This is a genomic window from Synechococcus sp. MU1651 (assembly GCF_023630635.1).
GTDB lineage: Bacteria > Cyanobacteriota > Cyanobacteriia > PCC-6307 > Cyanobiaceae > Parasynechococcus.
In genome coordinates, this window is the sequence record NZ_JAKUHJ010000006.1 from 1 (window position 1) to 96169 (window position 96169).

Annotated in this window: 134 protein-coding genes, 1 tRNA gene and 1 riboswitch; of the genes, 52 read left to right on the top strand and 83 right to left on the bottom strand. The window is 60.3% G+C overall.

Translation table 11 applies throughout. From position 1 onward, the window contains the following. Nucleotides 1-1128 precede the first annotated feature (1128 nt). Nucleotides 1129-1368, bottom strand: a complete 240-nt coding sequence (locus NCN05_RS06630; RefSeq protein WP_250397486.1) for a hypothetical protein — start codon at nt 1366-1368, stop codon at nt 1129-1131. 74 nt (nt 1369-1442) lie between these two features. On the opposite strand from NCN05_RS06630, the gene NCN05_RS06635 reads away from it, so the two are divergent. Continuing rightward, nucleotides 1443-1682, top strand: coding sequence for a hypothetical protein (locus tag NCN05_RS06635; protein ID WP_250397487.1), 240 nt, complete (start codon nt 1443-1445; stop codon nt 1680-1682). A 112-nt stretch (nt 1683-1794) separates the two neighbouring features. Here NCN05_RS06635 and NCN05_RS06640 read toward each other — a convergent pair whose 3' ends face one another. Beyond that, nucleotides 1795-3075 carry a site-specific integrase gene (locus NCN05_RS06640; RefSeq protein WP_250397488.1) on the bottom strand — a complete coding sequence of 427 codons (1281 nt, stop codon included), beginning with the start codon at nt 3073-3075 and terminating at the stop codon, nt 1795-1797. A gap of 389 nt (nt 3076-3464) precedes the next feature. On the opposite strand from NCN05_RS06640, the gene NCN05_RS06645 reads away from it, so the two are divergent. Continuing rightward, a complete protein-coding gene (locus NCN05_RS06645; RefSeq protein WP_250397489.1) occupies nt 3465-3647 on the top strand; it encodes a hypothetical protein in 183 nt (60 codons plus the stop codon). A gap of 361 nt (nt 3648-4008) precedes the next feature. Here NCN05_RS06645 and NCN05_RS06650 read toward each other — a convergent pair whose 3' ends face one another. The 5 genes from NCN05_RS06650 to gloB all read right to left on the bottom strand — a co-directional run bounded on the left by NCN05_RS06650 (nt 4009) and on the right by gloB (nt 6230). After that, nucleotides 4009-4251, bottom strand: a complete 243-nt coding sequence (locus tag NCN05_RS06650; RefSeq protein WP_250397490.1) for a hypothetical protein — start codon at nt 4249-4251, stop codon at nt 4009-4011. Nucleotides 4252-4269: 18 nt separating this feature from the next. Next, nucleotides 4270-4476: a hypothetical protein gene (locus tag NCN05_RS06655; RefSeq protein WP_250397491.1), complete on the bottom strand. Its 207-nt coding sequence runs from the start codon at nt 4474-4476 to the stop codon at nt 4270-4272. A gap of 274 nt (nt 4477-4750) precedes the next feature. Beyond that, on the bottom strand, nt 4751-4978 hold the full coding sequence (locus NCN05_RS06660; RefSeq protein WP_006850228.1) for a DUF3136 domain-containing protein: 228 nt from the start codon (nt 4976-4978) through the stop codon (nt 4751-4753). A gap of 45 nt (nt 4979-5023) precedes the next feature. After that, nucleotides 5024-5416, bottom strand: a complete 393-nt coding sequence (locus NCN05_RS06665; RefSeq protein WP_250397492.1) for a RidA family protein — start codon at nt 5414-5416, stop codon at nt 5024-5026. 64 nt (nt 5417-5480) lie between these two features. Further along, a complete protein-coding gene (gene gloB, locus NCN05_RS06670) occupies nt 5481-6230 on the bottom strand; it encodes a hydroxyacylglutathione hydrolase (RefSeq protein ID WP_250397493.1) in 750 nt (249 codons plus the stop codon). A 40-nt stretch (nt 6231-6270) separates the two neighbouring features. Here gloB and hisG point away from each other — a divergent pair, with 40 nt between their 5' ends. Genes hisG through NCN05_RS06685 form a run of 3 tightly spaced genes read left to right on the top strand, consistent with a single transcriptional unit; the run spans nt 6271 to nt 9205 of the window. Next, a complete protein-coding gene (gene hisG, locus NCN05_RS06675) occupies nt 6271-6921 on the top strand; it encodes an ATP phosphoribosyltransferase (RefSeq protein ID WP_250397494.1) in 651 nt (216 codons plus the stop codon). Continuing rightward, nucleotides 6921-8705 (top strand): ABC transporter ATP-binding protein, encoded by a 1785-nt coding sequence (locus NCN05_RS06680; protein ID WP_250397495.1) that lies wholly within the window; start codon nt 6921-6923, stop codon nt 8703-8705. Before hisG ends, NCN05_RS06680 begins: the two co-directional genes overlap by 1 nt. Nucleotides 8706-8719: 14 nt before the next feature. Beyond that, nucleotides 8720-9205: a GNAT family N-acetyltransferase gene (locus NCN05_RS06685; RefSeq protein WP_250397496.1), complete on the top strand. Its 486-nt coding sequence runs from the start codon at nt 8720-8722 to the stop codon at nt 9203-9205. A 9-nt stretch (nt 9206-9214) separates the two neighbouring features. Here NCN05_RS06685 and NCN05_RS06690 read toward each other — a convergent pair whose 3' ends face one another. The 3 genes from NCN05_RS06690 to NCN05_RS06700 are packed head-to-tail and all read right to left on the bottom strand — an operon-like array spanning nt 9215 to nt 11662. Next, complete coding sequence (locus NCN05_RS06690) at nt 9215-9904, bottom strand: TIGR04283 family arsenosugar biosynthesis glycosyltransferase (protein WP_250397497.1); 690 nt, start codon at nt 9902-9904, stop codon at nt 9215-9217. Beyond that, a complete protein-coding gene (locus NCN05_RS06695; protein WP_250397498.1) occupies nt 9892-10533 on the bottom strand; it encodes a TIGR04282 family arsenosugar biosynthesis glycosyltransferase in 642 nt (213 codons plus the stop codon). Before NCN05_RS06695 ends, NCN05_RS06690 begins: the two co-directional genes overlap by 13 nt. Nucleotide 10534: 1 nt before the next feature. Further along, nucleotides 10535-11662, bottom strand: coding sequence for a trypsin-like peptidase domain-containing protein (locus NCN05_RS06700; protein ID WP_250397499.1), 1128 nt, complete (start codon nt 11660-11662; stop codon nt 10535-10537). Between the two features lie 83 nt (nt 11663-11745). Here NCN05_RS06700 and dnaA point away from each other — a divergent pair, with 83 nt between their 5' ends. Continuing rightward, nucleotides 11746-13143: a chromosomal replication initiator protein DnaA gene (gene dnaA / locus NCN05_RS06705; RefSeq protein ID WP_115160728.1), complete on the top strand. Its 1398-nt coding sequence runs from the start codon at nt 11746-11748 to the stop codon at nt 13141-13143. Here dnaA and NCN05_RS06710 read toward each other — a convergent pair whose 3' ends face one another. From NCN05_RS06710 to NCN05_RS06720, 3 genes are read right to left on the bottom strand one after another with little or no spacing between them, the layout of a single operon-like run. Beyond that, nucleotides 13144-13812 (bottom strand): ParB-like protein, encoded by a 669-nt coding sequence (locus NCN05_RS06710; RefSeq protein WP_114988355.1) that lies wholly within the window; start codon nt 13810-13812, stop codon nt 13144-13146. It abuts the gene before it with no gap. Nucleotides 13813-13835: 23 nt separating this feature from the next. Then, complete coding sequence (locus tag NCN05_RS06715) at nt 13836-15068, bottom strand: glutathione S-transferase family protein (protein ID WP_250397500.1); 1233 nt, start codon at nt 15066-15068, stop codon at nt 13836-13838. After that, nucleotides 15043-15288, bottom strand: a complete 246-nt coding sequence (locus NCN05_RS06720; protein WP_041434546.1) for a hypothetical protein — start codon at nt 15286-15288, stop codon at nt 15043-15045. Before NCN05_RS06720 ends, NCN05_RS06715 begins: the two co-directional genes overlap by 26 nt. Before the next feature lie 115 nt (nt 15289-15403). Between NCN05_RS06720 and gorA the strand changes: the two genes are divergently transcribed. Together gorA and NCN05_RS06730 are read left to right on the top strand one after the other, a co-directional pair. Beyond that, nucleotides 15404-16762 carry a glutathione-disulfide reductase gene (gorA, locus tag NCN05_RS06725; RefSeq protein WP_250397501.1) on the top strand — a complete coding sequence of 453 codons (1359 nt, stop codon included), beginning with the start codon at nt 15404-15406 and terminating at the stop codon, nt 16760-16762. Between the two features lie 87 nt (nt 16763-16849). Continuing rightward, the gene (locus tag NCN05_RS06730; protein WP_250397502.1) at nt 16850-17485 is read left to right on the top strand and encodes an alternative oxidase; all 636 of its coding nucleotides are present in this window, start codon (nt 16850-16852) and stop codon (nt 17483-17485) included. Between the two features lie 8 nt (nt 17486-17493). On the opposite strand, the gene NCN05_RS06735 is transcribed toward NCN05_RS06730, so the two are convergent. Continuing rightward, nucleotides 17494-18594, bottom strand: a complete 1101-nt coding sequence (locus NCN05_RS06735) for a calcium/sodium antiporter (RefSeq protein WP_250397503.1) — start codon at nt 18592-18594, stop codon at nt 17494-17496. Between the two features lie 81 nt (nt 18595-18675). Here NCN05_RS06735 and NCN05_RS06740 point away from each other — a divergent pair, with 81 nt between their 5' ends. From NCN05_RS06740 to NCN05_RS06750, 3 genes are read left to right on the top strand one after another with little or no spacing between them, the layout of a single operon-like run. Beyond that, entirely contained in the window at nt 18676-20325 is a 1650-nt protein-coding gene (locus tag NCN05_RS06740) for a SulP family inorganic anion transporter (RefSeq protein WP_115082054.1), read from the top strand. Further along, nucleotides 20318-21364, top strand: coding sequence for a dihydroorotase (gene pyrC / locus NCN05_RS06745; RefSeq protein ID WP_250397504.1), 1047 nt, complete (start codon nt 20318-20320; stop codon nt 21362-21364). Before NCN05_RS06740 ends, pyrC begins: the two co-directional genes overlap by 8 nt. Further along, nucleotides 21339-21641 (top strand): thioredoxin family protein, encoded by a 303-nt coding sequence (locus tag NCN05_RS06750; protein WP_025362365.1) that lies wholly within the window; start codon nt 21339-21341, stop codon nt 21639-21641. Before pyrC ends, NCN05_RS06750 begins: the two co-directional genes overlap by 26 nt. A 7-nt stretch (nt 21642-21648) precedes the next feature. Here the strand turns inward: NCN05_RS06750 and NCN05_RS06755 are convergent. Next, nucleotides 21649-21737: transfer RNA gene (locus tag NCN05_RS06755), tRNA-Leu, on the bottom strand. Between the two features lie 39 nt (nt 21738-21776). Here NCN05_RS06755 and NCN05_RS06760 point away from each other — a divergent pair. The 3 genes from NCN05_RS06760 to trpA are packed head-to-tail and all read left to right on the top strand — an operon-like array spanning nt 21777 to nt 23236. Next, nucleotides 21777-22028 (top strand): NAD(P)H-quinone oxidoreductase subunit L, encoded by a 252-nt coding sequence (locus NCN05_RS06760; RefSeq protein WP_115008824.1) that lies wholly within the window; start codon nt 21777-21779, stop codon nt 22026-22028. A gap of 1 nt (nt 22029) precedes the next feature. Then, a complete protein-coding gene (locus tag NCN05_RS06765) occupies nt 22030-22386 on the top strand; it encodes a DUF3007 family protein (protein ID WP_250397505.1) in 357 nt (118 codons plus the stop codon). Nucleotides 22387-22420: 34 nt separating this feature from the next. Continuing rightward, complete coding sequence (gene trpA, locus NCN05_RS06770; RefSeq protein WP_250397506.1) at nt 22421-23236, top strand: tryptophan synthase subunit alpha; 816 nt, start codon at nt 22421-22423, stop codon at nt 23234-23236. A 71-nt stretch (nt 23237-23307) separates the two neighbouring features. Here trpA and NCN05_RS06775 read toward each other — a convergent pair whose 3' ends face one another. Continuing rightward, nucleotides 23308-23679, bottom strand: coding sequence for an AbrB family transcriptional regulator (locus NCN05_RS06775; RefSeq protein ID WP_250397507.1), 372 nt, complete (start codon nt 23677-23679; stop codon nt 23308-23310). Nucleotides 23680-23777: 98 nt separating this feature from the next. On the opposite strand from NCN05_RS06775, the gene NCN05_RS06780 reads away from it, so the two are divergent. Further along, nucleotides 23778-24047 (top strand): YciI family protein, encoded by a 270-nt coding sequence (locus NCN05_RS06780; protein WP_250397508.1) that lies wholly within the window; start codon nt 23778-23780, stop codon nt 24045-24047. Here the strand turns inward: NCN05_RS06780 and NCN05_RS06785 are convergent. Further along, complete coding sequence (locus tag NCN05_RS06785) at nt 24023-24379, bottom strand: c-type cytochrome (protein ID WP_250397509.1); 357 nt, start codon at nt 24377-24379, stop codon at nt 24023-24025. The genes NCN05_RS06780 and NCN05_RS06785 overlap by 25 nt on opposite strands. 19 nt (nt 24380-24398) lie before the next feature. Next, entirely contained in the window at nt 24399-24632 is a 234-nt protein-coding gene (locus tag NCN05_RS06790) for a DUF3136 domain-containing protein (RefSeq protein ID WP_114988622.1), read from the bottom strand. Between the two features lie 90 nt (nt 24633-24722). Between NCN05_RS06790 and NCN05_RS06795 the strand changes: the two genes are divergently transcribed. Then, the gene (locus NCN05_RS06795) at nt 24723-25244 is read left to right on the top strand and encodes a Nif11 domain/cupin domain-containing protein (RefSeq protein ID WP_250397510.1); all 522 of its coding nucleotides are present in this window, start codon (nt 24723-24725) and stop codon (nt 25242-25244) included. A 483-nt stretch (nt 25245-25727) separates the two neighbouring features. Here NCN05_RS06795 and NCN05_RS06800 read toward each other — a convergent pair whose 3' ends face one another. The 5 genes from NCN05_RS06800 to NCN05_RS06820 form a co-directional block, all read right to left on the bottom strand. Further along, nucleotides 25728-26222 (bottom strand): phosphate-starvation-inducible PsiE family protein, encoded by a 495-nt coding sequence (locus tag NCN05_RS06800; RefSeq protein WP_250397511.1) that lies wholly within the window; start codon nt 26220-26222, stop codon nt 25728-25730. A gap of 5 nt (nt 26223-26227) precedes the next feature. Then, nucleotides 26228-26470, bottom strand: coding sequence for a hypothetical protein (locus NCN05_RS06805; RefSeq protein WP_250397512.1), 243 nt, complete (start codon nt 26468-26470; stop codon nt 26228-26230). 40 nt (nt 26471-26510) lie between these two features. Further along, nucleotides 26511-26831: a hypothetical protein gene (locus tag NCN05_RS06810; protein ID WP_250397513.1), complete on the bottom strand. Its 321-nt coding sequence runs from the start codon at nt 26829-26831 to the stop codon at nt 26511-26513. Nucleotides 26832-26869: 38 nt separating this feature from the next. Continuing rightward, on the bottom strand, nt 26870-27235 hold the full coding sequence (locus tag NCN05_RS06815) for a YkvA family protein (RefSeq protein ID WP_250397514.1): 366 nt from the start codon (nt 27233-27235) through the stop codon (nt 26870-26872). Nucleotides 27236-27303: 68 nt separating this feature from the next. Next, nucleotides 27304-28230: a sigma-70 family RNA polymerase sigma factor gene (locus tag NCN05_RS06820; RefSeq protein WP_250397515.1), complete on the bottom strand. Its 927-nt coding sequence runs from the start codon at nt 28228-28230 to the stop codon at nt 27304-27306. Nucleotides 28231-28410: 180 nt separating this feature from the next. Between NCN05_RS06820 and NCN05_RS06825 the strand changes: the two genes are divergently transcribed. Genes NCN05_RS06825 through NCN05_RS06835 form a run of 3 tightly spaced genes read left to right on the top strand, consistent with a single transcriptional unit; the run spans nt 28411 to nt 30270 of the window. After that, nucleotides 28411-28902, top strand: a complete 492-nt coding sequence (locus NCN05_RS06825; protein WP_011363983.1) for a DUF2214 family protein — start codon at nt 28411-28413, stop codon at nt 28900-28902. Then, a complete protein-coding gene (locus tag NCN05_RS06830; protein ID WP_250397516.1) occupies nt 28902-29567 on the top strand; it encodes a zinc metalloprotease in 666 nt (221 codons plus the stop codon). The genes NCN05_RS06825 and NCN05_RS06830 overlap by 1 nt, the downstream gene beginning before the upstream one ends. A gap of 46 nt (nt 29568-29613) precedes the next feature. Further along, on the top strand, nt 29614-30270 hold the full coding sequence (locus tag NCN05_RS06835; RefSeq protein ID WP_250397517.1) for a L,D-transpeptidase: 657 nt from the start codon (nt 29614-29616) through the stop codon (nt 30268-30270). Here NCN05_RS06835 and hisIE read toward each other — a convergent pair. Continuing rightward, on the bottom strand, nt 30267-30935 hold the full coding sequence (gene hisIE / locus NCN05_RS06840; protein WP_250397518.1) for a bifunctional phosphoribosyl-AMP cyclohydrolase/phosphoribosyl-ATP diphosphatase HisIE: 669 nt from the start codon (nt 30933-30935) through the stop codon (nt 30267-30269). The two genes, NCN05_RS06835 and hisIE, sit on opposite strands and share 4 nt — an antisense overlap. Nucleotides 30936-31002: 67 nt before the next feature. On the opposite strand from hisIE, the gene NCN05_RS06845 reads away from it, so the two are divergent. Then, nucleotides 31003-31479, top strand: coding sequence for a 6-carboxytetrahydropterin synthase (locus tag NCN05_RS06845; RefSeq protein ID WP_250397519.1), 477 nt, complete (start codon nt 31003-31005; stop codon nt 31477-31479). On the opposite strand, the gene clpB is transcribed toward NCN05_RS06845, so the two are convergent. Further along, nucleotides 31465-34053: an ATP-dependent chaperone ClpB gene (gene clpB, locus NCN05_RS06850; RefSeq protein WP_250397520.1), complete on the bottom strand. Its 2589-nt coding sequence runs from the start codon at nt 34051-34053 to the stop codon at nt 31465-31467. The two genes, NCN05_RS06845 and clpB, sit on opposite strands and share 15 nt — an antisense overlap. Nucleotides 34054-34196: 143 nt before the next feature. Here clpB and NCN05_RS06855 point away from each other — a divergent pair, with 143 nt between their 5' ends. Continuing rightward, complete coding sequence (locus NCN05_RS06855; RefSeq protein WP_186515053.1) at nt 34197-34406, top strand: DUF8662 family protein; 210 nt, start codon at nt 34197-34199, stop codon at nt 34404-34406. Here the strand turns inward: NCN05_RS06855 and NCN05_RS06860 are convergent, their stop codons facing one another. From NCN05_RS06860 to NCN05_RS06925, 14 genes are all read right to left on the bottom strand, one after another. Further along, entirely contained in the window at nt 34407-34700 is a 294-nt protein-coding gene (locus NCN05_RS06860) for a hypothetical protein (protein WP_250397521.1), read from the bottom strand. It lies immediately after the preceding gene. 4 nt (nt 34701-34704) lie between these two features. Further along, nucleotides 34705-35100, bottom strand: a complete 396-nt coding sequence (locus tag NCN05_RS06865) for a hypothetical protein (protein ID WP_250397522.1) — start codon at nt 35098-35100, stop codon at nt 34705-34707. Continuing rightward, nucleotides 35100-35387, bottom strand: a complete 288-nt coding sequence (locus NCN05_RS06870) for a Nif11-like leader peptide family natural product precursor (RefSeq protein ID WP_250397523.1) — start codon at nt 35385-35387, stop codon at nt 35100-35102. Before NCN05_RS06870 ends, NCN05_RS06865 begins: the two co-directional genes overlap by 1 nt. After that, nucleotides 35384-35761, bottom strand: coding sequence for a c-type cytochrome (locus NCN05_RS06875; RefSeq protein ID WP_250397524.1), 378 nt, complete (start codon nt 35759-35761; stop codon nt 35384-35386). Before NCN05_RS06875 ends, NCN05_RS06870 begins: the two co-directional genes overlap by 4 nt. A 133-nt stretch (nt 35762-35894) precedes the next feature. Continuing rightward, on the bottom strand, nt 35895-36254 hold the full coding sequence (petE, locus tag NCN05_RS06880) for a plastocyanin (RefSeq protein WP_038555756.1): 360 nt from the start codon (nt 36252-36254) through the stop codon (nt 35895-35897). Nucleotides 36255-36261: 7 nt separating this feature from the next. Further along, a complete protein-coding gene (locus NCN05_RS06885; RefSeq protein WP_250397525.1) occupies nt 36262-37281 on the bottom strand; it encodes an NAD-dependent epimerase/dehydratase family protein in 1020 nt (339 codons plus the stop codon). Beyond that, nucleotides 37278-38336, bottom strand: a complete 1059-nt coding sequence (hemE, locus tag NCN05_RS06890) for a uroporphyrinogen decarboxylase (RefSeq protein WP_250397526.1) — start codon at nt 38334-38336, stop codon at nt 37278-37280. Before hemE ends, NCN05_RS06885 begins: the two co-directional genes overlap by 4 nt. A gap of 81 nt (nt 38337-38417) precedes the next feature. Next, nucleotides 38418-40715: a 1,4-alpha-glucan branching protein GlgB gene (gene glgB, locus NCN05_RS06895; RefSeq protein ID WP_250397527.1), complete on the bottom strand. Its 2298-nt coding sequence runs from the start codon at nt 40713-40715 to the stop codon at nt 38418-38420. A 60-nt stretch (nt 40716-40775) separates the two neighbouring features. Further along, nucleotides 40776-41216 carry a DUF3887 domain-containing protein gene (locus NCN05_RS06900; RefSeq protein ID WP_250397528.1) on the bottom strand — a complete coding sequence of 147 codons (441 nt, stop codon included), beginning with the start codon at nt 41214-41216 and terminating at the stop codon, nt 40776-40778. Between the two features lie 38 nt (nt 41217-41254). Next, nucleotides 41255-41485, bottom strand: coding sequence for a hypothetical protein (locus NCN05_RS06905; protein WP_250397529.1), 231 nt, complete (start codon nt 41483-41485; stop codon nt 41255-41257). Nucleotides 41486-41495: 10 nt separating this feature from the next. Continuing rightward, entirely contained in the window at nt 41496-43100 is a 1605-nt protein-coding gene (locus NCN05_RS06910) for a CocE/NonD family hydrolase (RefSeq protein WP_250397530.1), read from the bottom strand. Then, the gene (locus tag NCN05_RS06915; protein WP_244276158.1) at nt 43090-43371 is read right to left on the bottom strand and encodes a DUF8664 family protein; all 282 of its coding nucleotides are present in this window, start codon (nt 43369-43371) and stop codon (nt 43090-43092) included. Before NCN05_RS06915 ends, NCN05_RS06910 begins: the two co-directional genes overlap by 11 nt. Before the next feature lie 46 nt (nt 43372-43417). Beyond that, complete coding sequence (locus NCN05_RS06920; RefSeq protein WP_114988324.1) at nt 43418-43819, bottom strand: DUF4332 domain-containing protein; 402 nt, start codon at nt 43817-43819, stop codon at nt 43418-43420. Continuing rightward, on the bottom strand, nt 43819-44256 hold the full coding sequence (locus tag NCN05_RS06925) for a Ycf51 family protein (RefSeq protein WP_250397531.1): 438 nt from the start codon (nt 44254-44256) through the stop codon (nt 43819-43821). Before NCN05_RS06925 ends, NCN05_RS06920 begins: the two co-directional genes overlap by 1 nt. Nucleotides 44257-44322: 66 nt before the next feature. Between NCN05_RS06925 and NCN05_RS06930 the strand changes: the two genes are divergently transcribed. The 5 genes from NCN05_RS06930 to NCN05_RS06950 are packed head-to-tail and all read left to right on the top strand — an operon-like array spanning nt 44323 to nt 51957. Then, the gene (locus tag NCN05_RS06930; protein WP_250397532.1) at nt 44323-48774 is read left to right on the top strand and encodes a translocation/assembly module TamB domain-containing protein; all 4452 of its coding nucleotides are present in this window, start codon (nt 44323-44325) and stop codon (nt 48772-48774) included. Between the two features lie 3 nt (nt 48775-48777). Further along, a complete protein-coding gene (locus NCN05_RS06935) occupies nt 48778-49686 on the top strand; it encodes an ROK family protein (RefSeq protein ID WP_250397533.1) in 909 nt (302 codons plus the stop codon). An 8-nt stretch (nt 49687-49694) separates the two neighbouring features. After that, a complete protein-coding gene (locus NCN05_RS06940; protein ID WP_250397534.1) occupies nt 49695-51002 on the top strand; it encodes a glutamate-5-semialdehyde dehydrogenase in 1308 nt (435 codons plus the stop codon). Further along, complete coding sequence (locus NCN05_RS06945; RefSeq protein WP_250397535.1) at nt 51002-51373, top strand: dihydroneopterin aldolase; 372 nt, start codon at nt 51002-51004, stop codon at nt 51371-51373. Before NCN05_RS06940 ends, NCN05_RS06945 begins: the two co-directional genes overlap by 1 nt. After that, complete coding sequence (locus NCN05_RS06950) at nt 51370-51957, top strand: esterase/lipase family protein (protein WP_250397536.1); 588 nt, start codon at nt 51370-51372, stop codon at nt 51955-51957. The genes NCN05_RS06945 and NCN05_RS06950 overlap by 4 nt, the downstream gene beginning before the upstream one ends. A 2-nt stretch (nt 51958-51959) precedes the next feature. Here the strand turns inward: NCN05_RS06950 and NCN05_RS06955 are convergent, their stop codons facing one another. The 6 genes from NCN05_RS06955 to thrS are packed head-to-tail and all read right to left on the bottom strand — an operon-like array spanning nt 51960 to nt 59916. Continuing rightward, nucleotides 51960-54062, bottom strand: coding sequence for a M3 family metallopeptidase (locus NCN05_RS06955; RefSeq protein WP_250397537.1), 2103 nt, complete (start codon nt 54060-54062; stop codon nt 51960-51962). Nucleotide 54063: 1 nt separating this feature from the next. Further along, a complete protein-coding gene (locus NCN05_RS06960; protein WP_250397538.1) occupies nt 54064-55599 on the bottom strand; it encodes an NAD(P)H-quinone oxidoreductase subunit 4 in 1536 nt (511 codons plus the stop codon). A gap of 57 nt (nt 55600-55656) precedes the next feature. Continuing rightward, nucleotides 55657-56604 (bottom strand): homoserine kinase, encoded by a 948-nt coding sequence (thrB, locus tag NCN05_RS06965; protein ID WP_114988315.1) that lies wholly within the window; start codon nt 56602-56604, stop codon nt 55657-55659. Nucleotides 56605-56618: 14 nt separating this feature from the next. Beyond that, entirely contained in the window at nt 56619-57653 is a 1035-nt protein-coding gene (locus NCN05_RS06970; protein ID WP_250397539.1) for a glucokinase, read from the bottom strand. Between the two features lie 35 nt (nt 57654-57688). After that, nucleotides 57689-58084: a DUF1824 family protein gene (locus NCN05_RS06975; RefSeq protein ID WP_250397540.1), complete on the bottom strand. Its 396-nt coding sequence runs from the start codon at nt 58082-58084 to the stop codon at nt 57689-57691. After that, nucleotides 58081-59916 carry a threonine--tRNA ligase gene (gene thrS / locus NCN05_RS06980; protein WP_250397574.1) on the bottom strand — a complete coding sequence of 612 codons (1836 nt, stop codon included), beginning with the start codon at nt 59914-59916 and terminating at the stop codon, nt 58081-58083. The genes NCN05_RS06975 and thrS overlap by 4 nt, the downstream gene beginning before the upstream one ends. Before the next feature lie 27 nt (nt 59917-59943). Here thrS and NCN05_RS06985 point away from each other — a divergent pair, with 27 nt between their 5' ends. Next, complete coding sequence (locus NCN05_RS06985; protein WP_502988806.1) at nt 59944-60276, top strand: DUF2605 family protein; 333 nt, start codon at nt 59944-59946, stop codon at nt 60274-60276. Here the strand turns inward: NCN05_RS06985 and NCN05_RS06990 are convergent. The 5 genes from NCN05_RS06990 to NCN05_RS07010 all read right to left on the bottom strand — a co-directional run bounded on the left by NCN05_RS06990 (nt 60261) and on the right by NCN05_RS07010 (nt 64171). Then, nucleotides 60261-60965 carry a glycoside hydrolase family 24 protein gene (locus NCN05_RS06990; RefSeq protein WP_250397542.1) on the bottom strand — a complete coding sequence of 235 codons (705 nt, stop codon included), beginning with the start codon at nt 60963-60965 and terminating at the stop codon, nt 60261-60263. The genes NCN05_RS06985 and NCN05_RS06990 overlap by 16 nt on opposite strands. A 234-nt stretch (nt 60966-61199) precedes the next feature. Beyond that, nucleotides 61200-62213 (bottom strand): tryptophan--tRNA ligase, encoded by a 1014-nt coding sequence (gene trpS / locus NCN05_RS06995; protein ID WP_250397543.1) that lies wholly within the window; start codon nt 62211-62213, stop codon nt 61200-61202. 3 nt (nt 62214-62216) lie between these two features. Continuing rightward, the gene (locus NCN05_RS07000; RefSeq protein ID WP_250397544.1) at nt 62217-62732 is read right to left on the bottom strand and encodes a DUF8668 family protein; all 516 of its coding nucleotides are present in this window, start codon (nt 62730-62732) and stop codon (nt 62217-62219) included. A gap of 16 nt (nt 62733-62748) precedes the next feature. After that, nucleotides 62749-63276, bottom strand: coding sequence for a hypothetical protein (locus NCN05_RS07005; RefSeq protein ID WP_115082093.1), 528 nt, complete (start codon nt 63274-63276; stop codon nt 62749-62751). Further along, nucleotides 63269-64171 carry a cation diffusion facilitator family transporter gene (locus NCN05_RS07010; RefSeq protein WP_115132448.1) on the bottom strand — a complete coding sequence of 301 codons (903 nt, stop codon included), beginning with the start codon at nt 64169-64171 and terminating at the stop codon, nt 63269-63271. The genes NCN05_RS07005 and NCN05_RS07010 overlap by 8 nt, the downstream gene beginning before the upstream one ends. A 136-nt stretch (nt 64172-64307) precedes the next feature. Here NCN05_RS07010 and NCN05_RS07015 point away from each other — a divergent pair, with 136 nt between their 5' ends. The 5 genes from NCN05_RS07015 to NCN05_RS07035 all read left to right on the top strand — a co-directional run bounded on the left by NCN05_RS07015 (nt 64308) and on the right by NCN05_RS07035 (nt 67821). Continuing rightward, on the top strand, nt 64308-65624 hold the full coding sequence (locus tag NCN05_RS07015) for a YcjF family protein (protein WP_250397545.1): 1317 nt from the start codon (nt 64308-64310) through the stop codon (nt 65622-65624). A gap of 141 nt (nt 65625-65765) precedes the next feature. Next, nucleotides 65766-66842: a photosystem II q(b) protein gene (gene psbA / locus NCN05_RS07020; RefSeq protein ID WP_006850794.1), complete on the top strand. Its 1077-nt coding sequence runs from the start codon at nt 65766-65768 to the stop codon at nt 66840-66842. A gap of 108 nt (nt 66843-66950) precedes the next feature. Beyond that, nucleotides 66951-67169 carry a hypothetical protein gene (locus NCN05_RS07025; RefSeq protein ID WP_250397546.1) on the top strand — a complete coding sequence of 73 codons (219 nt, stop codon included), beginning with the start codon at nt 66951-66953 and terminating at the stop codon, nt 67167-67169. A 122-nt stretch (nt 67170-67291) separates the two neighbouring features. Then, nucleotides 67292-67489, top strand: coding sequence for a hypothetical protein (locus tag NCN05_RS07030; protein WP_006851951.1), 198 nt, complete (start codon nt 67292-67294; stop codon nt 67487-67489). 179 nt (nt 67490-67668) lie between these two features. Beyond that, nucleotides 67669-67821 (top strand): hypothetical protein, encoded by a 153-nt coding sequence (locus NCN05_RS07035; protein ID WP_170950581.1) that lies wholly within the window; start codon nt 67669-67671, stop codon nt 67819-67821. Here NCN05_RS07035 and NCN05_RS07040 read toward each other — a convergent pair. The 7 genes from NCN05_RS07040 to NCN05_RS07065 all read right to left on the bottom strand — a co-directional run bounded on the left by NCN05_RS07040 (nt 67818) and on the right by NCN05_RS07065 (nt 70571). Then, the gene (locus NCN05_RS07040) at nt 67818-68261 is read right to left on the bottom strand and encodes a hemagglutinin (protein WP_350223287.1); all 444 of its coding nucleotides are present in this window, start codon (nt 68259-68261) and stop codon (nt 67818-67820) included. The genes NCN05_RS07035 and NCN05_RS07040 overlap by 4 nt on opposite strands. 109 nt (nt 68262-68370) lie before the next feature. Continuing rightward, the gene (locus NCN05_RS07045) at nt 68371-68772 is read right to left on the bottom strand and encodes an OsmC family protein (protein ID WP_250397548.1); all 402 of its coding nucleotides are present in this window, start codon (nt 68770-68772) and stop codon (nt 68371-68373) included. Between the two features lie 17 nt (nt 68773-68789). Continuing rightward, the gene (locus tag NCN05_RS07050; protein WP_115160654.1) at nt 68790-68972 is read right to left on the bottom strand and encodes a PM-15 family protein; all 183 of its coding nucleotides are present in this window, start codon (nt 68970-68972) and stop codon (nt 68790-68792) included. 67 nt (nt 68973-69039) lie between these two features. Further along, a complete protein-coding gene (locus tag NCN05_RS07055; protein ID WP_250397549.1) occupies nt 69040-69579 on the bottom strand; it encodes an ATP-binding protein in 540 nt (179 codons plus the stop codon). After that, the gene (locus NCN05_RS07060; RefSeq protein WP_115160652.1) at nt 69572-70006 is read right to left on the bottom strand and encodes a nuclear transport factor 2 family protein; all 435 of its coding nucleotides are present in this window, start codon (nt 70004-70006) and stop codon (nt 69572-69574) included. Before NCN05_RS07060 ends, NCN05_RS07055 begins: the two co-directional genes overlap by 8 nt. A 117-nt stretch (nt 70007-70123) precedes the next feature. Beyond that, the gene (locus NCN05_RS12510) at nt 70124-70249 is read right to left on the bottom strand and encodes a hypothetical protein (protein ID WP_006850359.1); all 126 of its coding nucleotides are present in this window, start codon (nt 70247-70249) and stop codon (nt 70124-70126) included. A gap of 52 nt (nt 70250-70301) precedes the next feature. Next, entirely contained in the window at nt 70302-70571 is a 270-nt protein-coding gene (locus NCN05_RS07065) for a hypothetical protein (protein WP_006850218.1), read from the bottom strand. A 97-nt stretch (nt 70572-70668) separates the two neighbouring features. Here NCN05_RS07065 and NCN05_RS07070 point away from each other — a divergent pair, with 97 nt between their 5' ends. Further along, nucleotides 70669-70899 carry a hypothetical protein gene (locus NCN05_RS07070; protein WP_115008869.1) on the top strand — a complete coding sequence of 77 codons (231 nt, stop codon included), beginning with the start codon at nt 70669-70671 and terminating at the stop codon, nt 70897-70899. Here the strand turns inward: NCN05_RS07070 and NCN05_RS07075 are convergent. Together NCN05_RS07075 and NCN05_RS07080 are read right to left on the bottom strand one after the other, a co-directional pair. Beyond that, nucleotides 70876-71625, bottom strand: coding sequence for a sulfite exporter TauE/SafE family protein (locus NCN05_RS07075; RefSeq protein WP_115132798.1), 750 nt, complete (start codon nt 71623-71625; stop codon nt 70876-70878). The two genes, NCN05_RS07070 and NCN05_RS07075, sit on opposite strands and share 24 nt — an antisense overlap. A gap of 17 nt (nt 71626-71642) precedes the next feature. Next, the gene (locus NCN05_RS07080) at nt 71643-72140 is read right to left on the bottom strand and encodes a hypothetical protein (RefSeq protein ID WP_115132452.1); all 498 of its coding nucleotides are present in this window, start codon (nt 72138-72140) and stop codon (nt 71643-71645) included. 77 nt (nt 72141-72217) lie between these two features. Between NCN05_RS07080 and NCN05_RS07085 the strand changes: the two genes are divergently transcribed. Further along, a complete protein-coding gene (locus NCN05_RS07085) occupies nt 72218-72388 on the top strand; it encodes a PM-15 family protein (protein ID WP_244272198.1) in 171 nt (56 codons plus the stop codon). A 147-nt stretch (nt 72389-72535) separates the two neighbouring features. Here NCN05_RS07085 and NCN05_RS07090 read toward each other — a convergent pair whose 3' ends face one another. Beyond that, nucleotides 72536-72694 carry a hypothetical protein gene (locus tag NCN05_RS07090; RefSeq protein ID WP_156915504.1) on the bottom strand — a complete coding sequence of 53 codons (159 nt, stop codon included), beginning with the start codon at nt 72692-72694 and terminating at the stop codon, nt 72536-72538. A gap of 187 nt (nt 72695-72881) precedes the next feature. Here NCN05_RS07090 and NCN05_RS07095 point away from each other — a divergent pair, with 187 nt between their 5' ends. The 5 genes from NCN05_RS07095 (at nt 72882) to NCN05_RS07110 (ending at nt 74451) form a co-directional block, all read left to right on the top strand. After that, nucleotides 72882-73100, top strand: a complete 219-nt coding sequence (locus tag NCN05_RS07095; protein WP_006852050.1) for a CP12 domain-containing protein — start codon at nt 72882-72884, stop codon at nt 73098-73100. A 91-nt stretch (nt 73101-73191) separates the two neighbouring features. Further along, the gene (locus NCN05_RS07100; protein WP_250397550.1) at nt 73192-73695 is read left to right on the top strand and encodes a DoxX family protein; all 504 of its coding nucleotides are present in this window, start codon (nt 73192-73194) and stop codon (nt 73693-73695) included. Between the two features lie 108 nt (nt 73696-73803). Next, the gene (locus NCN05_RS07105) at nt 73804-73959 is read left to right on the top strand and encodes a hypothetical protein (protein WP_250397551.1); all 156 of its coding nucleotides are present in this window, start codon (nt 73804-73806) and stop codon (nt 73957-73959) included. A 6-nt stretch (nt 73960-73965) separates the two neighbouring features. Then, nucleotides 73966-74151 carry a DUF8681 family protein gene (locus NCN05_RS12625; protein WP_502988807.1) on the top strand — a complete coding sequence of 62 codons (186 nt, stop codon included), beginning with the start codon at nt 73966-73968 and terminating at the stop codon, nt 74149-74151. 3 nt (nt 74152-74154) lie between these two features. Beyond that, nucleotides 74155-74451 (top strand): hypothetical protein, encoded by a 297-nt coding sequence (locus tag NCN05_RS07110; RefSeq protein ID WP_250397552.1) that lies wholly within the window; start codon nt 74155-74157, stop codon nt 74449-74451. On the opposite strand, the gene NCN05_RS07115 is transcribed toward NCN05_RS07110, so the two are convergent. The 3 genes from NCN05_RS07115 to rpsU form a co-directional block, all read right to left on the bottom strand. Further along, the gene (locus NCN05_RS07115) at nt 74441-75061 is read right to left on the bottom strand and encodes a hypothetical protein (RefSeq protein WP_250397553.1); all 621 of its coding nucleotides are present in this window, start codon (nt 75059-75061) and stop codon (nt 74441-74443) included. The two genes, NCN05_RS07110 and NCN05_RS07115, sit on opposite strands and share 11 nt — an antisense overlap. A gap of 39 nt (nt 75062-75100) precedes the next feature. Then, on the bottom strand, nt 75101-75340 hold the full coding sequence (locus NCN05_RS07120) for a hypothetical protein (protein WP_250397554.1): 240 nt from the start codon (nt 75338-75340) through the stop codon (nt 75101-75103). Between the two features lie 129 nt (nt 75341-75469). After that, nucleotides 75470-75646 (bottom strand): 30S ribosomal protein S21, encoded by a 177-nt coding sequence (gene rpsU, locus NCN05_RS07125; RefSeq protein ID WP_009790002.1) that lies wholly within the window; start codon nt 75644-75646, stop codon nt 75470-75472. Nucleotides 75647-75739: 93 nt separating this feature from the next. On the opposite strand from rpsU, the gene NCN05_RS07130 reads away from it, so the two are divergent. Next, nucleotides 75740-75973: a hypothetical protein gene (locus tag NCN05_RS07130; protein ID WP_006851686.1), complete on the top strand. Its 234-nt coding sequence runs from the start codon at nt 75740-75742 to the stop codon at nt 75971-75973. A 12-nt stretch (nt 75974-75985) separates the two neighbouring features. On the opposite strand, the gene NCN05_RS07135 is transcribed toward NCN05_RS07130, so the two are convergent. The 3 genes from NCN05_RS07135 to NCN05_RS07145 form a co-directional block, all read right to left on the bottom strand. Further along, nucleotides 75986-76303 (bottom strand): hypothetical protein, encoded by a 318-nt coding sequence (locus tag NCN05_RS07135; RefSeq protein WP_250397555.1) that lies wholly within the window; start codon nt 76301-76303, stop codon nt 75986-75988. A gap of 313 nt (nt 76304-76616) precedes the next feature. Then, the gene (locus NCN05_RS07140) at nt 76617-77114 is read right to left on the bottom strand and encodes an early protein (E6) (RefSeq protein WP_115082102.1); all 498 of its coding nucleotides are present in this window, start codon (nt 77112-77114) and stop codon (nt 76617-76619) included. A gap of 3 nt (nt 77115-77117) precedes the next feature. Beyond that, a complete protein-coding gene (locus NCN05_RS07145; RefSeq protein WP_250397556.1) occupies nt 77118-78494 on the bottom strand; it encodes a DUF2130 domain-containing protein in 1377 nt (458 codons plus the stop codon). 87 nt (nt 78495-78581) lie between these two features. Between NCN05_RS07145 and NCN05_RS07150 the strand changes: the two genes are divergently transcribed. Further along, complete coding sequence (locus tag NCN05_RS07150) at nt 78582-78722, top strand: hypothetical protein (RefSeq protein WP_170950994.1); 141 nt, start codon at nt 78582-78584, stop codon at nt 78720-78722. Nucleotides 78723-78729: 7 nt separating this feature from the next. Here the strand turns inward: NCN05_RS07150 and NCN05_RS07155 are convergent, their stop codons facing one another. Both NCN05_RS07155 and NCN05_RS07160 read right to left on the bottom strand, forming a co-directional pair. Continuing rightward, complete coding sequence (locus NCN05_RS07155) at nt 78730-79095, bottom strand: DUF1499 domain-containing protein (RefSeq protein WP_250397557.1); 366 nt, start codon at nt 79093-79095, stop codon at nt 78730-78732. Between the two features lie 32 nt (nt 79096-79127). Then, the gene (locus NCN05_RS07160; RefSeq protein ID WP_186515622.1) at nt 79128-79283 is read right to left on the bottom strand and encodes a hypothetical protein; all 156 of its coding nucleotides are present in this window, start codon (nt 79281-79283) and stop codon (nt 79128-79130) included. Between the two features lie 45 nt (nt 79284-79328). On the opposite strand from NCN05_RS07160, the gene NCN05_RS07165 reads away from it, so the two are divergent. Beyond that, nucleotides 79329-79505: a hypothetical protein gene (locus NCN05_RS07165; protein ID WP_250397558.1), complete on the top strand. Its 177-nt coding sequence runs from the start codon at nt 79329-79331 to the stop codon at nt 79503-79505. 3 nt (nt 79506-79508) lie between these two features. Here the strand turns inward: NCN05_RS07165 and NCN05_RS07170 are convergent, their stop codons facing one another. The 5 genes from NCN05_RS07170 to NCN05_RS07185 form a co-directional block, all read right to left on the bottom strand. Next, nucleotides 79509-79667 (bottom strand): hypothetical protein, encoded by a 159-nt coding sequence (locus NCN05_RS07170; RefSeq protein WP_170950585.1) that lies wholly within the window; start codon nt 79665-79667, stop codon nt 79509-79511. 35 nt (nt 79668-79702) lie between these two features. Next, nucleotides 79703-79876, bottom strand: a complete 174-nt coding sequence (locus NCN05_RS07175) for a hypothetical protein (protein ID WP_006851491.1) — start codon at nt 79874-79876, stop codon at nt 79703-79705. Nucleotides 79877-80371: 495 nt separating this feature from the next. Beyond that, a complete protein-coding gene (locus NCN05_RS12515) occupies nt 80372-80494 on the bottom strand; it encodes a hypothetical protein (RefSeq protein ID WP_255441949.1) in 123 nt (40 codons plus the stop codon). 56 nt (nt 80495-80550) lie between these two features. Next, complete coding sequence (locus NCN05_RS07180) at nt 80551-82011, bottom strand: polysaccharide deacetylase family protein (RefSeq protein ID WP_250397559.1); 1461 nt, start codon at nt 82009-82011, stop codon at nt 80551-80553. 16 nt (nt 82012-82027) lie between these two features. Further along, complete coding sequence (locus tag NCN05_RS07185; RefSeq protein ID WP_250397560.1) at nt 82028-82366, bottom strand: hypothetical protein; 339 nt, start codon at nt 82364-82366, stop codon at nt 82028-82030. A 158-nt stretch (nt 82367-82524) separates the two neighbouring features. Between NCN05_RS07185 and NCN05_RS07190 the strand changes: the two genes are divergently transcribed. Next, nucleotides 82525-82863 (top strand): phenylpyruvate tautomerase MIF-related protein, encoded by a 339-nt coding sequence (locus NCN05_RS07190; RefSeq protein ID WP_250397561.1) that lies wholly within the window; start codon nt 82525-82527, stop codon nt 82861-82863. Nucleotides 82864-83073: 210 nt separating this feature from the next. Next, complete coding sequence (locus tag NCN05_RS07195; protein WP_250397562.1) at nt 83074-83943, top strand: IolE/MocC family protein; 870 nt, start codon at nt 83074-83076, stop codon at nt 83941-83943. Here the strand turns inward: NCN05_RS07195 and NCN05_RS07200 are convergent. From NCN05_RS07200 to speB, 7 genes are read right to left on the bottom strand one after another with little or no spacing between them, the layout of a single operon-like run. Then, a complete protein-coding gene (locus tag NCN05_RS07200) occupies nt 83865-84935 on the bottom strand; it encodes an aromatic ring-hydroxylating oxygenase subunit alpha (protein ID WP_250397563.1) in 1071 nt (356 codons plus the stop codon). The two genes, NCN05_RS07195 and NCN05_RS07200, sit on opposite strands and share 79 nt — an antisense overlap. A 22-nt stretch (nt 84936-84957) precedes the next feature. Continuing rightward, nucleotides 84958-85713, bottom strand: coding sequence for an ABC transporter ATP-binding protein (locus NCN05_RS07205; RefSeq protein WP_186495586.1), 756 nt, complete (start codon nt 85711-85713; stop codon nt 84958-84960). 3 nt (nt 85714-85716) lie between these two features. After that, nucleotides 85717-86544: an ABC transporter permease gene (locus tag NCN05_RS07210; protein ID WP_250397564.1), complete on the bottom strand. Its 828-nt coding sequence runs from the start codon at nt 86542-86544 to the stop codon at nt 85717-85719. Beyond that, a complete protein-coding gene (locus tag NCN05_RS07215; protein ID WP_250397565.1) occupies nt 86544-87545 on the bottom strand; it encodes an ABC transporter substrate-binding protein in 1002 nt (333 codons plus the stop codon). The genes NCN05_RS07210 and NCN05_RS07215 overlap by 1 nt, the downstream gene beginning before the upstream one ends. 38 nt (nt 87546-87583) lie before the next feature. Next, on the bottom strand, nt 87584-88288 hold the full coding sequence (gene hypB, locus NCN05_RS07220) for a hydrogenase nickel incorporation protein HypB (RefSeq protein WP_250397566.1): 705 nt from the start codon (nt 88286-88288) through the stop codon (nt 87584-87586). A 21-nt stretch (nt 88289-88309) separates the two neighbouring features. Continuing rightward, the gene (locus tag NCN05_RS07225; protein WP_250397567.1) at nt 88310-88708 is read right to left on the bottom strand and encodes a hydrogenase maturation nickel metallochaperone HypA/HybF; all 399 of its coding nucleotides are present in this window, start codon (nt 88706-88708) and stop codon (nt 88310-88312) included. A 3-nt stretch (nt 88709-88711) separates the two neighbouring features. Beyond that, nucleotides 88712-89902 carry an agmatinase gene (gene speB, locus NCN05_RS07230; RefSeq protein ID WP_250397568.1) on the bottom strand — a complete coding sequence of 397 codons (1191 nt, stop codon included), beginning with the start codon at nt 89900-89902 and terminating at the stop codon, nt 88712-88714. A gap of 26 nt (nt 89903-89928) precedes the next feature. Continuing rightward, nucleotides 89929-90029, bottom strand: a riboswitch (guanidine-I (ykkC/yxkD leader). 175 nt (nt 90030-90204) lie between these two features. On the opposite strand from speB, the gene NCN05_RS07235 reads away from it, so the two are divergent. Next, entirely contained in the window at nt 90205-90369 is a 165-nt protein-coding gene (locus tag NCN05_RS07235; RefSeq protein WP_170951297.1) for a hypothetical protein, read from the top strand. 135 nt (nt 90370-90504) lie between these two features. Here the strand turns inward: NCN05_RS07235 and NCN05_RS07240 are convergent, their stop codons facing one another. Next, nucleotides 90505-90669: a hypothetical protein gene (locus tag NCN05_RS07240; RefSeq protein WP_170951296.1), complete on the bottom strand. Its 165-nt coding sequence runs from the start codon at nt 90667-90669 to the stop codon at nt 90505-90507. A 303-nt stretch (nt 90670-90972) separates the two neighbouring features. Then, nucleotides 90973-91128 carry a hypothetical protein gene (locus NCN05_RS07245; protein WP_250397569.1) on the bottom strand — a complete coding sequence of 52 codons (156 nt, stop codon included), beginning with the start codon at nt 91126-91128 and terminating at the stop codon, nt 90973-90975. A gap of 125 nt (nt 91129-91253) precedes the next feature. Between NCN05_RS07245 and NCN05_RS07250 the strand changes: the two genes are divergently transcribed. The 5 genes from NCN05_RS07250 to NCN05_RS07270 all read left to right on the top strand — a co-directional run bounded on the left by NCN05_RS07250 (nt 91254) and on the right by NCN05_RS07270 (nt 93792). Continuing rightward, on the top strand, nt 91254-91553 hold the full coding sequence (locus tag NCN05_RS07250; protein WP_115132801.1) for a hypothetical protein: 300 nt from the start codon (nt 91254-91256) through the stop codon (nt 91551-91553). Nucleotides 91554-91736: 183 nt separating this feature from the next. After that, nucleotides 91737-91946, top strand: coding sequence for a hypothetical protein (locus NCN05_RS07255; RefSeq protein WP_186508831.1), 210 nt, complete (start codon nt 91737-91739; stop codon nt 91944-91946). A gap of 89 nt (nt 91947-92035) precedes the next feature. Next, entirely contained in the window at nt 92036-92269 is a 234-nt protein-coding gene (locus NCN05_RS07260; protein ID WP_250397570.1) for a hypothetical protein, read from the top strand. A 56-nt stretch (nt 92270-92325) separates the two neighbouring features. Beyond that, nucleotides 92326-92991 (top strand): SDR family oxidoreductase, encoded by a 666-nt coding sequence (locus tag NCN05_RS07265; RefSeq protein WP_250397571.1) that lies wholly within the window; start codon nt 92326-92328, stop codon nt 92989-92991. Nucleotides 92992-93006: 15 nt separating this feature from the next. Next, complete coding sequence (locus tag NCN05_RS07270; protein ID WP_250397572.1) at nt 93007-93792, top strand: J domain-containing protein; 786 nt, start codon at nt 93007-93009, stop codon at nt 93790-93792. A gap of 215 nt (nt 93793-94007) precedes the next feature. Here the strand turns inward: NCN05_RS07270 and NCN05_RS07275 are convergent, their stop codons facing one another. Beyond that, on the bottom strand, nt 94008-94112 hold the full coding sequence (locus tag NCN05_RS07275; protein ID WP_114988979.1) for a DUF4278 domain-containing protein: 105 nt from the start codon (nt 94110-94112) through the stop codon (nt 94008-94010). A gap of 510 nt (nt 94113-94622) precedes the next feature. On the opposite strand from NCN05_RS07275, the gene NCN05_RS07280 reads away from it, so the two are divergent. Continuing rightward, nucleotides 94623-94811, top strand: a complete 189-nt coding sequence (locus NCN05_RS07280; RefSeq protein WP_250397573.1) for a hypothetical protein — start codon at nt 94623-94625, stop codon at nt 94809-94811. A 385-nt stretch (nt 94812-95196) separates the two neighbouring features. Next, on the top strand, nt 95197-95358 hold the full coding sequence (locus NCN05_RS07285) for a hypothetical protein (protein ID WP_186508827.1): 162 nt from the start codon (nt 95197-95199) through the stop codon (nt 95356-95358). Nucleotides 95359-96169 lie beyond the last annotated feature (811 nt).

Below are 96169 nucleotides of genomic sequence, written 5' to 3' on the forward strand. Positions count from 1 at the left end.
CGAAGCAGGGTTACGACAAAAGTGCTCCGTTGGACGACTGACCTTGGAGCGGCGAGGCCACCGCTACGAGGGCAGTGGCTTCGCTTGCATAAAAAAGAGCCCCCCAGCTCTGAATAAAGGGGCTCGTTTGTCGACACGTTCAGGCTGGCAATCAGCTCTGCCAGTTGCGGTGCAATTCCGTCGTAACCGCACTGACTTCAGCTAAATCGCGTTACTTACTACCTAATCGCAGACAGGGTAATCCTCTCACCAGAAGGCGAATCACCCGAGCCCAGCCCACCACCTCTCTCGGGACAAGTCTCTGAAAGGGGCATAGCCCCAATTGCCTTCACGGCGCCACAACGCATAAATCGCGACTGCGTCAACTGGCTTGAGACTATGACTTCGGAGCTCCAGTTGCAATTGGTGAGCAGCTGGAGGTGCTGGAGAACGGTGGCCCGGTCCTTGATGTGTAACTAAGGCCACAGTTTGTGTTGTTGAGTCCCGGACATTGCGATATTTGGACCACAGCGTTTTCGAAATTCGTGCATGGTTAATGAGTTCTCTGTTTTTTGGAGTGTGTTGTGGGCTATTCCTACCGTGATTGCCTGAGCGAAGAGATTGAGATTCTTCAATTAATGCTTTATCGGGAAGAGTTTGTTCAAGATCCCAGTGCTCGCAATTATTGTGAACCTCTTTTGGATAAATTAGAGGTAGATATCAAAGAACTTTCTGATCTCGACGCTCAGTTGGCTGCCTAGTACCTTTGAGCGATGGTTGTTTGGCACGGAATTGAAGAAGTAGGGATAAGCATCCGGAGTGGTTGGTGTATCGACCGACTGTCGCTATGTACAGCAGTGTTAACCGTGAGGAGTAAGCCATCGCCTCATTGTGGGAAGGTTTTGAACATGAGTGAAACCAAAAAAGAGATTCCGGTTTGGGTTGGCGGAGAGTCAGGGCAGCGGAAGCGGTATTTGAGATCTTTAGAGAAGGACCTGGCCGCTGAGCTGGGGGCTGATTGGCGGAACGTTATTGAGCTGGCGAAGGACGGCTAACGCCTTCGTTTTTCTCTGGCTTTGAGGGCTCGCTTATTTCGCCATACGGCGAGACAACCCCCGAGCCCTAAGCCAACCAGCAGGAGAAGAGGGCTCATGCTTCCTCATCGGCGTGTCTTCTCCACAGAGCCCATGGCCGCTGCGTTTGAGGAGTGATCTCCTGTTGACGTGCGATCTGTTGTGCTGTCTCGGCTTTCTGTAGGGCTTGCTGTTCAAGTTCCGCAGACAGAAAAAGTCCTGCAATGAAGATCATCAGGATGCTCAGGAGTAATGCGATCAGATACATCGTTGACCGAGCGATGGCTTGTTCCTGCTCCTTGCTCAGGTCGCCCACGGCTTGGCCCAAATCTGGTCAAGGTGTATCAGTGAAAACTCTTTGCTGCGATTACAGAGAGTGTTTTTTTGTGTGTGCACTTCAATCTCGGTTCCGCCTTCACCGCCTGTGCGCTGAAGAGCGATCATTTTCGTTATGACAGACGGACCCAGCAGTTGCCGCTGACATGGGTCCGCGTCCCGCCCGGAGCCCTCCAGAACGGGACGCAATTCAAATACGCGTGTGACACCAGTCGATTCAGCGTGAATCGATACCAACCTCGTCTTTTTGTTGCCAAGAGAAAAAAACGGCTGGAGACGCTGCCCACCGGCTGAGCCGCGACTCTCCGGTCTACGACCGCATCGGTCTTAAAGCGAAAGCTGATGGTGCGCCCGTTAATTTTTCAGCTCCATCAGCAAATCAAGAGTACGGTCAGTTTGCCGCTGACTACTGCTGTTGCTGCATCTGCTGTTGACGCTTGGTCAGCGATGCGGTGAGCTTGACGTTTGCGACACCAAAGGCTGCATCTAGGCCAGCCTCATCAGTCCATTGGCCGTAGTGCTTCATGTGGGTGCGTACGTCGTGGCCCATGGATGCAGCGAGCTGTCTGAGGGGTATGCCAGCTAGGGCTCCTCGGTAGGCGTAGCCATGCCGAAGGCTGTATGGGGAGAGCCCAGGGTTGGCTTTGACCAGCGCAGCCCAATAGGGATGGCGATCGAGGTACTGCCTGAAGGTGTGCCCACAGGTTTTGAAGTCTTGGGCGTTGAGGATCCCAACCGGCAGCTTGACCAGCCCGCTGCTGAGCTGAGCCAAAGCCTGACCTGATGCACCTGCGAGTTCTGGAATCTCCAGTGGGTAGGCGATGCGATCTGGTTTGGGAGCCTTTGCAGTGGCCCGGTTGCGTTTGACGTTGCCGATTTTGAGCTTGCCGTCCTCCACGCGCATTGCTTTCAGCTCCGCTGGACGTAGACCGAACAGCCCCACCAGGGTGACGGCGAGGCGTAGCTCCGGCTTCTCGTAAAGGCTGTCGATCAGACCAAATAGCTGTTCTGGTTTGACCGGGACTTTGTCTTCTTTCCTCGTCTCCGCCAGGCCGATCAGGTCTTGGAGATCGTCACCCTCAATAGGAAGCCAGCTTTGTTCTGCGCCGCATTTGGTCACTGCGAAGCGCAAGAAGCGTGAAACATCGAGAAGCGCGCGCTTACGTCCAACGCCACCAAGCTTGAGGTCTGCCAGGTGCTGGCTGGTGTAGTTCCGCATGACACCGGGGCCATCATTTACCGCCCCGCGTCCTTTGGCGTTGATCAGCTCGATGGTGCGTTCGATGCGACGGCGTTCCTCTCTGTCGTAGGTCGCAGCTTTCACCTGTCCTGTGCCGACGCGGCTGGCTTCGTATCGCTTGACCACCTCGGGCCAGTTGGTGCCACCGGAGTTCTCATCTTCTGCAGCACCGCTGATCAGCGAGTGGGCCGCATAGAGGCCTAGCCCGAGGTCAGCCATCTTTCGCTTCAGCTCACCAATGAGGACGAGCACCTCAGTGCTGCTGCTGGGAGCAAAACGAATCTTGGTGGTGATGGTGGGACGCTTGCCTTCCCTGGCGTTGCCTTCCTCACGTCGCTGGATTTTGAAGCAGCCAGAGCGTTCCTCCAGCACCCAGCCAGGTCCGTAGGTGCGCTTGATCGTGCCCCGCAGGTCCTTGAGCCAAGGAGCCGTTTTGACCATGAGCACCTGACTGGCAAGCAGGTGCTCAGTATGCCTTGGTTTGGTGTGATTTCTAGGTGTGATTTCTGCCTTTACTTGCCTTGGCTTGCTGGTGCAGGTCGGGTGAGTATTCCTTAAAAGACCTGTGCTGCTGTGACTTTTGCTTGTCTAGAACTTGGTTTTTGGCGAAGGGATTAGACGCATGGCATGCAGGGGGTCAGGAGTTCGAGTCTCCTTGGCTCCATTCAACAGAAGCCCAGCCTCTGGCTGGGTTTTTTTATTGCCAATGCGCGGCGATGATTCCGCTCGATACCCCGTGTTGGTGCAAAACGATGAAGCGCTGCAAGCTCTGGGCGCCCACCAAGACAAAGGAGCTGGGCTGGGCACCTGAGGCTGGTTGAGGGCAGGATGGATGGATGGGCAAGAAATCCAAGAAGTCAAAGAAGGTGAAGCAGACCTGCTCTGTCCTGCTGTGGCATAAGACGTTTATCAAGCGGATCAGACAACGCTTTGGTCTGAGCAAATACCAAATGCTGTGGATCACCTTCGGCAAAGGTCTGCTGATCGGCTATGTCCTGGCATTCCTGGTTCATCGCTGAATGGACTCCACCCAGAAGCTCGTGGAGAAGCTGGTTGAGAGACGTATGCGGGTTACTGGAGAGTCGCAGGGGGTAGCCACTGCCAACGTGATGGCAGCTTTCGAGAAGCTGAGGAAAGACAAGGAGTAGCCAGACCCGCTGCAAGCTTTGGGCTCCAGAAGCGAGCTAGATCGGGCTGCACCGTTGCGGCATAAGAAAGCCGGGTGCTGTCTCCAATCGCAACCCGGCTGACGCATTCACCTTGATGTAGCTGGTCTTAGCCCGTCCCGTAGAACTTCAGTTATTGCTCAATTGTTCAGCCCGACACATGAGCTAACTGGCGCATTGACTCAGGGCACCGGCGGCACCGTGGGCTGGGTGATCAAAAACCGCGGCCGTCACGCTCCCGCATTTCCAGGCGGAGCTGTTGATAACGAAGCAAGGCCCGCTCTTCATCCAACTGAGGAAACAACAAACGAGCTTCCTCCAGGCTCGGCGGCTCCAAGAGCCAGTCATCAGAGCGATCCGGGGCCACTTGCTCAGGCTTGCGTTCCCATAGCTGACGTCCTGGTGCGACCCAGCCAAACCAGCGACGAAAACGATCGAACAGCTCGAGTGGGTGCATTTGATCACCCTAAGGAGATCACGAATCCAAGCGCTGGGATGCCTGCATGGCGTACGGCTTCGGGCGATCTGAGACAACAGACTCGTTCTGGGGCATCAGGCTCTGCGGCTTCCGATGCCTGGGATCCTCCCCGTTGCGCCAGGGGGTGAACATCAGGAAATTTCCGGCCACCAGCCCTGCCGTCACGATCACTGCGGCAATCTGCTCGAGCTGTTCGATCTCCATCCCTGCATTGTCTCGCGTTCTCCGAGCAGGGTTGTCCACTGCATCGTCGAGGGCTTGGGATTCAGCTCGCTCTGCAGTTCCAGGCAAAGGGCCGCTCCCAGGATCACCGTGATCACCCCAAGCCCCTCACTCAGCTTGAGTTGCCTTTTGGGCTTGCGAAAAATACAGCGGGTCATGCCAAGCCCTTGCTTCTCAGCCTGGTTTAACGCCTGTTTTCAGTTCAAATTGAAGCGTTGGCCACGAGAACGCTGGGAAAACGCTGAGACAACCGCTCTCAATCCTCTTTTGGATTCTCCAGGTCGCGGCGGATCAGGGCCAGCAGGTAGGAGGGCGATTTGTAGCGGGTGGGTAGGCAGCGGTTCAGCGTTTCCAGATGCCCCCAGCAGACGGTGCGTTCAATGTCTTGAACGGTTTTTCCCTGCTGGAGGAGACGCCGCAGCGCCTTGCAATACATCGGATAGCCCGCCTCTAATTCACCGATGGTGAGTTTCGCCTGAGGCATAGGACCACTGAAGCCAGTTCCAACCTATGCCCCCGCGGGCCAGGCTCAGCTGCCGAGCCAGGCGACGCAGTCGATTTCCACCCGTGCTCCCTTGGGGAGGGCTTCCACCTGAACGCAGGCGCGCGCTGGGCTGACCCCCTCGCCGAACACCTCGGCGTAGATGCCATTCACGGTTGCGAAATCGCCCAGGTCTGCCAGGAACACCGTGGTGCGCACCACCTGAGCCGGGGCGGCTCCAGCTTCTTTCAGCACAGCACAGAGGTTTTTCAGCACCTGATGCGTTTCCGCCTCCACATCACCGTTCCCCACCATCTCGCCGGTGGCTGGATCCAGTGGAATCTGCCCGGAGCAATAGAGCCACTCGCCGGCCAGCACTGCCTGGTTGTAAGGCCCAACCGGTGCAGGGGCGTCTTGAGTGGTGATGGCCTTGGCGCTCATGGGTTGGTTCTCAACAGCAGTCGCCACGATCATCGCCGTTGGTGATCCCCTGCTTCGCCATCGCTCATGCCGGCCGCCACTGGTCCTTGTGCTGGCGCAGCACGGCCAACTCCGCGGCTGAACCGGCCTGCATGAACAGGTTGGTGCGGCGTTCCATGCCGATGCTGCTGGGCAGGCTCAGCTCTCCTTGGGCACGGAGCCTCCGCACCTCCCGGTAGCGCTCAGCCAGAGCTGCGTCGCTGGGGCGTTGCTCCACGGCCCATTGCAGGTTGGCCTCGGTGTACTCGTGGGCACAACAAACCCTTGTGGCCTCGGGCAGTTCCGCCAGCTTCTGCAGGGCCTGATGCATCTGTTCAGCGCTGCCTTCAAACAGTCGGCCACAGCCCCCGCTGAACAGGGTGTCCCCGCAGAACAACAGGGGCCCGATCTCGCCGCCCTCCGGGTTCGTGATGAAAAAGGCGATGTGGGCCCGGGTGTGGGCCGCCACATCCAGCACCTCCACCTCGTGCCCAAGAACAGTGATCTGGTCGCCATCCCGCACCGGCATCGTCTGAAATGGAATCCGCTCCCTGTCCTCAGCGGAGGCAATCACCGCAGCCTGGGGCCAGCGTTTCAGCAATTCCGGTGTGCCGCCGATGTGGTCGGCGTGGTGATGGGTCTGCAGCACGGCGGCCAGGCTCAACTGCCGTTCGTCCAGCCAATCCCGCACCGGCGGCGCCACGGCGGGGTCGATCACCACGGCCTCCGCACCCCTCACCCAGATCCAGATCACGTTGTCCTGCAGCACCGGCAGGGCATGAAGTGAGGAATGCATCGTTAAAGTCCTGCCTGGTTAACCGGTCAGCGCTGGACCCATGATCACCGTCGCGTTGGCCAAAGGAGCGCTGCTCAAAGACTCGGTGGCCCGCTTTGCGGAGGCTGGTCTTGATTTCTCCGCTGTACTGGACAAAAACAACCGCCAGTTGATGGTGCCCACCCCTTGCGGGCGCGCCCGGGCCCTGCTTGTTCGCAACGGCGATGTGCCCACCTACGTGGCCTACGGCCAGGCTCAGCTGGGGGTGGTGGGTTACGACGTGCTCAAGGAGCACCAACTCCCCGTCGCTCAACTGGTGGACCTGGGCTTTGGCGGCTGCCGCATGGCTGTGGCGGTTCAGGAGAGCAGTGGTTACACCCGGGCCGCTGATCTGCCCGCCCACTGCCGCGTCGCCAGCAAATTCACCCACTGCGCCCGGGAATATTTCGATGCCCTCGACCTTCCCGTTGAGTTGGTTCACCTCAATGGCTCGGTGGAGCTGGGGCCCATCACCGGAATGTCGGAAGCGATTGTCGACCTGGTGGCCACCGGTCGCACCCTGCGGGAGAACGGCCTGATCGCCATCGAAGACCTGTTCCACTCCACAGCTCGACTGGTGGGGCACCCCCTGTCCGTTCGCCTCGACCACGGCCCCTTGGCCTCCATCGTTGATGCGATCCGCGCCGCAACACCCGTCGGGAGCTCCAGCTGATGGGGGCCGTCGCCGATTGGCGCCGGGTCCGTCGTCTCGGTCGTTATCTCGTGCGGGATCGCCGGCGGCTGCTGGTGGCCCTGCTGTTGCTGCTGCCTTTGGCCTTTGCCGGAGCACTGCAACCCGTTCTGCTCGGTCAGGCCGTCAGCGTCCTGCGCGGAGAGTCCAGTCTTCCCTTCCTTTCGGGGATGAGCCTCTCTGCCTCGATCCGCGTGATCATCGGGCTCTACTTCGTTTCCGTGCTGCTGCGGCTCGGCCTGCAGGGGGTGCAGCAATTCAGCATCCTGGCCGTCGGACAACGGCTCACCGCCCGCATCCGCGACGACCTGTTTGAGCATGCGTTGTCGCTGTCCCTGCGGTTTCACGACCGCATGCCGGTGGGCAAGTTGCTCACACGGCTCACTAGCGATGTGGATGCCCTGGCCGAGGTGTTCGGCAGTGGTGCCGTGGGCGTGCTCAACGATCTGGTGAGCCTGCTGGTGCTGGCCTCAACGATGTTGTTCATCGAGTGGAGGCTGGGGCTGCTGCTGTTGTTCACGCAGGTGCCCGTCCCCCTGGCCGTGCTTTGGCTGCAGCGCCGTTACCGCAAGGCCAATTACCGCGTGCGTGAAGAGCTCTCCCAGCTCAATGCCGATTTCCAGGAGAACCTCCAGGGCCTCGAGGTGGTTCAGATGTATGGCCGTGAAACGGTCAACAGCGCCCGCTTCCTGCGCACCGGCATGCACTATCGCAGCGCTGTGAACGGAACGATCTTTTTCGACAGCAGCATTTCAGCCTTCCTGGAATGGGTGGCTCTGGCCGCCATTGCCTTGGTTCTGGCCCTTGGCGGCTTGATGGTGACCAATGGCGCCATGGGTCTTGGCACCCTCACCACCTTCATCCTGGCCTCCCAACGCCTGTTTGATCCGCTGCGTCAGCTGGCGGAGCGTTTCACCCAGATCCAGGGTGGGCTGACGGCGGTCGAACGCATCGGCGAGTTGATGGAGGAGCCCCTCGAGATCGCTGAGGCCAAAGGGGTTCTCCCCCACGTGAGTGGCGGTGGCGGTGGCGGTGAGGTGATCTTCGAGAACGTGAGCTTCGCCTATCGGCCGGACGATCCGATCCTCCGCAACCTCTCCTTCCGCATCGCCCCCGGAGAACATGTCGCCCTGGTGGGCCCCACGGGGTCGGGCAAAAGCACGATCATCCGCCTGCTCTGCCGCCTGTATGAACCCCAGCAGGGGCGCATCCTTCTTGATGGACGGGACATCCGCACGATCCCGATGGCGGATCTCCGGCGTGAGCTGGGCGTCGTGCTTCAAGACACGTTCCTGTTCAGCGGCAATGTGGCCGACAACCTTCGGCTCAATGCGTCGGTGAGCGATCGAGAGCTGGCTCAGGTCTGTGCTGAGCTTGGTCTCAACGAGCTGCTGGCCAAGCTTCCCAACGGGCTAGAGACGGAGCTGCGCGAGCGGGGCGGCAACCTCTCCTCAGGCGAGCGCCAGCTGCTGGCGGTGGCCCGGGTGGCGATCCGCAAGCCAACGGTGTTGGTGATGGATGAAGCCACCGCCTTCATGGACCCTTCAACGGAGGCGACGCTGCAGGCTGATCTCGATCGCCTGCTGCAAAAGCGCACCGCCATCGTTATTGCCCATCGCCTGGCCACGGTGGAAGCCTCGGATCGCATTCTCGTGCTGCGCCGCGGTGAACTGATCGAGCAGGGAACCCATCGCGAGCTCAGGGCCCGCGGTGGGCTCTACGCCCAGCTGGCTGATCTGCAGGAGCGGGGGTTGGCGCGTCTGTGATCGCTCCTCTGCCCATGCCTGCTGATCCTCTGTTGGAGCAGTACGGCCATGGGGCGCGTCTCTGCCCCTGCGCCAATGACCAGATCACCTTGGTGTTCAGCCAGGAGTACCCCTTCGATCTGGTGGAACTCGAGCAGTTGCTGGAAGCGGTGGGCTGGAGCCGCCGGCCGATTCGCCGGGTGCGTAAGGCCCTCAGCCACAGCCTGCTCAAAGTTGGCCTTTGGCGGCACGACCCACGGGTGCCTCGTCTGGTGGGATTTGCGCGCTGCACCGGGGATGGTGTTTTCGAAGCCACCGTCTGGGACGTGGCCGTCCATCCCCTGTACCAGGGCAATGGTCTGGGCAAGCAGATGATGGCTTACATCCTCGAGGCCCTTGATGAGATGGGAACCGAGCGGGTCAGCCTGTTCGCCGATCCGGGCGTCGTCAGCTTCTATCAGGGCCAGGGCTGGGATCTCGAGCCCCAGGGCCATCGCTGTGCCTTCTGGTACGCCAACTGATCGGACCCTTCAGCGCCTGTAGAGCCGCAACAGCTGCTCCGTTGATCGGCCCTGACGCCACAGCCAGCGCAGCCGGGCATTGCGCCAGGCCTGCACCAGCACGCTTCGCTTCTGCCAGCGCTCTGCGCTGGTGAGCAGGGCACAGTTCAATGAACGGAGGGGAGCGACCTGGCTCAGGCGTTCCACCAGGTCCAGGTCTTCCATCAGCGCCAGGGGCCGGTAACCGCCCACGCGTTCATACAGCTGGCGCTGAATCAACAGGCCCTGATCGCCGTAAGGGCGTTGCAGCCAACGGCTGCGCAGGTTCACCATCCGCTCCAGCAGCCACAGCATCGGCCGCCCATGCGCCTCCACCTTGAAGTCGAAGCACCAGGCGCTCAGGTGCGCCTCCGGCCTGTTCAGAATCGCTCCCACCTTGTGGTGCCAGGTGTCCGGCAGGCGGCTGTCGGCGTGCAGCACCAGCACCCAGGCATGGGAGCTGTGGCCAACGCCCCAGCGCAGCTGTGGACCCCGCCCGGAGGTGGGGCTGTTGAGCACGTTGGCGTCGGCCAGCTGAGCCACCGCCCGGGTGTGATCCCTGCTGCCGCCATCCGAGACGATCACCTCCAACTCCCCCGGCCATCGCTGCAGATCCGCCAGCAGCAGTGGCAGCCTGCTTGCTTCATCCAGGGTTGGAATCACAACGCTCAGCCCTGCCATGGCTTCAGATCGCTCCAGTGATCCAGATCATTCCGTTGGGCCACGAGGGCCGATGAGAGCTGTCGCCTGCGCGCCGCCTCCAGAGTTGCCTCCAGCACCCTGGGGCCGCCCCAGGGAATGCCGATCAGCGGCCAGTGCTGCGGGCTGCGGATCAGGGATGCGCCGATCCCCAGCAGCCAGTAGCCCCCATCGGAGGCTGGCCCCAGCACCAGGTCATGCTGCTCCAACTGCTCAACGGCCTGCTTCAAGTCATCGGGATTGAGTTCGGGCAGATCCGTGCCGATCACGAGGCAGGGTCTGTTGTGGCGATGGCTGTCCATCAATTGCCGTCGCAATCGGGTGCCGAGTTGCCCCCTCCCCTGCATCCGCACCTGCCTCAGCCCCAGCTGTTGCCCCCAGCGATCGGCCGCACGGGGGCCGAGTCCGCTCACCGCCAGCACCGGCTCGATCTCCATGGTGCACGCGAGGCTCCGCACCACCGCTGCGGTGTGCTGCGTGAGCCGCCGTTGGATCCTTGTGGCGCGTTCGCTGCTGTTGGCCAAGCCCAGCTCATGGTTGAGGTCGCGGCTCAAGCGGCGTTTGCATCGGCCCGGTGATGGCCAGCGGGCCATCACAACGATCTGCACCATCTCAATTGTTGCGAGGCAGTTCCCGCGGGCGCACCTGCACGATCAGCTCCCTTCCGTTGCGTTGAAGTCTGAGCTGCATCGGTTCCCCCACCTGGCCGCGGTCCACGGCGAGTTGCACTTCGGTGGGGGTTTGAACGGGGTTGTCTTCCACCTTGAGGATCAGATCGCACTGGCGGATTCCGGCCGCAGCGGCAGGAGTGCCTTTCACCACCTCCTTCACCAACACGCCATTCAGCTCGGGCACCGTGCAGGCGCTGTTGGTGGCGTTGATTTCCCGCGCCAGCTGCGGCGTGAGGTTCATCAGCTGCACGCCGATGAAGGGATGGGAGGCCTGGCCGGTGCTGACGATCTGTTGCGCGATCCGCTTGGCCAGGTTGATCGGAACCGCAAAACTCAAGCCGCCACCTGGGGCCGTGCGGATCGCTGTGTTGATGCCGATCACCTGACCGGCGGCATTGATCAACGGGCCGCCGCTGTTGCCGGGGTTCACCGCTGCATCGGTCTGGATGTAGGGAACCCGCTGGCCGTCACCGATCGCATTGAGGCGGCCGACGGCGCTGATGATGCCGGCCGTTACGGTGTTGTTCAGGCCGAAGGGATTGCCGATGGCAATGGCCCATTCCCCCGGTTTGAGCTGGTCGGAGTTACCCAGGGCCGCCACCGGCAGGTTGTCGGCCACCACTTTCACCACCGCCACGTCGGTGAGGGGGTCGGTGCCGAGAACCTTGCCTTTGAAATTGCGTCCGTCCGGCAGGGTCACCGCCACCTGATCGGCACCACGCACCACGTGCTCATTGGTGAAGATCAGGCCGCTGGCCCGGGTGATGAAGCCGGAGCCCTGGCCCTGCTGCCGCTGGCTGGAGGGACCCATCCCAAAAATCCCTCCGAAGGGGTTGGAGATCTCCTTCACCACATCGATGCGCACCACCGCCGGACCGACGCGATCCACCGCCTTCACGATCACGTTGTCCCCCGGTTGCAGAGGCGCGCTGCGGGGCTGATCGTGCACCACCGGTGGCGCCGTCATCGGTGGCTTGGGGGTCAGACCCAGCTGGTCTCTCACCAGGCTGCAACCGGAGAGTGCGCTCCCGGCCAGGGCGATGGCGAGCCAATGCTGGGCGTTGGGCATCACGACGAGATGTGTGCTGATGCATTTAAGACGGCCTGAGCGGATAGGCATGCGTAGATTCAGCGCTTGGGCGATGGGCGGTTTTGGCGCAGACGGGCGAAGAGCTCTGGATCAAGGTGCGGGATGGGTTGCAGGCGAAGCTGAGCAAGCCCACCTTCGAGACCTTCATTCGCCCCACGGGTTGCAGCGGCTTTGCCAATGGAGAGCTGAAGCTTCTGGCCCCGAATCCCTTTGCCAGCGTTCGTCTGCGGGAGCAGCTGCTGCCCACGATCGCCGAGATGGCCAGCAGCATCAGCGGTCAGCCCGTCCAGGTGACGGTGCTGGCGGAAACCGCCTTGCCGCTGCCGGATGCCACCGATGAGGCCTCAGCCGCTGCAGATGCGGCACCGCCTCCAGCGGCCCAGGAGTCGGCATCGGCTCCAGCGCGGAACGGCTCCCCACGCCGCTACCTGCCCGGGCTCAATCCCCGCTACGTGTTCGGCCGTTTTGTGGTCGGCCCCAACAGCCGGATGGCCCATGCGGCGGCTTTGGCTGTGGCTGAAGCACCGGGCCGGGAGTTCAACCCCCTGTTCATCTGCGGCGGTGTGGGCCTGGGCAAAACCCACCTGATGCAAGCCATTGGTCATTACCGGTTGGAAATCGACCCAGGGGCTCGGGTGGCCTATGTCTCCACCGAAACCTTCACCAATGACTTGATCCAGGCCATCCGCAAGGACGGCATGCAGGCCTTCCGCGATCGCTACCGCGCCGCCGATCTGATCCTGGTGGACGACATTCAATTCATCGAGGGCAAGGAGTACACCCAGGAGGAGTTCTTCCACACCTTTAATGCCCTGCATGAGGCAGGGCGTCAGGTGGTGATCGCCAGTGATCGTCCCCCCAGCCAGATTCCACGGTTGCAGCAGCGCCTGATCTCCCGGTTCCAGATGGGCCTGATCGCAGACATTCAGTCGCCTGACCTGGAGACACGCATGGCGATTCTTCAGAAGAAAGCGGAGCAGGAGCGCATGTCGCTGCCCCGTGATCTGATCCAGTACATCGCCGGTCGCTTCACCTCGAACATCCGCGAGTTGGAAGGGGCCCTGACCCGGGCTGTGGCCTTCGCCTCCATCACGGGGCTGCCGATGACCGTGGAATCCGTGGCACCGATGCTCGACCCCACGGGGCAGGGGGTGGAGGTCACGCCGCAACAGGTGATCGACAAGGTGTCTGAGGTGTTTGATGTCACGGCCGAGGAGATGTGCAGCAGCACCCGTCGCCGCGCCGTGAGCCAGGCCCGACAGGTGGGGATGTACCTCATGCGCCAGGGCACCGACCTCAGCCTGCCGAGGATCGGCGACAACTTCGGCGGAAAAGACCACACCACGGTGATGTACGCGATCGAGCAGGTGGAGAAGAAACTGGCCTCCGACCCCCAGCTCGCCGGTCAGGTGCAGAAGGTGAAGGATCTGCTGCAGATCGATTCCCGCAAGAAGCGCTGATCAGCGGCAGGCTTTCTTGTCACCTTTCCAGCCCGGCATGTCCTGTGCAGCGGCTGAGCACACCAGCTGGCGGGCTGCTGCGAGTGCCGGCTCCAGGCGCCTGGAGCTAAAGGGGGGCAGGGGCCGGCTGCGCAGCCAGGCACCCCAACGAAACTCGTGATACGGGATCAGGGGCTGAGGCTTGATCCACCCCTCCTGCTTCAGCTTCCACACGAGGCTCCTGTAGGGATCGTCGTCCAGTCCCAGCAGGCTCGTGGGTAGCTGCTCGGCTGGGCGCGGGCCGTTGCCTCGTCCGTCGTAGAGGTAGAGCCAGCCCTGGTTGTGCAGATGGGCCAGCACAGCGCTTCGGTCGGCGGTTGGCAGCTCCTCCACCACGTAACCCCAGGTGGTGGCCCCTGGATCAATGCCGATCAGGCCTCGCAGCCGGTGGTGCCGGTCCAGCATCCACATGGCGCCATCGGCAGATCGGATCAAAGGGACCGGTTTGCCGCGCAGGTAGTCAAGACGTTGCTGACGGGTGTCCTGGGCGAAATCCTTCTCGCGCGACCAGATCTCCGCCAGTCCCACACACCACTGGGTCGGCTGCAGCTGCGCCGCTGACACCTCAATCAGATCGGTCCCCCGATCGGGGGCGGGGATCGGTTGGTAAGCGGGCAGCCGCAGGGGCACGACTCAGCGTTGACGCCCCCGCACTATGACCCAATTAAGAATGGTCGGGGATCCTGATCAAAGCGATCCCTCACCGGCAAGGGCTTGGCCTGCTCAGGGCCATCCAGCTGGGCGGTGGCTTCAAGGGCCTGACGTAGCAGTCGAGCGGCCGGGAGTGGCATATCCCTTGGCACCGAAATGCGATCGCGCAGATAGCGCAGCCCGGCGGCACTCCCCGCTGGAGGCGGGCAGGGGGTGTTGCGAACCAACCGGGTGAGGGCACAGCGCAGGGGCTGGTCAAAGGCTGCAGCACCCATGGGGTTCACCTCGCGCAGCCGTTGCTGGTGACGCAGCACCCGGCTCAGGGCGATGACGGCCTGATCGGCTTGATGGTCCGCATCCCAGCAGGCTTCGTCCTCGCCGAGGCCATCACCTCGGTCGATCCGTTCGGCCAGGCGCTTTGCTTCCGCTCCATCGTCGGGCCAGCAGCCGCCCATCTGGGGCGGCAGGTCATGGGCATGGGTGTGAAAGTCGCTTTGGGTGCCGCGGTAGGTCTCCAGTTGCTCCAGGGCACGGCACCAGCGGTCAATGGCTGGATGCTCAGCCCTCAGCCGGTATCCCTTGTAGTAAGCCAGCGAGGCATTCATCCGTTCCACGTAGGGAACGAAGATCAGATCCACGGTCTGCGGCTCCGGGCCCCGAAGCCACGGTCCTTCCTCCCGGTTCAGCTCCCGTTCGAAGCGCCGGGCGATGTCTTGAAACTGCTCTCGGGCCAGAACCTGTTGCCTCGGACTCAGCCGTGGTGAACACAGCCAGATGCACCAGGCCTGAAACAGCAGCCGTTCAAGACGGCGCAGCTCCAGAGCTTCCGGCACTGTCATCGCCATGCCCAGGGGGCCGAACTGCTGTTCGAGGGCCAGCAGGATGTCGTCGCTTTCGGTGATCAGCCGCCCGTTGAGCTCCAGGGCCGGCAACATCCCTGAGGGCACTTTCTCCAGGAACCACGGCTCCTTCGGGCCGTAGCAGCGCATGGTGACTTTGCGGATCCGGTAGGGGATGCGCTTGAACTCCAGCCACAGCCAGATTTTTTGGCAGTAGGGGCACCAGGCGTGGTGGTCGCGGTACAGCGTGACCATCACGTTGGATTCAGGCTGTCCGAACAGGCGCAACGTGGCCTGGGCACTGGTCGGCCCTTCAATCCGATTCGGTTCCGGCATCGCCAGGCTGGCCAGGTCCGACCAGCTCAGGGGTTCAGCTGATTCCGATGAAAGGGGCATGCAGGATTGGCGCAAGCGTTGCCCGTCCATAGGACTGCCAGTCGCCCAGTTCGTGCATCAGCGCCAGACAGTCCTGCTGGCGGCCCTGATCAGCCAACTGCTTCAGCCGCAGTTTCATGTCGTCGCTGGTGATCATCATCACGATCTCGCGGCGTTGCGATCGTTTGAGGCGCAGCTCAGGTTCAGGCGGCTGCCTGCGGCGCTTGGAAGAACGGTTCATGGTTTAAGGACGCGGTTGAAATACGACCGACTCGTCTTGGGCCTTTATGGCCTCCTTCCCCGGACCATAACGCCATCTTTACGATGACGCCCGTCGTCTCGAGCACCCTTCTGTTATGGGCGCTGATCTGGATCTGGTTGTGCTCGGAGCAGGCTCCGGTGGTCTGGCCGCTGCGAAACGCGCGGCCCGTCATGGAGCCCGCGTTGCCATCGTGGAGGGTGATCGCGTCGGCGGCACCTGCGTGATCCGCGGCTGTGTTCCCAAGAAGCTTTTGGTGTACGGCGCCCAGGCCCGCCATCAATTGGCGGATGCCTCGGCCTACGGCCTTGAGATCGGTTCGGTGCGTTCGGATGTGCCTGATCTCCTGCGTCGGGTGCGCGCCGAGGTGGATCGGCTCAATGCCCTCCATCTCGGATTTCTGGAGAAGGCCGGCGTTCAGTTGATCTCCGGTTGGGGACGCTTCACGGCAGCAGATCGCATTGGCATTTCCGATCAACGCGGTGGGCCCCTGCGAGAGGAACTCTCGGCCCCGCGCTTTCTGGTGGCGGTTGGTGGCCGGCCGGTCCGGCCGGAGATCCCTGGGGTTGAACACACCTGGGTCAGCGACGACATGTTCCTTCTGGAGGATGTCCCCTCAGCCGTGGTCGTGGTGGGCGCAGGCTTCATTTCCTGCGAGTTTGCCTGCATCCTGCGGGGCCTTGGTGTTGCGGTCACCCAGGTGGTGCGTGGTCCGCGCTTGTTGCGCGGTTTTGATGCCGAGTTGGCCGATGCCGTGCTGGGTGGCATGCGTGAGCAGGGCATCGAGGTGCTGTTGGAGCAAACGCTGGTGTCCGTGGAGGGAGAGCTCGGGGCGCTGACGGCGCGGCTGGGCAATGGTGAGTCTTTGGCTTGCGGCGGTGTGTTGATGGCCACAGGGCGTCGCCCCTGGCTTGCGGATCTTGGGCTGGATGCTGCCGGCGTAGCGACCGAGAACGGCCGCATCAGGGTCGATGCCAACTCCTGCACCTCGGTTCCCCACATCCATGCTGTCGGTGATGTCACCGATCGGGTCAACCTCACGCCTGTGGCCATTGATGAAGGTCGTGCCTTCGCCGACAGCGTCTTCGGGTCGCGTCAGCGGCAGGTGAACCACGACCTGGTGGCCAGTGCCGTGTTCAGCGATCCAGAGCTGGCGACCGTGGGCCTATCGGAAGAACAGGCCATCGAACGCCATGGCGTGGATGGTGTTGTTGTGCATCGAGCCCGCTTCCGGTCCATGGCGCGGGCCCTGCCCGCCTCCGGTCCCCGTTGTCTGCTCAAGTTGGTGGTGGAGAAGGCCACCGATCGGGTGTTGGGCTGCCACATGGTGGGCGAGCATGCCGCGGAGATCATTCAGATGGCGGCGATTGCCGTGGGGATGGGCGCCACCAAGGCCGATTTCGATCGCACCATGGCACTGCACCCCTCTGTTTCAGAGGAGTTTGTGACGATGTAGTGATCCGGCAATTCTTTCGACAGTATGAAAGGTGCAAGACAATGCATATATGGCGAACTAGACCACGATTAGATCGATATATATGACGTGGAATCATTCATGCAGACTCGAGGTCATAAGGCTGATTTTGCTCATTTTTTGATTGAATCAGGGGAGCAGTTGCTCAGCCTTTTTTGGCCTGCAGCTGACGCTCGCCGGGCAGCATCTTTAGAGATTATTGCTCGCACGGCCTATACAGCTGAGGAAAGTGCTTGTCATTACCTTGAGACGATTGGCCTCGATCAGAGCGGTGCTATTCGTAAAACTCTGGAGCTGGCACGTCGGCAGGATAGTAATGAGCAGACGCATGAAGACATTTTTTCTCGTGATCTTGGTGGATTGTCTTTATGGGTAGATCGCTTTGTGGCAAGGCATGTAGCTGTCCTTGTTTATTGGGTATTTGCTTTTACTACCTTGTTGGATCACGAGTTGGCCTCTTTGCTTGGAGAAGCTGTTGAGGCCGAAGCTGTCAAAACGTACCGGCGCATGCTTCTGGAGCAGCCAGATGAATGGTTGCAGCAGCCCGTAACTCCCATTGCAACAGCCTATTGGAGAAAAGAGGGAAATATGTGGGCTGCCCGTGATGAATGTGAGCCAAAAACTCTTCGAGATGTAATCGAATTAATTGCCAGAGATGAGTTGGATCACGTGGCTGCTAATAGCCAAAAGGCAATCGCTTTTTAGCCATTGATTTAAGTGGTTGGACTGTTCTGGTTGTCCCGCCAATAAAAAACTGCCTGGGTGAAAATCACAATCATCACGATTGGAATTACAGCGCAGAGCATCACAAGGCGAAATTCATCGGCCCAGGTGGCCATAGCCGTTCGTGGCAAAACATTGTCGACCAGATACAGAACATATAGGCCGAGAAGTAGCCCTCCTTCCAAGCGGGATATTCGACCGTTCGTCCAAAAAATTGGCATACAGGCCAGGCTGGTGAGCAGCATTACCGGCAAGTCGTCCTGAATCAGTTCCGGGCTGACTTCAAGTCCGTTGCCAGCTGCCGCTATGGCTCCGCCGCCCAGCACCAGCATCAGGTTCAACAGGCAGCTGCCCACCACGTTGCCGATCGCCAGATCGGTGCGCCCGCGCAGGGCGGCCACCAGGGACGTGATCAATTCGGGCATCGACGTTCCGGCTGAAACGATTGTCAGACCGATCACTGCCTCACTAACCCCCAGAAGGGTTGCGGCGCTGACCGCGCCATTCACCAGAACCCTGGATCCGATCGAGAGAACGCTGATGCCGGCAATCAATCGCACCGAAGCTGGGATCAATCCACCTTTGTTTGCTTCGTCACTGATTTCGGGTTCAGCGCTGCCGCTGTCGTCCGGTTCTTCACGGGCAGTGCGGATCTCCCAGATGGTGTTGATCACCAGCCCCAACAGCAAGGCCAGGCCCGCTTGCCAGGTGACCCGTCCTGCGGAGGCCATGCCCCAGACCGCCGCTGAGATGGCAATCATCAGAGGCACATCCCGCCTCACCAGGCGGCTTTCAACCCGCAAGGGCAGCACGAGGGCGCTGCTGCCCAGCACCACCATCACGTTGAAGATGTTGCTGCCCACCACATTGCTCACGGCGAGGGCGTCAGCTCCCTGCAGCACCGAACTCAGGCTCACGAATAGTTCCGGGGCGCTGGTGCCCAGAGACACCACCGTGAGGCCGATCACGAGCTGGGGAATGCCGAAGATCACCGCCATGGCGACGGACCCCTGAACGAACAGTTCCCCGCCACCGAAAAGCAGTCCGATGCCCAGGAGCACTTGGATCGAGGCCTGCAGAAATTCAGGCATGGAGCGAGCTCAGCTGTACGGGGATTGTGCTTTGAAGCGAATCAACCTAAGGTCACTCACCTGGGTAATAGATAAGAAACCTTGTTGAACCGGATCAGCACCAGCAACCTCCGGGGTGACGCCTTTGGTGGAGTGACCGCCGCGGTGATTGCTCTGCCGATGGCCCTGGCCTTCGGGGTCGCCGCAACGGGTGACCCTGCCCCTGGGCTTTGGGGCGCCGTGATCATCGGCTTGGTGGCGTCTCTCTTCGGCGGAACGCCCACCTTGATCTCCGAACCCACCGGTCCCATGACCGTGGTGTTCACGTCGGTGATCCTGAGCTTCACCGCCACAGCTCCGGACAAGGAAACGGCCATGGCCATGGCCTTCACCGTGGTCATCCTGGCGGGTCTGTTTCAGATCCTTTTTGGCGTGTTCCGTCTGGGTCGATACGTCACCCAGATGCCTTACACCGTGATCTCTGGCTTCATGTCGGGGATTGGAGCCATCCTGGTGATTCTCCAGCTGCCCGCTTTCCTGGGGCAGACCGCATCGGGCGGGGTGATGGGAACCCTGTCCAACCTGCCGGGTTTGATTGCCGGAATTCAGCCGATGGAGCTGGCGCTGGCGTTGATCACCGTTGCGATCCTTTGGTTCACCCCAGCCAGCGTGAAGCGTTTCTGCCCGCCGCAGCTGCTGGCGCTGGTGCTGGGAACGGTGCTGTCGATGACCCTGTTCCACGACGCCGGTCTCAAGACCATTCCTCCGTTCAATGCTGAGCTCCCCAGCCTGCATGTGCCCACCTTTTCGGGCGGACAGCTGCGTTTGATGTTCGTGGATGCCGCAGTGCTGGGCATGCTCGGCTGCATCGATGCGCTGCTCACCTCCGTTGTGGCTGACAGCCTCACCCGCACGGAGCACAACTCCAACAAGGAATTGGTGGGTCAGGGACTGGCCAACATCGCGTCGGGCGTCTTTGGCGGACTGCCTGGGGCGGGAGCCACGATGGGCACCGTCGTGAACATTCAGGCCGGCGGACGCTCAGCCCTGTCGGGCATTGTCCGCGCGCTGATTCTGATGGTGGTCGTTTTGGCTGCCGCGCCCCTTGCGTCCACGATTCCCCTCGCTGTGCTGGCGGGCATCGCCCTGAAGGTGGGCATCGACATCATTGATTGGGATTTCCTCCAACGGGCCCACCACCTCTCGGTGAAAGCTGCGGTGATCACCTACGGCGTGATTGCGCTCACGGTGCTGGTGGATCTCATCACTGCAGTGGGCATCGGAGTTTTCGTGGCCAACGTGCTCACCATTGATCGGATGAGCGCGTTGCAGTCCAGAAAAGTGAAAACGATCAGCACCGCCGATGACGATGTGGAGCTGACCGATGAAGAGCAGGTGTTGCTGGATCAGGCCTCCGGCAAGGTTCTGTTGTTCCAGCTCGCCGGGCCGATGATCTTCGGCGTGGCCAAGGCCATCTCGCGTGAGCACAACGCCATCGGCAATTGTCAGGCGGTGGTCTTCGACCTCTCCGAGGTGTCCCACCTGGGGGTCACCGCTGCGATCGCCCTCGAGAATGCCGTTAAGGAAGCGATTGAAGAGAGTCGTCAGGTGTTCCTGGTCGGTGCAACGGGCAGCACGGAGAAGCGCCTGCAGAAGCTGAAGCTGTTGGATCGGCTCCCCCAAAGCCACATCACTGGTGATCGCCTCGATGCCTTGCGCCTTGCCGTGAACGGTTTGCAGCTGAATGTCTGATCAGATCTCGATCATCGCCCCTGATGATTGGCACGTGCATCTCCGCGACGGGGAGATGCTGAACCAGGTTGTGGCCCATACCGCCCGCCGTTTTCAGCGGGCCATCGTGATGCCCAACCTGCGTCCCCCGGTGACCACGGTGGCTGCCGCACGGGCATACCGCGACCGTATCCATGCGGCGTGCCCCGCTGATCTGGAGTTCACGCCCCTGATGACGGCGTACCTCACGGATTCGATCGCTCCTGCCGAGTTGGAGACAGGATTTCGAGAGGGCGTTTTTGCTGCCGCCAAGCTTTACCCCGCCAACGCCACCACCAATTCCGCCGCAGGGGTGACGGATCTGCTGCAGATCGATCCCGTGCTGGGAACGATGGCCCGGATCGGCATGCCCTTGCTGATCCATGGTGAAGTCACGGACAGCGAGATCGATATCTTCGACCGAGAGGCGGTGTTCATCGAACGCCATCTGGCACCACTGCGGGACCGCCATCCCGAGCTGAAGGTTGTGTTCGAGCACATCACCACCGAGCAAGCGGTGCAATACGTCAGCTCAGCGGATCGTCATCTCGCCGCCACCATCACCCCCCACCATCTGCACATCAACCGCAACGCGATGTTTGCCGGCGGGTTGCGCAGTGATTTTTATTGCCTCCCCGTGGCCAAGCGGGAATGTCACCGTCAGGCCCTGCGCCGGGCGGCCACCAGCGGTGACCCACGCTTCTTTCTCGGCACCGACACGGCACCGCACGAACGGGCATCCAAGGAAAGTGCCTGCGGATGCGCCGGCATCTTCAATGCGCCCTTCGCCCTGGAGAGCTACGCCCAGGTTTTTGATGAGGAGGGCGCCCTGGAGCATCTCGAAGCCTTCACCAGCCTGAATGGGCCGGCCTTCTACAACCGTCCAGCCAACACGCGTCGCATCACGTTGCAACGCCGTGACCATCTCGTGCCGGAACTTGTGAATGGACTGGTTCCTTTCCATGCTGGAGAGATCCTGTCCTGGGCCGTTGCCGATGCACCTGATCAAGTTCAGCTCTGAAGACTGCGGCACCTGTCACCGCATGAGTCACTACGACGGCAAGGTGGCCGAGGAACTCGGCTGCAGCTTCATCTCCGTGATGCTGCAGGACACGGAGATGTATCGGAAATACCGGAAGATCCTGCTCAAGCAGTACCCCAACAAGGAGGGGATGGGCTGGCCCACCTACCTCCTGGTGAACGATCCCGATGGAGATTTTTCGATCGAGGGAGAACTGAAGGGCGGCATGCCCAAGGGAGATTTCCGCACCAAGCTGGCTGAGTTGCTGCCGTCTTGAGCTCAGGTGGTGGGGGCAGGGGGACTTGAACCCCCACAGGCCTTTCGGCCCAAGCGATTTTAAGTCGCGTGCGTCTACCGATTCCGCCATGCCCCCGCCCGGACATCTTAGATTTCCCCCAGATGTCCTCAGGCCTTGGACCTTTCGTCCCTGCTTTCTCAAGTCCCACAGGACACGTTGTTGGTTCTGTTGGCCTACACCGTTCTGGGCGGCCTGTATCTCGTTGTGGTTCCCCTCGCCCTGTACGCGTGGATGAACCAGCGTTGGCATCGCATGGGCAAGCTGGAGCGTCTGGGCATCTATGGCCTGGTCTTCCTCTTTTTCCCGGGGATGATTCTGTTTGCCCCCTTCCTCAATTTCCGGCTGAGCGGGCAAGGAGACGTCTGAATTGACGCGTGGCAAGGTTCTTCTGATCGGACTTGCAGTCCTCCTGCTGGGCGGGCTTGGGCAAGTCGGCTTTCAGGCTGCAGGCTTTGAGGGGTTTTCGGCAGGGATTGCTGCGGAGGCCCTGCTGGTTGTGATTGTGGTGGTGTGGACAAGCTCTTACCTGTTCCGTGTGGTCACCGGCCAGATGACCTACATGGATCAGCGGCGTCGCTACCGCGAGGTGTACGACAAACAGGAAGCTGAGGCGCTTCAAGCCCGTTTTGATGCTCTTCCAGAGGAGGAGCAACAGGCGCTGTTGCGCAAGATTGGAGCGGATGCCTCGGTTTCCGCGGACGGCGATGCCCCCGTCGACTCATAGGCTTCCGAAGTTTGTTCCTGGTCGGTTGACCGAGATGCCCAATCAGCAGTCCTCTTCCATCGCCCAGCGCTTTGAGCAGCTGAAGCAGGACGGTCGCCTCGCCTTGATGCCATTCCTGATGGCCGGCGATCCAGATCTCTCTGTCACCGCTGATGTGCTGCTCAGCCTGCAACGTGCAGGGGCTGACATGGTCGAACTGGGAATGCCTTACAGCGACCCCCTTGCTGATGGGCCGGTCATTCAGGCTGCTGCGTCCCGGGCCCTTGCCGCCGGAACCACGCCAAAGGGTGTTCTGGACATGCTGCGCTCGTTGAAAGGCCAGCTGCAGATTCCCGTGATCCTGTTCACGTATTCCAATCCACTGCTCAATGTGGGGATGGAGGCGTTTTGCCAGTCCGCAGCGGAGGCTGGTGCGGCGGGTTTGGTGGTCCCTGATCTACCCCTTGAGGAAGCGGAGCGGCTGTCGACAATCGCAGAGCGTTATGGCTTGGATTTGGTGCTCTTGGTTGCACCCACCACTCCCCAAGATCGGATGGGTCGGATTGCTACATGCAGCCGAGGTTTCACCTACCTGGTGAGTGTCACCGGTGTCACCGGTGAGCGAGCTCAGATGGAAAGCAGGGTTGAAGGTTTGGTGCAGCAACTCAAACAAACCTCACCGGTTCCTGTTGCGGTTGGTTTTGGGATCTCCGGTGCCGAGCAGGTGCGTCAGGTTCGGGGTTGGGGTGCCGATGGAGCGATTGTGGGCAGTGCACTTGTGAAACGGATGGCGGCAGCGTCGCCCGGGGACATAGCTCAGGAAGCTGGTCGTTTTTGCGCTGAGTTGCGTGCCGCTGCCGATCAGCCCTAGGGGCTGCCATCCCGCTCAAGCCATGAAAAACCCCGGCCAATGCCGGGGTTGCACTGCTTTTTAATGTTGAATCACTCGTCGTCTTCGTCGGTGGCACCCACCGGTGTCAGACGAATCTGTTTGCGACCAAGTTTGATTTCAAATTCATCTCCAGGTTTCAGGTCGAGCAGCGCTGTATAGGCCTTGCCGATGAGAAGATTGCCGTTGCCTTGCACAGTGGCCACATAGCTGAGTTTGCGGCCGCCTTTGCCCACGCCGCCAACTCCACCCACGCCAAGACTGACGCCTTTGGCCTCTAGCAGTGCTTCATAAAAAGCGGTGAAATTCAGACGTTCACCACCATCTTTTTTTGTGGATACATAGCCACAGGCACGAACAAGGTCAGACTTGCTGATGTCACCCAGGTCTTTGACTTTATTGAGAAGTTCGCTCCCAGTGAGCATCGCTTTCGAGAGATATCAACCTTCACAACATAGCCACGGTTCAAGCGGCTATGCCATCATTTTCCACTGAAAAGTTCGCTGTTATTTCATCCTTCGCTATGGCACGTTTCGTTTTGTGGGGCACTTACTGCGCGGATGCTCTTGAGAAGCGTGCTCCCTATCGGGATGAGCACCTTGCTCGTCTCCAAAGTCTGAAAGAGCAGGGAACGCTGGTCACGCTCGGACCCACCGAGGGAAGCACCCATGTTTTCGGGATCTTCGAGGCCGACAGCATCGACGTCGTCCGCAGGCTGGTTGAGGCCGACATCTATTGGAAGCAGGGGATCTGGACGGCGCTCGAGGTTTATCCCTGGGTCCAGGCGTTCTGAGCCTGCATGAGCACCCATTCAGCCACGAGCTGATCTTCATCGCTCCCGAGAACATCGGCGTAACCACTCATCTGGCCTCGCCCTTCCCGGGCGATGGCTGCGATGGCGTTCACAGTTGCGATCTGCTCACGCTCGAGGGTCTTCAGCTTCAGGTTTTTCCCCCGGCGAATGATGTTGCCACCGTTGATGTGGCATCCCGCGCAGTGCTGTTTGAACAACAGGGCGCCGGGGCTGACGTCAGACCCGGCAGCCAGCGAAGCGCCGGCTGAACCAAGGCTCAGCAGCAGAACAAGAAACGCACCAATGCAGCAGCGCAGGAGGTGGCTCAGCACAGGGATGATGTGGCTTGGATCAGTCTGCTTGAGCAGGCGATGCCTCCTTCTGGAACCGCTGGATCAGTTCATCGGGAGAGCGGTAATCCTTCGGAAGCGAGGTGTGCAATCGGTTGAGGTAGTCCCAGCAGACCGTCCGGCGAATGGCGTTGAGGTCGCGTCCATCGGCCACAAGGCGACGCAGGGCCTGGCAGTAGGTCGAGAATCCAGCCTCCAGATCTCCGATGGTGAGTGCCTTGGTTGCGGACGGCATGAAACAGAAGGTCAGGATCTTCTGACTTTTGCGTCGATCCCCTGATCGGTCTGTTGTCAGGATCACTGTTAGAGCTGTGCGGTGGTCTCCGTGGCGGAACAGGATCTGATCCGTTTCCTCAACAAGATCTCCCAACTTCAGGCCCTTGCGGAGCGTGTGCGGAACGACTCCAGCAGCCGCGAACAGCTGGCGGCTTGTGCGGACCACAACCAGGTTGTTCAGTTGGCCCGATCCTGGGGGTTCGACATCGGTCGTCGCTGGGGTGAGCGTGACCATCGGCCGGGGGGAGAGGCCAACCTGTTGGCGACCCCGTGCCCTTCAACGGGTGAGGAATCAACCCAGGTGGTGGCGTCTGCCGAAACATGGAGACTGCTGTTGATCGCCTCCAACGGCTTCAGCTCCCCCCGTGACGAATGGATGGATCAGTCCGATCACGAGTGGGTGCTTGTGTTGCGCGGGAGTGCCTGTGTTGCGCTGCAGAACCCCGATCGGATTGTGGATCTCAGTCCAGGGGATCATTTACTGCTTTCGCCCCATCAACGCCACCGGGTGGAGCGCACTGATCCCGATCCAGGAACCCTGTGGCTCGCCTTGCACTGGGATGCTGCTTAAGCCCGGCGAGGCACGCCACCTCCACGATGGGTCGTGCAGCCCCCAAAAGGCAATGAGCACGACAGCTGATTGCCGTCGGTCGCATCGCTGACGAGAGTGAGTGCATCGAGATCGGAGGAGCCCATGACGGCCGACACTCCACCTGAGCAAGCCCCAGAAGCAGACTGACTTTCTGGCCCCTGCTCCAACAGTTTCCACCCATTCGTAAGCGATTCGTCTGGCGCGACAACGAAGAGCGTCAAGCCAGTCGACTCCCCTCTGCATCGTTCGTAGGTGCCCCGCAGGAGAGCCGCTTCACACCTGGACCCGATGGCCCCAGGGTGCCTTGAGCCAGACGCTTCGACCTTCCTGTCTCAGTTCCATTGCTGGAGGAGTTTTTCCAAGGCATCAGACACTGAAGTTGAGGTCGATTGCCATGCGCAAACGAGCGAGTTAGGCCGTCTTTCCTTCGGGAAGGGCGGCCTTCCTTTTGTTCGTTAAAGCTCAGTCCTGGAAATCAAGCTTGTTGGCTGATCCTCCGCGGCCCAGTCGTTTGCCGGAGGGAGTGGCGTTCGCACGCTTCACCAACCAGTAAGCCGCTGAAAGTGAGACGACTGCGATCCCGAGGCCCACCAGCAGCTGGGGTTTGTTTTCAGCACCGGAGGGCAGCACGATCACCTTTCGAGCCACAGCCGTCAGCGCGGTGACCAGAACCAGTTCGATCTGCACCACGTGGCGCCTCAGGTAACTGGTGATGTTTTGCAGCACCTCCAGCGCGATCAACACGGTGAGCAGATCGCCAAGGATTTTGATCAGGTCATCGCCCAACCATGTCGCTGCTGACCCAGTCAGCAATTTGGAGCCCAAGGAAACAATCAGCTGAATGATGGCGGCGCTGATCACCACGGCCGTGATCAGGGTGAGCAGTCGGGCGACCTCGCGCTCACCTGCATCAACGAAACCGAGAAAACTTCTCTTGGAACGCGTGGGTTCACTCACGGGCTTCAGTCGTTGAAGGGGTTGTAATAGGGGCGAGCCTTGGTGTCGCTGGCTGGGTTGACCACCCTGGTGTCGCAGGTGACGGAGCCGTCCTCTGCCTTGATGCAATCCGCTTCAATCTTGCTGTCTTTGCCCGTGGCGCTACCCGGTCCCCGCAGCCACCCCTCGGTTTGCGCATGGGCCGAGGCGGCGCCAAACACCGACATCATCAACAGAACGGAGGCGCTGAGGAGGTGATTTCGCGTCATCGGTGCGATGTCTGAGCCACCACTTTGCCCGTGTCGGCCGTTAATCGGTGCAGTCGTCTCGAATTTCCTGCAGAAGCAGATCAAGTTGCCCGAACGGATCGTCGTCGGCCGTTGCCACACCGGCAGGTTCGCTGGAAGGCTGGCCATGCCATTCGGCTTCAACGCTGCAGAGCCGATCAGCCAGTCCAGCCAGTCCACGCATGTTGTGTTCGCGCTCCAGCACCTCAAGCAGGGCGGGCATTCGGGTCGACACAGCGCGCAGGTTTCGACGCAGGTCGGCCTGGGTGCGCCCTTGCTGCTTCAACCAGTCCTTCAGCAGCAGAGTGAGGTCCGCTTCAAATTCAGGGGTCCAGCTAGACATTGATCAGCGATTTAGTTCAACGGTTTCAGTTCAGCGATTCAGTGCGCCAGGGGAAACCAGCGATCCAGTTTGCGGCGAGCTCGCATCCGGATGGCTGGAGTGACGTGATTGCTCCACAGACCCACCATGGCCGTAAGCGCCACCAGATCATCACTGAAACCGGCCACCGGCAGCAGGTCTGGAATCAGGTCGGCCGGCATCAGTAAATAACTCAGAGCGGCGAGCATCGTCAGCCGCGCGGCTGAGGGGGTCTCGGGGTCAAGCATCAACTCCAGGGCTTCCAGGGCTGGGGCTGCAAGACCTCTGCCGGCCCGCTGCAGCAGGCGCCGCAGCAGGTTTTCGTCGATCACTTCCCGTTCAGGCACGTCGGCTTCAACGGTGGTTCGCGCAGCCTGGTCAGTCATGCGGAGGGAACCGGTTGGGACCACTCTCCCCAGTTCCTCCGCAAGACGCCAGCGGGGCGGGCCGATCTTCAGGGTATGGATTCCACGAGTCCGCTTTGAATGCCTGTCTTGCGCAGTTTGCGCAGGGCCCGCTGCACCACCTGACGGCAATACTCCCGTGAACAGTTCATGTGGCGAGCCACCTCGGCAAGGGTGCGCCATTCGTTGGTGCCATCCAGCCCAAAGCGCAGGGTCACAACGGTGTGTTCTTTCGGGGTGAGATTGGCTTTGGCCAGCAAAGACCACACCGACGCGGTGCGTTCAGCGATCTCGGCCCGTTCCAGCGGCGGTAGCTCCTCGCTTGGCAGCACATCCACCAGCTCGGAGGGATCCGATTTCGATTTCACAACCCCCTGCAGGCTCACGGTGACGCTGCGCAGTTCACAGGCCAGCAGATCTTCCACCTCAGCGATGGGGATCTCCATGAACTCCGCCAGCTGCTCTCCGCTGGGGCTGAGGCCATTGCGCTGCATCAAGCGTGCCTTGGCAGCCCGTAATTTGGTGAGCTTTTCGTTCACATTCACGGGAATGCGAATCGTGCGGCTTTGGGTGGAGAGCGCTCGATTCAGCCCCTGCCGAATCCACCAGTAGGCATACGTGGAGAAACGATGGCCGCGGGTGGGGTCGTATTTCTCAACGGCACGGGAGAGGCCAAGGGTGCCCTCCTGAATCAGATCGAGAAGGTCCAGCCCCTTGCCCTGATAACGCTTGGCCAGATTGACGACAAGACGAAGGTTGGACGTGATCATCTGATTCTTGGCCCTTTCGCCACGGCGAATCACGCCTTTTTCTTCATCGCTGTACTCACAAGCTGGGCCACTCCCGCCAGCCAGATGACAGCGTTCTGTGATGGCGACCATCGCCTGAACCTTCCTCCCCATCATGAGTTCCTGCTCTGGAGTGAGCAGTTGATGGCGACCAATTTCGCCGAGAAAAGCACTCAGAGAACTAGTCATCATGACGATACGGCTGAATTGAACCTAGAACCAAAGTGTTTTTTTCTGGCGCTCATAATAAAGACTACCGAATTAATACTTTGTGCGCTATTTCACTCTTTCTTCCTGTTACTGAAGTGAATCTTTCATTGTTAATTCAATTGGGTGGCTAAGGTCGCCGCACCTTCCGTCGCCACGACCATGCCCCTGGCCGTCGCCCTCACGTCCGACATCGCCAAAAACGCTGGCGTTGCCTACGTTCACTACCTCAGCTTCATGCTCTGTTTCGGCGCCCTGGTGCTGGAGCGGAAGCTGATCAAAGCGGATCCGAATCGCCAGGAAGCCACGGCGATGGTGATCACCGACATCGTTTATGGCATCGCTGCCCTGGCACTTCTGGTCAGTGGAATCCTGCGGGTGATCCACTTCGGCCAAGGGGCTGAGTTCTACACCCAGAACCCTTTGTTCTGGTGGAAGGTTGGTCTGTATCTCTCCGTGGGAGGCCTTTCGCTGTACCCCACGATCACCTACATCCTCTGGGCGATTCCCCTGCGCAAGGGTGAGCTGCCGAAGGTGAGCGAAGCCCTGGCCAAGCGTCTGGCCTGGATCATCAACATTGAACTGGTCGGCTTCGCCAGCATTCCGTTGATGGCGACCCTGATGGCCCGCGGTGTGGGTCTTCCCGCCGCCTGATGCAGCCCGAGCTCTGTCCTCCACAACAGCAGGTTCGAATCCTGCAGGTGGCTTTGGAACGCCAGCCTCCAGGCCAAAGGCCGGGCTATGCCTCCTCCATCGCCACCACCTCCCTGGGCCTTCCGGTGTTGAAGCACTGGTGCGTGTGGGTTCAGCCCGCCGCCGCCACTCCGGCCAACCGCTGGGACCAACGCTGGCTTGATCAAGTGTTATCGGCGCTGACCACCTGGCGTGCACTGGTTCCGCTCACGCTGGTGGACAATCCGGACCAGGCGAACGTGTTGATTCATCGGCAGCGTCCGGCCCGCCGGCAGGTGGCTGGGGTGTGGCGCGCCAGCAACGGACGCACACAACTTCAGGTCGTGGACGTGCAGCGCCAGGGCCGTCGAAGGCTTGAACCCCTGGTGAAGGTGATGGTGTCACCAGGGCTGCGAGCGGAAGCACTGCAGGCCACCGCTCTGCATGAATTGGGTCACGCTTTTGGCCTCTGGGGCCACAGTTCGGTTCCCACTGATGTTCTGGCGATCAGCCAGGGCGAGCGTCCGGTGTTGGTGCCATCGCAGCGGGATCGCCTCACGCTGGCGTGGGTCATGCAGCAGACCACCCGTTTCGGTTCAACGCTTCGGAAGCCCATTGAACCGGCCGAATCTGAATCACTTGAGTGACGTCACCATGCGGGCGCGGCATGCTGCCGGCAGTCGTGGTTGATCGATGCACCTGGTCAGTTCTCTGGCGCTGGCTGGTCTGCTGCTGAGTCTGGTGGGTTGTCGTTCCAACAACAGCTTGCCCCAGCAGAACCCACAGGTTCGAGCACCGATTCGGATTCAGCTGGACGGCAGCAATCCAGCAGCCAGTGAAGGTGTGTTGGATCGTGTTGAGGGGCCGTTGCGTTTCACCGTTGGCCATGGTCGCCATGGCATTGCCTGTGAAGGCACCACCTTTGAAGAGGGCATCACTCCGCTTGGAACCTTTCAGGTCAACGCCATCCTCAGCAACGACCGCTTCGAGATGGATCCCGCACTGGTGGAGCAATCCGGCAAATCAGAAGAGGAGCTGCGCGAGAGCCTCTTCACCAACATGAACTCCATTGACTTCAAAGGTGATGGGGAAACCGGGGAATACGGCGTCGGCTACATCAGCCTGGCTCCTGTGCCCGCAACCGATCAGCCCTTCCGTTTCAACACCTACGACGGCGTCTTCCGCTGGTACAGCTTCGCCATTCACGGCACCAATGACGAGTCCCGGATCGGCAAGGCGGTGACTGGCGGTTGCATCAACGCCGGAAAGCTCACCATGGGGGTGTTGTTGGACACCGTGGAGCTTGGCGATGAAGTTGTGATCAGCAGCGACAGCCCCTGTCTGCCTTAGTGCCGGCGCGGGGCACCACGACGTGCGGCCAGCACTTCCTGCACCTGCCGCCAGCTCACGCCGTGATGGGCCAGGGCCACCTGCATGTGGAAGATGATATCCGCCGCTTCGCCGGCGATCTCGGCGGCATTGTCGTCTTTGCAGGCCATCACGAATTCAGCACTCTCCTCGCCGATTTTCTTGAGGATGCTGTTGTCTCCCCCCGCCAGCAGCTTGTTGGTGTAGCTGCCCTCTTCCGGTTTCTCGCGTCGCCCTTCGATCACCCGGAACAGTTCGGTGCAGGCATCCGTTGGCGGCGCTAGAGCCTCGGCGCCACCTGTGGTTCGTGCATCGCTGTTTTCGTAGAAACAGCTGCGGGAACCCGTGTGGCAGGCCACATCCCCAGCCTGCTCCACGGTCACCAGCAGCACGTCGGCATCGCAGTCGTAGCGGATCTCCCGCATCGTCTGAACGTGACCGCTGGTGGCCCCCTTGTGCCAAAGCTCCTGGCGTGAGCGGCTCCAGTAATGCACTTCACCGCTGCACAGGGTGGCTTCGATGGCCTCCCGGTTCATCCAGGCCACCATCAGCACCGCCCCGTCCAGCCAGTCCTGGGCCACAGCTGGAATCAGCCCCGCTTCGTTAAAACGGAGTTGGTCAATGAAGGCGGGGCTGAGGGGCTGCATCAGGCCTCGGACATTCGGGCAACGCCTGAATCTTCCCGCAGCGTGCTCCATTCCGCGTATCCACCCCTTGCTCGTTTCTCCGACCCCCTACAGCTGCAGCAAAGCCTTCAGCGGCTATCCCTGCTGTCACCGGCAGTGGCGCCACCAGGGCCATTGCCGCTTCGTGCATGGCTACAGCCGCAGTTTCAACCTCTGGTTCGCCGCAACGGAGCTGGATGACTGCGGGTTTGTTGTTGATTTCTCCAGCCTTCGCCCCTTCGAAGAACGCCTGAGGCAGCAGTTCGACCACACCTTTCTGGTCAATGCAGACGATCCACTGCTGGCGGAATGGCAGCGGTTGCATGACCTCCAGGCCATTGATCTCCGCGTGATGGAGAACGTGGGCATGGAGGCAACGGCGGCCTTGATCTGGACCTGGGCCAATGAGCTGCTGCGGGAGCGGGACGGCGGTCGCACCTGTTGCTTTGGCGTGGAGGCGCGGGAGAACAGCCGCAATGCCGCCACCTACAGCGCTGTTCCCGCCTGGTTTTCAGCGCAGGGCTAACGCGTCCGCTTCCAGCTCCACGCTGATCGCCTGCCCTTCGCTGTAACGACCCGCCAGGATCGCTTTGGCAATGGGTGTCTCCAGTTCCCGCTGCACAGCGCGTTTCAGCGGTCGTGCCCCGTAGACGGGGTCATATCCGGCATTGGCGAGCCAGTCGGCGGCCCCATCGCTCAGGCTGAGCTCCAGCTTGCGCTCAGCCAGCCGCTGGCGCAGACGTTCCACCTGAAGGGTGACGATCTGGCGCAGTTCCTCCCGCCTGAGGCTGTGGAAGATGATCTGATCGTCGAGGCGATTGAGGAATTCCGGTCGGAAATGGGCCCGGAGAGCGTCATTCACCCGGCTTTCCATCGCTCCATGCTGCTCGGGATCGCCGGCCAGCTCCAGGATCGACTGGCTGCCGATGTTGCTCGTGAGAATCAGCACAGTGTTGGTGAAGTCCACGGTGCGGCCCTGCCCATCGGTGACACGGCCGTCATCGAGGATCTGCAGCATCACGTTGAACACATCCGGGTGGGCTTTCTCCACCTCGTCGAACAGGATCACGGCGTAGGGGCGACGACGCACCGCTTCGGTGAGCTGGCCACCTGCCTCATAGCCCACGTAGCCGGGAGGTGCCCCGATCAAACGGCTCACGGTGTGCTTCTCCATGTACTCCGACATGTCGATGCGAACCATGGCGTCTTCGCTGTCGAAAAGCCGGTTGGCGAGGGCTTTGGAGAGTTCCGTCTTGCCCACACCCGTGGGGCCGAGGAAAAGGAAGCTGGCGATGGGGCGGTTCGGATCGCTCAGCCCCGCCCTGGACCGTTGAATCGCATCGGCGACGGCGGTGACGGCCTGGTGCTGGCCGATCACCCGCTGATGCAGATCATCTTCGAGTTGCAGCAGCTTCTCCATTTCGCTCTGCACCAGCCGCGCCACAGGGATTCCTGTCCACTTGGCGATCACCTCGGCGATGTCGTCTTCACTCACCTCCTCCCGCAGCAAGCCTTTCTCGCCAGGCTCCTCTGAGGCGATCTGGGCTTCCTGTTCGAGCAACTGCTTCTGCAGCGAGGCAAGGGTGCCGTATTCCAGTTCCGCTGCTTTGTTCAGGTCGTAGCTGCGTTTGGCCTGTTCCACCTGCAGCTGCACCCGTTCGATCTCTTCCTTGAGCGACGACAGCTCATCGATCGCTCCTTTCTCCTGCTGCCACTGGGCATTCAGGGAACTTTGCTGTTCGCCCAGTTCCGCCAGTTCCCGTTCAATCCGTTGCAAGCGTTCCTGGCTGGCGCTGTCGGATTCACGGCCGAGGGAGAGCTTCTCCATCTCCAGCTGCAGGATCTTGCGATCGATTTCATCGATCTCCTCCGGTTTGGAGGTGATCTCCATCTTGAGGCGGGCGGCCGACTCATCCACCAGATCGATGGCCTTGTCCGGCAGGAAGCGGTCGGCGATGTAGCGGCTGCTCAATACAGCGGCAGCCACCAGGGCACTGTCGGCAATGCGCACACCGTGATGCACCTCATAGCGCTCCTTCAGACCACGCAGGATGGAAATGGTGTCTTCCACCGTGGGTTGATCCACCAGCACCTGCTGGAAGCGACGCTCCAAGGCGGGGTCCTTCTCGATGTGCTGGCGGTGCTCGTCGAGGGTGGTGGCGCCAATGCAGCGCAGTTCCCCCCGGGCCAGCATCGGCTTGAGCAGATTGCTGGCATCCATGGCTCCACCGGTGGCGCCAGCTCCCACCACCGTGTGGATTTCATCGATGAACAGCACGATCTGGCCTTCCGAGGCGGTGACCTCCTTGAGCACAGCTTTGAGCCGTTCCTCGAACTCACCGCGGTATTTCGCACCGGCGATCAGGGCTCCCATGTCGAGGGCGATGAGCTGACGGTTCTGCAAGGCCTGGGGCACATCGCCATTCACGATGCGCTGCGCCAATCCCTCAACAATGGCGGTCTTGCCGACCCCGGGTTCGCCGATCAGCACGGGGTTGTTTTTGGTGCGCCGGCTGAGGATCTGGATGGTGCGCCGGATCTCCTCGTCGCGACCGATCACCGGGTCCAGCTTTCCGTCACGGGCGGCGGCCGTCAGGTCCCGTCCGTACTTCTCAAGCGATTCATAGGTCCCTTCCGGGTTTTGATCGGTCACCGTCTGGTTGCCTCGCACGGCTGTAATGGCTTCTTTGAGTTTGCTGGTGTCAACGCCCGCTTGGCTGAGCAATTGCCTGCCGCAGCGTTCATCGTCGGTCAGGGCCAGCAACAGATGTTCGATGGCGATGTAGCTGTCACTGAAACCATCGCGGGCTGTTTCGGCGCGATCCAGGCAGCTGTTGAGGGAGCGTCCCAGAAACACCGATTCCGGTGGAGAGCCAAGACTGGGCCGCTGCCTGAGATGGCTGTCGACGGCCGCCTGGAAATTGCCGACGTCGACCCCTGCTTTGCTGAGAATGCGTCCAGCCAGACCGTTCTGCTGCAACAGCGCAAGCAGCAGATGCTCCGTTTCAAGTTGCTGATGCCTGGCGCTCTGCGCCAGTTGCTGGGCGGCGACGATGGCGGCCCAGGCTTGTTCGGTGAACTGTTCCGCCGTGGGTTGCATCTCGGATGCGTTTCAACTGGGTTCACCGTATGGGGCTTGTTCCGTTTTCAGTGGGGGCAAACCGAAGCCTTTGGATCGGTCCCCACGCCAGGGAGCGGCAAACCGGGGTGTCTTTTTAGAGTTTGCCGAACCCTTGGATGCCAATGCCTGATCAGCCGCTGGTGGACTCCCTCGTGCAGCAGGGTCTGGCGCTCGCAGCAACGGCTGGTGGTGAGCTGGAACGCAGCTGTTGGATGGTGGTGCATGAGCACCACCACGGTGTGAAACCCACGGAGTACGACATCCGAGAAATCGACGAGGATCTCTATCTGGCTGTGTTGCAGGCGGCCAAGCAGGCTCAGTCCGCCGTTTGATCAGCCGTTGAGCAGCTCCCGTAGAAGCGCGCGGTGAGCGTTTTCGGCTTCGATGCTCTCCCGCATCTCTTTTGGGAGGCGGGCTTCAAGGATGTCCTGTTTTTTCATCTCCGTGGCATAGCGGCTGCTGAACGCGCTGAAGCGATCGAGATACGACCTTGCGACCTCTGGGGTGAAGGCAATCACCTCCAGGGCGTGTTTGAAGTGGAGGTAGGACACGGTCCATTCCACCAGCTCGTTAAAACTCTGCAGGCCAAGTGGGTTCTCAGGAAGCGTCATAGCTGCATCGCCCATGGCTTCAACCAAAACCCTTGGCCTTGGCCTTGGCCGTTAGGTCCTTCAACCGGCCGTTGAGCAGAACATCGCGTTCACGGTCTGCTCCCACATGGGGTGCGATCTCCACCCCAGCGCTCCGCATGGCCTGCAGCGCTGCTGCTTCCTCAGCTGAGCCCGTGTCACTGCCGAGGTAGAGCTCCACGGCCGCAGCCCCTGGGGCATCCGCAGCGAAGTACACCGTTCCCGGACCTCGCCGCTCGATGGTTTGCTGCCGCTGCCGGCGGCGCTGCTGCACGCTCGCCCAGAGCCGGCCTTGATTGGCGGTCATGAAGGCGTTCAGGTCGGCGGCGTCGGTGTCTTCCGCCAGGGCCATGCTGGTGCCGTCGATGAAATCACTGAGCAGGGTGACAACGGCCATCAGGTCTTTGGTGGTTGCGTGGTTATTGATTGGGAGGCTGTTGATTGCGAGGGATTTGATTGGAAGGGTGGTGATTGAAACGAGCGCTGGATCCGGCTGGTTTCGAACCAACTGGTGATGGCTGATTCGCGGGCGTCGTCGCAGAGATCCCGCTGGATCACATTGAAGCCGTGGCGGCGTGCCAGGGCCAGCAGTTGATCGTCATCACGGCATTGGGCCGCATCACGCCGCAAGCCCTGGTGGTGCTCCACAGCCCGCAAAAAATCGCGAAGAGCTTCACGACTCATCGCCTGGACCAGCCCAATTCGGCCCGTTGTTCCACGTAGGTGGCCACCGCCATGATCTCCTCTTCACTCAGTTTGTCGGCATAGCTGGGCATGGCATTCAGCCCATCCTCGATCTCATGCTCCAGGGCCTCCAGCGGGGAGCTGGAGTAGGCCTCCACATGGTCGTTCAAGTCGCTGATCTTCAGTGTTCTGTTGGCGCGGATCACATTGCCGCCCCCCATGTGACAAGCCGCACAGTTGCTGTTGAAAATCTGCTCACCTCGCTCCAAGGCGGAGCTTTCGATCGTGTCGATCGCTATCGCCGGAGCAGACAGCAGGCCTGTTGCGCCAACGATCAACAGCAATGTCAGCATCAGGCCTGATAGGCGTGCCATCGCAACCCCCCTCAATGCCCCAAGCTATCCATCGTTGCCGGCAAAAAAAAGAACCCCGGACTGTGGTTGATACACAGCCCGGGGCTTTCAGTTCAGTTTGAGATGTTCAGAGATTTCCTCAGAAATCCAGATATCACTCAACGATCACCTTGCCGACCATGCCAGCACCGCGGTGGGGCTCGCAGTAGAAGTCGTAGGTGCCAGCGGTGGCGAAGGTTTCCTCCCAGGATTCGCCGGGGTTGAAGGCGAGATCAGAGTGGCTGTACTCGTCGTGGCCTTCGAAAACAGCGTTGTGAGGAGCCAGTTTGTTGTTGACGAACTTGACGGTGTCGCCGGCCTTGATGTTCACGGTGGCGGGCTCGAAAGCGAGCATGCCGCCGTCGGTGCCGAGCTTCACTTCAACAGTGGCAGCTTGAGCGCTGCCGACGTTGAGGCCGATCAGCATCAGGAAGGCGCAGCAGGCAGCTGCAATGGTGCGGATGACGGAGCGCATGAAAGTGCTAGTTCGATGCATTGACCTTACGCGCGGGTCTGGGGGTTCCGCGATTGGGCAGGCCGGAATCGCTAAGAACTGTTGCCAAGTCAGGGGCATGGCTGCCGCCGCCGAAACGTTCCGGCTGTGTCACCGGGTCATGAATGAAGTGGCGCTGGCGAATGCTGAACCGGTCCCAGGCATTCACTTCGATCGGCAGAATGCGGATCAGGGTCTCAATCAGCCATGGCCAGAGCGGAATGCCGGGCGTTCGGGCCACACCGCGCCAGCGGCAGAGGGTTTTCACGGTGTCGTTCACCGAGATGGCCGGTTGTCCCATCACCACCCGGCGCAGGGCGCCTTGCCCGGGTTCTCGGTTCGGTTCATGGGGGCGTGTGGCCAAGAGGCCACAGATGCGGGCGATGTCTTCCGCATGGATGAAGTGGAAGCTCGCATCCACCCGAAGCCAGCGGGCCAGCCAGAGCCAACGGCTGACTTCAGTCAAACCTTCGGTGAGGTAGCTGGTGGGGAAGGGGCTGGTGCCGTCGACCCGTCCACCGAACACCAAGGTGGGAAACACCGCCACGACTTTGCTGGCCAGGGGGTGCTGCTCCAGATCCCTGAGGCAGCGAGCCTTGGTTTGGATGTATTCCGTGCCGTAGGCCAGAGCTTCCGGCAGGGGGCGCAGGTGCCGATCGAGCACGCTGGCCGTGGAGAAGTAAATGATCTGCTCCAGCTTGCTGGGATCCAGAAGCGCCAGCATCCGTTTCACCGCCACCACATTCACCTTTTCGGCCCGCTCGGGGTCTCCCCAGGCCGTGGCGGTGTGAATCACCCGGTTCACCGAGGCCAGTTCTTGGGCAAAACGGTCGGTGTCCCGCAGGTCCCCCACCAAGAGGCGGATGCGGGGATGGTCTGAAGGAACAGCGGTGAGTTTGCCTGGGTCCCTCAGCCAGAGCAGCAGCTCGGCATCCGAGTGGTCCAGAAGCCAGCGGGAGATGTACTGACCGACGCATCCGCTGGCGCCGGTCACCAGGATGCGGGTCAAACGACAGCCCCGAGACGGTCGATCACGCTCTTGCCGGCCCGGAAGAAGGCTTCACCATTCTCTTCCGGTGTACCCGGCAGGATTCCATGGCCGAGGTTGAGGATGTGCTTCCGGCCGCGGGCCTTGCGCACGCAGTCATCGATGCGGGCCTCAATCGCCTCCGGGGTGCCGAACAGCAGGCCGGGATCCACGTTGCCCTGAACACCAACGTGCTCCGGCAGACGCGCCAGGGCTTCCGCCATGTCCACGGTCCAATCCAGCGAAACGATGTCAACACCGGTGTTGGCCATTCGCTCGATCACGCCGGCGCTGCCAGAGATGTAGAGGATGAAGGGGGTGTCGGGGTGCGTCTGCTTGACCAGATCCACCACCTTCTTCTGATAAGGCGCAGCGAAGGTGTCGTAGTCCGCTGGGCTCAGCTGGCCCGCCCAGGAATCAAACATCTGCACCACCTGGGCGCCGGAATCAATCTGGTAGCGCAGGTAATTGGCGATCGACTCGGCGAAGTGGTCGAGCAGCTTGTGCAGGATCTCGGGTTCGCGGAAGGCCATGGCCTTGATCACCGCGTAGTTCTTGCTGCTCTTGCCCTCCACCACGTACGCGGCCAGGGTCCAGGGGGCACCAACGAAGCCGAGAACAGCTGCTTCGTTGCCAACGCTCTGGCGCAGACGACCCAGTACTTCACCCACAAAGGGCATCGACTCGGCGGGGTTCAGGGGGCGCAGGGCATCCACCTGGGCCATGCTCCGGATTGGATCGCCGATCTGGGGGCCTTTGCTCTCGATGATGTCGAAATCGATTCCCATCCCCGGCAGGGGCGTGAGGATGTCGGAGAACAGGATCACGCCGTCGGGCTTGAAGGCGTGAAACGGCTGCATGGAGATCTCATAAGAGAGATCAGGGTTTTCGGAACGCTCACGGAAGCTGGGGTACTTGTCCCGCAGGTCCCGGTAGATCTTCATGTAGCGACCGGCCTGGCGCATCATCCACACCGGAGGACGCTCCACCGATTCACCGCGCGCAGCACGCAGGAGCAGGGGTAAAGAGTCGCTCATCAAGCCCGGTCAGGTCAGCCGGAAACCTACCCGAATCAAGCCATTGGCTAGAGCTTTACCCCCTCTTTGTCATCACGTTCGTCACACGATGTTGTCCGGCTCGCTGCTGCTCAGGCTGCGTTTCGGGTCGTGCTTGAACACCATCAGGCTCAGCGGCGGCAGGCAGAGATCCAAGGAGTTCTCGTAGCCGTGGATGCCCCATTCGTCTGTTGGTTTGCCGCCCATGTTGCCGAGGTTGCTGCCGCCGTACTTCGCTGCATCGGAGTTGAAGATCTCCTCGTAGAAGCCGGAGAGAGGAACGCCCACGCGGTAGTGGGAGTGACTTTGGGGTGTGAAGTTCGCCACCACCACCAGCCAGGTGCCGCTGGCGCTTTCCCGACGCATGAAGCTGATCACAGAGTGGCGGTTGTCGTTGCAATCGATCCACTGGAAGCCGAACTGGTCGAAGTCGTCCCGCCAGAGGGCCGGTTCTGCCTTGTAGAGAATGTTGAGGTCATCCACCAACCGCTGGATGCCCTTGTGGGGTTCGTAGTTGAGCAGATCCCACTGGAGATCGCCCCACACATTCCATTCAGCCCGCTGGCCGAATTCCATCCCCATGAAGATCGTCTTCTTGCCGGGGTGCGTCCACATGTAGGAGAGCAACGCCCGGGTGTTGGCGTACTTCTGCCAGTCATCTCCCGGCATCTTGTGCAGGAGATGGCTCTTCCCGTGCACCACTTCATCGTGGCTCAGAGCCAGCATGAAGTTCTCGGTGTAGGTGTACCAGATCGAGAAGGTGATGTTGTTCTGGTGGAACTGGCGGAACCACGGGTCCAGCTCGAAGTAATCGAGCATGTCGTGCATCCAACCCATGTTCCATTTGAGGTTGAATCCGAGGCCGCCGCTGTCCGTGGGCTGCGTCACCATCGGCCAGGTGGTTGATTCCTCCGCGATCGAGAGGGCCCCTGGGAAGTGCTGGAACAGCACGTGGTTGGCTTGCTGCAGGAAGCGAACGGCTTCGGTGTTCTCCCGACCACCGTTCTCATTGGGCAGCCATTCCCCGTCGGGACGCAGGTAGTCGCGATAGAGCATCGAGGCCACGGCATCCACGCGAATGCCATCGATGTGGAACTGCTCGAACCAGAACACCAGGTTGGCGACGAGGAAATTACGAACCTCGTTGCGGCTGTAGTTGAAGATCAGCGTTCCCCATTCCTTGTGTTCTCCGATCCGGGGATCACTGTGTTCATAGAGATGGGTGCCATCAAAGAAGGCCAGGCCGTGGGCATCCTTCGGGAAGTGGCCCGGAACCCAGTCGATGATCACGCCGATGCCTTCGGCGTGACAGCGATCCACGAAGGCCCGGAATTCATCGGGCGTTCCGTAACGGCTGGTGGGGGCATACCAACCCGTCACCTGATAGCCCCAGGAGCCGTCGAAGGGATGCTCGGTGATCGGCATCACCTCGATGTGGGTGAAGCCCCTCTCCTTGACGTAAGGAATCAGCCGATCGGCGAGTTCGGCGTAGGTGAGCAGGCGAGCACCGGGTTTCATCTCCGCGGCGGGAACGGGCGTCCGAGGGGTGCCGTCGGGCTGAATCCAGGGCTCATCCGCTGAGGCGTGGATCCAGCTGCCCAGGTGCATTTCATACACTGAGATCGGTTGATCGAGCGCGTTGCTGCTGTCGCGCTTCTGCATCCAGCCCTGATCGGACCATTGGAATCCGCTTAGGCGAGCCACAACGGAGCTGTTGTCCGGGCGAACCTCGTGCTGGAAGCCGTAAGGATCAGCCTTTTGGTAGCAGTGGCCCTCTTGGGTACGGATTTCGTACTTGTAGAGATGTCCCTCCTCGAGGCCGGGGATGAACAGTTCCCAGATGCCCCCGACGCGTTGCTGCATGGGGTGGTGACGTCCGTCCCATGAATTCAGATCTCCAATCACGGAGACGGTGAGAGCGCTGGGCGCCCACAGACAGAACATCACCCCCTTGACCCCATCACGCTCGGTGAGGTGGGCACCCATCTTTTCCCAAATGTGGTGATGGTTGCCTTCAGCAAACAGGTGGCGATCCATTTCGCCCATCCATTCGCCGCGGAAGGCCCAGGGGTCGTGTTGTTCGTGCACGATCCCGCCCCGCTCAACCCTGACCCGGTAAGTGGAGCCGGGGTCTCTATTGAGCTGTGCTTCGAACACCCAGGGGTGGTTCGGCGTTGTCATGGCGATCTCGTCGCCAGCCTGCAACAGGGTGACTGTTTGGGCTTCCGGCATCCAGATCCGCACGGTCCAACCCTGATCCGAGGGTTGAGGACCAAGCACCGCAAACGGGTGGTCATGGCGACAATTCGCCAACCGTTCGCCGTCCTGCACCATCCAGTCGAGGACTGCGGCGACACCCATGGGAGATCTGTGAATTGGGCGAGATGTTAAGCCCGATTTACGAAACAGATCCGCTGTTTATCAGACGAAGTCTCGGGAAATGTCGACGTTGATGATCCGACCGCTTGCGTCAAAGATCACGAACAGGTTGGTGGTGGCCTGGCCGAAGGCGACAGCCGCTAGCACGAGCTGCTGATCGCCGCCTTGATGGGCGATCACAGCGTCCTTGACCTTGCGGAACCCACCTGACACCTGGCTGAGCTTGGTCCATTTGCGTTCCGGATCTCCCGGGGTCAGCTCCTCCTGGAGTTGGAGGGACATCTTGGATCGCGCGGCAATCCAGCGTCCTGCTGCCAGGTCGCGGGTGAAGTCGAGGGCCGTTGTCTCGATCGGCTGGATCCGGTCGCTCCACTTCCAGGCGAGCAGTTTGCCGTCCTCATCCAGCACCATCAGCACCCCTTCGTCACCGGATGCAGTGATTACCACCGCATCGATGGTTGTTGTGTTGTAGCCAGGGGTCACGCTGACAACGCGGGTTGCATCAATGGCCGCGCGTTGGTTCAGGCGTGCCTGGACGGTGTCATATCAACGCTGGTCTGAACCGGGGCTGCGAGAGCGTCATGCATGACGTCTCCCTGGCGATTTTTGAGCGCCTCCAGCAGCAGTTCAGCCGCCGCCGTTGCCTGGGCTGGGGTGAGTTCGGTTCTGGTGAGTTGCTCCGCTGCTGCGGGACTGATCAACCCCATGGGAGCCGACAGAGCGATGGCCAGCAGGGCAGCGGAGAGCTTCAAAGCACAAACGTCAGTCGAGCTTCAGTCTGCCGGAATCAAAGGGGTTCAGGTGCAGGGTGGAGCCAGCAAGTTTCAGTGTCAGCGTCACCACACGATGCTCTGGGCTTGGTGCTCCGCAGGCAACGGCATCGTGGCCAGGGTTGACGCCAATGGCGGGCCACGCTGCTGCGGCAACGGAGATCCTCAGTCGATCGCCACAAGCCAGGCTCGCGTGCAGCGGCTGGAGGATCACGCTGCGCCTGGCTGGCTGCAATGCCTCCTCTCCGCGAATCCGGACGACTCCCGTGCTCAGTTGATCAACGCTGTTGGTTTCCGCGGGCAGGCGCGAGAGGCTGATGCAGAGATCAAACCCGGGCTGGTCCGCTTCGGCGTCCAACAGGAGGTGCGGTTGACCTGACAGCAGCAGCTCATCAACCAGGGGTGCGCTGGTGAATGTCGCGACGTCGCTGCGTTGATCCACGGCCGTGCGCTCAGCGGGGCCAGGGTTTGTTCCGAGGTGTCCCCCGATGGCCGGAACCGGTCGCCAGGGGTCGTGAACGATGACCACGCTTCCTTCTCCTTCTCCATCCGCCACAAGGGCGCCTTCACTTGGGTCGATGCAGGCCAGTCCATGGCTCCGTAGTCCCCATGACGCTGACCTGCCCGTGGCGGGTGCGGGGATCGCGTTCCACTGATGCTGGGTGATGTTCCAGAGCTGGTGACTGGGCTGCGGCTCCTGCGGGGGGCGATCCTGCAGATGTTGTTGGAAGAACTGAAGCATCAGCTGCTGGGTTTCCGGCCACCACTGCAGATGGGAGGCCGGCCCGATGTGCAGGGAGGGCTGCCCGCCGGCCGCTTGGCTGCGATGCCAGAGGTCCAGCAGACCCACCAGATGCGGATCCCACCATCCACCGATCAACAGCATCGGCCGCTGGAGCCAGCTCTCCGGGGCGTGATGAACCGTCCACTGCTGGTCGTTGCTGGGGTCGTTGTTCAACCAGCTCCAGGCCATGCCTTCGGGGTCATGGCGCTCCAGCAGGGTTGGTCCGTCCCGCAAATAGCGGTTGTCTTCAAGGCTTCGGCGGATCTCCAGCCAGGCCGTTGCATCTCCGCGTCGCTGGGCCTGGAGGGCCGCCAGCTGCAGCCCCCATCCCAGGCCGAGGTGCCACCAGTGGGCACCGCCTTCACAACTCCAATGGCGTCGTTCGTCCAGGCCGGCCATCGCCGGAGCTGTGCACTCCGGCGGTGGGGCCGATTCAGTTGCGGTGAGCTGGGTCAGGCCCTGATACGAAAACCCGTAGACCCCCAGGCGTCCATTGCATTCCGGCAGCTGCCGCACCCAGGCATGGGTGGCGGGGGTGTCGGCTGCTTCCTGACCAAACCCCCGGAAACGTCCCTCCGACTCGCCTTGTCCTCGGACGTCCTGAACGACCACCAGGAAGCCATGGGACACCCACCAACTGGGGTGGGCGTAGGTCACGGTTGAGGCGATGCGGCTCCCGTAGGGCTGCCGCATCAGCAGGGCAGGCCAGGGGCCTTCGCCGCTTGGATACCACAACCGTGAACGCAGCACCACGCCATCGGCCGTCCTCAGCGCTGCAGACCGGCAGACAATTCCGCTGGTCTCAGCGGACATCGGCGCAATGCATCCCCACGATGTAGGTCATGAGGATTTCCGCATCCTGAAAACTCAGCTTCTCGCTGGCGGCGACCTGGTTGATGTAGGGCTTGGAGAATGGCGATCGGCCGTTGGCGTTCATTTGCCGGAACGAACGGCACATGGCCTTTGCTTTTTCAGGATTGCGTTTGACGCTGTTGAGCAAGTCCGAGTCAGCGGCAACCACGAGCAAAGGTGAGCCCAGGAGCGCCAGAGCGATCAACGCTGTGCGTAGGAGTTTCAAGCCCATAACAGGTTCATACGCAGGTTTGGATGCCAAGGCAGGGTGGCTGGGGTCAGTTCGCCAGTTGCCTGGCGCGGCGGATCCAATCGCCGGCCACCCGCAGATCCACCACGGCAGGCCGTTTGGTTCCAAGGCTGCGCTCCAGCCTTCCGGTCTGGCGCACGAGACGTTCAGGGGTGCATGCCGCCAGAGCGGCGGGCGTGGCGATGCCCGCATGCATCAGCAGCGCGGCGTCCTGGGGAGGCAAATCCAAGCGGCAGACCAAATCGGCCATGCCCCGTAGCCGTTTGAGGTTTCGGGCCGAAGCCTGGCCACTGCGGGCGAGTTGGCTCAGTTGCAGATCCGTTAGATCACGAATGCTGGACCAGCGCTGGATACCGGCCCGATCCAGTTCCTGTTGTTCCCTGCGAAACGACTGGGGGAGCTCCTCGATCGCATCGTTGAAGTTCGTCATCAACGCAAGGTCTTGCTCACCTCGCCCAGGATGACGGGTCGTCCCAGCCCATCGCCCTCCGCCTGGATGCCTCGCAACCGCACCAGCACGGTGCTGCTGGAGCGACCTGAGCCGCGCAGGTTGCCCTCCAATTGCTCCAGGGTGGCTCGAACTGTGGTTGGGGCCAGGTCGGCAGGAACCTGGGCGACCAACAGGTCGTTGCCGTTATCGAACACGATCGGTGCCCGCACCGCACCCTCCACCACCACTGGCGGTGTGTAGCTCACGCCGAATGCCCAGCAACTCACGGCCAGCAGCAGGGTGAAGCTGCTCACGCCGACCAGTCGAAACCGAATGCCCCACTTGGTGAGGAAGGCAACTGCCGTTAGTGCTCCAAGCCCAAGCCCAGACCAACCCAGCCAGGGAGCGGCGGTAAGCAGCAGCTGATCGAAGGCCATGGGGTCTGGTGGACTGAAAACAGTCTCCTTATATTGCGCGAGATTCCGGGGAGACCGCCGCGTCTGATGGGGAAAACGCGGCGCAGGACCTGGTTGGTTGCGGGAAGTTTTGTTCTGGTCGGGGCTGGAGCAGCAGGCTTGATCGCCCTTGACCGCGCTGCCGAAGGCATCCTGAGCCGGGCGCGCCCCAGCTTGGAGCGCACGTTGTCGGGTCCTCTAGGCCACGACGTGGATCTTGGCCCTTACGAAGGACTTCGCCCCTTGGGCCTGGGGATCGCCATCGGCCCGAGTCGAATCTTGCCGTCGGCGGCGGATCGTTCTGAACTGAGCCTGGCGGGGCTGGAGGTCGGCCTTGCTCCCTTAGCGAGTCTTCGGCGTCTGCAACCGGTTCTGCAGATCACGGTGCACAGGCTGCGTGGTCAGTTGCAGGCCAATGAGGCTGGTCGGCACTGGACCTTTGGGCCCCTGAGCGGCGACGGCACCCTGCCGCGACTTGGCGTGCAGTACCGATTGGCCGATCCTGCATTGCTCCGTTTCGGTCCTCAGCAGCAGACCCTTGAACTCCGCAGTCGGGGCGCAGTGAGGCTCGGGGAGGCTTTTTTCAGTACCGCATCGGAACTTCGCTGGCTCGACGCAGAAGGGGTGCTGCGGCTCGATGCACAAGGGCATTGGGATCGCCCTCGCTTCAGGCTTCGAACGCGGCTGGATCGGCTCAACCTGAAACCGTTGGGGGCCGTCATCGCCCCCGCTCAGGATCTGGATGCCTCTGGAACCTTGGAGGGAGATGTTCAGATCGGCTGGGCCGATGGGTCGTTGAACTGTCGAGGTGGGCTCAGCCTCAAGCGTCTCGAAGTTGCTGCGCTGAACAGCAATCGCCTCAGGGTCGCTTGCAAGGGCGATCAACTCACCTTGCAGCCCGCAACACTGCGTTTTGGAGCCTTTGAGGCTCGGGCCTCAGGGTCCGTTGCCTTGAACAAGAGCTTTGATCTCCAGGCTGACGTTCGCCATACAGACCTCAGCTCTGCAAGCCAGGACCGGTTGAAGCTCAGGATCCAGGGCCCCTGGGGGGAGCCCCGGTGGAGTGCAGATGGTGAGATCCAGCTGCCTGAGGCCACAGGGCTCAACACAGCCCTGACGCTGGACGCTCAGTGGCGCACCCCCTGGTTGCAAGACCAGCAACCGTCTGTTGCCGTGGACAGGCTCCGCCTCAGTGCCCCGGGACTGCGCTTCGGGCTGACCGGGACGATTGGATCCCGATTGGATCTGCGCAGCACGGAGCTGCAGATCGATCCCCGCTTCTGGTCTGCGCTGCCGACCCTGCAGGCCGGACTGGGCCAAACCGCTCCGCTCCTTGGAAGCGTCGACGTCAGTGGTGGGTTGGCCTCACCGGAGCTGAGCCTGAAGCTCGGCCAGGCAGCCAACCCGATGCTGGACGAGTGGTCGTTTCAGACCCGATGGTCCTCGCAGGACTCCGCCCTGGTGCTGGATCACTTCACCAGTCCGCTGTTGCGGGTGGAAGCGCGCCTTCCTGTGCAACTGGTGCAGGGGCGGTGGCAAACCGGTGAGCTTCAGAGCGGCTTTGAACTCCAACCTTTCAGCCTGAGCCGTTTCACCCCCTTGATCGGTACGCCGCTGGGCGGGCAGGTGGCGGCGCGGGGTCGCGTGAAGGGTCCTCTGTCGGGGCTTCAGCCCGACATCAGCCTGACGCTGAATCAACCCCGCGTTGGTGCCTTGCAGGTTCCCGAACGCTGGCAAGGCAGCCTCAACGGTGAACTGGGCCGTGGGGCTCGTCTGGCGATGGCGGCCCAGCAGCCTGTCGTGCCCGGCTCGCTCGTGGCTGAACTCGATGCCGATGCTTGGCCCAAGACCGTGCTCTTGCGCCGGGGTGAGGGGCAGTTGCGCTTGCACGGGCTGGATCCGGCTGGAGAGCAACGCCGCTACCACTGGCGTGCAGCGGACCTCAACATCGATGGACTTCGTTTCATCGTGCCTCCGGTCAACCAGCTCAAAGCGGTGGCAGGTCAGCTCTCGGGTGCAGGGAGCCTTGCCATGGGCCCCCTCGCGATCCGTGGGTCTGCCGTCATTGCGGACGGCTCGATGGCGGGAGTTGCCGTGCAGAGCCTCGAGCTGGAGGGTTCCCTCGGGGATGGCCGTTTTCAGGCCGATGCAGCACTGACGCCATTGCAGGGCAGCATTCGGCTGAAGGCCCGTGGCGATCTGGGTGGCTGGATGCACAGCGGCATCGAGGCCGAAGGCCTGGATGTCACCTGGCTGACGCTTCTGGCCCGTCAGTTGAGAGGGAGCGATCCCGAACCGGGCCTGGCCCCCGGCCGTGCCGAGGATCTCGGAACCCTGTTCATCAACACCTTTGGTGGGTCGCTTGATGGTCAGTTGCAAGCACTGGCGGCATCGCGCCGGGCGATTGAGGCCTATGCCCTGGCTCACCCCCGCAAGGGTCCTGAGCTGGAGCGTCTGGAGGGGCGGGTCAATCTGTCGGGAACGATCGACGGTCCTGATCCAAAGCGCCTGAAGGCCGATCTGATCGCCAAGGCCCACCTTTGGATTGAAGGGGATGACCAGGCCAAAGCACTCCAGCTTGAACCGATGGTCGCCACGCTTCGCGGCCCGTTGCACGGTGGATCCGGTGACCTCTCCCTGCTGCAGGTTCCGCTCTCTCTGCTGGCGTTGTTGGCTCCTGTGCCGCCGCAGCTCCGCGGCAGTGTTGGCATCCGCGGCCGCTACGACCTCAGCGGAACGGCCCCCCTGCTGGTTTCCGATCTGCTGCTCGACTCCGCCAGCCTGGCGGGCCAGCCCCTGCAGTTGGAGCAGCGATCGGTTGTCGTTGAGCGTGATTTGATCCGCCTGAACCTGGCCCTGAAGGGAGGCGAGAGCAAGGAACCCGTCACCGTGGCCGGCACGGTGCCTTTCAACCCTGATTCGGATTTGAACCTGAGGCTGGAAAGCCATGGGGATGCCCTTGGCGTGTTGACGCTTCTCGCTGAGGATTCCCTGGCAGTGAAGCGGGGCAGCACCAATCTGCGGCTGTTGCTGCGCGGGCCGTTGAACCAACCGCAAGCCAATGGCTTTGTGGTGGTCAGCAATGGAGATCTCAGCATCGGTGAACAGGAGCTGAGTCGGATCAACGCCTCGATCCTGTTCGATTTCGATCGCGTCTTGGTGCAACGCCTGGAGGCTGAAGTGGGCCGCGGCGGCTTGCTGCGCGGTTCAGGAAGCCTTGGCTTATTCACCCCCCAGAACGGGTCTTCACCGCTCACCCTGCAACTCAGCCAAGCTCAGATTCGACAGCCGATCGTGCAGTTCCAGGCCGATGGCGAACTGCAGGTTTCTGGAGCTTTGCTGCAACCCGTCCTCTCCGGACATCTGGACCTGTCGCGGGGCACGCTTCGGCCGCAGTCCGGCTTCTTCGGACGGTTGCGGCGGGGCGGAATTCAGGCCCCGGTTCCCACCGGAGTGGAGGGCTCCTCAGCGGCGGTGCAGCTCGGTCCTCAGGCGTTGAACACACTTTTGGAGGAGGAGTGGGACTTCCAGGAACCCCTGGTCCTGATGGGTCCCAACCGATCCATCCAAGCTCCGGATCAGCTGCAACGGTTCATGCCAACGCTGTCCGCCATCCGCCTTGAGAACCTTCGGCTAGCCCTCGGGCCGGACACCAGGGTGCTGATGCCCTCGATCAGTTTTCAAGGGGGGGGTGTGGTGACACTGAATGGCCCTGTCGACCCCTCTCTGCAGGCAAGAGGGGTGATCCGGCTTAATGCCGGCAGGATCTGGATTCCTCCTCTCGCTCCCCTCCGTTTGGATCCGCAGGAGGAGAACGTTGCGGTGTTCACGCCCTCGTTGGGACTTATTCCCTACGTAGATGTCGCTATGCAAGCCAGGGTCTCCGACACCGTTACCGCTGGCAACAGCGATCAGCTCACCAGCACCAACCTCTTTGCTTCAAATGGCACTGGCAGCGCTCACGCCGCGGTTGGCCAGCTTCGACTGGTGAAGGTCATGGTCCAGGCCACTGGCCCGGCCAACCGTCTGGGTGACAGAAACAATCTTGTTTTACGAAGCTCACCCCCGATGAGCGAGCAACAGCTGTTGGGTTTGATCGGTGGCAATTCCCTGGCTTCTTTAGGCAGTAATGGGGGAGCCGCGTTGGCCACGATGCTGAGTCAGTCGCTGCTCTCACCGGTGCTGGGCACGTTGACCGATGCCATGGGGCAACGGCTTCAGGTGGCGATCTTCCCCACCTACGTCAACCCCGAGGTGAAATCAGAGAAGGAGCGCACCTCCGGCAACGTTCCGCCGACATTGACAGTGGTGACTGAGTTTGGTTTGGCGCTGACCGACAAACTCAACCTCTCCTTACTGATGGCACCGAACACAACCGATGTTGAAGTTCCTCCACAAGGAACGGTCTCCTATCGGCTGACACCGACCACGTCAGTTTCCGCGGCCATGGATGCCAATGGCACCTGGCAGAGCCAGTTGCAGGTGTTCTTCCGGTTCTGAGCCATGCCTACCGCGCAGGTGATTGGAGTGGATCTCGGGGGCACGGCGATCAAGCTGGCCCGGATTCGTGCTGATGGAACGGTGCTGGCTGAGGCGCAATGCCCCACACCGCAGCCCGCCGTACCTGGCGCCGTAACGATGGCCCTGTGTGACGCCATTGAACAGATTGATCCTGAGCATGCGGCTGAGGCGGTCGGCATTGGCCTCCCCGGTCCCATGGATGCGGCGGCTCGGGTGGCCCGGGTTTGCATCAACCTGCCCGGCTGGGAGGACGTGCCGCTGTCGGATTGGCTGGAGTCCAGGCTCAACCGCCGGGTCACCCTTGCCAACGATGGCAACTGTGCGGTGGTCGGTGAGGCCTGGCTGGGCGCCGCCCGTGGTGTTGATGATGTGGTGCTGCTGACCCTCGGAACCGGTGTGGGAGGGGGGGTGCTTCTAAGGGGTGAGCTGTTCACGGGCCACAACGGCGCTGCAGCGGAACCCGGTCTGATCGGGGTTCAGCCCGATGGTCCGGCCTGCAACAGCGGTAACCGTGGCTCCCTGGAGCAGTTCGCCAGCATCACCGGCCTGCGGCGCTTGTGTGATCGCGATCCCCGCGAGCTCAGTGCAGAGGCCGATGCTGGTGATCCGGAGGCCCTGGAGGTTTGGAGCCGTTACGGCGAGCGCCTGGGCTGTGGCGTTGCTTCGCTGGTGTACGTGTTCACGCCGCAGTTGGTGTTGCTGGGTGGCGGCCTGGCCGGTGCTGCCCGCCACTTTCTGCCAGCGGTGCGCCGCGAGGTGGAGTCGCGGGTTCAGGCCGTCTCAAGGGAGGGGTTGCGGATCGAAGCCGCCTGTCTGGGGAACGGCGCTGGACGCCTGGGGGCTGCGCGACTCGCTCTGCAGCGGCTGAACGGGATGATGGCTCCAGATTGATTGCCTTGATGTCCAGCGTTCCAGAGCCTTCTGCTGCGTTGCTGCAGCGTGCCGCGGCTGTCCGCCGTGCTGCTGTTGATCTGGGGCAGACCGATGACGGCCAGAGAGCTCAGGCGCTTCAGGCGATGGCGGACGCGCTGACCGACCGTGCGGAAAGCATCCTCGCGGCCAACCGTGAAGACCTCCAACGCTCTGCAGCCGAGGGGTTGGCGCCGGCTTTGATGGCGCGGCTGAAGCTGGATGACACCAAGTTGGCGGCGGCCATTGATGGCGTCCGCAAGGTGGCCAGCCTCAGTGACCCGCTGGGTTGTCGTCAGTTGCATCGGGAGCTGGATCAGGGCCTGGTGCTGGAACGGGTCTCCGTTCCGCTCGGGGTGGTGGGTGTGATCTTTGAAGCCAGGCCGGATGCGGTGATGCAGATCGCCTCGCTGGCGATCCGTTCGGGCAACGGTGCTCTGTTGAAAGGGGGCAGTGAGGCTCGCTGCACCAATGAGGCTGTGATGGAGGCCCTGCAGGCAGGCCTGGCGGCCAGTCCGGTGTCTGCCGATGCCCTGGCTCTGCTCACCACCCGTCAAGAAAGCCTGGCCTTGTTGCGTCTCGATGGCCTCGTGGACCTGATCATTCCCAGGGGAAGCAACGAACTGGTGCGCTTCATCCAGGACAACACCCGCATTCCGGTGCTGGGCCATGCCGATGGGGTGTGTCACCTCTACGTGGATGCGGCGGCCGACGTCGACAAAGCCGTTCGGGTGGCGGTGGACAGCAAGAGCCAGTACCCCGCCGCCTGCAACGCCATTGAGACCTTGTTGGTGCACCGCTCGATTGCGCAGCCTTTTCTCGCCGCTGCGCTGCCGGCCTTCGCTGCTGCCGGGGTGCAGCTTCTGGGCGATGCCGAGAGCGTGGCCCTTGGTGTGGCGGAAGCGGCCACGGAGGAGGACTGGAGCACGGAGTATCTGGATCTGATCCTGGCGGTGAAGCTGGTGGACGATCTCGAGGCAGCCACCGATCACATCCGCTCCTATGGCTCGCGTCACACTGAAGTGATCCTGACGGAGGATGCCCAGGCGGCTGATCGTTTCCTTGCGGCGGTGGATAGCGCAGGCGTTTATCACAACTGCTCCAGCCGCTTCGCCGATGGCTTCCGTTACGGATTCGGCGCTGAGGTGGGCATCAGCACCCAGACCCTGCCGCCCCGCGGACCCGTTGGTCTGGAAGGGTTGGTGACCTACCGCTATCGGTTGCGCGGCGAGGGCCACATCGCTGCCGACTACGCCAACGGCAGCCGCGTCTTCACCCACATCGATCGGCCGCTCTGATGGATTGCATCGGTGTGAGGGACCTGCGGTTGTGGGCCCACGTCGGGGTGTTGGAATACGAACGTCGGGATGGCCAATGGTTCAGCCTTGATTTCAGTGTTCAGCTCGATCTGAAGGCTGCTGCCGTGGCCGACGACCTGAGCCGGAGCCTGGACTACGGCGTGGCCATTCAGGCCCTGCAAGGCTTGTCCCGGCAGGTGCGTTGCCTCACGATCGAGCACTTCAGCGAGCAGATGCTGGATCGGCTCGAAACGTTGTACGGGCCCATCCCGGTCTGGCTGCGGTTGACCAAATGTGCTGCACCGGTTCCAGGATTTAACGGCCGCGTGTTCGTGGAACGCTCCCGCCATGGCGGGAGATCAGCCCTGTGAGCATCCCGTTGGTGCTGGTCCATGGTCTCTGGGACACGCCCCGCCTGTTTCATCGATTGATTCAGGGGTTGGACCAGCCCGATCGCCCGCTGCTGGCGCCGCATCTGCCCCATGGTCTGGGTTGGATTCCCCTGCGGCAGCTGGCCTCTCGCCTGGATCAGCACATCCAGCAGCGCTTTGGTGCTGACACCAGGGTTGATCTTCTGGGTTTTTCGATGGGGGGCGTGATCGGCAGGATCTGGCTGCAGGAACTGGGGGGGGTGCAGCGCACCCGGCGCTTCCTCAGTGTGGGCAGCCCGCAGAAGGGCACCCTGGTTGCTCAGATGATTCCCCGCCCGCTCCTCGCCGGTGCGGCAGACATGAAAGTGGGCAGTCGCCTGCTGCGCGAGCTGAATCGCCAACCCGATGCCCTGGCTGGGGTCGACTGCTCCAGTTTCTTTTGCCGCTGGGATCTGATGGTCTGCCCCGGCTGGAGGGCCGTTCTGCCCTTGGGCCGGTGTGAGGAAATACCGGTCTGGACCCATCAGCAACTGATCAGCCACCCCGCCGCGATTCGACGGCTCTGCAGCAGCTTGCGCGCCTGAGCTCAGGCCGCGGCCACCAGGCCGGAATGGCGAATCAGGGCTTCGGTGCTGGCAGGACGGCCTCGGAAGGCTTCAAACACCTCAGACGGGGAGCGGCTGCCACCGAGGCTGAGCACGGTGTCGCGGAAGCGGGCTCCCGTTTCACGAACCTGATCCTCCTGATCCAGACCCACCTCCTCAAAAGCGGAGAAGGCATCTGCGCTGAGCACCTCAGCCCACTTGTAGGAGTAGTACCCGGCGGAGTAGCCCCCCGCGAAGATGTGGCCGAAGGCGCAGAGGAACTGATCCTCCGGGATGGGATCCATTACGGTGGTGGTGGCCGCGATCTCACGGCGCAGTCCATCTGGGCTGACGCCGAGTTCAGGGGTCCACTGGCTGTGGAGACGAAGATCACTCAGGGCAAAGTGAACCTGCCGCAGAGTGGCGAGGCCTGCATTGAAGGTGCGGCTGCTGCGTAGCTTGTTGAATTCCGACTCAGGCAGGGGTTCACCGGTTTGCCAGTGGCGCGCCATGCCCATCAAGGTGGCGTGATCAAGACACCAGTTCTCCATGAACTGGCTGGGGAGTTCCACGGCATCCCATTCCACGTTGCTGATGCCGGCGGCTTCCGGTTCCTCAACGGTGGTGAGCATGTGCTGGAGCCCATGGCCGAATTCATGGAAGAGGGTCTCCACTTCCTCGAAGCTCATCAGGCTGGGCGTGTCGCCCACAGGTGGGGTCTGGTTGCAGACCAGGTAGGCCACCGGCAGCACTACAGAGCCATCGGGTTTCTTGCTTAGGCCCAGGCATTCATCCATCCAGGCCCCACCGCGTTTGCTGGCGGGTCTGCTGTAGGGGTCGAGGTAGAAGCCGGCAATCGGTGTGCCATCGGAGCGCTTCACCCGGAAGAAGCGCACATCGTCGTTCCACGTCGGTGCCTCGCCGTCGGCGGCAACGATCTCAACGTCGAACAGACGCGTACAAAGACTGAACAGGCCTTTGAGCACCTGCGGCAGCGGGAACCAGGGACGCAGCGCCTCTTGGTCCAGATCGAACCGGGATTGGCGCAACTTCTCCGACCAGTAGGCGATGTCCCAGGGAGCCAGCTCATCGGCTTCGGGGGACTTGTGCTTCCTGGCGATGGCTTGGAGATCCTGCAGCTCTTGCTCAGCTGCTGGGTATGCCGCAGCACGCAGTTCTTCCAGCAGTGCTTCCACCGCCGAAACATCGTCAGCCATCTTGGCGCTGAGGCTGAGGTCAGCCCAATGGGCATAGCCCAGGCGGGACGCTTGCTCGCGCCTCAGGGTCAGGATCTCCTCGATCAGTGCCCGGTTGTCGAGTTCGCCTTCACTGGCCCGCCCCACATGGGCGCGATAGGCCTTCTCCCGCAGGGATCGGTTGTTGGCGTGCGTGAGGAAGGGCAGATAGCGGGGCATGTCCAGTCCCAGCAGCCATGGTCCGGACTCCGCAGATGCATCAGCATCCCCTGCTTCACGCGCTGCGGCGGCCAGTGCCTCCAAGGCCCGTTGTGGCAGGCCTTCCACCTCATGGGGCTGGCTGAGTTTCAGGGTCCACTGCTGCGTTGCATCGAGCACGTGGTTGCCGAACTGGGTGGAGAGAGCAGCCAGGCGTTCACTGGTGCTGTTGAAGGCTGCCTTCTCATCGCCACTGAGGCCAACACCGCGCTGCTGCATCGAGAGCAGCTCGGATTTCAGGATCCGCTCCTGGGTTGGGTTGAGCGGTTCGGAGGGATCGCTTTGGAGGGCCATCAAGGCCCGATGAAGAATCTGGCTTTGGCCAAGCCGGTTGCTGAGGCGCACAACATCCGGTTGCTGGGCGGAATGGGCATCGCGCAGCTCAGGGGAATTGCAGACGCCATTGAGGTGTGACACCACACCCCAGCTCCAACGCAGTCGTTCGCCGATGGCCTGCAGCGGTTGCATCACCCGATCCCAGGACAGCTTCGAGGGGCCGGCGAGGGCTGTCTCAAGAGCCTGCTCGAGAGCAGTGAAGTCCTGATCCAGCTGTGCGAGCAAAACCGGGATGTCTGTGCTGACGAGCTCAGGGGAGATGGCCCGGAACTCGGGAAGCCCTTGGCCGCGCAGGAGGGGGGAAATAGTCGACATCTCAGCTGGCAATGAACTGCAGGGCCAGAGCGTTGGTGGAAGCTTCGTAGAGGTCCATGGCAATGCGGGGCCAGATGCCGATCACCAGGGTTGGCACCAGCAGGCTCAGGCCAATCACCAGCTCCCTGGGGCGCATGTCAGCGACGCTGGCCAGGGCCGGAATCCTGGGGCCAAAGAACACCCGTCGGCACATGGAGAGCAGATAAATCGGTGTGAGCACTAGTCCGATGGCGGCCAGCAGAACGGTGATCGATCGGAACACGGACGTGAAGGCTTCCTGGCTGGTGATGCCGAGGAACACGGTGATTTCACTGATGAAGCCACTCATGCCGGGCAGCGCCAGCGACGCCAGGGAGCTGGCCAGGAAGAAGGCAAACGTGATGGGCAGCGCTTTGGCTAGTCCTCCCATGTTGGGGATCGAGAGGGTTTTGGTTCGCTCGTAGAACACGCCCGTCACGAAGAACATCGCGGCTGCGATCAGGCCATGGCTCACCATCTGGAGCATGGCGCCGCTGATTCCCAGGGCATCAACGGCACCGATCCCCACCAGCACAAAGCCCATGTGGCTCACGGAACTGCAGGCAATCCTGCGTTTCACGTTGTCCTGGGCGAAGGCGTTGAGGGCGCCGTAAACGATGTTCACGATCCCAAGGATCACCAGGGCTGGCGCCAGGGTGGCGTGCGCTTCAGGAAGCATCTGCACGTTGAAGCGCAGCAGGGCGTAACCGCCCATCTTCAGGAGCACCCCGGCCAGCAGCATCGACACCGGAGCGTTGGCCTCACCGTGGGCATCGGGCAGCCAGGTGTGAAGCGGGAACATCGGCAGTTTCACGCCGAAGCCAATCAAGAAACCCACGTAACACAACAGGCCGAAGCTGCCGCCGGGAGAACGGGCCGCCAGTTCCGTGATGTTGAAGGTGAACGTGTCACCGGAGAGGGCCAGTGCCAGGCCGCTGATCAGAATCAGCAGAGAGGCCAAGGCCGTGTAGAGGATGAATTTGGTGGCGGCGTACTGGCGGTTTTGTCCTCCCCAGATGGCAATCAGCAGGTAGACGGGAACAAGTTCCAGCTCCCAGGCCAGGAAGAAGAGCAGGAAGTCCTGCGACAGAAACACCAGGCCCTGGGCCGAGGCCTGCACAAGCATCAGGGCGAAGTACAGCCGTGATTTGCGCTGAACCGACCAGCTGGCCGCCACAGACAGGAACGTGACCAGGCCGCTGAGCACCACAAGAGGTGCTGAAAGACCATCCACACCAAGGGACCATTCGAGGCCGAGTGCTGGGAGCCAGCTCACCCGCTCCACCAGCTGCAGCCCTTCAGTGCTGGGGTCGAAGCGGGTGGCGAACACCCCCATCATCAAAAGAAGATCGACCAGAAGGACGACCAAGGTGATGATCTTGGGCGCGGAGGATGGCTTCTCTTCGCTGCTCGGAACCAGAGGCAGAACCAGAGCTGCTGCCGCCGGCAACAGCACAATCAGTGACAACCAAGGGAAGGGACTGCCCGAGACAGCAAGCTCTGCTAACCCAGCATCCATTCCGTGTCCGCAATCTTTAACAAAGCTAACAGGGCTGAATGCCCTGTTTAGGTGGATCTACTCATCGTCGGCCGGTTGCCAGTGGCTGCCTGAGGTCTGCAAATTCAGCACCGGCGCGCGGCTGGCGACCCCGGCAGCCTCCCAGGCTTTGACCATGGCTCGGCTGACGGCTGGGCCTTTGTCTTCCTCGCACAGAGCCAGAACGCTTGGTCCGGCTCCGCTGATGGCGCAACCCCAGGCTCCCGCGTCCATGGCGGCCTGTTTGACCTGGTCGCCGCCTTTGATCAGGCGCCAGCGGTAAGGCTCGTGCAAACGATCATGCATGCCGTCGGAGATCAGATCACCATTGCCGGTGCGCAGCCCTTGCAGCAGCAGTGTCAGGGCACCCAGGTTGACCACAGCGTCGCCAACGGGGATGGCCTTGGGCATGGCCCGGCGGGCTTCGCTTGTGCTCAGGCGAATCGATGGAATCGCCACGACGGCCTTCACGCTCGGCGTCCATTCGCAACGCACCACGCGCCAGCGCTGAGAGGCGGCCTTGGCGGTCATGCAGAGGCCCCCCAGAAGGGAGGGCACAACGTTGTCCGGGTGACCTTCGATATCGATGGCCAGCTCCAGCAGCTTCTCCTTGGAGAGAGGCTCACCGACGAGGGCATTGGCTCCCATCAATCCCGCCACGATCGCCGTGGCACTGCTGCCCAGCCCCCGTGCCGGCGGCACGGCAAGACGCACCCGTGCCTCAAGGGCGACGGGTTCCAGCCCAGCCGCTTTCCACACCCGTTGGGCCGCTCGGTAAACGAGGTTCTCCGGCCCACCCCGGAGGTGACTGCCTTCCGTTCCCTCAATAATCAGCTCAAATCGTTCACCGCCCCCTTCGATCCGCCGCATCGCGAAGCGGTTGTTCAGATCAAGGGCTGCACCGAGGCAGTCAAATCCGGGGCCGAGATTGGCGGTGGTTGCCGGGACGTCCACTACCACTTTCTGACCGATGCGCGGCTGCGCCATCGCTGATCCTCTGCTCAGGCCAGTGTCCCACCTGACTCCGCCAGCATCCGGGCGCGACAGGCTGCACTGAACAGTCCGGCATCGGGATCGATCACTGCTGTGACCTGCATCCCTTCGATCAGTTCGCGGAAGCGTCCCTTGTCGCGCATCGCATTGAGAAAGCTGGCGGATTGCAGTCCTTTCAATTGTTTTGATGCGGTGCCCCCGCCAACCCAGAGGCCTCCTGTGCAGAGTTCCTGAAGGGCAAGATCGCCTGCCGCTGAGCCATAGGCCTCCAGCCAAAGCTGTGTAGCGCGTTGCATCAAGGGATCACCCCCTTCAGCGGCAACGCTCACCTGAGCGGGAAGATCGTTGGAACTGTTGCGCCGCCAAGCCTCAGCCACGCTGCGCAGGGGGTGCATGGCGGCATCGGGTTTCTGAAGCAGCCAGTGGGCCACATGCCCCAGGCCGGTGCCACTCACGATGCGTTCGATCGAAAGGCGGCTGACGCCGAGGTCTTGTTTGAGCCAGCAGGCCAGCTCCCATTCCGCTTCGTTGCGCGGAGCAAATTCGCGGTGCCCTCCTTCGCTCGCCAGGGCCACCAGTCCCTGTTCGCTCTGCAGGCCTCGCGCCATGCCAAGACCGGTGCCTGCTCCAAGAATGGCCAGGGGGCCCTTGTCTTGGTGGCCCTTCTGAAGGATCACCTGCTGATGGCTGTCGAAATGGGGCAGCCCGTAAATCAGCACGCCGAAATCATTCACCAGCTCGAGCTGTTCCATGCCAGCAGCCCGCGCCAGGTCGGCCTCCCGCAACCGCCAGGGCAGGTTGGTGATCCTGGCCTCCCTGTGTCGCACCGGACCGGCAACGGCGATGCAGGCATGCGCTGGAGCCGGGAGAGCGGCGGGGCGATTGTTGAGGAAGGCCTCGAGCATCGGCTCAAGGGATGGCCATTCTCCCGAGCGGAAGCGTTCCTGATGCAGCAGGCGAAGCTGGCCCGCCTCACTCCCGTAGAGAGCAAGCAGAGTCTTGGTGCCTCCCATGTCCCCCGCCAGGAGTGTGCTGGTGGCCATCCAGGGCTGCGGCAACTCCTACCAGCGTGGTTGGCTCAGGAGAAGAAGTCCAGTGGAAGCGGTCCCCAGGTGGTGCTTGGCATTGTGTCGTCGTCACCGTGGCCACTGATCAGAATTCCTTCGCCAAGGCCGTGCTCGATCCGAATGCGGATCGTGCCCCCCTTCTGATTGGCTTTCAGGAAAACAGGGCCCTGCTCCTCGGGGCTGTCGACGAGCTCCAGCGGCTCCCATTGTTGGCTTTGCTCGAGGCTGCGCAGCGCTGTGAGAGCCTGCTCCCTGGACGGGGCCATGACGCCGATGGTGAACCAGCTGGCCTGGGCCATCGCTTGATCGAGTTCTCCTCGCAGCTCGTTTCTGATCTGGGGAGGCAACTCCGGCGCTCCCCGCAGCCGTGAGAGATCGGCCAGGTGCTGCACAGGGGAATCCGTCATCGGTTCAGCTCCAGGCCCGCGGCGCGCTCGCTGTTGGCCATCTGGGCAGCACTGAGAAGGTCGGCCACCGCTGTGACCCCAAGTTCACCGTCCCGTCGGCTGCGAAGGCTCACGGCGTTCTGCTCCGCCTCCTTGGCACCGATGACCGCCAGCACGGGGATCTTCATCTGTTCGCCGGTGCGGATCAATTTGCCGAGCCGGTCACCGCTGCGGTCGATCGTGGCGCGAACGCCAGCTTTGGTGAGTTGGTCCAACACTTGGTCGGCGTAGGGCTGCACCTCGTCGGTGACCGGCAGCAGACGCACCTGCTCGGGGGCCAGCCAGAAGGGGTAATCGCCGGCGTAGTTCTCGGTCATGATCCCGAAGAAACGCTCCAGCGAACCGAAGATGGCGCGGTGGATCATGATCGGCCGCTGCTTGCTGCCGTCGGCGGCGATGTAGTCGAGCTCGAACCGTTCCGGCAGATTGAAATCCAGTTGGATCGTGGAGCACTGCCACATCCTGCCGATGGCGTCTTCGATCTTGAGGTCGATTTTCGGGCCGTAGAACGCACCGCCGCCTTCATCGATTTTGTAGGCCCAACCCTTGCGCTCCAGGGCTTCAATCAGTCCCTTGGTGGCCAGGTCCCAGACGGCGTCATCGCCGATGGACTTCTCGGGGCGGGTGGAGAGGTTGATCTCGTAATTGCTGAAATCGAAGGCGGAGAGAATCCGTTCGGTGAGATCGAGGATCTTCAGGATCTCGTCGCTGATCTGCTCCGGCAGGCAGAACACGTGGGCATCGTCCTGGGTGAAGCCCCGCACCCGCATCAGACCGTGCATTACACCGGGCCGCTCGTAGCGATACACCGTTCCAAGCTCCGCCCAGCGGATCGGCAGTTCCCGGTAGCTGCGCAGTTTGCTGGCGTAGGTGAGCACGTGGAACGGGCAGTTCATCGGCTTGAGCTGATACTCCCGTTCGTCCACCTCCATCGGGCCGAACATGCTCTCGGCGTAGAAGTCGAGGTGGCCTGAGGTCTTCCAGAGGCTGATGTCCGCCACGTGGGGGGTGTAAAGGAGCTCGTATCCGCCCTCGAAGTGGGCTTGGCGCCAGAACTCCTCGATCAACAGGCGCATGCGGGCACCGCGGGGGTGCCAGAACACCAGACCAGCCCCGGCCTCATCCTCGATCGAGAAGAGGTCGAGGTCTTTGCCGATGCGGCGATGGTCGCGGCGAAGCGCTTCTTCCTTGCGACGTTTGTGTTCCGCCAGCTGTTCCGGGGTTTCCCAGGCCGTGCCGTAGATGCGTTGCAGCTGCGCTTTGGTTTCATCACCTCGCCAGTAAGCGCCTGCCACGCTTTCCAGCTCGAAGGCCTTGGCATTGAGTTGGCCGGTGTGATCCACGTGGGGGCCAGCACAGAGGTCCCACCATTCCTCACCAAGGGTGTAGAGGGTGATCGGCTCCTGCAGTCCTTCAAGAATCTCGAGCTTGTAGGGCTCGTTCTGGGCTTTGATTTTTTCCTCGGCCTCGTTGCGGCTCACCTCGACACGTTCGAGAGGCAGCTTCTTGTTGATGATCTTGATCATCCCCTTCTTGATGGCCTTCAGGTCGGCCTCGGTGAAGGGATCGGGATTGTCGAAGTCGTAATAGAAACCTGTTTCCGTCCAGGGGCCGATGGTGACGCGCGCCTTGGGAAACAACTGCTGCACAGCCATGGCCATCACATGGCTCATGGAGTGGCGAATCTTCAGCAGTTGATCGCTTTCGCTGGTCTTGGGCAGAACCACCGGTGCTGAAGGGGCTGGGGTGGTTGCTGCAGCGCTGCTCACCGGTTCAGGTTCAGGGCCCGCCATCCTATGGGCGAGACCCGAGGACATCAGGTGGGTGAGTCAACCAATCAGGAAGCTGGCGCGCTGTTGGATGAGTTGCTGGCATCCCTGCTCGATGACTTCGAGCATTGGTTTCAGCGCGGTGAGGAGCTTCTGCAGGCCTGTCCGGAGGAGGTGGTGCCGTTGCAGGAGCGCCAACGCATGCAGGAGCGGCTGCAGGAGGGCAAGAAGGCCATTGCTGCAACACGCTCTCTTGTGGCTGCATCAACGCAGCCCATGGCGGTCTCAATGGAGGTGATGAACCCGTGGCATGGCTTGGTCACGGAGGTGTGGGCCCTGGCCGCGAGGTTGGGGTCGAACCGTTCGCCTCAGGCCCCGAGCTGATTGCGCAGCTGGCGCAGGTTGCTGCTGTAGAAGCTCGCCAGGTCCTGAGGGCTCTTCACCGGTTGACCGTAGGCGGAGCGGCCGGACCAGGTGGGGAAGGATGCCCATTCGGGTGCCAGCTTCGCCATGGCGTTTCTTGTCAGCCCTTTCCGGTCGATTTCCTTGAGAGCACCGCGACGCTCAACAAGGTGCAGAGCGGCTTGGTCCTGGTGCCTGGGCTCGAAGCTGGACAGCTTGAGCTCCTTTGCCACGCCCTTCCAGGTCTTGGGCAGGAATTGATAGGCCCCCGCTGCGGCGCTGGTGTAGCGCTTCAAGATCACCCGCTCGGGATGACGTGAGAGGTCCTGAAACTGCCCGCCGCCATACATGATCCGGTATCCCTTGTCTTCGCCGTCTTTCCAGGTGCCCTCGGCGTAGCGAATGGTGTTGAGAAGGGCGCGACGCTCAGGTGTCAGCTCGTAACGACCACCCTCCGTGCCGGAGGACAGGGTGGCGCGGCTGCTGGTGTTGCGGCTGCTGGTATTGCGGCTGCTGGTAGCGCTTTGCTCAGCCTGTTCTGCGGGCGCTACTGCGTTCTGGATCGGCTGTTTGGCTCCTGCGGACAGCACCAATCCTGCGGTCAGAGCTGCACCGACGACAGGCCGGCTCCAACGTGTGGCTGGGCTGAACACAGAAAGAAGGCGATGCACGCAGAACAATCAGGTGGACGATCACAGTGCTGGCCCACGAGGTCTGGACGCGAGATCGGCGCCTGAGGGGTTGACGCGTTGTCTGTGCTGTGTATATGCAGCTGAGAGAAGGCTGAGAGTCTTGCGAGACTCGCCTCTGCGGCTGACGTTGTCTCCCTCAAGCCTCAGGGGCCATGGCTTGAGCCCATGGCCGTCGCATTGATCAGAGCAGCTAATGCTTCTCTTTGTTGCTGATCAGGCTGGTCGGGCGAAACCCAAGGCATCCCGAACCCGTTCAAGCGTGGCGTTGGCCACGGTTTCGGCCTTCTCACGGCCTGTTCTCAGCACCTGATCGAGCTCTGTGGGGTCCTGGATCAGCTCCCGGTAGCGGGCCTGGATGGGTTCCAGCGCGCTCACGGTGGCTTCGGCCAGCAGCGGCTTGAACTGTCCCCAACCCATCTCGGCGCATTCAGTGGCGGCCTGCTCCCGCCCCTTGCCGCTCAAGATTGCGTAGAGCCCTAGCAGGTTGTCGGTTTCCGGTCGATCGGGGTTGCCGAATTCGAGGCCACGCTCTGGATCGGTCTTGGCGCGTTTGATCTTTTTGGTGATCAGCTCCGGAGGGTCCAGAAGCGTGATGCGACTCCCCTCGTTGGGATCGCTCTTGCTCATCTTGCTGCGACCATCCGTCAGGCTCATCACCCGTGCCCCCTCCTTGAGGATCAGCGGTTTGGGCACTTTGAGCACCGGCGTGTCTTTGCCGCCGAAACGGGCATTGATGCGCTGCTGGGCGATGTCGCGCGCCAGCTCCAGGTGCTGCTTCTGGTCCTCACCTACGGGCACCAGGTCAGCGTCGTAGAGAAGGATGTCGGCGGCCATCAACACCGGATAGTCCAGCAGGCCCACGGAGACGTTGTCCCCTTGCTTCACCGCTTTCTCCTTGAACTGAATCATCCGCTCCAGCCAGTTGAGCGGCGTGACGCAATTCAGCAACCAGCACAGTTCGCTGTGGGCTGCCACCTGGCTCTGCACAAACACCGAACAGCGTTTGGGGTCCATGCCACAGGCCAGGTACAGCGCTGCTGTGGAACGGGTGTCCTCAGCCAGGCGGCTGGGGTCATGGGGAACGGTGATGGCATGGAGATCCACAACACATACAAAGGTGTCGTGGGTCTCCTGCAGATCAACCCAATTGCGGATGGCACCCAGCCAATTGCCGAGGTGCAGTCCTCCGGTCGGTTGCACCCCGGAAAGAACCCTTGGCCGGCTCATCAATCAGGCCTCGGTTGCTGCGGTATTGGTGTCGTCGCTGGCGGTTACTTCTGACTCCACCACCGGCTCCACCACTGGTTCGGCCTCCGGCTCGGCAACCGGTTCAGCTGCAGCCTCCGGCTGGGGTTTGGCTGGTCGGGCAAAGGGATTCGGACGGGTCCCGCGGCCACCACGCTCATCGTCAAAGCGGCGGCCACGACCACCACCATCACGACCACCACCATCACGCCGGCCACCTCGGGCAGGCTGATTTTTCTGCTGTTCGATCAGAGCGTCGAGTTGGCCGTCCTCCAGCATTTGGCCAAGGCTGCGGACCGCGAAACCCAGCACAGCCACGGTCGAGCGGAGATTGAAGGCCTCCTGCAGGGCCCGGGCTGAGCGCATTTCGTTGTCACTCAGACGAATCCGGAAGCCTCCGCCCTCACGGCCGCCACCACGGTTGCCACGACTGCGCTGACCATCTCGGCCGCCGTCTCCCTGTCCCGCCTGTTGTTGGGGATCGCTGTAGGAATCACTCATGGCCCATGGCCTGGAATCAGGCGCAAGTGTGACGCATCACCGGGGTGTTTTCGGTGATCCAGAGCAGCTGGTGGCATTCAACGCTGTTCTTCCGAGCCAGCACCAGCATCGGAACCACCGTGATCCCCCGTTCAATCCGTTCGCGATAGCTGCTCACCAGTTGTCGGTACCGCTCCGCTGTCCAGCCGTGGATGGCTGTGTCACGACTGTTCCAGTAGTCCTGCAGCGCTCTTTGGCAGTCCTCGATGCCGAACTCCCGCCAGCAGCTCTGTTGAGCCAACAGTGGATCCATCCCCTGCTGCAGCAACCGCCGGTAATGCATCAATTCCGGGGCTTCATCGCGCCCATCCGGAGGGAGCCAACGATGCAGCTCGGTCAGGGGAGTTCGAGACAGCCGCAGCCAGCAGCGCTCCCGCAGCAACACCGGCAGTTGCCACGACCAGCCCTCGGCACGACGGACTTCATCGAGCACCTCAATCAGCCCCCGCTGCTGACGCTCGGTCAGTCCAGCGAGCGCATGGGTTGTGGTGTCGACCTCAGCCATGGGCGCCGGTGTAGGTGATCCCGTCCTCCACGTAGTCCTTAGGTTCCAGATGGATGGTGCACCGCACCGGCCCGAAACTTTCGTCCAAGCGCTCTTCCACCTCTTCGGTGATCCGGTGCGCCTTGGTGAGGTCGTCTGCGTCGACAACCATATGCATTTCGATGAACACCTGCTGGCCCAGAACGCCCCGGCTGGCGATGTCGTGGCAGTTCAAGACGCCGGCGGTGGCCATCGCTTCGGCATAGATGGCTTCAGGTGCAACCGCCATGTGGTCCACCAGCCAGGGCAAGGTTCCGCGCAGCACCTGCCAGCACACACGGATCAGCAGGAGTGCCATGGGGATGGCTAGCGCAACGTCGAGCCAGCTCACCTGCAGCCACACCGCCCCGGCCATGCCCACAAGCACCACCACGGTGGTCCAAACGTCGCTCGCCGCATGTTGAGCATCCGCTTTGAGCAGGTTGCTGTTCAGTCGCCGACCTTCCCGCAGCTCATATCCCGCCAGCAGGAGGTTGAACCCCAGCACCAGCGTGAGCAGCACCAGCTCCTGGCTGGTCACCCGGATGGGTGGCAGGCCCTCGAGCAGCCTTTCCCCCGAACGCAGCAGGATCTCAAGGGCTGTGAACAGGATGAAACCAGCGATGCCCAGGGCTCCCACCGCCTCGTATTTGCGGTGGCCGTAGGGGTGATCCCTGTCGGGGCGCGGATCGGACAGTTTGTTGGTGACCAGTCCCGTGAGGCTGGACAACGCATCGGTGGCGCTGTGCATGCCATCGGCGATCACCGCCAGGGAACCACTCATGGCCCCCACCAGAAGCTTCAGCAGCGACATGCTGATGTTCAGGCCCAGGGCCACCATCAGAACCCTGCGCACCCCCCGGCGGTTGTCGACCATCGCATTGGGATGACTGTGTGTCACGGCTGACTCCGGCCTTTTCCCAACTTATGGAGAACTCGTGTTTCTGGCCTGAAGTTCTGGTGTCAGGTGGTGGGTTGAGCTAAGAAGGGCCACTGCTACAGCAGCCGTTCAGTTGAAACTCCCGGCTTCATGGCCAGAACTGGTGGTGCCACCGTCGTCGCTGCTGCGGCCGTTGGCTCTGGCTGGAGCTGGTCTGCTTGCTGGACAGTGGCTGATCAGTGATGTGATGCATGTTCCCGGCGGGGGGCTGGGTCTGCTGGCCGCCGGTGGCGTTGTGATCTGGCTTGGCCGCAAGCCAAGTCAGCCGCGGTTTGCGGGGCCGGTCTCTCTTGATGGATGGATCGCTCGGTGCCAGGAGGTGCTCGATCAATTCGCACGTTTCGAGCAGCAACCCTCTGCCGATCTGGCCCGTCGCGCTGAACTGAAACGGGTGCTGGACCGCTGTGGTCCGGTGCGCATGGCGATTGTCGCCTTGGGGGGCTCTCAGGGACCGAATGAGGCAGAGCTCAGCAGCTCTCTTGCTGGCCCGGCGCCGGTGACGCTGTCGCTCTGCCATCCCCTGACCACCGACGACGGCAGCCGTTCCTGGCCCGGCGGCCTGCTGGATCAGGATCTGATCCTGTTCAGCCTGCAGGCGCCACTCCTGGCCTCGGATCTGCTCTGGCTGCAGCAGGTGCCGGATGATCAGCCGGCCTGGCTGCTTGTGTCGACCGATGCGAAGGACGCATCCACCGATGCTGTCGCTGCTGTTCGGGACGATCTTCCCGAGCGTTGGCGTGAGCGGATCCTGGTTCAGGAGTCTTCGATGCAGCTGCGCACTGCCCTGGCACCGTTGCGCCGTTCGCTGAAACAGGCTGCGGTGGAGACGCGTCCGCGACTCCTGGCGGACTTGCATCGCCGTTGGCAGCGTGACCTCGAATCGCTTCGGCGCGAACGCTTTCTGCAGATCCAGCAGCGCACCCAGTGGCTGGTGGCCGGGTCGGTGATGGCCTCCCCCATCGCCAGCCTTGATCTTCTGGCCGTGGCGGTGGCGAACGGTTTGATGATCAAGGAGATGGGAGAGATCTGGGGAACATCGCTGCAACCGGATGTGCTGAGGGAAGCGGCGGCGCAGCTGGCTCGGGTGGCCCTTGCCCAGGGCGTGGTGGAGTGGACCGGACAGACCTTGCTGGGGCTGGCCAAGCTGGATGGGGGGAGCTGGCTGATCGCCGGTTCGATGCAGGCCCTCAGTGCGGCTTACCTCACCCGTGTGGTGGGACGCTCCATGGCGGATTGGCTGGCGATCAATGCCGGCGTTGACGAGCTTGATCTTGTGGCGTTGAAGCAGCAGGCACCGTTGTTGGTGGCTCGGGCTGCAGAGGAGGAACGGGTGAACTGGAATGGCTTCGTTCAGCAATCCCGCGAGTGGCTGCTTCATGCAACTTCATGAACGCTTCATAAAGCGCTTAATGAAGTTTTTTTGAGACCTGATTCTGATTGTTGAGTTGTCATGTAACGGAACGTTCCGTCCATACACTTGATGCACCTGTCCCTTTTTTGAGGGAGAGGTTCATCCGTCTTCTTTTCTTCCATGTCCACCGCAATTCGCAGCGGACGCCAGAGCAATTGGGAAGCCTTTTGTCAGTGGGTGACCGACACCAACAACCGCATCTATGTGGGTTGGTTCGGCGTGCTGATGATTCCCTGCCTCCTGGCGGCCACCATCTGCTTCACCATTGCCTTTATCGCCGCTCCCCCGGTTGATATCGATGGCATCCGCGAGCCCGTCGCTGGCTCCTTGATCTACGGCAACAACATCATCTCCGGTGCTGTTATTCCGTCTTCAAACGCCATTGGCCTGCACTTCTACCCCATCTGGGAAGCTGCTTCCCTCGATGAGTGGCTGTACAACGGCGGCCCTTATCAGTTGGTCTGCTTCCACTTCCTGATCGGCATTTCCGCCTACATGGGTCGTCAGTGGGAACTCTCCTACCGCCTGGGCATGCGCCCCTGGATCTGCGTCGCTTACAGCGCTCCGCTGTCTGCAGCGATGGCTGTTTTCCTGGTGTACCCCTTCGGTCAGGGTTCCTTCTCTGATGGCATGCCCCTGGGCATTTCTGGCACCTTCAACTTCATGTTGGTGTTCCAGGCTGAGCACAACATCCTGATGCACCCCTTCCACATGCTGGGCGTCGCAGGTGTTTTCGGCGGCAGCCTGTTCTCCGCCATGCACGGCTCCCTGGTGACCTCCTCTCTGGTGCGTGAAACCACCGAGGCCGAGTCCCAGAACTACGGCTACAAGTTCGGCCAAGAGGAAGAGACCTACAACATCGTGGCTGCCCACGGTTACTTCGGTCGCCTGATCTTCCAATACGCCTCCTTCAACAACAGCCGTAGCCTTCACTTCTTCCTGGGCGCCTGGCCTGTTGTCGGCATCTGGTTCACGTCCATGGGCATCAGCACCATGGCCTTCAACCTGAACGGCTTCAACTTCAACCAGTCCATCCTGGATAGTCAGGGCCGCGTCCTGAACACCTGGGCTGATGTGCTGAACCGCGCCAACCTCGGCATGGAAGTGCAGCACGAGCGCAACGCTCACAACTTCCCCCTCGACCTGGCTGCTGCTGAGTCCACTCCTGTGGCTCTGCAGGCTCCTGCCATCGGTTGATCTGGAATCAACCTGTTCCCTTTGGAACAGCCAAAACGATTCAGATCAACTGAATCGGAAAGCCCCCTCCTCGGAGGGGGCTTTTTGTTGCTGTGTTGGCTGTGAAGGTTGGGCGGCGCATCAGGCCCCTTCAGGGCACCAGCCGATCTGCTTCTCCAGCTGTTGCATCCATTGATGGCAGCGGTGTGTGAGGTGTGCCCCCTGGGGGATGCGCTGTTGGTGGTGTGCGCAGACTGGCTGGCTGACCCCCGCCTCAGCAAGGGTGGGCTGAAAGTGCTGGCAGGTGAGGCACACCATGAGGGATCGGCTGGGTCGGAGTTGCCCTGATCCCATCGGTGGCCAGGCGCTTGGCGGCGGAGCGTTGACGATGCCCATACGTGTCTTATTGGTAACTATGTACTACTCGCGCTCGTGTTGGCTGTCAACGTGGTGTTGGGGAGAATGGAGCCATGAGTGAGCCTCGCCCAACCCTCCAGTTCGATCTGGATCTTGAAGCTGTTCGCCTGCTCCATCGCTCGGTGAGCTTTCACCTTGAGAAATGGCCCGGGGGGCCAGATCCCAGAGAGCAGGAGGCCCTTCAGTCGATGAAGACCTTGCTCACGGCAGCGTTGCTTGAGTTCAGCCTTGACCAGGACGGTCAGCGCTGAAACCTGCTCGCTTCACTCCTGAGCAGGGAAGCAGAGAAAGCGCTGCGTTGGCCGCTGTACAACGCATTGAGTCGGTTCAGGCCTGGCTTGACTGCATCCCCACCTCTTTCATTAACGATGGAAGAGAACTGGGCTCCAGCAGCCTTGTTCCTGCGTTGTTCTCTTAAGCCGTTGTCCCCGTGGGTTGGTTGATCGCCCTTGCCATCGTCGTGGTGCTGTCCTGGCTGGGATGGCGTTGGAATCAGCTCGAGTGTGCTGAAAGCCGCTCCGTCAGCGGCCGTTTGGTGAAGCGGATGCGTCGTCATTCGCGGCGACGCAAGCACCATCACTAAGCGTCGTGGTCTCTACAGATGTGCCCATCTTTCCAGCTCCAGATCCATGGAACTGTTGCCTTTGCCTTGAGCAGATCCTCGCGTTCTTCAAGCCTTACGGGAATGAATTCCGTTCTGTAATCAAATCCGTGATCCCGCATGGACTGGTTGAGAACCAGACTTCCTTCGTTGCTGGACACGGAGCGGTGATAGGTGCCGATAGGGATTTGCAGAGCACCCATCGCTCGGATCAAATGAATGATGTGATGGGGATGATCCCAGGCTGGATTGAGCAACGTGAAGGTCCGAGAACCTTCAAGGACAAGGTTGTTGTCCACCTGATGACGGTGCACGTAGTACTGCTCTGAAGTATCTTGGTCAGGGGGTGACGTGGCAGCGCCATGGTGGGCGACCACGTCGGTGCCATTGCTTCCAGGAACCCCTGCATCAAAGAACGTCACCGATGGGGTCTCTCGGAAGACATGAATCGGTATGAAGTGAAGCCTCACCGTGCCTCCTCTTGTTCTTCTTGCTTCTGCTTTAAATCTGCCCTGCGAGAAAAGCGGATGATTAGCTCCAGATCAAATCAATCGTCATGGATGGCTCCAAATTGCGTTTCACCGGGCAGTCATTCACAACACGCCTGAACAACTGAATCTGTTCCTCCGATAAGCCTTGGGGCAGGGTGATCCATACCCGAAGAGTTTCGATCTTGCGGGGCCCCGTTTGGGTCATGATCTTCTCAACAGATGCTTCTGCATCGGTGACAGACCAGTTACGGCGTTTGGCCGTGATTCCCATCACGGTCAAGATGCAAGTGCCTAGAGCAGTGGCCAATAAATCTGTTGGTGAAAAGCTTTCTCCACGCCCGTCATGATCAGGCGGAGCATCGGTACTTAACGACACACCGGAGGGCTCATGTTCGGCTGAACAGTGCAGATCGCCGGTATAGCGGCAGGAGATGCGAGTCATCAGAGCCCTGCCCGCAATTAGGCCATGGGCATGCGACAACCCAGTTGAATCGTGCCTTCGTCGACCAAACGGCCCAGCCGTTGGGCGACAGCCTCCTCAGTTCGTGTGAATTGATCTTGGCGGGCTGTCACCCACGCCATTTCACCATTGGTGATCACGCCGGTGGACATGGCTTCGAGAAAGAGTTCGCCGAGTGTCATGACACTTGTGCCGTTGGGATCACGTTGATGGGACTCCCAAGGGGGTGCATGACCTGCTCACCTTTCTTCATGGCAAGGGGTCAAGGATGGTTTGGAGGGCCCGGTTGATCTGATCGCTGAGCTGGGGGCCGGCGGGATTGAGGCGGATCAAGCTTGTGAATCCTTCGCTGAGGTCGGGCCTGTTGGGGGGGCTGTTCAGGCTCATGTGCATCGCACGAATCACGGCCTCTGGAACGCACCGTTGGCGGCTGCGGTTCCAGACCAGGCATTGATCCAACGGTGTCTGCAACCACCAGCCGGTCCATGGCAGGTGCTGGCCCCCCATGCTTCGCTGCATCAACCCTTGGCGCCAGTTGAGTTGCGCATGGGTTGCATCCACCAGCACGTCGTCGCCATCGGCGATGCCGCGGTCGATGGCGCCATGCAGATGCGGTTCCAATTCAGACCAAGGACCCTGCACATTCGCCTCTCCCCATAGTTGTTCCCTCAGCACGTCATTGGCGATCACCCGTGCAGGGAGCAGCGGAGCGAGGATCGCCGCGAGGGTGGACTTGCCGCTGCCCGGGGGGCCGATTAACAGATGGCCCTGGGGCCGTGGTTCAGGCAACGAAGCGTTTGTAGAGCCAACGCACCAGTCCACCAATTACGGGCACTGGAGCAAAGGTGGGGCCGACGAAATCGAAATAATCGCGGTGGTCCCCGATCTTTCCATCTGGATTGAAGCGGAGCCGGGTCGCCCCGGGATAGATGAACTCAATCCCTTTGATCTTGAGGCCCATGCGCCATTCAACAAAGGCTGTTTCACCGTTCACCACCACCGATTCCGTTTCCAGGAACACGTCATCACAGCGCTGCATCAGACCGTCCTGGGCAAGGATGTAGGCGTCAATGCCCTGCCGTTCCTGGGTTGGATCGGTGAAATGCACGTCACTGGCATAGACGGCTTTCCACTGCGCAGCTGTGGGGCCGGGCGTGCCGTAAGGCTTGGTGAACAGGGCACGGATCTGTTCTGCGTCCAGCGGAGGATGAGGCATGGGTGTTGTCATCAGAAGTCGGCGCCCACCTGAGCTGTCATGGTCTCGGCCCAGCTCACGCTGGGAACCAGGCCGAGCCCGAGAAGTCCAGCGGTGGCGAGGAATCGATGCATGGCGTCAGTTGAAAAACCCCTTGGACTGAAGCCAGAGGCCGATGGCGACCAGGGGCCCGAAGCCGGCGATCAACACCGTGATCTTGAGGCGCAGCGGTGACACCTGGGGTTTGGTCTCTCGAAGAGCCATGGCAAGGCACGAAGGCAGCTGAACCTAAACGCTGTGCTGCGTTCGTGCCTGTTCAGAGCTCGTACTCCTCTTCAAACTGCTCAATCAAGCCCTTGTAGAGCGCCAGAAGGCCCTCGGTCTCTTCACAGAATCCGTCCGTTGTGTACTTCGCGATCAGATTCACCACGGCACTGCGGATTTGCGTGAAGGCGCCGAGGTACTCACCCTGGATGTCTTCATCGCGGATGTCGTTGATCAGCGCGCCCACCAGCTCAATCTTGCGCTTGGCCGCGGCCATCTCCGCTTCCATCTCTTTGTTGAGCTTGCGGCGTTTCTTCGGCATCCCCTCAACCGGTTCAATCAGCGACATTACGAGAGCCGCAGGCCTTCCTCGTTCGAGCGACTTCCCCTAGCGTCGGGTTCGCTCGATCCTTGGCCTTGTGAATCGGACCTTCCGCGGTGTTGCCTACGTGTCCGTCTGGGTAGTGATCTGGGGAACGGTGGCCTCCTTGATGGACTGGATGCTGCTGACGGGTGAGGTTTACGAAACGGCCAGCTCTGGTCAGGCGGTGACGTTCATCGCCTACGGGGCCGCAACAGTGGTTTTGGCCACGCGGTTTTCGGGGCGTTTCCTCGCAGACGCCGATTCAGAGGCTGCGGATCAGGAGTGATCCGCCCATCAGCAGCGCCAAGATCTCGAACGCTTGTTTGACCAGGCGGCTTCCTTTCACCAGGGAATAGTGGGCCCCCAGGAAGCCTCCGATCAGCGAACCCAGCACCAGCGGTGGAAGCCAGTCCCAACGGATTTCACCGCTCAAACCCAGCACCAGCGCCCCGGTGCCATTCCACCCCAGGCCCACCAGCACCAGGGTGTGGGCAACGGCTCTGGCGTAGCTCAGCCCAAACCAGCGCACCAGCCACAGGGTGACGAACAACCCCGTGCCTGAGGTGAGGGAACCGTTGAGAACGCCAATGATGAACAGCCCGCAACTGCCAAGCCCAACGGTGCGGGCTGTCAGCGGGTAGGGCTGGTCTGTCGTCCCCAGATCCGGTTTCCGAGCCGAATAAACCCCAAGCCCAAGGGTCAGCAGCCCAAGGCTCGCTGTGGCCACTTGATCGGGCAGCGCAAGAACCATGCTGGCTCCCACAAACACACCTGGAAGACCGGCCGCCAACACCAGCGCTGAGCGTTTCAGATCAAGACTGCTGGCACGCCAATGACGCCCACTCGCTCCCAGCCCCAGCGCAACACTGGCCACCTTGTGGGTGGCCAATGCCATGGAGAAAGGAAGGCCCAGAAGGATGAGGGCGGGCAGTTGCACCAGTCCTGCTCCCCCTCCCGCCAGAGCCGAGAGGGCATTGGCGCCAATGGCGATGCCCAGCAGGGCGATTTGCATCAGCAGTTCGGACACACTCAATCTCGTGTCAGGAAGGCGATGGGAACTGAAAAGGTGATGATGCGGTGGGGATCCCCCGGGAGAATGGCAACGCAGGCCACTTCACGATCAGCGTGAGCCTCGCGGGACTGCACCACAAAGGCTGTGGCGTCTTCGATGCTCCACATCGGGGCATCACCACAACGGCGTTCATCCCTGTAGGCCTGCCAGACCTCGCAGAACGCCTCCCCATCCTCACCACTCTTCATTTCCGTCAACGCCTGTTCCAGACCCACGTCTTCGAACCGTTCGAACAGGCGCACCATCAACGGGTGGGCAATGGTGGATGAGGCCTTCAGGGTTGAGTTGATCGTGCCGATGGCACTCACCATCAGCTTTGGTTTGGAGCGTCGTGCATCGATCACTCCCACAGGCAGATTGAGATCCCAGCTTGGGTGTCCGCTGACGGCACAGGCCAGATCGAACAGCCCCAAGCTGCATTGCTTGATCAGGCTCTGAATGGTCTCTCGATCCATAACTCAGTTCCGCGTGGCCCGATTCACCGTTTGCGTTCCAGTGTTGCCAGGATGGCCGTCGGTTGATGCCGCTGTGGATGTCCCTGGTTCAGATCTACCTTGATGCCGTCACCCACCAGGTGATCACCAGTGAAGAGCTTGCCTATGTGGCCGGCCATCAGGAGCAATTTGATCGAACCGAACGGAAACTCACTGCACGGCTTGAACAGTTGATTGGCGCAGGGAATATCAGTGTTGGAACGCGTTGATTATCCGAACAAAAAGCGTTGAAGCCGTCTCAGGAATTGGCGCAGGGGCTTTTTGTCACGGCTGAAAATCTGCCGCTCATCTGACAGCATCGCGCGACTCACCCGATCTGCGCTTCTGATAGGCGGGAAAGCCTGTCCCGTCAACCTTCAAGGCAGGGCAACCACCCCAGACCAACTCTGCAGAACGTCAGGTGCGCCTTGGGTCAGGGCGGCAACAGCACTGGCTGAGCCAATTCCGATTCCCACCACAACGCCTACGGCGAAGACAAGCAGCCCCGTCAGAACGCTGCGTTCGGAAAATTGCATCCACTCAACATCAGCCAACCCGACTTTCCTGCGGCCATCGTCCAATGGCCACTGTGGTGTCACAGGACGTGATGGGGCCCGGAGCGGATCTGTTGTGTGGTTTCGGCCACAAAGGTAGATCTACCGACTGATCGATCGGGGTGGTCTTCGCTAACAACCGAATGTCAGCCAGATGACAGTTTCAGTCATGAAAACGATTGACGAGCACATCCAGAAGGACCAGGAGGAGTTCCTTAAGGCCCTTTCTGAGCACAACGAAGGCAAGGTGCGTCATCTCACGGAGGAGCTGCAGTGGCTGTTGGATCACAAGAAGGAATTTCCTGATGATCCCCATGACCCCTCACCCCTTGAGTTGTTCTGTGAGCAAAACCCCGATGAGCCCGAGTGCCTGGTCTACGACGACTGAGTAGAAGTACCCATTCCTTGCTCCGCCCTGGCGAGAAGCCGCGTTGCTACACGCAACTTATTTAAGTTGTGTGTAGTCGACGTGTTCTGTGGTGATTCGCGCCATTTTGACCCGCCCCATCGCTGGCGATCTCGGTCTGCTCCTGCTTCGGGTGTTCACCGGCGCGCTGCTGATTCACCACGGTTACGAGAAGCTCGCCAATATCGAGAATTTTGCTGATGCATTCGTGCGCCCTCTGCATCTGCCCTTCCCGATCCTTCTCTCCTACGTCGCAGCGTTCTCCGAGGTGATCGGCAGCTGGCTGTTGATTACTGGGCTGCTGACGCGGATGGGAGCCTTGGCAGTCGCCGGGACCATCTCCGTAGCCATCTATCACGCCATCGTCACAGCGGGCTTCAACATCTATCTGCTGGAGCTTCTCGGTCTTTATTTCGCGGCTGCCGTGGCCGTTCTCGCCTGTGGCCCAGGTGTCTTTTCCATTGACGAGCTCATCGCCCGCCGCCTTGAGCCCGACATGCAGTTTTCCGCTGCTGAAGACACGGATTTCGCCGCTGGCGAAGCCGCTGTTCTGGAAGAAGCCGTGGCCAGCCGTTGAACACCAGCGTGATCAGATCCAAAAGCCCCGCCATCGCGGGGCTTTTTTCATGGCTGGCGACGGTATGGGCGAAAGACGCGTCAGAATCAGCAAAGTTGGATCAACGCGATGAAAGAGGTCAGCCTGCTTGAGATGATTGTCCGTTCTCTGGCAAAGGTTGCAGCAGGGGCTGGTGTTGCAGCAGTGCTGATTTGGCTCACCTACGTGATGCTTGATGTTGGTCATATGCAGTCGGGCTTCACCCTGCCCCAATCCAGTTACTGAAATCAGATGCAGTGGAATGATCTTGAATCTCCGGTTCTGATCATTGCTTCGCTGTTGATTGTTCTGCAGGTTTGTTGGATTGGAGCTGTGCTTCGGCGCCACCAACGCAGGCGCTTGGGGGAACCCCTCAGTGCCACAGCATTTCAACGTGAACTCCAGCGGATTTTCTCAAGAGCGAACGGACTGTCCTGAGCCATGAAGCAACTTCCAGGTCAACAGAGCAGAACCCTGCCGCGATGGCTGAAGACCGTCATGGCGGGTGGAATTACCGTGATTGCCACCATTTGGCTGGTGTCGTTGCTCCCCTTTCTGCTTCTCGCAGCCTTGGTGCTTTCAATCGCGCTCATCCCAATCACCCGTCGGCTGCGACGGGAGATGGAAGAGGCTGGATTCAGTGTTGATCAACCCAGGTCGAATGTTCAGCGCCCTGATCTCAACATCACCCCCTGGCACCGACAGATTCGCAATTTCTGGAGAGACTTCAGCTCTTGAACAGGTCGTTAGCCATTGAGCGATAACGACCAAGAGAACTGCCTGCGCGACGAGACTTTGTGGGCACACTTTGTCCCGGCAGCAGGTTCAACGGAGCGAAATTCACCAAGGTCAGCTCTGGGCGCTGCTGTTGCTCGGCTACCAGCAATTCGGCAATGGCTTCTGCTGTGGTTTGTGCGGGAGCTGCGCTCTCCGAAACAGCTTCGGTGGTCTCCACCGGCTCGGTCTTGAGAGATGTTTTGGCCTTGGAGGTGCCGAGGGGCCACAGAAAAACCAGACTGAGCAAAAGAGCAACGGCGGCCGTGAGGGTGCCGGTGAGTCCAAAGGCCAATCCCTGAAAATTCCACAGCAACCCGGAACCCGCCATGCCGAAGGTGCCGAGGATTGCCAGCATCAGGCCGAGGAAGGATGCCTGTGGTGCCTTGAATTTGAGCGGCTGGCTGGCTTCAGGGACTTCAACGGGTGAAAGTCGTGGTTCTGGCCGAAGCAGAACAAAGCTGATTCCGAGCAGAACCAATGCCGTAACCGTGCTGCCAAGCCCCAGAGTGCGGCCTTGAAAATTCCAAAGCAAACCACCGCCGGCAAGACCTGAAACTCCGAGGGTTGCCAATGCAAGTCCGCTCAAAAAAGGAAGACGATTGCGCATGGCTCAGTTGCTCCGGTTTTGCATGGCGGCGTAAGCAACCGCTCCGCCAGTGATCACAGTGAGTAGGCCTGTGGTGAGTAAGAAGCTCACCAACATGGCGAATCCAAGAACAGATCCCAGGAGGGACATCTTGATTCGCAGCAATTTCGACTTCATCAACAACACCAACAGCAAGACCACGGTGGTCTTCAAGCCAGCGATTTTTGCCACACTGATCGGGCAAAAAGGATTGATCAACACCATTGGCTGGTCTTGGTCGTCTTAAGCATTTGTGAAGTCTGGCGAAAACCAGAGCGCACCGTGAAGAGGGCGACGGATGGGCACAAAAAAACGGGCCCTCGGGCCCGTTTGCAGCTGACGTGTCGTGCGAGCTCAGCGACGACGGTTGCGTGAACGCTGCTTCAGCTTGCGCTTGTATTTCTCAACGGGGGTCTCGTGGTGACGGATCCGACGCAGATCAGAAAAGATGCCGGCTTTGGCGACGGAGCGCTTGAAGCGACGCAACGCGGATTCAATACCTTCGTTTTCGCCGACTGTGACCTGACTCATCCGTTCCCCGAAAGAGAGCAATAAACAACAACTTTACCAGCCGCCCTCTACCCCATCCCCCACCACCTGCCTGGGGTGGGATGGGTCTCTTGCATGACGCTTGTTGAAGAGATCGTGGCGCGTCCCGGCTTCTGCTTTGGGATGGGTCCATCACTCCGGCAGGCCCCTGTCTTGACCCTCACGCACTGCCCCCTGTGCATTGGTCTGGCTGTTCTTTCGGCCGTTCGATTTATGGCCCACTGCGTGATGGCCGTTCAGCTCGAACGCAGCACGGCAGGGGAGTCAACCCATCCCGCCATGCTGCTGGGCACTCTGTTTGAGCTCTAAAGCAGTTCCGCCTCAGGGATCGCTGGGATCAACCAGCTGCAGATAGGCCGTATCGGCGTGCTGCAGGGCTACATCATCGTGATGAGCGTCAACGCTGTAGATGAGGTGAAGCAGGCGGCCGCGATCCATGCCACGGTCGGCCACGTCTTTCCAGAGGCGTGAGCTGAGCTCCGCATCACGCCATTTGAGCTGGGCATTCACCAGTGCCCGCGTCATCGTGATGTAGCTCTGCCGGTCGTTGCGCAGCCGGTCTTCGGAGAAGCTGTGTTGAGTTGCCGGCTTGAGCAGATTGCGAATCGTCTGTGAGGCCGCCTTCAGCACCTTTGGCATCGTCGTTGCCCGACTCAGTTCAGTCTGATTCGGTCGTCTGGGCAGACAACGGAGTGAAATGCCTATGCCTGGATCAGAAATGAGTATTTGAACTCACTCCAGCGGGACGGTAGTGCTGATGACTTTTTGTAAAGTCAAACCCGTTAAGTTCACTTAGCTGTTCTTAAGCCCGTGGAAATACTTGTGATGGCGGCCGTCTTTGTGCCCTTTTCTGCCCTCGTGATGAATGCATTTTCCGGTGATTCGGAAGACGATTTCGATTTCCTCTGAATGGAAGCCAAGCTCCTGGCGATGATGGCCTTTGGTGCCGCTGTTATGACCCTTTGGGCTTGGTTGATGGCGAATTTGCCGCGGATGGGGTCTGACCGGAGCAAGCCTGACAACCGCCGTTGATGCGGTAAGGCGCGAGGTGTCCACGCAGGCAAGTTGTGCCGCGGAAGAAGAGTTTTTGTCCCAGTTCTCGTGCGTGAGCGTCGGTGAGTGGCAGGGAAAGCCAGCGATCAGGCACTTGACCCTTCAGCTGTGATCTGGCTTCCAGCGCTGCTTGGCGGCGTTGTTTTTCCTCCCGATCGTTTTTGCGATAAACCCCTTCAATTTGAAGTTCGCGGGAACAGGTTTCACAGGCATTCACGGTGGGCTTGCGGCGAGCCGTGTTCAGCGACAACTTGTCGCTGGGAACTTCCCGCTCGGCCCCGCAGCTGCAGCGGCACCACCAAAAAGCGTTTCCTGCTTTGGTTCGCCGTTCGGATGCGCGCACCACGGTGAGTTTGCCGTAAACCTCGCCAATGCGGTTGCGTGGACTGGAGGGCATGGCTCAGGCCGATTTCTGATCAGGAGCGTTGTTCAAGTCAGCAAACTTGGCTGCCATCGTTGGATTGCGTCGGGTCAACTTTTTAACGGTCACATCCTGCGCCTTGTCATTGGCAAGCCTCAGGTTTCGATCAGCACCCATCAGGGCATCCTTGGTTTTTTGGAGGTGATCGATCGACTTATCGATTTCATCGATTGCCGTTTGGAAGCGTCTGGAGGCGAGGTCGTAGTTGCGTGAGAAGGCTGTTTTGAAGGTTTCGAGGTCGTTCTCGAAATTGGTGACATCAATGTTCTGTGCCTTCACCAGAGCCAGTTCAGCTTTGTATTCCAGAGACTTCATGGCTGCATTGCGGAGCAATGTGATGAATGGAATAAAGAATTGTGGGCGAATGATGTAGGTCTTCGGGAAGCGATGAGACACATCAACAATGCCTGAATTGTAAAGCTCATTTTCAGGCTCCAGCAGGGAGACGAGCACCGCATACTCGCAATTTTTTTCGTTTCTGTCTTTATTTAGCTCTTTGAGAAAGTCTTCGTTTTTCTTTTTGGTGGCCGTTGTATCAGCCTCATTTTTCATCTCAAACATGATCGAGATGATTTCGTTGTTGTGGTCGTCCTGGTCGCGGAAGATGTAGTCACCCTTGCTTCCACTGCGCGCGTCGTTGTCTTTTTCGAAATAGGCTTTGGGGAAAGCCGCTGCACGAATCCTGTTGAATTCGGTTTCGCAGTGTTGCTCGAGGGTTTCTCCCACCATTTTGGTGGAAAGCCGCGCCTTCATGTCGCGCAAGCGTTCAATGGCCTGATCCCGATCACTGAGCTGGGCTTCGTAGCGATCTTTCAGTGATTGAGATTCCAGTTGATGCTTCAGTTCCGCTTCCTTCAAGCCGCTTTGAAGTGCATCGCGTTGCTTCTCCACGGAACTGACCGCTTCATTCACGGCCAGCTGGCGCTGCATTGCTCCAGCCTGGAGCTTCGCCTGCAAATCCCTCACTTCACTGTCTTTTTGCAGCGTCATCGCCTGCATTTCTTTGGCGAATTTGGTTTCAGCCAGGCGTAGTTCTGTGGCCTGCTGCTCCCGAATCTGCTGAAGCTCAGCGGCAATGCGATCACGCTGCTTCTCCGCTTTGTTCACGGCATCTTTAATCGCCAGTTCTTGATGCATTGCACTTTGCTTGAGTTGGGCCTCAAGCGTTTGCATTTCCCTGTCTTTTTTGGCAACGGCCAACTCGATGGCATTGCGTTTGTCCTGTTCGGCGAGGGCTAGTCGCTTGTTCAGTTGCTGTTCAAATTCACGATCCCTCACCTGTTTGAGGATGTCGGCATACCCGGCCTCATCCACCTTGAAGGCGGTATTGCAGTGAGGGCAAATGATGTCGTGCATGTCTGACGATTTGTGTTGAACGTTCGCGCTACGTGCTGGGATTTTATCCGGCTCTGGCTAATACGAGATCAGCCCACGGTTCATGCCATGCCTGATTGGATCGATCCACGTTCGCTGCTCGACACTGTGATCATCTTGAGCATCGTGGCCTTGGCCGCCATCGGATTCGTGGTCGGCATCAAGGAAATGATCACCGATCTGAGCAAGCTGCGTCGCGCCAAGGTTTAAGCGGCCTTCAGCTCTCCAGCCCCGACCGCAGCGCCGCCAATCGTGCGGCGTTCACACCAAGATCCGAGTCGCCGAGACGCGACTCGGACCGTGCCTGGATCCGGTAGTTGTCGCGATCATTGAACAGCTCCAGGTCATCCACAAAGCCAAAGAAAGCGCTGCTGGCCTCGGCATGCAGGTAGGTCTCGGTTTGATCAATCACAACCGTCCGCGGCGACTCCTGCACCAGCCCACTCAGCTTGCTGAAGTCCGCCATCGGGTCCGAGCTTGCCCAGGTTTGGCTGGAACAGTGAGCTGTTGTCGGGCAGTCGCGCAACGCCCCGTTGCTCACGCCGAGATCCGTCGGGACGGGGCCCGCAAGATGGAAGAGCATCAACACGGGGGCCAGTAGGCCGGCAAGGAAGGTCACTGGTCTCTGCGGGAACGACCGCCCCAGTTCAGCATCCAAAGCCAGATGCCGAACAGGGTTCCAACTGGTAAGGCGATCACCACCAGCTGGCTGATCACGAACTGGCGCACCTCAGGATCCACGGTTGCGCTGGTGAGGGGACATGCAGGCAAGACTCGCGTCCCGTTCGCCATCATGGAGCGCATTGCTGGGCAACGATGACGAATCCGGGTTGGATTGTGCTCGCATGGTTGGTGGTGGCGCTGGCGTCTGCCCTGAAGTTTTTGTCGATCACGCGCCCCTATCGCGACAAAACAGCTCTTTCCCGTGGGCAAACCGTTGACGAAGCACGCCAACGCTTGGAACGACGCTGGCGAAACGACAGCAAAGTGTGAGGTTTATTTCTCGGCGATCACCCAGGCTGTGGCTGCTCTCTGACGTACATAGAGATCCGCGAGTTCCCGTGCCAGAGCTTTCAACTGGTCAAGATCGTCGGTTTCGTTGATGGACCGCTTGATAGCTTCAGCTTCGAACTGCTGAGGCAAGCTCAGGTTCATGACTTCCAAGCAGGTCAACCAACTGTAACGAAGCGTTATTTCTTGTGTGGGCTGGCTGCTGCCCGTGAGCGGGCAATCTCCTGCTGCCAAGCCAGAAGCAGATCTTTGCTGATCTCCTGAAGCTGTTTCACGTCAGTCATTGAATTGATATCGCGACTGCGCTGTTCAATGTCGAATTGTTGGCCAAGTGTCAGAGCGATGGGCTCCATGGTGACGTCGGCAGGATCAGCTCAAAGTATTGACTCGATCCTGCGTTGTCGTAACAACGGGTACGTTTTATCCCTGCTGTGTGCTGTTCCGTACTTGGTCTGGATGAAAGAACATTGACCCTCGTTCTTGCAATCGTGATGTGAAGCAAGCGCCGGTCGCTAAATGTTGACATCGAAGGCGATGCCGTTAGGCATTGCTTAGATTTTGTGGGTGATGCAGGTAGAGCTTTGGACGGTTCTGGACAAAATCTCGAGCGCCGTTATCACCTGGAAGTTTGGAGGGAAACGGTGTACTGGATGCAAGCGCGATGTAGCGACCTGCAGGAGCTCGATCGTGAGGGCGATGCCGCTTCGATTTATATGGAATTTCGCCTAAAAGGGATCGGCTGACTCGAAGTCAATTCTGGGATTCAGCGACGGGCAGGGAAACAGCCACTAGCAGGGCAATTCCGATTTCCGTGGCAGCGATCAGCAGTTCGGTAACGATTCCCATGCTCAATTGCGGTTCTCGTCGATGGGTGGCATGTCACTGGGACGCATTAGGGCAAACACCACAGCAGCCGTCAACACGATGCCAATGCCAACCATGGCGATGATTGCGGTTGTGTAATCACCCATCAGGTGCGTCCAACTCTCATCACGTTACACGAATGTAACGCTCTGTAAAGCATCTCTCAGCTGGTTGGAGTCGTTGCCGTTCTCTGATTCAGCAGCTCCTCTCCCCGGCGATGGATCTCCTGGGCATAGTCGGTCCAGGTTCCTTGACCCCAGTAGCGAAAACAACTGGTTTCCAGCAGCAGCACATGCAGCAACGCTTCCTGATATGCCCGGTTCCCGGTGGTGGTGGGGTCTGCGTCGACTAAGGGGTCGAACAGCGCATGAAACTGAGCGCTGAGTTGATTCATCGGGGCCAGCACATTGGCGTAACCCTCAACCCAGCTCAGGTCGTTAGTCCAGGACGCACCCTCCATGCTGAAGCTGGTGTCGTCAGCCCTCAGTTTGCTGATGGTCTCTTCCATCGCTTCGGCTGAGGCGTTCTTATCAAGCTCTTGCCAAAGGCGGTGTTGTTGTACCGCCTGGATGGTGGGGAAGTGGTGGCGATTCACTCCCTTGCGCTCCAGGGCCTCAAGGTATTCACTGCCGTTGATGGCCACGGTGGCGTTGGGGTTGTCACGGATGTGGCGATTGGCCTGCCGGAACGCCTCTGGGAATTCATTCATCATCACCCCACCGTTTTCTCCGTCGGCGATCTGGCTCACCAGAGATGGCAGCGCAACGTCACCAAGACGTTGCCGTTCGCAACCCAATGCCTCGTAATAAGGCTGCATCTGGCCCACAAGTTTGGTGTCAGACCCCTGGGTTTTAATCAGTGCCGTCATGCTGGTCTCCTCGCCTCGACTGTTCCTGGCGAGAAGTTGATTGGGAATGAAGCATTGGCTGCGCGGCAGTGGACTGCCGTTCATGCGTTCAACGCTGTGCTCCTGCACCAGAAGCCACTGATATCCAGCTTCTTTGAGGGCTTTGATGAATTCGAACAGGGTGTCGGGATGGTTGGGTAAAGCCATCTCCGGCGGTGAGAACCCCTTCACTCGCTCCAGGGCAGCGCTGCCAAAACAGGCCGCGAACTGCTGTTGCCAGGCGCTGATTTGCAGTTTCAGGTCTGGGATGGGTGTGGATGGAGCCACGGCATGGCTCCAGAAGGTTCCAAGCCACTCCACATGTCCCTGCATCAAAGGGTCACAGGCGAGGTAGTGGAGTGCATCGCCAATGTCGCCGCGCCCCATCTGCTCGATTCCCCAGAGCAGATTGCCCGAATAGTCGAGCATGATTCTTGGGTTGCAGCCTTCGTTGATCAGTTCAGGCAGCAGGTCGGCAAGACGCCGATAGCAGTGGGCGAATGGCTCTGCGTTGTGGTTATCACCCTCATTGGGGTGATCCAGCATGTACTGGAGATGGGAGATCAAGCTGTTGTTCGCTCCCGCCGGCACCGTCGGTTGGTGCATGTGGAGAGCGCAAGCAAAGCCGGAATGCAGGTGTTCAAGATCGATCGCACTGTTCGACCAGACCTGCCGTTGTTTCCGCATCACAGCAGCAACGTCGGCTTCTCGTCCGCTGATCGGGGGACAGCCTGTCATTGCACTCCGCTCGTGATCACCAGCCGGCACGCGGTGTTTGGCGCAGCATGCCTTCCCAATGATCGCGCCAGGTGCGCTGATCGCCAATGCCAGCCAAAAGTTCAACCTCAGCAGGGGCCTGATTCAGCCGATGCCTCCAGCGGGTGATGTCTTCGGCTTGATCAAGCCAGGTGCTCATCACGTCGTGACGAATCGCCTCCCCATCCCAGTGGTGCTTGTCGGCCATGTTTTGCGACCAGTGCATCAATTCATCCAGGCTCAGTGGCCTGAATCCCATGATTGTGAGACCTGTGATTTGCTCGAGTTCAAAGCGACGCAGAACGTCTCCAAGGCCAAAGAAGTGAAGAAGGATCATTGAGCTGATCACTTTTGCGTGAAATTTATGAGCCTTTCTTTGTTCGAATTGTTCAGGTTGATGGTCTTTGCTTTTGGAAATATTTCAATTAGATCAACATCCAGGGCTTGGCACTCATGGCTTGAGAGTGCCAAGCTTCTCCCAGCATTCTTGGGCCGATGCCTCTGATCAATGTGCGCACGTCGCTTCCAGCACTGAAAGACGGATCGGCGTTGTTGCAGGAGCTTTCGTCTGAGTTGGCCAATCAGACGGGCAAGCCGGAGGCCTACGTGATGACGCTCCTGGAGACAGGCGTGCCGATGACCTTCGCCGGGAGCCACGAGCCCTGTGCCTACGTGGAGGTGAAGTCGATCGGTGCCCTGCGTCCGCCAGCGATGACGGCCGCATTCTGTGAACTGATCCAGGAACGCACGGGAATCCCCGCCAACCGGGTGTACATCGGGTTTGAGGATGTGCAGGCCAGCTGCTGGGGATGGAACGGCAACACCTTTGGCTGATGCTCTCCCATACTGAGGCCGAGATCCCGCTCTGGTGGTGACAAGCTCTCCTCCCGGCACTCCGGGCAACCCACGTCAAACCACGTTGATCGCATCGTTGCGTGAAAGGTTTCGCTTGGCGGAACAGAACCGTGATGCCAAGGCGAAGCAGGCTCTCTTCCGCGAAGCGATCTATCTCGGCATTCAGCCGCAGGTGTTTACGGAAATCCATTGAGCAGCCCCAGGTTGCTGCTGTTCAAAACACTGTGGGGCTGGACTGGCTCCCTTGAACAGGCCTGCTCCTCCGCTGAATGCGAGCACTTTGATGGCCTTGAGGTGAACCTCGATCACCCCTGTCTTAAGGCTCTTCAGCCTGAAGGGATCCGTCGCTGCCTCTCCGATGCAAAACAGCATCTGATTGTTGAAATTGTTACCGGGGGGGATTACACCCCCGATCTCAACTGCTCTCCATCGCAGCATCTTGATCAAGTTCATCGCGGCTTGGAGCGAGCCATGGCGCTGGCCCCGCTCAAGATCACTCTGATCACCGGCAGCGATAGCTGGCAAGAAGTCGAGCAGCATCGTTTCCTCGACAGACTTCTGGACAAAATTGATGCGTGTTCGATTCCGGTGACGCTCGAGACGCATCGCAGTCGTTCTCTCTTCGACCCATGGCGCATGCCCGCCTGGCTGGCCCGCCATCCACGGCTTCGGCTCACAGCGGATCTCAGTCACTGGTGTGCGGTATCGGAACGGTTAATGACACCTGAACTGCCCCCCATTCAGGCAGTGGCCGCTCGGGTTGATCACATTCATGCCCGCATCGGCCATGCTCAGGGGCCCTCCGTCAGCCACCCTTTCGCACCGGAATGGGCTGAGGCCCTCGAGAGCCATCGCCGCTGTTGGCAGTTGTTTCTCGATCAGAGCGCGAGGCCCGAACGGCCGATCACGATGACGCCTGAGTTTGGCCCCGATGGCTACATGCCGCTTCAGCCATTCACAGCTGCACCCCTTGCGGATGTTCAGCTCCTCAATGCAGAGATGGCCTCATGGCTGCGTTCCTCAATGCTGTTTCCTGCTGATCCCAACCGTTCTCGGTAAAGACCCTGCCAATGCAGGATCCTTCGTTCCAGCTGATGCGGAGGCCCTGGCTGGAAATCCTCTTGATATCCGTATTGGACTGATTCAACCAAAGCCTTGTCTTCGTCCAGAAAGGTGAGCATGTCCCTCAGCCAGGCGTCGGCTGTGGCTGCATCCATGGCGTCGCTGCCTGCAAACAAGTGCAATTGCATCCTGCAGCGGTCGGGTCGTTCGGGCATGAATTCCAGCCATGCCAACCGCCCGTCTGGCCAGACCAGCAGATGGCTCCATGGCGGCAGCCCGAAGGTGAGGAATCGACCCCCGTCCGGGTGGGGTGTCTCCAGAAGGTTGTTGTGTTGGCTGAAGCGATGGAGGTAATCCCTCACAGGCCCTTGTTCGCGGTGCAGCGTTGTCGGATGGGCAATGGCGACGTGGTAGTCGTCAAGTGTGTTGTCGTGGGCAATCTTCCAATTGCAGGCCAGGCTGCTTCGGCTCTGTCGCAGCAGGGTGGATGCAGTGTTCCAGGCTGCTCCGGCTTCGGTATGAACCAGCTGCAGCTGCTCCTCGAGCGTTAGGGCTTGATCGCTGAAAGCGATCCAGATCAGTGGGCCATCGATGCGGCAGGCAAGCTCTTGCAACCCCCATCCCTGGCGGTCAAAGTCCTGCTCAAAATCGGCTTCACGCGCCGCGGCCAGCAGCTCTCCGCGCAGGTTGTAGGTCCAGCCGTGATAAGGACAAACCAGGCGTCGACAGGACTGCCCCGTTCCTCCGCCTTGCCGAAATGCAACACCGCGATGGGGACAGCGGTTGCGAAAAGCACGGGGATGCTCTCCAGTGGGCCAGGTGAGCAGAAGTGGCTGATCCAGCATGGTGATGGCCAGCACCTCTCCCGGTTGGAGATGGCTGATTGGTGCAACCGGATGCCAGTAGTGGTTGGCATAGGTGTGGATGTCCCATTGATGCATCGCGTCGCCGCGGTACAGCGATGCAGGAAGGAACGTCTGATTCAACACGGCTTCACTTAAGACAGTTCTGTCAGGACAGTGCCGGCTCCAGCTCCCGCATGGTGGCGGAGAGGGAACGACGCATGGAGAGGAAGTCGCTGCTTAGGCGCAGCTGATCGAGATCGGTTTTGTCGAGATCGACATCGAGGGATCGAATGATTCGCCCTGGATTTGGGGCAAGCACGTGGACGCGCTGGGCCAGCACCAAAGCCTCTTCCACGTCGTGGGTGATCAGCAGAACGGTCAGGCCTGTTCGTTGCCAGAGCTTGAGCAGGAAGTCCTGCATCGATTCCCGGATCTGTAGATCCAGAGCCCCGAAGGGTTCATCCAGCAACAGGATGCTGGGGTTGGTGGCGAGGGCCCGGGCGATGGCCACCCTCTGCTGCATGCCGCCCGACAGTTCGCGCGGCAATTTTGTGGCGGCGTCACTAAGGCCAACCACTTCGAGGAAATAGGCGGTTCGCTCCTTGATCTCTGCTGCTTTCATCCGCTGAAGTCGCATCCCGAAGGCAACGTTCTCAGCGGCGTTGAGCCATGGATAAAGGCTGTATTTCTGAAACACCATGCCCCGGTCTGGCCCGGGACCAGAGACTGGGGTGCCGTCAACAGTGATGCTGCCGCTGCTTGGTTGATCCAGACCAGCAATCAGCCGCAGAATCGTGCTCTTCCCGGACCCAGAGCTGCCCACAAGGGCCATGAAGTCTCCGGATTTCATGGAAAACGAAAGGTGATCGAGGATCAATTTCTCCCCGAAACGCTTGCTTAGGTTGTTAACGATCAGTTCCAAGGCTCACACCGCCCATTTGCAGCTGAGACGCAGCAACAGCCTGAATCCCATGTCGATGGCGAAGCCGATCAAGCCGAGAACGATCAACTCGGCGAAGATCTGATCGGTGCGGAAAAAGCGCTGAGCCAGCTGGATGCGTTTGCCAAGGCCCACTTCCGCGGCCACCAGCTCAGCCACCACCACAAGGTTCCAGGAGGTTGCGATGTTGATTCGCAAGGTGTCGATGATGCTGGGCAGGCTGTAGCGGGCGACGACTTGCACCAGGACCTGCCGGCTGCGACCACCCAGGGTGAGTGTGGTTTCGATGAGTTCTTTGGGAACGAACTTCACCGCATCCATCACCATCAGGATGTTGAAATAGATCGTGCCGAGAAAAATCAGAGCTATCTTGGGTTCCTCCCCGATGCCGAGGTAGATGATCAGCAGAGGGATGAATGCCGCTGCAGGCATGTAACGCAGCATGGCGATCAGCGGCTCGCAGATTGCGCAGATCGCTGGGTACACCCCCATGCAGATGCCGATCGGCACCGCCAGAAGTGTGGCGAGAAGAAATCCTCCAAACACGCGTCCGGTGCTGGCCACAATGTCTTGGAAAAGGATTCCGCTCTCGGCCATGGAGGCCAGGGAGCGGAACACGGCCTGCGGAGAGGGAAGGAATTTTTCATCCACCAGTCCGAGGGAAGCGATGGCGGTCCAGAGCAGCAGGGGCACCAGCAGTGATGCCACCTGCAGGCCGCCACGCACGGCCTTGGATGGCATGGCACCAAGGGTGAACAGGGAGAGAAGCCCATTGCTTCTCCCCTTGCGAGCAGCGGCGGCCGTGGCAGTCATCAGGAGGCGGAGACCTTCTTGATGAAGCTGTCGTCAAACAGCTTGCTCAAGTCTGGTTTCTCAGGGATGAAGCCCACCGAAACCATGAAGTCGGCCATCGACTCAGCGGCGAATGGCATGAACTTCATTCCCTCACCAGTGCTGAAGGCCTCGAGGTTTTCCTCGATGGAGAAGAAGCGGGTGCCGTCTTTATACTGCTCGTATTCCTCAGTGGGAATGCCGGCACGCTTGGCCATGATCGCCTCGGATTTTTCGGGGTTCTTTTCCATGAACTCGCGAACGTCCCACCAGGTCTTCACGATCTTCTGCACATCGTCAGGGCGCTCCTTGATCAGATCACCGCTGACGGTGAGCAGATCAGGAATGGCACCGGGATACTCCTTGGAGCTGGCGATCACCCGCGCACCCTCTCGCTGCATGGCGGTGCCTGTATAGGGAGGGAAGGCACCAACGGCATCAACCTGACCGGCCGCGAATGCAGTGGCTGCCTGATCGGTGGGCATGCCTTTGATCACCACGTCGTCGCGGCTCAGGCCCGCATCCTTGAGGGCCAGGCTGAGCAGATAGTCATCCACGACGCCTTCCTCAACGGCAACGGTCTTGCCTTTGAGATCGGCGATGGATGTGATGGAGGCATCGGCAATGATCTGGTCATTGCCTGCAGAGTTGTCGTTCACCAGGACCACCACTTCACCGCCGTTCTCACCCGGCAGGAATGAAATGGTGTCGTTCAAGGTCTGGGAGTTGCCGTCGATCTTGCCAGCGGCGAAGGTTTCCATCGACTGCACGTAGCCGTCGAACCACTTCATCTCCACATTCACGCCGTTCTTCTCGAACAGCTTTTCCTCCACGGCAATCGCCCAGGGCCACCATCCGGCCCAGTTGCTGTAGCCCAAAACGATCGGTGTGCCGCCCACCGTCGGTGTGGAGGGCTTGGAACAAGCGACGGCCAGCACGATGGCGAGGCCGGCGAAGAGAAGGTTGCGCAGTTGTTTGGTCATGGCATGGGCTGGAGGAACAAAACGTTGGATTGATCTGCTCAGGCGGTGGCCAGAGCAGGGGTTGTGGTGGTTCGGCTGGCGAGGGCTTGCCGCACCCAGTTGTGCCAGGCATCCAGGCCTTCACCCGTCAGGGCGGAGACCTCGATCACCGTGGCGTTGGGGTTGATGCTGTGAATGTTGCGGCGGATCGCTGCCACATCCACAGGCAGGTGGGGCAGAAGATCCACCTTGGTGATCAGCACCACATCCGCGTTGCGGAACATCAGGGGGTATTTGAGCGGCTTGTCATCGCCCTCGGTCACGCTGAGCAACGCCACTTTGTGGTGTTCCCCAACGTCAAATTCCGCAGGGCAGACAAGGTTGCCCACGTTCTCCACGAGCAGTAAATCCAGCGAGGAAGGATCGAGCCGTTTTTGCAGCAACTTCAAGCCACCACTCACCATGGCGGCATCAAGGTGGCAGGCTCTGCCTGTGGTGATGGGCACCACCGGGATGCCAACGGCTTCCAAGCGGTCAGCATCCAGCTGGGTGGTCATGTCGCCTTCCAGCACGGCCATGCTGAGTTCGCGAGCCAAGGCTGGGAGGGACCGTTCGAGCAGGGCGGTTTTTCCTGCGCCTGGGCTGCTCATCAGGTTGAGACAAAGCAGATCCCAGCTCTGGAAATGCTCGTTGTTGTGTTCGGCCTGATGGTTGTTGGCGGCAAGCAGATTGAGGCCGAGGGTGTCCTCAAGAGGCATATGCATGGCAAAAGGGGGGTATTGGTTTCAGCGCTGACGCTGGATTAGAGCGGACTCAAGAGCAGCGGCGGCATCGCTGCGGTAATCGATGCTGCGGATGCGCAATTCCCTACCGCTGACGATCTCCTCAAGCGGGTGATCGCAGCAGGGAGAGCGGTAGGCGTTTTCGGGCACGGGGTCGTAGGTGCCGTTGCAGATCAAGCAGCGGCCCACAAAGGGGATTTCCGTAATCGTGAGCCGGGATCCATCCAGCCAGGTGCCCTGCACCGCAGCGTTGTAGGTGGTCACCAGCTGATCGGGTTCAACGCAGGTGAATCGCCCCACATCGAGATGAACGGTCTCGACCATCGCGGAGGTGTCTTCGCGACGGTCGCGCCATTCATTCAGGGAGATCAGAAGGCACTTGGTCATGTCGACTTCATGCATGGCCTATCTCCATTTCTGATCAACGTTCATGTTGCAGGTGTCGCTGATCCACTCAGGCTTCTCTTTGCGGGGCAACTGACCGCTCACCACAAGGTGGGCCATGGTGTCGCAAATCACCCGGGTGGCCATCAGGGAGGTCATGTCACTGATGTCGTAGGGAGGTGAAACCTCAACGATTTCAAGGCCGCAGACGGGAACGTTGCGCACGATCAGCTCGAGCAGCTTGAGCGCTTCCCGGGGCATCAGGCCACCGGGCTCAGGCCAGCCAGTTCCCGGCACGAAGCCGGCATCGATGCAGTCAATGTCGAATGAGATGTAGACGCAGTCCGTGCCATCGGTGGCTCGTTCAATGGCGTACTGGGCTGCGGCTTCCAGCCCCATTTCGGTGATGTCCGTCACCGTGAGCACATTGGTGCCCCGCTCCCTGCAGACCTTGACGCCCTCACGCGGCACTTGCCAACCACCAATGCCCAGTTGCACCAGGTTTTCTGCCGGGGCGTTGGCCATGTTTGTGGCATGGAACCAAGGGCAGGTGTGCATCCGCTCATCAAGGTCGATCTCCTGGGTGTCGACGTGGCGATCGAAATGGATGATTCCCACTTTTTTGTCGCCGAGATGGCGACACACGCCACGCACCGTGGGGAAACCGATCGAGTGGTCGCCACCGAGGATGATCGGGAAGGCACCGCTCGAGAACACGTGGGAGATGCCTTTGGAGATCTGATCGAAACTCTTTTCGTTGTTGGCCGGGATCGTGAAGATGTCACCCACATCGCAGAGGGTGATCTGTTCACGCAGGTCGACCCCCATTTCGTAGTTGTAAGGGGTGTAAAGCGCTGAAATTCGTCGGATCCCCTGGGGGCCGAAGCGCGTTCCGGGCCGGTAGGTGGTGCCGCAGTCGTGGGGTACACCAACGATGGCGACGTCGTAGTTGCCCACCTGGTTCACATCTTCCAAGTAGGGCGCCTTCATGAAGGTGTTGATGCCGGCGAAATGCGGCAGCTCGCCTCTGGAGAAAGTGGAGATGTTGCGGTCAACAATGCTTTCGGCGGCTTCAAGCCCGAAGCGTTTGGCCTGGTCAACTTCTTGCTGCCAGCCAGTGAGTGGAAGCTTGCGTTCCTTCTCGAGTGCCTGCATGCCTTCGCTGGGATGCGAACGCTGGAAGGCCCCTGAAGGGTCCGATGGGGATGACATCAAACAAGGGAGTGTGCGTTGAGGCGGTCTCCCGGGCTTTTGTCCCTCCGTGCAACCGGCAAGGCCGGTGGAAACCTCTTGGACCAGGCATCCCCGTGAAGAGATCGGAACCCTAGGTTTCATCCGCAATTTCACTGTCTGCGGCTTTGATGCTCGGCGGAGTGTGAACCGCTACAAATGATTGTTGTGGCTGATTTTGCAGAAGATGGCTGTTGGGTAACAACAGCTGCTAACAGCAGTTAACAAGCCAATTCGCGTTGTCAATCGTGCTGCTTAGCGTTTGCTCAGCACGAATGATTGCTGTGAGTGAATCCTTCGGTGGTCTGCCTAGTAAAGAGTTGAGTTCTGGTGTGTCGCAGTGGTGGCGCGAACGGGTTCAACATCTGATTGATTGCGGCAGGGCTGAGGATGCCCGCTGCCTTTACCTGGAGTTCGGGGAGGACAGTGCAGGAACGCTGGGCTTTTGAAAAACCCGCATAAAAAAGGAGGGTTCCCTAGGCCCTCCCGGAGTCGACGCATTACCCCTCACCGGGGTGCACTAAGTGTTACGTGCTGAACACTCAAGCGCTGTAAGTGTTGATACTTATTCCTGGCCCCATCAATCAACTTAAGGATTGTTCCTGACGCCGCAGAATTTCATAGGCCTGCCATAGACCTTCAACGTCAGAGCACACGGCGTGTCGATTGCAGACGCGATAGCGGCCCTGGCCGATGGCATCAATGGTTGTGCCCTTGGAGGTGGCACAGATGCGACTGATGCTCTCCATGGGATTCGCTCATTGGATCAAGGATCTACAGCAGTGAGGGGGCGCCATGCACATCTGATTTGCAGTTCTAAATCTCTTTTGCAGGAGAAAAGATCCATGGCTAACAGCTCAGCGCCATAAAAAAACCGGGCCTGGCCCGGTTTTTATTCAGCTTTTGCTGGCGTTTTGAACGCTCAGGCTTTGGAAGGCTTGGTGGTGAGTGCAGCAGACATGGCGGAGGCCAGCAGCACGCATCCGGCGACGGCGAGGAAACCCATGGATCGGGGGGAGGGAACGACCTGGGCATCATTCCCACAGCTGGCGTCAGCTTTTGTTGCTGTTGGCACGGAATTCGGAAGAACCTTGCTTTCGGCCGCCCTCGGCCGTTTTCACAAGCATCTCCTGACGGTCGAGACACGATGAGCACAGCAATTTCCCCTTGTTGCGCCAGTACGCCGCCATCGAGCGCTCGATGCGCATGGAGCACCCTTCACAGCGAAATAACGGCATCGACGGCTCCGCGACGCAGCCCTTCTAACGCAACGGCGCGGTTGAACCGGTGTTCTCTGTGACGATGGGTGCGCTTCGCTTGCCCCAGCCTTGTGATGCAGGCCCTGCGTTTGTTGCTGCTCACCCTGATGGCGTCCGTCGCCTCTGCCTCCACGTCGTTTCAGCCCTTGGATCGGGTGGAGGGTTGGTTGATCGAGCGACGTTTGGATGCAAACCAGGATCCGATCTGCCGTGCGTCTGTGCCAGGACCTGGCACCTGGTTCTCGGCACGGGTTCATCTGGATGCGAACGACGAGATGGTGGTGCCTGCCGGACTGCATCGGCCGGACGAAACGAGGCTGGAGGCTGTGCGTGATGCGCTCCGGCGTTGTCGCGCCAGTGTTCTTTATCTGTAGCGGATAAAGCTTTGTGGCTGGGGCCGCTGCTGATCTGAAATCGAGCTATGAAACGGTGTCGGCAGTTGCAAAATCGTCGACTCCTCACACCACCTGAGCCTCCGACAAGCGCGGGGGCTTTTTTTTGATTGATCCCGAACAGCACCTTTCGATTTTGTGCTCAGCAAATGTTTTGCGGTTGTGATGTTTTTAACCGCTAAATCTTTGATGTATTGCATCGAGAGGCTTGATACAGGAGGGCAGTGGATCCAGGAGATCTGCTTCAAAACGGAGTTCAAAGCCTTTGTGAATGCCCGCACCAAATCGCGCGCCACGTTGAAGACCTATCGCGTGGTGCATGCCACCTGGAACCAGGTGGTCACCGTTGTGCAGGGATCAGCTGAACCCCATTGATCTGGCTTGCTTCGGCGTTTCCCGAGCCGTTGCGATCCCGAAGACTTCAAGGCTCTTTCTTGGATGTGAAATGTCCTGAGCCATAACCGGTGGCCCAGGGGCCTGTGGGCATGATCCTCACGCGGTATCTCAGCAGTGAAGGTTGGGTGGAGGAGTGTTCCCATGCCAACGCTTTTGATGCCTATATCGACGCACGGCGACGCTGCGTGCTCCGAGGCTGCCCCTATCTGCTGGTGGATGCAGAGACCGGCAGCACGGTCTCAGTGCTCACGGTGAAACAGTGTTTGCATCAGTACGGCGTCGAGGGGGATTTCCCGGCGTGATCGCGTCAGCGGATCGATGCAAGAGCCGGCAGGATGGCGGTTGCTGAAACCTCCCGATGGCGACGTTTCTGGTCACCGGCGCAAACCGTGGGATCGGCTTGGAATACTGCAGTCAGCTCAAGGCCCGTGGCGATGACGTGGTGGCCGTTTGCCGTCAAACCAGTGATGAACTGGAGTGCCTAGGGGTGCGGGTGGAAGCCGGCCTTGAGTTGAGCGACAGCCCAGCCATTGATGACCTGGTGCAGCGACTGGATGGTTTGCCCCTCGATGGCGTCATCCTCAATGCCGGGATTTTGCAGTCGATGGGCCTGATGGATTTGGATCCCTCCGGGATTCGCCGCCAGTTTGAGGTGAACGCCCTTGCTCCTTTGCTGCTGGCCAGGGCGTTGGTGGATCAGATGCCCAACGGAGCGAAGTTGGTGCTGATGACCAGCCGCATGGGCTCCATCGACGACAACAGTTCGGGAGGCTCCTATGGCTATCGGATGTCGAAGGTGGCGCTCAACATGGCCGGAAAGTCGTTGGCGATTGATCTGGAACCGCGGGGCATCGCCGTGGCGATCTTGCATCCCGGATTGGTGCGAACTCGCATGATTCGCTTCAATCCCAGCGGGATCCCCCCCGAGCAGTCGGTGAAGGGGCTGTTGGCCCGGATCGATGGCTTGACCATGGCCACCAGCGGCAGCTTCTGGCATGCCAATGGTGAGTTGTTGCCATGGTGAGGCGGGAGACACGCTTTGGGCTTTGATCCGCGTCAGTGGTCAGGCGGACGCCCTGAACAACGGGTCACCAGCAATGTTGAGGCGTTGCTGGCGGAGAACGACGCTTTGCGTCGCGAGGTGTTGCGGCTCAACCGTGAGTTGGAGCGACTGCAACGTCAGCAACGCCAACGCATTCGTACGGAGCCCAGATCCCATCGCCCCTGGACTGAGCCATCGGCACAAGCTCCACCGCGCATCAGCAGCCAACAGGTGCGGGCCTGGGGGCAGGCCCTGGCTCAGCAGCCGGGATGGACCGCATTGCGTCAGCGCGGATTGGAGCTGTTGATCGAGCAGCTCAACCGCAGTGGTTTTCCTGCCCACTTAACCCTTGAACAGCGGTTGGATCGGTTGGTTCGGGGGCTGGGAACAGATCTCATGGCAGCGGTGGGAGCCAAGCCGAACAAGCAAACAACGGCCGTTCTGGCGGCGTTTGCCTTGTTTGGGGTTCGCGCCAGTGAATGGCTGGATGAGGATCCACAGCGTGTGGTGGAGCAGTTGCGTCAGCGGCAGGACCAATCAGGTTCAAGGCGGCAGGGTCGCCGCACCCGAACGGACCAACGTCAAACGGATCGTCAGGACGATGGCCACGCCCGTGATCCACGCCGTGCCGCTTTAAGGGTGTTGGGCTTGGCGGCCAACGCGTCCCTCGCTGAGATCAAGCAGGCGCATCGAAAACTGGTGAAGCAGCACCATCCCGATCTCGGTGGTTCTGCTGAGGCGTTTCGACGCGTCAATGAGGCGTATCAGTCGTTGGTTCAGTGACGCTCATGTCCGATGATCTGGGGTAGCAACAGGTGGTGTTGATGCCGGTGGAAGTTGGTGTGGTGCTGATTGGTGCCGGCTTTGCCGTGGGTGTGTCCCTCGCCGTCGCCGTTTGGTTTGAACGTTGGAAGGCAAAACAGCCCGATCCTGAAGGCAAATAAGCCATAAAAAAAGCCCCGCCGAGGCGGGGCTTACAAGAGGTCGTCGTGCTGTTGTCAGCGGGCGACTTTCTGACCGCGATAAACAAGAACCGGACGCTGAACGTTGGATGCAGCAGCGTTGTTCTGGTTGTACTTCTGGCCGCGATAGGTCAGGGTCATGATGGGTTCCTCGAAGCAAGCTCAGGTCCCCGTTCCATGGCCTGAGTCGAACTGCGGTCAACACGAGTGCTGACTGAACGTAGTGGGTAGCGGTTGCTACACATTAGTTATATCCATGCGGTCAATCCCTATGTCGTTCACGCCGATACAAACCAGGGAAATTGGTTGCTCGTGAATTGATAACTCAGTCTGGGTCTGGGTTCTTGGCTGTGATGAATTCAATAATGAATCCTGCTGAATGTATCTTTGCGATACCAGTTGACCTCTGAGGCGGCTTTTGGTCCATCTCGTCATCCGATGGTCCTTGGTCGGCTCTTGGGGCGGGTGGTGGTCAATGGTCGATTGTCGGAGGTTCGTTCCCAGGGGGGATGGAACGCGCATTGGCAATCCCTCCAACATTGATTGAAAGCAATCACCTCTAACCTCTTCTTGAACATACGGGTGCAACTCCCGTTGCTGGCAATTGAAAACTGAGAGCTGACGAAACAACTTCCCAGACCCAATTCCTTCGTGAAATCCCAATCCCAAATTATTTGCGTCAAGCGTCACTTTGCAATGAAGAAATCACGTCCCAGTGGTGGCAACAGATCCTTTACTTTCTCCGCGTTGCGTATTGATGAACGACTGAAATCGATGCAGATTGTTCCTCCATATCCGCTCGGATTGATTCCGCTGGATTTTCTCGATGACGACGATTGACGTGGCCTGCTCTGCATGAGCCCTGAGAGCGTCTGTGTGGGCTGTTGATTGTGTGTTTGTGGGATTGGTCTTGGTGTCTGTTGAGTGCCGTCTGAATGGCCTTGGCGGATTTGCTGTAGGGCCAATGGTTGTCTACGCAACAGAACCACAGCTCCAATAGAGATATGTTCCAAGACTCCGCTCTGAATGTCATGAGCTATTGGGAGCAGAATTGGAGGAGGAATCTCAAGCTAATCACTGTGGATGAGGTGCCACCCGCACAGCAGATTCAGGTGTCGAGATGGTTGAAGCAAAGGATAGAGCTTCTGCTCGGGCAAATACAGCCAGTCGATGCTGAATCTCTTGTTCAAGAGTTTGACGACTATGAAGATGCTTGCTGCTAGTCATGGACTGGCTTGATGGCTTGGGTTGGGCAGGAGTGATTTCAGTTGGAATTTCTTTCCTCTGGGATCTGTTCTTGCCTTTGAATCTTTTGGTGATTGGTGTTATCTACGTGACCACATTTATTGGCTGGCTTTTTCTCACAAGAAACAAAACCAGTTTCTGAGGTCGAGCCCGTTTTCACCACAGAAAAATGCAAACCCCCATATCGAGACGCCAGGGACGAAAACGACCCCATGGGGGTGTCCGGAGTCTGTGGCTTGAGGCCTGCCAGGGGGTGGTCTTTTCTTTTCCCATGGCCTGCCAGGTGTGGATTCGGCAGGCTTGTTGAGAATGGTCCGGCGCTGGCTGACAACAGTGGACACCGAGAAGCATTGGGGCCACTGACTGGTGTCTTTTTTGTGGACTCTTGCTTTTTCGACAGAACCGAGCGTGACTGGCAACAATGGATGGAGACAGGTCTGGATGCACTGACCGGCGCTGTTGTCGCCTTGAGGAAGAAAGGGAAGGAAGAGCCACCTCGCGATCCCAAGGACGCAGCCAGGCTCACCCCCAAATCTTCACCACACGTTGCCGACGACACCTCACCACGGTGCACGAGGCAAACCAGAAGCAATGCCGAAATGGCAGCCAATGACACTTGACCCGCAATGAGGTCTGGTTACACCGAGGAGGTTGGTAGGAGATCTGATGGAGATTCACCTTCACCACGCCCAATCACTCGGCGAACTCATCCTGGATGGACGACACACGCCATTTCGCGCATTGGCTTGCCCGTTGAAACCTTCGGTGGTGAGAAGCGAAAGAGAGGCAAAGCGTCATAAGTAGTTCGGATGTAGGCCTGACCTCGGTATGCCGATCCTGCATATCGGATTGATTTGTCCCATCACCTCTGCCTGAGCTCATCAAGATGAGTTCGGTCTCAGGGGGGTGTGCTTTGCAGAGCGGTCACCCCTTTGTTTCCATCTCGTTGGCCA

What these genes read in the sequence shown, in the direction of transcription:
- NCN05_RS07140 (WP_115082102.1), bottom strand. Translation starts at nt 77,114, where the DNA reads ATGCCCTCCAGTCCACGCAACCGCATTGGCGAGGTTTACGGCAAACTC.
- speB (WP_250397568.1), bottom strand. Translation starts at nt 89,902, where the DNA reads ATGTCATCCCCATCGGACCCTTCAGGGGCCTTCCAGCGTTCGCATCCC.
- NCN05_RS06690 (WP_250397497.1), bottom strand. Translation starts at nt 9,904, where the DNA reads ATGGCAGGGCTGAGCGTTGTGATTCCAACCCTGGATGAAGCAAGCAGG.
- NCN05_RS07240 (WP_170951296.1), bottom strand. Translation starts at nt 90,669, where the DNA reads ATGGAGAGCATCAGTCGCATCTGTGCCACCTCCAAGGGCACAACCATT.
- NCN05_RS06660 (WP_006850228.1), bottom strand. Translation starts at nt 4,978, where the DNA reads ATGCCTCAGGCGAAACTCACCATCGGTGAATTAGAGGCGGGCTATCCG.
- NCN05_RS12515 (WP_255441949.1), bottom strand. Translation starts at nt 80,494, where the DNA reads ATGGGTGATTACACAACCGCAATCATCGCCATGGTTGGCATTGGCATC.
- NCN05_RS07215 (WP_250397565.1), bottom strand. Translation starts at nt 87,545, where the DNA reads ATGACCAAACAACTGCGCAACCTTCTCTTCGCCGGCCTCGCCATCGTG.
- clpB (WP_250397520.1), bottom strand. Translation starts at nt 34,053, where the DNA reads ATGCAACCCACGGCGGAACAGTTCACCGAACAAGCCTGGGCCGCCATC.
- NCN05_RS06810 (WP_250397513.1), bottom strand. Translation starts at nt 26,831, where the DNA reads ATGTCTAGCTGGACCCCTGAATTTGAAGCGGACCTCACTCTGCTGCTG.
- NCN05_RS12625 (WP_502988807.1), top strand. Translation starts at nt 73,966, where the DNA reads ATGCAGTGGAATGATCTTGAATCTCCGGTTCTGATCATTGCTTCGCTG.
- NCN05_RS06925 (WP_250397531.1), bottom strand. Translation starts at nt 44,256, where the DNA reads ATGGCCTTCGATCAGCTGCTGCTTACCGCCGCTCCCTGGCTGGGTTGG.
- NCN05_RS07065 (WP_006850218.1), bottom strand. Translation starts at nt 70,571, where the DNA reads ATGCCGAAGAAACGCCGCAAGCTCAACAAAGAGATGGAAGCGGAGATG.
- thrS (WP_250397574.1), bottom strand. Translation starts at nt 59,916, where the DNA reads ATGGCGGGCCCTGAACCTGAACCGGTGAGCAGCGCTGCAGCAACCACC.
- NCN05_RS06735 (WP_250397503.1), bottom strand. Translation starts at nt 18,594, where the DNA reads ATGCCTGAATTTCTGCAGGCCTCGATCCAAGTGCTCCTGGGCATCGGA.
- NCN05_RS06815 (WP_250397514.1), bottom strand. Translation starts at nt 27,235, where the DNA reads ATGACTGACCAGGCTGCGCGAACCACCGTTGAAGCCGACGTGCCTGAA.
- NCN05_RS07265 (WP_250397571.1), top strand. Translation starts at nt 92,326, where the DNA reads ATGGCGACGTTTCTGGTCACCGGCGCAAACCGTGGGATCGGCTTGGAA.
- NCN05_RS06960 (WP_250397538.1), bottom strand. Translation starts at nt 55,599, where the DNA reads ATGGATGCTGGGTTAGCAGAGCTTGCTGTCTCGGGCAGTCCCTTCCCT.
- NCN05_RS06825 (WP_011363983.1), top strand. Translation starts at nt 28,411, where the DNA reads ATGCCCCTGGCCGTCGCCCTCACGTCCGACATCGCCAAAAACGCTGGC.
- NCN05_RS07190 (WP_250397561.1), top strand. Translation starts at nt 82,525, where the DNA reads ATGCCTCTGATCAATGTGCGCACGTCGCTTCCAGCACTGAAAGACGGA.
- NCN05_RS07135 (WP_250397555.1), bottom strand. Translation starts at nt 76,303, where the DNA reads ATGCCAAAGGTGCTGAAGGCGGCCTCACAGACGATTCGCAATCTGCTC.
- NCN05_RS07060 (WP_115160652.1), bottom strand. Translation starts at nt 70,006, where the DNA reads ATGCCTCATCCTCCGCTGGACGCAGAACAGATCCGTGCCCTGTTCACC.
- NCN05_RS07000 (WP_250397544.1), bottom strand. Translation starts at nt 62,732, where the DNA reads ATGAGTGATTCCTACAGCGATCCCCAACAACAGGCGGGACAGGGAGAC.
- gorA (WP_250397501.1), top strand. Translation starts at nt 15,404, where the DNA reads ATGGGCGCTGATCTGGATCTGGTTGTGCTCGGAGCAGGCTCCGGTGGT.
- psbA (WP_006850794.1), top strand. Translation starts at nt 65,766, where the DNA reads ATGTCCACCGCAATTCGCAGCGGACGCCAGAGCAATTGGGAAGCCTTT.
- NCN05_RS06940 (WP_250397534.1), top strand. Translation starts at nt 49,695, where the DNA reads ATGTCCAGCGTTCCAGAGCCTTCTGCTGCGTTGCTGCAGCGTGCCGCG.
- NCN05_RS06920 (WP_114988324.1), bottom strand. Translation starts at nt 43,819, where the DNA reads ATGACGAACTTCAACGATGCGATCGAGGAGCTCCCCCAGTCGTTTCGC.
- NCN05_RS06935 (WP_250397533.1), top strand. Translation starts at nt 48,778, where the DNA reads ATGCCTACCGCGCAGGTGATTGGAGTGGATCTCGGGGGCACGGCGATC.
- NCN05_RS06835 (WP_250397517.1), top strand. Translation starts at nt 29,614, where the DNA reads ATGCACCTGGTCAGTTCTCTGGCGCTGGCTGGTCTGCTGCTGAGTCTG.
- pyrC (WP_250397504.1), top strand. Translation starts at nt 20,318, where the DNA reads ATGTCTGATCAGATCTCGATCATCGCCCCTGATGATTGGCACGTGCAT.
- NCN05_RS06775 (WP_250397507.1), bottom strand. Translation starts at nt 23,679, where the DNA reads ATGCTCACTGGGAGCGAACTTCTCAATAAAGTCAAAGACCTGGGTGAC.
- NCN05_RS06685 (WP_250397496.1), top strand. Translation starts at nt 8,720, where the DNA reads ATGCCTGCTGATCCTCTGTTGGAGCAGTACGGCCATGGGGCGCGTCTC.
- NCN05_RS06955 (WP_250397537.1), bottom strand. Translation starts at nt 54,062, where the DNA reads ATGTCGACTATTTCCCCCCTCCTGCGCGGCCAAGGGCTTCCCGAGTTC.
- NCN05_RS07005 (WP_115082093.1), bottom strand. Translation starts at nt 63,276, where the DNA reads ATGGCTGAGGTCGACACCACAACCCATGCGCTCGCTGGACTGACCGAG.
- NCN05_RS07080 (WP_115132452.1), bottom strand. Translation starts at nt 72,140, where the DNA reads ATGGATCGAGAGACCATTCAGAGCCTGATCAAGCAATGCAGCTTGGGG.
- NCN05_RS06830 (WP_250397516.1), top strand. Translation starts at nt 28,902, where the DNA reads ATGCAGCCCGAGCTCTGTCCTCCACAACAGCAGGTTCGAATCCTGCAG.
- NCN05_RS06645 (WP_250397489.1), top strand. Translation starts at nt 3,465, where the DNA reads ATGGGCAAGAAATCCAAGAAGTCAAAGAAGGTGAAGCAGACCTGCTCT.
- thrB (WP_114988315.1), bottom strand. Translation starts at nt 56,604, where the DNA reads ATGGCGCAGCCGCGCATCGGTCAGAAAGTGGTAGTGGACGTCCCGGCA.
- NCN05_RS06970 (WP_250397539.1), bottom strand. Translation starts at nt 57,653, where the DNA reads ATGGCCACCAGCACACTCCTGGCGGGGGACATGGGAGGCACCAAGACT.
- NCN05_RS06860 (WP_250397521.1), bottom strand. Translation starts at nt 34,700, where the DNA reads ATGGGCGATGCAGCTATGACGCTTCCTGAGAACCCACTTGGCCTGCAG.
- NCN05_RS06695 (WP_250397498.1), bottom strand. Translation starts at nt 10,533, where the DNA reads ATGGTGCAGATCGTTGTGATGGCCCGCTGGCCATCACCGGGCCGATGC.
- NCN05_RS07110 (WP_250397552.1), top strand. Translation starts at nt 74,155, where the DNA reads ATGAAGCAACTTCCAGGTCAACAGAGCAGAACCCTGCCGCGATGGCTG.
- NCN05_RS07175 (WP_006851491.1), bottom strand. Translation starts at nt 79,876, where the DNA reads ATGGAGCCCATCGCTCTGACACTTGGCCAACAATTCGACATTGAACAG.
- NCN05_RS12510 (WP_006850359.1), bottom strand. Translation starts at nt 70,249, where the DNA reads ATGGCTCTTCGAGAGACCAAACCCCAGGTGTCACCGCTGCGCCTCAAG.
- NCN05_RS07245 (WP_250397569.1), bottom strand. Translation starts at nt 91,128, where the DNA reads ATGCGCATCGAGCGCTCGATGGCGGCGTACTGGCGCAACAAGGGGAAA.
- NCN05_RS07165 (WP_250397558.1), top strand. Translation starts at nt 79,329, where the DNA reads ATGACGAATCCGGGTTGGATTGTGCTCGCATGGTTGGTGGTGGCGCTG.
- NCN05_RS07275 (WP_114988979.1), bottom strand. Translation starts at nt 94,112, where the DNA reads ATGACCCTGACCTATCGCGGCCAGAAGTACAACCAGAACAACGCTGCT.
- NCN05_RS07170 (WP_170950585.1), bottom strand. Translation starts at nt 79,667, where the DNA reads ATGAACCTGAGCTTGCCTCAGCAGTTCGAAGCTGAAGCTATCAAGCGG.
- gloB (WP_250397493.1), bottom strand. Translation starts at nt 6,230, where the DNA reads ATGCATTCCTCACTTCATGCCCTGCCGGTGCTGCAGGACAACGTGATC.
- NCN05_RS06790 (WP_114988622.1), bottom strand. Translation starts at nt 24,632, where the DNA reads ATGCCGTCCGCAACCAAGGCACTCACCATCGGAGATCTGGAGGCTGGA.
- NCN05_RS06855 (WP_186515053.1), top strand. Translation starts at nt 34,197, where the DNA reads ATGCCTGATCAGCCGCTGGTGGACTCCCTCGTGCAGCAGGGTCTGGCG.
- NCN05_RS07225 (WP_250397567.1), bottom strand. Translation starts at nt 88,708, where the DNA reads ATGCATGAAGTCGACATGACCAAGTGCCTTCTGATCTCCCTGAATGAA.
- NCN05_RS07150 (WP_170950994.1), top strand. Translation starts at nt 78,582, where the DNA reads ATGCCTGATTGGATCGATCCACGTTCGCTGCTCGACACTGTGATCATC.
- NCN05_RS07155 (WP_250397557.1), bottom strand. Translation starts at nt 79,095, where the DNA reads ATGCTCTTCCATCTTGCGGGCCCCGTCCCGACGGATCTCGGCGTGAGC.
- NCN05_RS06680 (WP_250397495.1), top strand. Translation starts at nt 6,921, where the DNA reads ATGGGGGCCGTCGCCGATTGGCGCCGGGTCCGTCGTCTCGGTCGTTAT.
- NCN05_RS06805 (WP_250397512.1), bottom strand. Translation starts at nt 26,470, where the DNA reads ATGACGCGAAATCACCTCCTCAGCGCCTCCGTTCTGTTGATGATGTCG.
- NCN05_RS07180 (WP_250397559.1), bottom strand. Translation starts at nt 82,011, where the DNA reads ATGACAGGCTGTCCCCCGATCAGCGGACGAGAAGCCGACGTTGCTGCT.
- NCN05_RS06975 (WP_250397540.1), bottom strand. Translation starts at nt 58,084, where the DNA reads ATGACGGATTCCCCTGTGCAGCACCTGGCCGATCTCTCACGGCTGCGG.
- hypB (WP_250397566.1), bottom strand. Translation starts at nt 88,288, where the DNA reads ATGCATATGCCTCTTGAGGACACCCTCGGCCTCAATCTGCTTGCCGCC.
- NCN05_RS06870 (WP_250397523.1), bottom strand. Translation starts at nt 35,387, where the DNA reads ATGAGTCGTGAAGCTCTTCGCGATTTTTTGCGGGCTGTGGAGCACCAC.
- NCN05_RS06700 (WP_250397499.1), bottom strand. Translation starts at nt 11,662, where the DNA reads ATGCCCAACGCCCAGCATTGGCTCGCCATCGCCCTGGCCGGGAGCGCA.
- NCN05_RS07250 (WP_115132801.1), top strand. Translation starts at nt 91,254, where the DNA reads ATGCAGGCCCTGCGTTTGTTGCTGCTCACCCTGATGGCGTCCGTCGCC.
- NCN05_RS07045 (WP_250397548.1), bottom strand. Translation starts at nt 68,772, where the DNA reads ATGACTCGCATCTCCTGCCGCTATACCGGCGATCTGCACTGTTCAGCC.
- NCN05_RS07085 (WP_244272198.1), top strand. Translation starts at nt 72,218, where the DNA reads ATGTCCCTGGTTCAGATCTACCTTGATGCCGTCACCCACCAGGTGATC.
- NCN05_RS06720 (WP_041434546.1), bottom strand. Translation starts at nt 15,288, where the DNA reads ATGAACCGTTCTTCCAAGCGCCGCAGGCAGCCGCCTGAACCTGAGCTG.
- NCN05_RS07075 (WP_115132798.1), bottom strand. Translation starts at nt 71,625, where the DNA reads ATGCAAATCGCCCTGCTGGGCATCGCCATTGGCGCCAATGCCCTCTCG.
- NCN05_RS07030 (WP_006851951.1), top strand. Translation starts at nt 67,292, where the DNA reads ATGAGTGAGCCTCGCCCAACCCTCCAGTTCGATCTGGATCTTGAAGCT.
- NCN05_RS07050 (WP_115160654.1), bottom strand. Translation starts at nt 68,972, where the DNA reads ATGACACTCGGCGAACTCTTTCTCGAAGCCATGTCCACCGGCGTGATC.
- NCN05_RS06820 (WP_250397515.1), bottom strand. Translation starts at nt 28,230, where the DNA reads ATGACTAGTTCTCTGAGTGCTTTTCTCGGCGAAATTGGTCGCCATCAA.
- hisG (WP_250397494.1), top strand. Translation starts at nt 6,271, where the DNA reads ATGATCACCGTCGCGTTGGCCAAAGGAGCGCTGCTCAAAGACTCGGTG.
- trpA (WP_250397506.1), top strand. Translation starts at nt 22,421, where the DNA reads ATGCCCAATCAGCAGTCCTCTTCCATCGCCCAGCGCTTTGAGCAGCTG.
- NCN05_RS06650 (WP_250397490.1), bottom strand. Translation starts at nt 4,251, where the DNA reads ATGCACCCACTCGAGCTGTTCGATCGTTTTCGTCGCTGGTTTGGCTGG.
- hisIE (WP_250397518.1), bottom strand. Translation starts at nt 30,935, where the DNA reads ATGCAGCCCCTCAGCCCCGCCTTCATTGACCAACTCCGTTTTAACGAA.
- NCN05_RS06930 (WP_250397532.1), top strand. Translation starts at nt 44,323, where the DNA reads ATGGGGAAAACGCGGCGCAGGACCTGGTTGGTTGCGGGAAGTTTTGTT.
- NCN05_RS07120 (WP_250397554.1), bottom strand. Translation starts at nt 75,340, where the DNA reads ATGGTGTTGATCAATCCTTTTTGCCCGATCAGTGTGGCAAAAATCGCT.
- NCN05_RS06915 (WP_244276158.1), bottom strand. Translation starts at nt 43,371, where the DNA reads ATGGGCTTGAAACTCCTACGCACAGCGTTGATCGCTCTGGCGCTCCTG.
- NCN05_RS07285 (WP_186508827.1), top strand. Translation starts at nt 95,197, where the DNA reads ATGGACTGGCTTGATGGCTTGGGTTGGGCAGGAGTGATTTCAGTTGGA.
- NCN05_RS07010 (WP_115132448.1), bottom strand. Translation starts at nt 64,171, where the DNA reads ATGGTCGACAACCGCCGGGGGGTGCGCAGGGTTCTGATGGTGGCCCTG.
- NCN05_RS07105 (WP_250397551.1), top strand. Translation starts at nt 73,804, where the DNA reads ATGAAAGAGGTCAGCCTGCTTGAGATGATTGTCCGTTCTCTGGCAAAG.
- NCN05_RS06655 (WP_250397491.1), bottom strand. Translation starts at nt 4,476, where the DNA reads ATGGAGATCGAACAGCTCGAGCAGATTGCCGCAGTGATCGTGACGGCA.
- NCN05_RS07095 (WP_006852050.1), top strand. Translation starts at nt 72,882, where the DNA reads ATGAAAACGATTGACGAGCACATCCAGAAGGACCAGGAGGAGTTCCTT.
- NCN05_RS07210 (WP_250397564.1), bottom strand. Translation starts at nt 86,544, where the DNA reads ATGACTGCCACGGCCGCCGCTGCTCGCAAGGGGAGAAGCAATGGGCTT.
- NCN05_RS07145 (WP_250397556.1), bottom strand. Translation starts at nt 78,494, where the DNA reads ATGCACGACATCATTTGCCCTCACTGCAATACCGCCTTCAAGGTGGAT.
- rpsU (WP_009790002.1), bottom strand. Translation starts at nt 75,646, where the DNA reads ATGAGTCAGGTCACAGTCGGCGAAAACGAAGGTATTGAATCCGCGTTG.
- NCN05_RS06665 (WP_250397492.1), bottom strand. Translation starts at nt 5,416, where the DNA reads ATGAGCGCCAAGGCCATCACCACTCAAGACGCCCCTGCACCGGTTGGG.
- NCN05_RS07185 (WP_250397560.1), bottom strand. Translation starts at nt 82,366, where the DNA reads ATGATCCTTCTTCACTTCTTTGGCCTTGGAGACGTTCTGCGTCGCTTT.
- petE (WP_038555756.1), bottom strand. Translation starts at nt 36,254, where the DNA reads ATGCGCTCCGTCATCCGCACCATTGCAGCTGCCTGCTGCGCCTTCCTG.
- NCN05_RS07130 (WP_006851686.1), top strand. Translation starts at nt 75,740, where the DNA reads ATGACGCTTGTTGAAGAGATCGTGGCGCGTCCCGGCTTCTGCTTTGGG.
- NCN05_RS06945 (WP_250397535.1), top strand. Translation starts at nt 51,002, where the DNA reads ATGGATTGCATCGGTGTGAGGGACCTGCGGTTGTGGGCCCACGTCGGG.
- glgB (WP_250397527.1), bottom strand. Translation starts at nt 40,715, where the DNA reads ATGGGTGTCGCCGCAGTCCTCGACTGGATGGTGCAGGACGGCGAACGG.
- NCN05_RS06865 (WP_250397522.1), bottom strand. Translation starts at nt 35,100, where the DNA reads ATGGCCGTTGTCACCCTGCTCAGTGATTTCATCGACGGCACCAGCATG.
- trpS (WP_250397543.1), bottom strand. Translation starts at nt 62,213, where the DNA reads ATGAGCCGGCCAAGGGTTCTTTCCGGGGTGCAACCGACCGGAGGACTG.
- NCN05_RS07255 (WP_186508831.1), top strand. Translation starts at nt 91,737, where the DNA reads ATGTTTTTAACCGCTAAATCTTTGATGTATTGCATCGAGAGGCTTGAT.
- NCN05_RS07090 (WP_156915504.1), bottom strand. Translation starts at nt 72,694, where the DNA reads ATGCAATTTTCCGAACGCAGCGTTCTGACGGGGCTGCTTGTCTTCGCC.
- NCN05_RS06910 (WP_250397530.1), bottom strand. Translation starts at nt 43,100, where the DNA reads ATGTCCGCTGAGACCAGCGGAATTGTCTGCCGGTCTGCAGCGCTGAGG.
- hemE (WP_250397526.1), bottom strand. Translation starts at nt 38,336, where the DNA reads ATGAGCGACTCTTTACCCCTGCTCCTGCGTGCTGCGCGCGGTGAATCG.
- NCN05_RS06715 (WP_250397500.1), bottom strand. Translation starts at nt 15,068, where the DNA reads ATGCCCCTTTCATCGGAATCAGCTGAACCCCTGAGCTGGTCGGACCTG.
- NCN05_RS06875 (WP_250397524.1), bottom strand. Translation starts at nt 35,761, where the DNA reads ATGGCACGCCTATCAGGCCTGATGCTGACATTGCTGTTGATCGTTGGC.
- NCN05_RS06780 (WP_250397508.1), top strand. Translation starts at nt 23,778, where the DNA reads ATGGCACGTTTCGTTTTGTGGGGCACTTACTGCGCGGATGCTCTTGAG.
- NCN05_RS06750 (WP_025362365.1), top strand. Translation starts at nt 21,339, where the DNA reads ATGCACCTGATCAAGTTCAGCTCTGAAGACTGCGGCACCTGTCACCGC.